The sequence below is a fragment of the Ectopseudomonas composti genome, from assembly GCF_900115475.1.
Classification (GTDB): domain Bacteria; phylum Pseudomonadota; class Gammaproteobacteria; order Pseudomonadales; family Pseudomonadaceae; genus Aquipseudomonas; species Aquipseudomonas composti.
Map to the genome: position 1 here is coordinate 54,305 of NZ_FOWP01000006.1, position 115,343 is coordinate 169,647.

The window sequence follows — 115,343 nt, forward strand, 5'->3', positions numbered from 1 at the left end:
TAGCTGTTGCGCTCGCCGGTCGGGCCGGCCAGCGTGTGGACGCTGAAGCTCTGCGACAGGCCGCGGTACTGCTCGAACAATGCGGCGATGGTCGGCTCCTGCTTGCCAGCCCATTCGGCGAAGGCGGCGCGGACCTTGTCCAACTCGGTCGGTGCAGGCAGCGCCTGCACCTCGGCCTGTTGCAGGTAATGGGCGACGGCCTCCTGCGGGCGGGTCGCCAGCAGACGATACAGGTACAGCGGACCACCGGCTTTCGGGCCGGTGCCGGACAGACCCTCGCCACCGAATGGCTGCACGCCGACCACGGCACCGACGATGTTGCGGTTGACGTACAGGTTGCCGACCTTGGCTGTGCCGACCACCTGGGCGATGGTTTCGTCGATGCGCGTGTGCACGCCGAGCGTCAGGCCGTAGCCGCTGTCGTTGATCTGCTGCAGCAGCTTGCCCAGATCTGCGCGCTGGTAGCGCACCACGTGCAGCACCGGGCCGAAGATCTCGCGCTTCATCTCGTCGAAGCTGTCCAGCTCGATCAACGTCGGCACGACGAAGGTGCCGCGCTTGATCTCGTCAGCGTTGACGCGCGCCAGCTGGGTGACCTTGCGGCCTTTTTCGCGCAGCTTGGCGATATGGCTGTCGATGCCGGTCTTGGCCTCGGCGTCGATCACCGGGCCGATGTCGGTATTGAGGCGTTCCGGGTTGCCCAGGCTGTATTCGGCCATGGCGCCCTTGAGCATGGTCAGCACACGGTCGGCCACGTCGTCCTGCACGCACAGTACGCGCAGGGCCGAGCAGCGCTGGCCGGCGCTGTCGAAGGCAGAGGCGACCACGTCCATCACCACCTGCTCGGTCAGTGCCGAGGAGTCGACGATCATGGCGTTGAGGCCGCCGGTTTCGGCGATCAGCGGAATGGTGCGGCCCTGTGCATCGAGACGACCGGCGATGTTGCGCTGGAGGATGCCGGCCACTTCGGTGGAACCGGTGAACATCACGCCACGCACGCGCTCGTCACCGACCAGGCGCGCACCGACGGTTTCACCACGGCCCGGCAACAGTTGCACGGCGCCAGCCGGTACGCCGGCTTGGCGCAGCAGGCGTACGGCTTGCGCAGCGATCAGCGGCGTCTGCTCGGCCGGTTTGGCCAGCACGGTGTTGCCGGCGGCCAGCGCAGCGCAGACCTGGCCGGTGAAGATCGCCAGGGGAAAGTTCCACGGGCTGATGCACACCACCGGGCCCAGCGGGCGGTGGCTGTCATTGCTGAAGCTGCGCGCCTGGATCGCGTAATAACGGAGGAAGTCCACCGCCTCACGCACTTCGGCGATGGCGTTGGCGAAGGTCTTGCCGGACTCGCGCACCAGCAGGCCCATCAATTGCTGCAGCTCGGCTTCCATCAGGTCGGCAGCGCGCTCCAGCACGGCGGCACGCTCGGCCGGCAGCGTGGACTGCCAGATCTGCCCGCTGGCCAGGGCGCAGAGGATGGCGCTGTCGACGTCCTTGACGCTGGCTTCGCGCACGTGGCCGACCAGATCACGGTGGTCGGCCGGGTTGCGCACCGGCTCCGGCTCGCCCGGATTGGCGCCATCGCAACCGAGCATCGGCTCGGCCAGGTAGCTGTGGTTGGCGGTCGACAGCAGCGCCGAGGACAGTGAGCCGAGGCGGTGTTCGTTGGCCAGGTCGAGGCCGGCGGAGTTGACCCTGTCCTTGCCGTACAGGTCACGCGGCATGGGGATGCGCGGATGCGGCAGACCGATGCTGCCTTCCTGCGCGGCCATCTGCTCGACCTGCTGCACCGGGTCGAGTACCAGGTCCTTGAGCGAGATGCTGTGGTCGGCGATGCGGTTGACGAAGCTGGTGTTGGCGCCGTTTTCCAGCAGGCGGCGCACCAGATAGGCCAGCAAGGTTTCGTGGCTGCCCACCGGTGCGTAGATGCGGCACGGGCGGTTCAGCTTGCCGTCGGCGATCTTGCCCACCACTTGCTCGTACAGCGGCTCGCCCATGCCGTGCAGGCACTGGAACTCGTACTGGCCCGGGTAGTAGTTCTGCCCGGCCAGGTGGTAGATGGCCGACAGCGAATGGGCGTTGTGGGTGGCGAACTGCGGGTAGATGGCTTCCGGCGCGGCCAGCAGTTTGCGCGCACAGGCGATGTAGGACACATCGGTGTACGGCTTGCGGGTGTACACCGGGTAGCCTTCCAGGCCGTTGACCTGGGCCAGCTTGATCTCGCTGTCCCAGTAGGCGCCTTTCACCAGGCGGATCATCAGGCGATGACGGCTGCGCTTGGCCAGGTCGATGACGTAGTCGATCACGTACGGGCAGCGCTTCTGGTAGGCCTGGATGACGAAGCCGATGCCGTTCCAGCCAGCCAGGGACGGGTCGAAGCACAGGCGCTCGAGCAGGTCCAGCGACAGCTCCAGGCGGTCGGCTTCCTCGGCGTCGATGTTGAGGCCGATGTCGTACTGCTTGGCCAGTTGGGTCAGGCTCAGCAGGGTCGGGTACAGCTCGTCCATCACGCGCTCGTACTGGGCACGGCTGTAGCGCGGGTGCAGGGCGGAGAGCTTGATCGAGATGCCTGGGCCTTCGTAGATGCCGCGACCGTGCGAGGCCTTGCCGATGGCGTGGATGGCCTGCTCGTAGGAGGCCAGGTAGCGCTTGGCGTCTTCTTCGGTCAGCGCGGCTTCACCGAGCATGTCGTAGGAATAGCGGAAGCCCTTGGCTTCCAGGGTGGCGGCGTTGGCCAGGGCTTCGGCGATGGTTTCACCGGTGACGAACTGCTCGCCCATCAGGCGCATGGCCATGTCCACGCCCTTGCGGATCACCGGCTCGCCGCTCTTGCCGATCAGGCGGTTGAGCGCCGAGGTCATGCCGGCTTCGGTGTGGGTCGACACCAGCTTGCCGGTAATCAGCAGGCCCCAGCTGGCGGCGTTGACGAACATCGACGGGCTCTGGCCGAGGTGCTGGCTCCAGTTGCCGTTGGCAATCTTGTCGCGGATCAGCGCGTCGCGGGTGGCCTTGTCGGGGATGCGCAGCAGGGCTTCGGCCAGGCACATCAGCGCCACGCCTTCCTGCGAGGACAGCGAGAACTCCTGCAGCAGGCCCTGCACCAGGCCCTGACGGCCGCTGGCGTTCTTCTGGTTACGCAGCTTCTCGGCAATACCCAGGGCCAGCTTCTGCGAAGCCTCGGCCTGCTCCGGGTTCAGGCGCGCCTGCTCCAGCAGCATCGGCACCACTTCGGTTTCCGGGCGGCGGTAGGCGCTGGTGATGGCGGCGCGCAGCACCGACTGCGGCAGGATGCTCTCGGCGAAGTCGAGGAATACCTGCAGACCTTGCTCGGTCAGCGATTCCAGGGCTTCTTCACCGGCGGCTGCGGCCAGGCCGGCATGCTCGGCGGGCGTCAGGCCACTCTCGACTTGCTCCAGATAATTGAAGATCGCCTGCTTGATCATCCAGTGCGGCGTGCGGTCGATCTGCGCGGCGGCCTTTTTCAGGCGTTCGCGGGTGGCATCGTCGAGTTTTACGCCAAGCGTGGTGGTAGCCATGGAGAGTCCTACTTGTCAGGTTATGCAGGGTAAAAACTGCCAGAAGCAGTTTTTGACGTCGCTTGCGACGGCCCGAAGCGGTGCCGCCATGAATGGCGGGCAGCAGAAAAAGCTGCGCGAGATTAAACCTGCTTTGGTGCTTGGTGCAACTAGGTGCAACCAATAAATTCGGTGTCCCGACGGACGTTCGTTTTGCCTTTGATACTGTCGCTGCAGCGCCTGTTTCAGTGCTGTGCAGAGCATTTGATGCATTCGGCAACCTGGGCGCGGGAGCGCTGAGAGGGTTCGCCTGATCCAGCAGACCGATGCGCTGCGTCATCATGGTGCAACCTTGGTGCTACCCATGCGTGAGAGCTGAGCGGCGGCCTGGCCAGCGCGTCGAACACTATCGCGACTGGGTAACACCTGTTCAGCATAGACCGCGAGATTGCGGTGGTGTGGCTCCCGACGGTCGGCGGCGAACAGCGCTAGCCCTGCTCACGGATGATGGCAATCAATGCCTGTAACGGCGCCGGAACGTGGCGGTAGCTGGAGTAGTAGAGGCACAGGCCTGGGCATGGCGGCGTCCAGTCCTCCAGGAGCAGTACCAGTTCGCCTGTCTCCAGTGCCTGGCGAGCGAAGGACTGGGGGGCGTAGGCGATGCCCAGGCCAGCGCAGGCAGCCTCGATCAGCAGGTCGTTATCGTCCAGGCTCAGTGCGCCAGGTACGTCGAGCGTCAGCTGTTGTGTGCCCCGTTCGAACTCCCAGCGATAACGCTTGCCGCTGGGCATGCGTTGGCGGATGCAGCGATGGGAGCGCAGTTCATCAGGCGTGCCAGGGCGTCCGAAGGTGGCGACGTACGCGGGCGAGGCCACGGCGACGAAGCGCACGTTGCCGCCGAAGGGCACCGCCACCATGTCCCGGGGGACCGACTCGGCCAGTCGCACGCCAGCGTCGAAGCCCTCGGCGACGATATCCACCAGCCTGCCCTCGCTGACCAGATCGAGCTCCACATGGGGATGGCGTTGCAGGAAGGTCGGCACCACATGCTCGAGTAACCAGCGCGCGCCGCCCTTGCTGGCGTTGATGCGTAGGGTGCCGGCGAGCTCGTCGGGGCCATGGCTGACGGCATCGAGTGCGTCGTCCAGATCCCGCAGCAGGGGCGTCAGCCGCTGCAGCAGTTGTTCTCCAGCCTCCGTCAGGGCCACGCTGCGGGTGGTGCGGTGCAGCAGGCGAACCCCCAGGCGTTGTTCGAGCCCTTTGACGGCGTGGCTGAGAGAGGAGCGTGACACCCCAAGGGCGTCGGCGGCCTTCTGGAAGCTGCGCTGCTGAGCGACCTGAATGAAGGCCTTGAGATCGGCGAGGCTGGCTTTGCTCATTGGTGAGTTTTCTTCACGAGGTCGTTCGTATTGGTGCGTCTTATCATAGTTCGACCCGCGCCATACCATCGGTTCATCGTTAAAGGAGATGACCGATGAAGAGCGAATCGAACCCCCGGGCCCGCTTCTGGCTCGACCTGATGCAGTGGCGCCAGCACTTGTCGCGGCCGTTGCTGGTGGCCGGCTTGCTGGCGCTGAGCTTGAGCGCCACGGCCCGCGATAGCGAACCCAAGGCGCGCACCGCCAACCAGGTGGCTGGCACCTGGCGTATGGTTTCCGCGACGTTGGAAACGGATGGTGGGGTCGAGCATCCCTACGGTGAAAACCCGCAGGGCATGTTGGTGTTCACGCCTGACATGCACTTCGTCGAAGTGCTGACCGACGGCGATACCCAACCTTTCGCATCCGACGCGCGCGGCGGTGGCCGCGACGAAGAGAATCGCAGCGCCATGGCGTCGAGTATTGGTTTCTTTGGCACCTACAGCGTCGACGAGCAGGGGCAGTTCGCCGGTAACCGGGTCGAGGGCGCCACCTTTCCCAACTGGGTCGGTGGTGTCCGAACGACGAAGGAGTTGCAGCTGAGGGTCGAAGGTGAGCGGATGCACGAGACCTTCACTCGCCCGGACGGTGGGCGTTTCAGAGCCGAATTCGTGCGCGCCAGGTAGCGCCGGAATGTGGTTGCGCTGCCATGCCCCGAACGATGAGCGCTGGCCGGTCAGGAGCAGGGTGCAGGCGAGCAGGCTGGCTCGACGGCGTGGTGCTTGTCGCAGTCAGTAGCGGCAGTCTTCGCCCATACGTAGGTAGATCAACGTGTGCTGTTCACCCTTGGAGTCCAGGTAGACCATGCGGGCTTCGCCCGTTTCGCAGCCTTGCGGCAGGGTCTGACTGATGACCTTGGCGATGTCCAGGTGCATGCCGTAGTGGTATTGCTCGGGCGTTTCGGCGTGTGCCAGGGTGCTCGCACAGCCGAGCGCCAACAGGTAGGCGATACGTTTCATGATGGACTCGATGCTGGAAAAAGGGCCGGGTCAGCGGCCCGAGGGACGTCGGTCAGGAGCAGCCCGGCGTCAGGTAAGCCAGGGTTCAACCGTGCTGATCGGTGTTCTGTGGGCTCACGGTTTGTGCCTGCTGGGTCGAGGTGTTGTGTGGATGTTGCTGATGAGCCTGTTGATGGGCGATGAATGCGGCTGACTCCTCGGCGAAGCAGGCTTGGCTGGCGAGCAGGGCGGAAAGGGATAGCGCAGCGGCAGTGATAAGGTTTTTCATGGGGCGATCCTCGTGGGGATTCTTCGTGGGTTCGAAGTCATCCTAGTGAGGCATCGAGGTCGGAAAAAGCGCACTCCGGGTGAATGACCATTACCTTTAGCGCAACAATTTCTCTGGGCTTGCCCAATGCTGCGCGTCGTCCAGCACTGCTTCGTCGCCGAGCAACAACGGCGGCAGTTCGGCCTTGAGAAACTCTACCCAGGTGCGCGTCTTGGCATCGAGGAAGCGTCGCGACGGATACATCGCATAGATGTTCAGCGCGCGCAGCCGATACTGCGGCAGGATGCGCAGCAGGCGTCCCTCGCGCAGCGGCTGGCTGGCGACGAACGAGGGCAGCAGGCAGAAACCCATGCCGGCCTGGGCCGCCTTGACCAGCGCTTCGGCGACGTTGACCTGGAAACATTCGGCCGGCAGCGCCTCCAGCTGGTCGTCACCGAAATCCCATTGGCCACGGTACAGCGGGTCGGTCAGGCGCAGATGGCGATGTCGCTGCAGGTCAGCCGGGTGCTCGGGAATGCCGTATTGAGCCAGGTAGCTGGGCGCGGCGCAGATAACGCTGTGGATCGCGCCAAGGCGCTGCGCAACCAATTGCGAGTCAGGCAGGTCGTGGGCGAAGGCGATGGTCACGTCGTGGCCGTCTTCGAGCAGGTCGGGGGTGCGCTGAGCCAGGGTCAGTTCCACCACGACCTGAGGGTATTGCTCGGCATAGCGGGCGATCAGCGGGGTGATGTGCTGCAAACCGAGGCCTGTCATGGTGTGTACGCGCAGGCGGCCGCTGGGTGTGCGATGCGCGCCACGCGCCTCGGCGTCAGCTTCGTCGATCTGGCCGAGAATCTGCCGGCAGCGCTCCAGGTAGCGTTCGCCGGTTTCGGTCAGTGCCAGGCGCCGGGTGGTGCGCTGCAGCAGGCGTGCCTCGAGGTGTTGCTCGAGATCGGCGATCAGGCGCGACACCTGCGCGGTGGACAGGGCCAGTGCCTGGGCCGCGGCAGTGAAGCTGCCGCGCTCGACCACCTGAACGAACACGCGCATGCCGTGCAAGGTATCCATTGTTGCTCCTTGCGTAATTAGCCCGGCGCATTATGCGCGATTACAGCGCGCCGAGAATCAACTGCGCCGCCACCGCAAACATCATCGCCGCCACGCCGAGGTCGATCAGGCGCCAGGTCAGTGGCCTGGCCAGCCAAGGCGCAAGCCAGGCTGCGCCGAGCGCCAGGGTGCTGAACCAGAGAAAAGAGGCGCTGGCGGCACCCGCTGCATAGGCGCCAGGCTCGGGTTGCTGGGCGCCGAGCGAGCCGATCAGCAGTACGGTATCCAGATAGACGTGCGGGTTGAGCAGGGTGACCGCCAGGGCCGCGAGCATCACCGCGCGCAACGAACGTGGTTCGCTACCGGCCGCCTGCAACGATTGCGGACGTGCGGCGCGCAGCAGTGCCTGGCTGCCGTACCAGATCAGGAAAGCAGCACCGCCCCAGCGAGCAATGGCCAGCAAGGTCGGGCTCTGCGCCAGCAGCGTGGCCAGGCCGAACACGCCGGCGGCCACCAGCAGGGCGTCGCAGAGGATGCACAGCGCTGCCACCGGCAGGTGGTGTTCACGGCGCAGGCTTTGCGCCAGAACGAAGGCGTTCTGCGCGCCGATGGCCATGATCAGACCGATGGCCACCAGCAGGCCGTTGCTGTAGCTCTGCCACATCACACCGGCTCCGGCATAGAGGCCGCCGACAAGGCGCGCAGGGTGGACAGCGCCTGCTCGGCACGCTCGCTGGGCACGAAGATATGGTCGTGATGAAAGCCGGCGACCACGTTGCAGCTGATTCCTGCCTGCGCCAGGGCGGCAGAGAAAGATGCTGTGAGGCCTACGGCGGCCAGCGACGAATGCACCTCAAGGGTGATCCAGGCAGCGACGTAGTCATAGCGCAAGCCATGAGCGTCGGCTACTTCACGCGTCAGTACCAGGCTCAGGCCTTCGGCTTCGCGCAGGCTGGCGACTGCCTGCAGGGCGCTGCAGTCATGATCGGCGGCAACGCAACAGAACACGTACTGACCTGGGTTGAGCTGCGGCGTCATGCTTTGCAGCAGGCGTGCGAGGTTGGTTTCGCCAGACATGGCGGGCTCCTGATTGGACTGAATGTTGGCGAGTCTGCGGCTTCTGCATGTATAAGAGAAACCAATATTACTGATCGCTCATTAGGAAAATCGATTGTTCGATTACAAACTTCTTGCCGCGCTGGCAGCGGTGGTGGAGCAGGCTGGTTTCGAGCGGGCGGCGCAGGTGCTGGGGCTGTCGCAGTCGGCGGTGTCGCAGCGCATCAAGTTGCTCGAAGCACGGGTCGGCCAGCCGGTGCTGGTGCGTGCCACGCCACCGGCGCCCACCGAAATCGGCCGGCGTCTGCTCAACCATGTGCAGCAGGTACGCCTGCTCGAACGCGACCTGCAGGGCCAGGTACCGGGGCTGGACGAGCAGACCTTGCCCGAGCGCCTGCGCATCGCCATCAACGCCGATAGCCTGGCGACCTGGTGGGCGGCGGCGACGGCCGATTTTTGCGCCAACCAGCAGGTGTTGATGGAACTGGTGGTGGAGGACCAGGAAGTAGGCCTCAAGCGCATGCGTGCGGGCGAAGTGGCCGGTTGCGTGTGTGCTGCCGAGCGCCCGGTGGCAGGCGCGCGCAGCCTGGTGCTGGGCGCGATGCGCTATCGCGCGCTGGCCAGCCCGGCCTTCATCGCCCGGCATTTTGCGGCTGGCGTCACTCCCGAGGCGCTGGCACGTGCGCCGGCCATCGTCTACGGCCCGGATGACCAACTGCAGCATCGCTACCTGGCGGGCCTCGGTGTCACGGGGGCCTTCGCCTATCACCTGTGCCCCTCGTCCGAAGGCTTCGTGCGCCTGACCGAAGGCGGCCTGGGCTGGGGCCTGGTGCCGCAATTGCAGGTACGAGAAGCGTTGGCCAGCGGCAGGCTGGTGGACCTGGTGCCCGAGCGCTTCATCGACGTGCCGTTGTACTGGCATCACTGGCGCAATGGCGGCGAGTTGCTCAGCGAACTGACTGCACAGCTGCGTCGTCACTCGGCATCGGTGTTGGTGCCGTTGCACCAATGAGCGGCCCGTAGGGTCGTAGTTCTGGCCGCCGCCGACAGCGCGCCACGACGATGGCGCTGCTAAAGTGCGGCAATTACAAGAATCAAGGGTAGGGGATGGCGATGAAGATTCTGGTCACCGGCGCGAGTGGCTTCATCGGTGGACGCTTCGCTCGTTTCGCACTCGAGCAGGGGCTGGCCGTGCGGGTCAACGGCCGCCGCGCCGAAGGCGTGCAGCACCTGATCAAGCGCGGCGCCGAATTCGTCCAGGGCGATCTGGGTGATCCCGAGCTGGCCCAAGCGCTGTGCCAGGATGTCGAGGCCGTGGTGCACTGCGCCGGCGCGGTTGGCGTGTGGGGCGACTACGCGCACTTCCACCAGGCCAACGTCACGGTCACCGAGAATATCGTCGACGCCTGCCTCAAGCAGAAGGTCCGCCGCCTGGTGCATCTGTCCTCACCGTCGATCTATTTCGATGGCAAATCGCATGTCGATATTCGCGAGGAGCAAGTGCCCAAACGCTTCTCCGATCATTACGGCAAGACCAAGTACCTGGCCGAGCAGCAGGTGTTCGCCGCGCAGGAGTTCGGTCTTGAAGTAATCGCTCTGCGTCCGCGCTTCGTCACCGGGGCGGGCGATACCAGCATCTTCCCGCGCTTGATCGGCATGCAGCGCAAGGGCCGCCTGGCGATCATCGGCAATGGCCTGAACAAGGTCGACTTCACCAACGTGCACAATCTCAACGATGCCTTGCTCAGCTCGCTACAGGTGGGCGGGGCGGCGCTTGGCCAGGTGTACAACATCAGCAATGGCGCGCCGGTGCCGCTATGGGACGTGGTCAATTACGTAATGCGTCGCCTGGAGTTGCCGCCGGTGACGCGGCATGTGCCTTTGCCGCTGGCCTATGCTGCGGCGACGCTCAACGAGAGTGTGTGTCGGGTGCTGCCAGGGCGGCCGGAGCCGAGCCTGTTTCGCCTCGGCGTGGCGGTGATGGCCAGGGATTTCTCCCTGAACATCGACCGCGCCCGCGAGTTGCTCGGCTACGAGCCCAGAGCCAGCCTGTGGGATGCGTTGGATGAATTCTGCACCTGGTGGCAGGCGCAGATGGGGCCTCAGGCGTAGATACGCTGACCGCGATAGACGCGTACCGAGCCGGTTGGCGTGCCGACCGGTAGCTCGACTGCCGCCAGTGGCGTGACCGTCGCACGCTGCGGTTGATCGGACAATTCCGCCAGGCGCTGGCCAAGGCGGCGGGTTTCTTCATCGTCAGACTTCAGGCTGCCATCGAGCATGGCGCTGATCGCGTCGACCTGGCTCAGGCGAATGTCCACTGCCTGTTCTTCACGCAGGCGACGGCGCAGCGCTTTCATGCAATCCAGTACTTCTTTGTTCAGTTCCATTGCCACTTCCCCCGGTTGGTTGAAGGGTCACGGGATCAGGCGGTCCTCGCCATCCGTAACCACGCCAGCCTTGATCCTGCGACTGGGAAACCTTTTCGTGCTTTGCAGAACTTTCAGGCCGCCTGCTGGCTCGTTAGCGACGCTCTATCGGCGCGTTCACGACAGGAGAAAAGCAAAGTGCGTACCAGTTCATGTTTTGCGGAACTGCTGGGCTGCAGATGAGTCGATGGCCCTGTCGCGCCCTTCGTCGGTGCGTCGCGCACCTGCTTGGCGCGACGCTGATGCTGTAGTGGCGAATCGGTATACTGCGCGGCATTTCCGTTTCTTCGTTCCAAACCATAGGTCCGACCATGCGTAACGACGCCAACGACGAGCTCGACAACCTGCCCAGCCTGACCCCGGAGCGCCGTGAGGAATTTGCCGAGCCGCGCGAAGAACCCGCTCCGCGCAGCAGCAGTCGTGCCACCAGCAGCAAGGCGCCTGTGGCCAAAAGTGCCAGTACCGGGCCGCTGTGGGCGCTGGTTGGCGCATTGAGTTTCGCCCTGGCTGGCCTGGGTTGGTGGAGCCTGCAGCAGATCGGCCTGATGGAGCAGCGCCTGGTGGCGACCCAGGAAAGCTTTGCGCGCATCAGCGAGGAGGCTGCCGGACGAATTCAGGATATTTCCGGCAAGGTGGTGGCGACCGAATCCAACGTCACCAGTGGCAGTGAAGCGCTCAAGCTGCAGGTCAAGCAGTTGGAAACGCGCCTGGCCGAGTTGAGCAAGCAGCAACAGCAGAGCGCCACGGCACAGGCAGCGCTGGACAAGCGCGTCGAGCAGTTGGGTACTGAGCTGAAGAGCGGCATCGGTGCCAGTGCCGATTTCGACAAGCGCCTGCAGACGCTCTCCACCGAGCAGGCGGCGCTGAAATCCGCGCAGGGCGACGCCAAGGCCACCCAGGCCGAACTGGCCAAGCTAGATACCCGCATCAAGGCTCTCGGCGGCGATATCGAGACGCTGAAAAAACAGGGTAATCCCGCGCAATCGATTCGCAGCCTGGAGCAGGATCTGCTGGTGCTGCGCAGCGAACTGGACAATCGCCCGGCCGCCAGTGCCGGCCCGAATACCGCCGAGTTCGATGCCTTCCGCGCGCAGATGACGCGCAACATCAACACCCTGCAAAGCCAGGTGGTGAACCTGCAGCAGCAGATCAATTCGCGTTGAGCCTCTGCTGTAGGAGCGAGCTTTGCTCGCGAAGCTTTTCTTGAGGCAGCAATTCGCGAACAGAGCTCGCTCCTACCTTGAGTACAGGTACCTATGAAAACGCCGCGCTTCTGTAAGGGAGCGCGGCGTTTTGCTGTTCAGTTGTAGGGTGCGTTACAGGCGCGGATAGTCGATATAGCCGACCGGGCCGGAGCCGTAGAAGGTCTGCGGTTGCGGTTCGTTCAGCGGTGCGTCCTGCGCCAGGCGCTCGGGCAGGTCCGGGTTGGCGATGAAGGGGATGCCGAAGGCCACAGCATCGGCATTGCCTGCTGCCAGCCAGGCATTGGCCTGATCCTTGGTGAAGCGCTCGTTGGCGATGAACACGCCACCGAATTCTTTCTTCAGTTGCGGGGTCAGGCTGTCGTCACCGGCTTTCTCGCGAGCGCAGATGAAGGCGATGCCACGTTTGCCCAGTTCACGGGCGACGTAGCCGAAGGTTTCGCCGCGGTTGGCGTCACCCATGTCGTGCGAATCGGCACGGGGTGCCAGGTGCACGCCGACGCGGCCGGCGCCCCACACGGAAATCGCCGCATCGGTCACTTCCAGCAGCAGACGCGCGCGGTTTTCGACGCTGCCACCGTAGCGGTCACTGCGCTGATTGGTGCTGCTCTGCAGGAACTGGTCGAGCAGGTAACCATTGGCACCGTGGATTTCCACGCCATCGAAACCGGCGGCCATGGCGTTCTCGGCGCCTTGACGATAGGCCTCGACGATATCGGCGATCTCTTCGGTCTCCAGTGCACGCGGGGTGACGAAGTCCTTCATCGGGCGCACCAGGCTGACATGGCCGGCCGGCTGGATCGCGCTGGGGGCGACCGGCAGTTCGCCGTTCAGGTAGATCGGGTCGGAGATGCGGCCGACGTGCCACAGTTGCAGGACGATCTTGCCGCCGTTGGCGTGCACTGCCTGGGTGACGTTGCTCCAGCCGCGAATCTGCTCATCCGACCAGATGCCGGGAGTGTCCGGGTAGCCGACGCCCATCGGCGTGACGGCGGTGGCTTCGCTGATGATCAGGCCAGCCGAGGCGCGTTGTACGTAGTACTCGGCCATCAGCGCATTGGGTACGCGGCCTTCATCAGCGCGGCAGCGGGTCAGCGGTGCCATGATGATGCGGTTGTTCAGTTGCAGGTCGCCGATCTGGATGGGGTCGAACAATGTGGGCATGGGGTTTTCTCCGGAGGAAAGGTCAAATCAGAGTTGCTGGCCGAGGCGCTCGACGAAGGCCTGGATCAGCTCGTCGTTGCGCTTGAAGAAGTGCCACTGGCCGACCTTGCGGCTGGTCACCAGACCGGCGCGCTGCAGGGTGGTCAGATGGGCAGAAACGGTGGATTGCGACAGCCCGGTACGCTGGAAGATCTTGCCGGCGCATACGCCGATCTCCAGCGGATGATCCTGTTCGGCGAAGTGGCGCTCGGGCTCCTTCAACCAGTCGAGGATGTCGCGGCGCGCCGGGTGGGCGAGGGCCTTGATGATGGCGTCGAGGTCGATTTCCATGGCGGTGTCGGTCTGTTTCGTCATGTGGCGAACCTTATATCGTCTATAGACGATATACAGATCGATTGTTCCAATAGTCTCCATCAACGGCTTCGATTGTCCCGTCGTCGGCGTTAAGCTCGTGGAATGAACTACCTCGCCCATCTGCACCTTGGCGGTGACGCACCACCGCAGTTGCTCGGCAGCCTCTATGGCGATTTCGTCAAAGGCCCGCTGGTCGGGCGCTGGCCTGTCCAAATCGAGGCGGCCATTCGCTTGCATCGGCGCATCGATGCCTTTACCGACAGCCACCCGTTGCAGGCTCGGGCTCGTGCGCGCTTCCCGGTCGAGCGGCGGAGAACGGCCGGCATGCTGCTGGATCTGTTCTTCGATCATTGCCTGGCCCGCGACTGGCCGGTGTACGCGACGCAGCCGCTGGATCACTTCACGGGTCGGGTGTATCGCGTGCTGGCGGCCGAGCCGGAATTGCCCGGGCGCCTGGCACTGATGGCGCCGCGTATGGCCGCGCAGGACTGGCTCGGCAGCTACCGCGAGTTCGCGGTGCTGGAACAGGTGATCGCTGGCATGCAGCGGCGCCTATCCAAGCCGCAACTGCTCGACGGCAGCCTGGCCGAGCTGGAGCGTTTATACGAGCCGCTCAGCGAGGACTTTCGTGCTTTCTATCCCGAGTTGATGGCTTTCGCCGAGGCTGAGCTGAACGTATCGGGGTAGAGGCGGTGCGCATGGTGCCCCTACATGTGAACCGAGGCCGGACCGTAGGGTGCGCTGTGCGCACCGGGGATTTCGCCACTGCGACGATCATCACTAAAATCTCTCCCGCAACGGCTCAAACCGCCTGGGTATGCAGACCAAAGCGCCGCACCACCCATTTCTCCAATTCCGCCACGCTGAACAGCGCCAGGCCCGCCAGCAAGACCCGCAACCATTCGTCCAGGCTCAGGCCGACCGAGCCGAACACCCCCTGCAACGGCGGGGCATAGGTGAACAGCAGCTGCAGCACCAGGCAGATGGTGATGGTCACCAGCACCGCGCGATTACCCAGCAGGGCGTTGCGGCTGAGTACCGAGCCGAAGATGCTGCGACTGTTGAGCAGGTAGAAGATTTCGCACATCACCACGGCATTCACTGCGATGGTGCGGGCGCTGTCCAGGCTGTTGCCACGTTGCAGTTCCCAGAGGAACAGGCCGATGCCGGCACCGGCGATCAGCACCGATACCATCACCACGCGCCAGACGAAGAAGCCCGACAGCAAGGGCTCGTTCGGCGCGCGTGGGGCGCGATCCATCAATCCGCGTTCGCTGGGCTCGAAGGCCAGCGCCAGGCCCAGGGTGCTGGAGGTGACCATGTTGATCCACAGCACCTGCGCCGGCGTCAGCGGCAGTACCACCTGGAACAGGATGGCGAAGATCACGATCAACGCCTGGCCGCCGTTGGTCGGCAGGGAAAACAGAATGAATTTCTTCAGGTTGTCGTAGATTGCCCGGCCTTCGCGCACGGCGCCGGCGATGGTGGCGAAGTTGTCGTCGGCCAGCACCACCTCGGCGGCTTCCTTGGCCGCTTCAGTGCCCTTCAGGCCCATGGCCACGCCAACGTCTGCGCGCTTCAGCGCTGGAGCATCGTTGACGCCGTCACCGGTCATGGCCACCACCTGTCCGCTGTCCTGCATGGCCTGCACCAGACGCAGCTTGTGTTCCGGGCTGGCACGAGCGAATACCTCGATGCCGGGTAGCACTTCGCGCAAGCGGCGGTCGTCGAGCAGTTCCAGTTCGGCGCCGGTCATCGCCGGCAGGCCGACGCCGATGCCCAGTTGCGCACCGATGGCGCGCGCGGTCTCGGCGTGATCGCCGGTGATCATCTTCACCCGGATGCCGGCACGCTGGCATTCGGCGACGGCGGCGATGGCCTCTTCACGCGGCGGGTCGATGATGCCGACCAGCGCGAGCAGAGTCAGCCCGCCTTCGACGTCGTCGAAGCTCAGATTGCGCTGCTCGGCCGGTGCCGGTTTACACGCCAGGGCCAGCAGGCGCAGGCCACGGGCAGCCAGGTCGGTGGCCTGGCGCCGCCAGTAGTCGGCGTCCAGGGGCGCATTGCCGCCATCGGCGCCGCGCTGGCTGGCGCACATCTCCAGCACGCGCTCGGGGGCACCCTTGAGGTAGACCAGGCCATGGCCAGCGTGGTCGTGGTGCAGGGTGGCCATGAAACGGTGTTCGGACTCGAACGGAATCGCATCGCTGCGTGGCAGTCGCGTGTGCAGCGTCTGGATATCGAGGCCGCTTTTCAGTGCCAGGGTCAGCAGCGCGCCCTCGGTCGGGTCGCCATGCAGCAGCCAGTGGCCGGCGCTGTCCTGTTGCAGGCGGGCGTCGTTGCACAGTTGCGCAGCTCGGGCGATTTCCAGCAGTTCAGTGTCGGGTTCGAGCACCTTGCCGTCATGGTGAAAGGCGCCTTCCGGGGCGTAGCCGACGCCCGAGACATCGAGGATGCGGCTGGCACTGACCACGCGCTGTACGGTCATCTCGTTGCGGGTCAGGGTGCCGGTCTTGTCCGAGCAGATCACCGTCACCGAACCGAGGGTCTCCACGGCCGGCAAGCGCCGGACGATGGCGTTGTGCCCGGCCATGCGCTGCACGCCGAGGGCGAGGATCACCGTCATGATCGCCGGCAGCCCTTCGGGGATGGCCGAGGCGGTCAGTGCCACTACCATCATGAACATCTCGCCGGGGGGCTGGCCATGCCAGAGGATGCCGAGGATGAAGGTGGCCAACGCCAGGATCAAGATGATCACTGCCAGCCAGCGGCTGAACTGTTCGATCTGTCGCAGCAGCGGCGTGGACAGCGCCTGCACCTGCTGCAGCATGGCGCCGATACGGCCGAGTTCAGTGTTGGCACCGGTCGCCACCACCACGCCGCTGGCCTGGCCGCTGCTGACCAGGGTGCCGGAATAGGCCATGCAGCGCCGGTCGCCAAGCGCGGCGTCGGCGTTGCAGTGGGCCATGGATTTTTCCACCGGCACCGATTCACCGGTCAGCGCGGCTTCTTCCACCAGCAGGTTCTTCACGCTGATCAGGCGCAGGTCGGCTGGCACCTTGTCGCCGGACGCCAGCAGCACCACGTCGCCGGGCACCAGGCGTTCGGCATCGATTTCATGGCGTTCGCCGTCGCGCAGGACCATGGCATGGGGCGAGAGCATGCTGCGGATGGCGTCCAGCGCGTTCTCCGCCTTGCCTTCCTGGATGAAGCCGATGATCACGTTGATCAGCACCGCGGCGAGGATCACCGAGGTGTCGACCCAATGGCCGAGCAGGGCAGTGATCAGGGCTGCTACCAGCATCAGGTAAAGCAAGACGTTGTGAAATTGATAGAGCAGCCGCAGTAGCGGCCCCCTGCGTTGCGGCGGCGGTAGGCGGTTGGCGCCGTGGCGTTGCAGGCGCCGCTCGGCTTCTACCTGGCTGAGGCCATTGGCACTGCTGTGCTGTTCATCGAGCACTTGTTGTGCAGTCAAACCGTGCCAGGCGTGGTCACTATGTTGAGAGGGGGGATTGCCCATGGGGCGCGTCTCCTTCGGTGGGCCGGCTGCGTTTGCCGGCCGCCATCGGGCGGCGCAACCAGCCGTCCCCACTACCCTAGACCGCTTTACCGCGTCAGGCCTGACCTGCATCAAGGAGTACGGAGTCGGGAGGCGCTTGAATGTAACGCGGTGTTAAACCCATGGAGGAAACGAGATGATCAAGATTCTGGTAGCGACCGATTTGTCCGAGCGTTCGGCGCATGCGGTACAGCGCGCCGTGCAACTGATCCGGCGCCAGGGGGGCGGCGAATGGAGCTTGCTGCATGTCATAGATGACGATGCGCCGGCTGCGCACGTGCAACGCCAGGTGCAACAGGCCGAAACCCTGTTGCAGGCGCAGGCCGAACGCCTCGGCGAACAGGCTGGCAGTGTGCCGCGGGTGATCGTGGGCACTGGCGAGGCCGCCGCAGTGATCGTTGAAGGTGCTGAGGGCATGGGCGCCGATCTGCTGGTGGTAGGCGCGCATCGCAAGTCGGCACTGCGCGACTTCTTCGTCGGCACCACGCTTGAGCGTGTTGTGCGCAGCAGTCATCTGCCGGTACTGCGGGTCAATGGTCCGGTAACACACGAGTACCGTCATGCGCTGCTGGCGATGGACCTCTCGCGCACCTCGCAGCAGGCCCTCAAACGGCTGCGTGAGCTGGGCCTTGCAAGCCTGGACGACCTGCATGTGGCCAGCGCGGTCGAGCCGGTCGTGGCGGGCGCGATGATGGAGGCAGGTATCAGCGCCGAAGTGCTGGAGAATCAGCGCGAGCTGCAGCGTCAGCAACTGGTGGAGCGCCTGGATGCGGTCGGCGCGAACCTGAGTCAGGAGCGCCTGCTGGTACAGATCGGCTCGCCAGAGGGGGTGATCGGCGAGGCCTTGCGTCAGTCCGGTGCTGACCTGCTGGTGCTCGGCACCCATGCCCGCGAAGGTGCGTCGCGCTTCTTCCTCGGTAGCGTCGCCAGTCGTTTGCTGGCCTCGCTCGACAGCGACGCGTTGATCGTACCGCCTGCTGACTGAGTGCGCTCAGGCCGCTTCGGCCTGCTCCTGCTCTGCTGCGTTGAGCAGCAGGGCGCGGGCGATGATGGCCTGGCTGTGCCGGGCCAGCTCGTTGCGGCTGCGTGATTCGCTGGGAATCGGCGCGAGCACACGTATCTCCACTTCACAGGCAGGGCTCGAGAGCAGGCGCAGCAGGTGCGAGAGCATGTCGTCGTCGCCGATAAAGGGTGCCAAGGGGCAGGGCTGGCCGTCGCGCAGATAACGGATGGCCACCGGTTGCAGCGCCACACCGCTGTCGATGGCGCTGCTCAGCAGGCGGCCGTGGAAAGTGCGCAGCGCGAGGCCGTCGGTGGTGGTGCCTTCGGGAAATATCAGCAGGTGATGGCCTTGTTGCAGGTGGCGGGTGAGCTGCTGGCCGACCTGGCTGCTGTCGCCCGCACCGCGGCGGATGAACTGCGTGCCGCCCTTGTGCGCCAGCCAGCCGGCCAGCGGCCAATCGCGCACCTCCGCCTTGGACAGAAAGGACAGCGGCTGCAATGCGCCCAACAGCGGAATATCGGTCCATGACACATGGTTGCTGACCCACAGCATCGGCTGCGTCGGCAGCTCGCCCTCGACCCGCACGCGAAATGGCAGGGCCCCGCCCAGGCGTGCCAGGAACCAGCGCGTCAGGCGCTGGCGCAGCGGCATCAGGTCGTGCCGAACTACCCGCTCGAACAGGCTGACGATGCCGGCCAGCAGGGTGCCGAAGGCGACTACCAGAGTCAGGTGGGCGAGGCGCAGGGACAGACGCAGTTTGGCCATTGAGGCCTCCGCTTGAGAACGAGTGCCGGCATTATCCACGGGCAGCGCCGTTTGGCCATTATCGTGATTCATGCCGGCCTGTAGGAGCGAGCCCTGCTCGCGAACAAGAGGGTTCAGCATTCGCGAGCAGAGCTCGCTCCTACTTATCGGGTTTCAGACGGCAGCCTTGAAGTGCCGGGCGTAGCGTGGGCACAGCTCGTCGCGCTTGAGCAGGATGAACACATCGGCCACTTGGAAGTCGCGGTCCCAGCAGGGTTCGCCGCAGATTTTCGCGCCCAGGCGCATGTAGGCCTTGAGCAGCGGTGGCATCTCGGCGATGACGTTGCCCGGCAGGTCCAGTTGCGGCAGCGGGTGCTTGGGTTCGGCGCGCAAGTGCTCGGTGCACAGGTAGCGTTCGCGCAGGCGCTGCATGACTGCATGCGCCTGGATGCCGCCGTCCTGCATGGAGATGCTGGCGCAGCCCATCAGGTAGCGGTAGCCACCTTCGTTGAGAACCTCGGCCAGTTCGCCCCAGAGCACGGCGATGGTGGCGCCATTGCGGTAGGCGACATCGACGCAGGTGCGGCCGATTTCCAGCACCGGACCTTCCAGCTTGGCCAGGCCATGCAGGGCGAATTCCTCTTCGCTGTAATAGCGGCCGAGACCGGCAGCTGCCTGGTAGTCGAGCAGGCGGGTGGTAGCCACCAGCTCGCCGCTTTCCAGGTCACGCACGCCGATATGGCGGCAGTGGATGTCGTAGTCGTCCATGTCCAGACCCAGTTCGGCACCGTTGAGCTTGGCGTCGAATTCCGCGCTGAATACGCGGTAGCGCAAGGCTTGCGCTTCACGCAGGGCGGCGGGGCCTTGCAGGCGTTCAGCCTGCAGTCGGCGAGCGGTTTGAGTCATGCCAGATCCTCCGTGTGCCGGCTGGATGCTTGCAGCCGGTCGATCTTGTTGGGCAAGCTCAGGCTAGGTAGCTGCGGTGTCACCACCGTTAAGCTTTTTTGATGCTTATGTGACAGCAGCCTAGGTGGACACTTTTAAAAACGTAGGTGAGGCAGCCAGTGCAAGGCAAAAGCAGGCGAAAAAGCGGAGTTTACGAGCTGTGAATGAGCATTTTGATCGGACTCGCGCACGAGCCTGTTTTTAACGCAGCAATGGCAACGCAGGTAGTTTTTAGAGGTGTCCGATTGCTGCTGCGAGGAGGTCTGTTATGCCTTGGTCGAGCCTGTTTCAGCCCATCGAGCGCCTGACTGCCGAGGCGGGGTTGGAGGACTGGTACGCTCGCCTGCTGGCGCGTCTGGGCGGCACACCACAGCCCTTCGAGCTGGCGCTGGTGGGCGGTTTGCAGGCGGCCACGCCTGGGCTGGCGTTTCTCGCCGGTTACCAGGCTGCGCTGCGTGTGCTGTGGCCGGCGGCGCCCTGGACGGCCGGCGCGCTGTGTGTGACGGAGAACCGCAGCACCCGCCCGGCGGACATGAGCACGCGCATCGACGGGTTGTGCATCAGTGGTCGCAAGGACTTCGTTACCGCCGCCGAATGCGCCGAATGCGCCGACTGGTTGCTGGTGGCGGCGCGCGAGGAGGGCGCAGGGCAGGCACCGCGTCTGGCCCTGGGCGTGGTCTGCCAGGGTGCGCCGGGTGTGCGTATCGAACCGCTGCCGGCGTTACCGCTGATGCCGGATATCGGCCATGCCCGCCTGCATCTGGACCAGGCGCAGGGTGAACGCCTGGCCGGCGATGGCTGGGATGATTACGTCAAACCCTTCCGCACCCTGGAAGACGTGCATGTGCTCACTGCAGTAACTGCGTGGTTGTTCGGTGTCGGCCGCGAATGCGACTGGCCCGAATCCCTGCTGCTGCGCCTGCAGGGGCTGCTGGCCGGTTGTGCCGAGGTGACGCGGCAAACGCCCAATGCGCCGACCACGCATCTGCTGCTGGCCGGACTGTTCGCCCAGCAGCAGACGCTGGCTGACGAACTGGACACCGCCTTCGCCGCGGGGCCGGTGCACTGGGCCGCGCTGTGGCAGCGCGACAAGGGTTTGCTGCGCATTGCCGAGGCGGCACGCAGCAAGCGCCTGGAGAAAGCGCGGCAGATTGTCGCCGGCTGTTGATCCATATCAGTACCCTCTCGGTGGTGTGCGCATAAGGTTGCCTCGCGATTCATCTACGAGGTTTCCATGCGCCGCGAGCCCATCGTGCTGTTTGATAACGGCCGCCACCAATGCCTGATGTTCGATGACCTGGTCAGCGGCGAAGGCGTGCAATCCAACCAGTTCCTGATCACCGACAACGAGCAGTACCTGCTGCTCGATCCGGGCGGCGATCTGACCTACACGCCGCTGTCGCTGGAGCTGTCCAAGCACATTCCGGTGCAGGACCTGACCTACATCTTCGCCTCGCACCAAGACCCGGACATCATCGCCTCGCTGGACAAATGGCTGCTGCACACCCGCGCGCGGGTGATCTGCTCCAAGCTGTGGGCGCGCTTCCTGCCGCACCTGACGGCCAACTACCTGGTGCTGAGCCGCGGCATCAATACCTTCGATCGCATCATCGCGCTGCCGGATCGTGGCCAGAGCATCCCGTTGGGCAAATGCACGCTCAAGGCCGTGCCGGCGCACTTTCTGCACTCGGTGGGCAACTTCCAGGTCTATGACCCGGTGAGCAAGATCCTCTTCTCCGGTGACATGGGCGCTTCGCTGGTGGATGACGCGACCCCGGTGCGCGACTTCGTCAACCATGTGCCGAACATGGAAGGGTTCCACCGGCGTTACATGGCCGGTAACAAGGCCTGTCGCCTGTGGGCGGCGATGGTGCGGCAGATGGATGTAGCGATGATTGTGCCGCAGCATGGTCGGCCCTTCGTCGGCCCGGAAATGATCAGCGCTTTTCTCTACTGGATCGAGAACCTTGAATGCGGTCTCGACCTGATGGGGCCGGAGGATTACCAACTGCCCAAATGAAGGTGGGATCAGACCGTGTGAAAACGTAGCGAGCGAAGGTCAGGCAAGGCAAAAATAGGCGAAGAAGCGCAGTTTACGAGTTGTAAATGAGCATTCTGAGCCTGTTTTTAACGCAGCATGGCCGAGCGTAGTAGTTTTCACAGCCGTCTGAGATGGCGGCTTCGTCGCTTCAAGCAGTCATCATCGCCGTGCTAGGGTGCGCCACGATTTCTGATCGAGGCCTCTCATGCCCACTTCCTTTCTACGCCGACTGAGCCTGGTATTCGGCCTCAGCCTGCTCGCCAGCACCGCCCAGGCGGAGAACTGGCCGCAAGCCGACTGGCAGAGCCAACCCGCGCCACCGTCTGCGGCCATCGCCGAACTGGAAGCCTATGCTTTTGCCCCACGCGACGATGCCGAGCGCAAGGGCATTCGCAGCGATGCGCTGCTGGTGATCCGCGACGGGCAGATCGTCTACGAGCGTTACGCCGAACCGACCACCGCGCAGACCCCGCACCTCTCCTGGTCGATGGCCAAGAGCCTGCTCGCCACCACCCTTGGCGTGGCCTATGGCGAGGGGCGCTTCAAGCTCGATGCGCCGGTGGCGCAGTACTACCCGCCGATGGCCGATCATCCGCAGATCAAGATCGGTCACCTGCTCAACTGGGCCTCGGGCCTGGCCTGGCAAGAGGACTACGAGTACGCGCCGCTGAAATCCTCGGTGGTGGCCATGCTCTACACTCGTGGTCGCGACGACATGGCCGCATTCACTGCCGCGCATGCAGCCGACGCCGCGCCGGGCACGCGCTTTCGTTATTCCAGTGGCGACAGCAACCTGCTGGCGGCTGCCCTGCGCGGCATGGTCGGCCAGCAGGCCTATGCCGACTATCCCTGGACCGCTCTGTTCGAACCGCTGGGCATCACCAGCGCGACCTGGGAACGCGATGCCAGCGGCACCTTCATCGCCTCGTCCTACGCTTACATGACCGCGCGTGACCTGGCTCGTGTCGGCCTGCTGATGCAGCGCGGCGGCCGTTGGGGCGAGCGTCAGCTGCTACCAGTGGCCTGGATCAATTTCGTTGCCACGCCCTTTGCCGGTTACCAGGCGCAGCTGGCCAAGCCGGGCGATGCGGTACCCGGTGGGCACTGGTGGCTCAACGCCGAACTGCCGGGCAGCGCGCGGCCCTGGCCGGATGCGCCGGCCGACACAATTGCCGCACTCGGGCACTGGGGGCAGGGGCTGTATGTGATGCCGCAGGAGAACCTGGTGGTGGTGCGTTACGCCGATGACCGCGACGGCAGCTTCCAGCACAACGAACTGCTCAAACGCGTGCGTGCGGCCTTCGCCGCGGAGGTGCAGCCATGATCCGTCGCCACCCGATTCTCAGCGTGCTGGCGCTGCTGCTGATTTTGCTGCTGGCCTGGGCCTGGCCGAACCGCGTTTACCTGCAAGCGTTTCCGGACATCATCGGCGCCTACACGGCCAAGGAATACTGCTCCTGCCGTTACGTCAGCGGTAACCCGGCGGCCTACTGTGAAGGCTATGTCGCGCAGTACGTGCCGATTAGCAGCCTGCGGGATGACGAAAGCGCCAAGCGTGTGACCGCCAGCGGCCTAGGCCGCACTCACAGCGCAGCCTGGCTGGGTGAGCGACAGGGCTGTCAGTTGCTGCCGAACGAGTAGAACTGGGCCAGCGTTGGGCTTTGCAAGGCCTGCGCTGGCGACTATCGTTGCCGCCTGGTCATGCCGTTTTCGAGTTCTCATGCGCCGTTCGCTTTTCGCCCTGCTGCTTGCCGCCGCCTTGCCCGTTCACGCCGACTGGTACCTGGACAACGAGTCCTCACGGCTGTCGTTTATCTCCACCCACTCCGGCAGCCAGTCAGAGGTGCATCGCTTCCTTACCCTGCACGGGCAGATCGCCGCTGATGGTCGCGCGCGCCTGCGTGTCGATCTCGACTCGCTGAGCACCGGTATCCCGCTACGTGACGAGCGCCTGCGCAGCCTGCTGTTCGATACCTCGCGCCTGCCTGAAGCGCGCATCAGTGCTCAGGTCAACCTGGCGCAACTCACCGACCTGGCGCCCGGTGCACAACTGGAGCTGCGCCTGCCCCTGCAATTGACCCTCAACGAGCGCAGCCGCGAGCTGGACAGCGAACTGCTGGTGACTCGCCTGGATGATCGCCGCTTTCAGGTGGTGACCTTGGCGCCGCTGGTGTTGCACGCCGAAGACTTCGCCCTGGCCAGCGGCGTCGAGGCGCTGCGCAAGGTCGCCGATCTGCCGGCCATCAGCCTGTCGGTACCGGTGGGCGCCGTACTGATCTTCACGGCGCGTTGAACGTGCACAAGCGCGGTCGCATCTTTCCCTGGCGCGGTGGCAATCGCTTCGAATTGCTGCTGGATGGGCCAGTGTTTTTCCCGCGTATGCTGGCGGCCATCGACGGCGCCAAGCAGCAGGTGGAGATCGAGCTTTATCTGATCGAGGACGGCCGCTGCAGCGAACGCCTGGTCGACACGCTGTGCCGGGCCGCCGAGCGCGGTGTGTCGGTGCGCGGGTTGTTCGATGCCTATGGCGCCGCCGGCCTCGGTGTCGCCTTGCGTGAGCGCCTGCTGGCCTCGGGCGTGCAGCTGCGCTGGTACAACCCGGTGCGCTGGCGGCGCGGTATCCGCAATTTTCACCGTGATCACCGCAAACTGCTGCTGGTGGACCAGCGCCTGGCCTACGTTGGCGGCACCGGCTCCACCGACGCGTTCTGGCTGCCAGATGAGCCTCGCAGCCCCTGGCACGAAGTCATGGTAGAAATCGAAGGGCCGCTGGTGGGCGACTGGCAGCAGCTGTTCGAGCAGCTCTGGCAGGCGCGCTTTTCCTGGCGCCCGAGCCATCAGCCGGTGGCGCTGAGCCTGCCGGAATGCCCGCCTGCAGGTATTGGCCTGGGGCGTGTGGCCTATGCCGACGCGGCTCAGCATCGCGACATCCTGCTGTCGCTGCTGCGTGCCTTGCGCGGTGCCAAACAGCGGATCTGGCTGGCCACGCCGTACTTCCTGCCTACCTGGAAAATCCGCCGTGCCTTGCGCCGCGCAGCCGCCCGTGGCGTAGAAGTGCGCCTGCTGCTGGCCGGGCGCAACACCGACCATCCACCCGTGCGTTTTGCCGGGCAGCGCTACTACCCCAAATTGCTCAAGGCTGGTGTGCGCATCTTCGAATACCAGCCGCGCTTTCTGCACCTGAAGATGGTGCTGGTGGACGACTGGGTCAGCGTCGGCTCGTGCAACTTCGACCACTGGAACCTGCGCTTCAACCTCGATGCCAACGTCGAGGCCCTCGACCCGGATTTCACTCAGGCAGTGACGGCCAGCTTCATCGAGGACTTCGGCGTCAGCCGCGAAATCACCCTCGACGACTGGCACCAACGCCCCTGGTGGCGTCGTGCGCAGCAGCGGCTATGGGGCTGGCTGGATCGCGTGGCGGTGAATCTGTTGGATCGTTGGCGCTAGGCGACGTCAGCGAGTGCTCAGGTTGCGTCCGAACAGACTGAAGAACAGCAGGTGCAATGTCACTGGTAGCAACAACCACTGAAAGTGGTATGCGTCGCCAAGCCACAACCGGTACAACGCAAATGGATGTGCCAGCACCAGCAACCACCAGGTGGAAGCAGCCAGATGGCTGAGCCAGCTATTACCGTGTTCGTTGCGGAAGTTCAGCAGGCCGAACGAGCCGGGCAGCAGGGCGAAGATCGTACCCATGCAAACTCCCAGTGTGGCGCAGATTTTCAGCAGTATCTCCATGATCGTTGTCGCTCCTGTGATTCTCGGCTGCACAGCATGCCTGGGCCATCGCGCTTAGAAAAGTTCCCCACCGCCTTGATATCCCGTCATTCAGCAAGCTGAGGTCGGCCCGCCCGCGCCCGTCTCAGGGCGTCATTCATCCTTTCGGGCGACAGATGAAATCCCTCCTTGGTGCGCTTATCCGGTAGTGGGTCGCTGCGTAGGGTTCCCTGCAGCTGTACCCCTACATCAGGAGACCCGCATGACAACAACAACAGGGCCCGGACTATTCCAGCCGCACACCTTGGCTTTGGCCGTCGCCGTCGGTTTCGCCGCTCCGGCGCATGCCGTCAATTTCAACATCGGTGAGATCGAAGGGCAGTTCGACAGCTCGCTGTCGGTTGGTGCCAGCTGGTCGATGCGCAGTCCGGATCGCGATCTGATCGGACCCAACAACGGTGGCCAGGGCCAGGCGCAGACCGGTGACGATGGCCGCTTGAACTTCAAGAAGGGCGAGACTTTCTCGAAGATCTTCAAGGGCATCCATGATCTCGAACTGCGCTATCGCGACACCGGCGTCTTCGTTCGCGGCAAGTACTGGTACGACTTCGAGCTGAAGGATGAGAACCGTCTGTTCAAGGACATCGATGACAGCAACCGCAAGGAGGGCGCCAAGTCCTCGGGGGCGGAAATCCTCGATGCCTTCGTCTACCACAACTACGCCATCGGTGATCTGCCCGGCACTGTGCGGGTCGGTAAACAGGTGGTGAGCTGGGGCGAGAGCACCTTCATCGGCAACAGCATCAACTCGATCAACCCCATCGACGTGGCCGCCTTCCGCCGCCCAGGGGCGGAAATCAAGGAAGGGTTGATTCCGGTGAACATGCTCTACCTGTCGCAGAGCCTTACCGACCGCTTGAGCATGGAGGCCTTCTACCAGCTGGAGTGGGACCAGACCATCATCGACAATTGCGGCACCTTCTTCTCCACCGCCGATGTGGCCGCCGATGGCTGCGACAACGGCTATCACATCGGTTCGCCGGCCATCGCGCCTTTGCAGCCGGTCGCTGCCGCGTTCGGCCAGGGTTTCCAGGTCGACAGCGAGGGGGTGATCCTGCCGCGTGCCGGTGATCGTGATGCGCGCGACAGCGGTCAGTGGGGCCTGGCGCTGCGCTGGTTGGGGGATGAAACCGAGTACGGCCTGTACTTCATGAACTACCACAGCCGCACGCCCATCGTCAGTACGCAGAACGCCGGGCAGGCGACCCTGAATGCGCTACCGGGGATCATCGGCACCGCCAATGGCATCGCCCCAGGCAGCGGCGCTGGCCTGGCGCAGAGCGTGATGCTCGGCAACGGTCGCTACTACCTGGAATACCCCGAGGACATCCGCCTATACGGCCTGAGCTTCTCCACCACACTGCCCACCGGCACGGCCTGGGCGGGCGAGATCAGCTACCGGCCGAACCTGCCGCTGCAGATCAACACCACCGACATTACCCTGAGCCTGCTCAACCCCATCGCCCCCGGCACCTCGCCAGTCGCAGCCGGGCCTGGCCAAGACAACGTCGGCTACCGGCGCAAGGAAGTCACCCAGGTGCAGACCACCTTCACCCATTTCTTCGATCAGGTGATGGGCGCCGGGCGCTTCACCCTGGTCGGCGAAATCGGCATGGCCCATGTCGGCGGGCTGGAGAGCCGTGAAGATCTGCGCTACGGCCGTGATTCGCTGTTCGGTGCCTACGGCTTCCGTGGTGATACCCATGGCTTCGTCACCAGCACCTCCTGGGGTTACCGCGTTCGCGGCATCTGGGAGTACAGCAACGTGTTCGCCGGGGTGAACCTCAAACCGAACATTTCCTGGTCGCACGACGTCGACGGCTACGGCCCCAACGGCCTGTTCAACGAGGGCGCCAAGGCCGTGAGCTTCGGCATCGACGCCGACTACCGCAATACCTACACCGCCAGCCTGTCGTACACCGACTTCTTCGGCGGCGAGTACAACACCGCGGTCGACCGCGACTTCTTGGCGCTCAGCTTCGGCGTGAGCTTCTAGGCCAACAGGATCAGTTGAGGAATGCAGATGAATACAACCCTGAAGATGCTCGGCGCGCTGTCCCTGAGCCTGCTGGCCAGCGGTGTGCTGGCCGCTGTCAGCGAGCAGGAAGCGGCCAAGCTCGGTGCCAGTTTGACCCCGCTGGGCGGCGAGATGGCCGGCAACGCGGCTGGCACTATCCCTGCCTGGACGGGCGGTCTTGCCAGCGACGCCGGACAGGTGGATGCACGCGGTTTTCTCAGTGACCCGTTCGCCAGCGAGCAGCCGCTGTTCACCATTACTGCGCAGAATCTGGAGCAGCACCGCGACCAGCTGTCGGCTGGGCAACTGGCGATGTTCGCCCGCTACCCGGAAAGCTATCGCATGCCGGTGTTCCCGACGCATCGCAGCACAGCGGTGCCGGATGCGATCAACGCTGCGGCCAAAACCAGCGCGGTGAAAACCGGCTTGCGTGATGGCGGCAACGGCCTGACCGGCTTCACCGACAGTCGCTACTATGCCTTCCCGATTCCGCAAAACGGCCTGGAGGTGGTGTGGAACCACATCACCCGTTACCGCGGTGGCAATCTCAAGCGCAGCATCGTGCAGGCCTCGCCGCAGACCAGCGGCGCCTACACCTTGGTGAACTTCGAGGACGAAGTGGCTTTCCCGGAGAACATCCCCGATATCGATCCGGGCAAGGCGGAAAATGCGCTGCTGTTCTTCAAGCAGCGGGTCACTGCGCCGGCGCGTCTGGCCGGCAACGTGCTGCTGGTGCACGACTCGCTCGACCAGGTGACCGAGCCGCGTATGGCCTGGCTGTATAACGCCGGTCAGCGTCGTGTGCGCCGTGCGCCGCAGGTGGCCTATGACGGCCCGGGCACCGCATCGGACGGCCTGCGTACCTCGGACAACTTCGACATGTTCAACGGCGCCCCGGATCGCTACGACTGGAAGCTGGTGGGCAAGCGCGAGCTGTACATTCCCTACAACAACTACCGCCTGGCGCTGCCGAGCGTGAAGTACGCCGACATCCTCAAGGCCGGACACATCAACCAGGACCTGACCCGTTATGAGCTGCACCGTGTGTGGGAAGTGGAGGCGACGCTGAAGTCCGGTGAGCGCAATATCTACGCCAAGCGCCGCTTCTATGTCGACGAAGACTCCTGGCAGATCGCCCTGTCCGAGCACTATGACGGCCGTGGTCAGCTATGGCGCGTCGGCGAGGCGATGCTGCTGCAGCACTACGCACAGAAAATCCCGGTCTACGCCCTGGAAGCGCTGTACGACATCATCGCCGGTCGCTATGTCGCGGTCGGCATGGCCAACGAAGAGAAGATGTCGATCCAGTACGGCACTCAGGCATCGGCCAAGGATTTCACCCCGGCAGCCCTGCGTAACGCCGGCGTGCGCTGACCTGGCAGCAGCCCGAAGCAAGCCGGTGTCGCCTTGTGCGCCGCCGGCTTTTTTCTGCGCGCCCCTCCCGCGTGAATCTCGCGCCATAAGCGCCAAGGGGTGGTCGTGAGAGGTGAGCGGGGTACCATCGCCGGGTGGTTCAACAATGACAAGCAGAGAGAACCGCTGCCATGCCGACCCTTGCCATCGCCCGCCCAAGCCCGGTGCAGGCGCAACCTGTCGATTTGCCACGGCTGCCGCCGGGCGTCATAACTCGTCCATCGCAGTTGCAACGTTTGCTCGCCAGCGAGGCGCGCCTACGCTTGCTGTGCGCGCCCGCCGGTACCGGCAAGACTGTGCTGCTTGGCCAGTGCGCGCGGCACGCGCCCACGTCCATCGAGCGGCTATGGCTCGATCTCGGTGGTCGCAGCCTGACACCGGCGCAGTTGTACGAACGGCTGGCAGCGGCCATGCGGATGTCGAGCGACGATGCCAGCGAAGCGGCCTTGCTCGACGCGCTGCATGAGCGCTCGGGGCGCCTGTGGATTTTCATCGATGACTATCCGCGGCAAGCCGACGAGCAGCTCGATGCTTGTCTCGACAGGTTGTTCGCCGCGGCGCCTCAGCAGATCACCTGGTGGATCGCCAGCCGCCGCACGCCGGCCTGGAATCTGCCGCGTTTGTTGCTGCAGGGCGACCTGCTGGAACTTCATGGCGAAGAGTTGGCGCTGGATGAAACATCGCTGGCCGAGCTGTTGGCTGTGCTGCAGGTGAATCTGGCCGACGATTGCCGAGAGACTTTGCTTGCGCGCAGCGAGGGCTGGTTGGCGGCGATTCGCCTGCTGTTGCTCGATGCCGACGAGGATGCGCTGCGCCAGCGTCTGCAGGATGGCTGCCCGGTGCTGCGTGACTATGTGCAGCGCGAGGTTCTGGCCGATCTGGACGAGGAGCTGCGCAGCGACCTGCATGCGTTGGCCTTGCTGCCACGGTTCTCCCTGTCGCTCTGCGAGCATCTGCTGGACGGACGCGGTAGTCAGTTGCTGGCCGAACTGCAACGGCGTCAGCTGTTCGTGCGCAGCCTGGATAGCAGCGGTACCTGGTTTCGCCTGTGGCGGCCGCTGGCCGAGGTACTGCGCCGTATGCCGGGTGCTCCGATGCCGGCGCCGGTGCATGTGCGCGCCTGCCAGTGGTTTGCCCAGCACGGTGATATTCGCGAGGCCGTCGAACATGCCTTGCAGGCCGGCCAGGTCGAGGTCGCGGTCAATTACCTGCAGCGCTTCGACCAGGAGCAGTTGTTGCAGGGACACTCTGTGGCGCAACTGCTGCAATGGCGTGAGGAGCTGCCCGATTGGCTGTTCGCCAGTTCGCCGCGGCTTATCGTGTTGCAGGCCTGGGCGCTGATCATCTGCGCCCGTTTCGATGAAGCTCGCGCCTGCATTCAAGGGCTGGCGCATTTCATGCCGCAACCGGATGAGCGCCGTCAGAGCAAGCTGATTGCCCATTGGCAGGCACTGATGGGCGTTCTGGCGCGGCAGTGTGGTCGCCGCGATGCGCGGCTGCACTGCCAGGAAGCTCTACAAGTGCTGGACGAGGGCAGTTGGTCGCAGCGCGTGCTCTGCTATCAGGCGCTGGCTCAGCAGCATATGGCCGAACATGCCCTGGACCAGGCCAAGCAGGCGCTGGATCAGGGGCTGCGTCTGGCGCGACTGCACGGTAGCCTGATCTTCGAGGCGCTGCTCAATACCGATCACTGCTTGCTGCTGCAGATGCGTGGCGAGGCAGGGCGCTCTGCCGAGCTTGCCGAGCAGTCGCTGGCGTTGCTGCGTGAGCGCTTCAATCACAGTCCGGTGGTCGCTCGTCTGCTGCTGGTGCGGGCCAGTCTGCTGGCGCGCCAGGGCCTTAATGAGGCGGCGCAGCAGGCGTATCGCCTGGGGCTGCAGGAAGCCGAGCATTGCGAGGATGCCTACATCATTTCCGGCTATCTCGGCATGCTGGAGCTGGCGGAAAGTCGTGGCGATCTCGACGAGGCGCACCAGTGGTTGCAAAAGGCCGAGCGGGTTATGCAGTGGTCGCACGTTCCAGAGGTGCGCTACCGCTGTGTGCTGCAGCTGCAGGCCGGCCGACTGCTGTTGCATCAGGGGCAGACCGGGCGTGCGCGTGAGCTGTTTGCCCAGACCCTGCAGCAGTTGCAGCAACGCCAGCAGTTGGCGCCTTCCGAATTCTACGATCTGCTGCCGTGCCTGCGTCGTTACCTGGCGATCAGCGATCTGTTACTCGGCCATCACGCCGCTGCCGAACATGCACTGCGCCTGCTGCTGGATGAATGCCAGTTCGCTGGACATCTCAGTCTGGCCTGCGAGTGTCGAGTCAGCCTGGCCGAAGCGATGTTCGTGCAGGGGCGGCAAGAAACCGCTGATGGTCTGTTGCAGCAGGCGCTTGGCGAGGCGCGACAGCTGCGTCTGCTGCGGCCACTGCAGGAGCTGCTACAACGCCAGGAACAGTGGCTGGAGCGCCTGTTGCCGGGGGAGGTTGGGCAAAGTCTGCATCAGCGTCTATTCGAGCCGGCGCCGCGTTTAGATGAGCCGGCCAGCGCCGGCACCGCACTACTCAGTTCGCGCGAACTGGCGGTGCTGCAGTTGATTGCGCAAGGTTATTCCAATCAGGAAATCGCTGATCGCCTGTTCATCTCGCTGCACACGGTCAAGACCCATGCACGGCGGATCAACGTCAAGCTCGGTGTGCAGAGGCGCACTCAAGCGGTGGCGATGGCCAAGGCGCAGGGGCTGATGGGGGATTGAGCGGGCGTGGCCGCTTGGGGGATGCCCGCTCTTTCAGGAGGCGAGCTCTGTGGGCCGCCGCTGGTGGGCTGAAGCGGATCGCCGCCCGGCCCACCCTACAGATTGAAGCTCACCCCAGGGTGGGTTGGCTGCATGAGAGTGGTGCAGGTCAGCCCGTAGGGTGGGCTTTAGCCCACCTGAGTTGGTCAGCGTGGATCGAAGTGGATCCCCGCCCAGCCCACCCTGCAAGGCCTCACTGCCTGGTCAGCCGAGGAAGTAAAACGCGCCGCAGATCACCACGCCCGAATACAGCAGCATGATCAGGCAGTAGCCCATGATGTCGCGTGCGCCGAGGCCGACGATGCCCAGCAGCGGCAGTGCCCAGAACGGCTGGATCATGTTGGTCCAGGCGTCGCCCCAGGCAATCGCCATGGCGGTAACGGTAGGCGATACGCCCAGTGCCTGAGCCGCTGGCAGCATGATCGGCCCTTGCACGGCCCACTGGCCACCACCGGACGGTACGAACACGTTGACCACACCAGCGCTGAGGAAGGCCAGCAGCGGGAAGGTGTCGGCCGACGACCAGGAAATGAACGCTTCGGTGATCTGCCGACCAAGGGAGATGCCGTCGGCGTTGGCGCCCATCATCATGCCCATGATCCCGGCGTAGAAGGGGAACAGCAGGACGATGCCACCGATGCCGCGCACGCTCTCGTCCACCGCGCGCATGTAACGCTCCGGGGTGCCGTGCATCAGCAGGCCGCTGAACAGGAAGATGGCGATGACCACGTCCAGGCCCAGCACGAAACCCTTGGTGGCGAAGTGGTTGAACAGGTAGATACCGGCCATGGCCACCAGTGCCAGACCGAGGATGCGGCTGTCGTCCAGGCGCTGGGCCGGGGTTTCACGGGACGGCAGTTCCGCTTGCGACTCTACCAGTTTGGCTGGGTCGGCGACCTTGGCGCCCTGGCGTGGGTGCATGGCGCGGTTGAGCAGCGGTAGGCCGATCACCAGCAATGCGACGATGGTCAGGTTGAGGGTGCTGAACAGGGTTTCGGTGATGCTTACCGGGTCGGTCAGTACGCCTGCAGTGATGCGCGCCAGATCCGGGCCGCCGGTGGCCAGGGAAAGCGGCACCGAGCCAGCCAAGCCGCCGTGCCAAACCAGGAAGCCCGAGTAGGCCGACGCCACCAGCAGCGGGTAGTCGACGCCATCGACCTTGCGTGCCAGAGCGCGGGCGAATACCGCGCCGATCACCAGGCCAAAACCCCAGTTGACCCAGCAACCGACCAGCGCCACCAGAGTGACCATGATGATCGCCTGACCGGGGGTGCGTGCCATACCGGCCAGGCGGTCGAGTTGGCGGTTGATGATCGGTGCGCTGGCCAGTGCATGGCCGGTGACGAAAATCAGCGACATCTGCATGGCGAAACCGAGCAGGGTCCAGAAACCGCCGCTCCAGTGCTGCACCATGGCCGGTAGCGACTGTCCGGTAGAGAAGATACCGGCGAGCAGCACACCGAGGGTGAGCAAGGCGGAGAAGACGAAGGGTGAGGGCAGGTACTTCTGTACCAGGCTCACGCTCATGCGGGTGAGGGTGTTGAACATGGATGACGCCTCTTTCTTATGGTTGTCTAAGGGCTTTAACCAGGCATTTAAGGTTGGCTTTGCCTGGGCGTTGCAGTGGATATGACAAAGCTCGGCACGAGGCCGAGCGGTTGGTTACCTTGATCCGTAGGGCGGGTGTAACCCGCCCTACGTTTTTCCTGCCTTACGCGCGCTCGATGGCCAGGGCTACACCCTGGCCGCCACCGATGCACAGGGTGGCCAGGCCCTTCTTCGCGTCGCGGCGGATCATCTCGTGCAACAGGCTGACCAGCACGCGGCAACCTGAGGCGCCGATGGGGTGGCCGAGGGCGATGGCGCCGCCGTTGACGTTGACCTTGTCGGCGTCCCAACCCAGCTCCTGGCCGACCGACAGCGCCTGCGCAGCGAAGGCTTCATTGGCCTCGATCAGGTCCAGGTCATCCAGGCTCCAGCCGGCCTTGTCCAGGCAGCGGCGGGTGGCCGACACCGGGCCGATGCCCATGATCGCCGGGTCGACGCCGGCATTGGCGTAACCGGCAATCTTCGCCAGCACCGGCAGACCCAGCGCTTGGGCCTTGCTCGCGCTCATAAGCAGCACGGCGGCAGCGCCGTCGTTGAGGCTGGAAGCATTGCCGGCGGTGACGCTGCCGTCCTTCTTGAATGCGGGTTTGAGCTTGGCCAGGGACTCGGCCGTAGTGCCGGCGCGCGGCTGCTCGTCACGGGCGAAGGCGACGGGGTCGCCCTTGCGCTGCGGGATCAACACCGGGGTGATCTCGGCGTCGAAGCGACCGGCCTCGATGGCCGCCACGGCCTTCTGCTGCGAGGCGGCGGCGAAGGCGTCCTGGGCTTCACGGCTGATGCCGTACTTGTCCACCAGATTCTCGGCGGTGATGCCCATGTGGTAGTCGTTGAAGGCATCCCACAGACCGTCGACGATCATGCTGTCGATCATCTGCGCGTGGCCCATGCGCAGGCCGGTGCGGGCTTTGGGCAGTACGTAGGGTGACAGGCTCATGTTCTCCATGCCGCCGGCGATGATCACCTCGGCGTCGCCGCAGCGAATGGCCTGGGCGGCCAGGTGCAGGGCTTTGAGGCCCGAGCCGCAGACCTTGTTCAGGGTCATGGCCGGTACGGCATGCGGGAGGTCGGCACGAATCGCGGCCTGGCGTGCGGGGTTCTGGCCACTGCCTGCAGTGAGCACTTGGCCGAGGATCACTTCATCGACCTGGGCAGCGTCGAGGCCGGTCTGCTCCAGCAGGCGTTTGATGACGATGGCGCCGAGTTCCGGCGCGGGAATATCGGCCAGGCTACCCTGGAAGCTGCCGATGGCGGTGCGGGTAGCGGCAACGATGACGACGTCTTGCATGGGGAATCCTCTGGTTGCGGTAGGACGGAGAGCTTCGCGGATGAATCCGCTCCTACAGGGAGTGCAGCAGATAACACCAAATAAAAACACCCCGCAAAACGCCAGGCGTGGTGGCGTTCTGCAGGGCGGTAGACAACCTAGAACTGCATTTCCGGCACGTGCTCGGGGACGATCAACTTGCCGGCGGTCTTGGCGACGATTTCCTCGACGCTCACGCCCGGCGCGCGTTCGCGCAGGACGAAGGCGTTGTTCTCGATCTCCAGATAAGCCAGGTCGGTCAGCACCTTGCGGATGCAGCCGCTGCCGGTCAGCGGCAGGCTGCAGTGCTTCAGCAGCTTGGATTCGCCATCTTTCGAGGCGTGGGTCATGGTGACGATGATGTTGTCGGCGCCGGCCACCAGGTCCATCGCGCCGCCCATGCCCTTGACCAGCTTGCCGGGGATCATCCACGAGGCGATGTTGCCGCGTACGTCCACCTCGAAGGCGCCGAGTACGGTCAGGTCGACGTGGCCGCCACGGATCATGGCGAAGGATTGCGACGAGTCGAAGATCGCCGCGCCCTTGATCGCGGTAACAGTCTGCTTGCCGGCGTTGATCATGTCGGCGTCCACTTCGTCTTCAGTGGGGAAGGCGCCCATGCCGAGCAGGCCGTTCTCCGACTGCAACATCACCTGCATGCCCTCGGGCACGTAGTTGGCCACCAGGGTCGGGATGCCGATGCCGAGGTTGACGTAGAAGCCGTCCTGCAGCTCGCGGGCGACGCGCTGGGCCATTTGTTCTCGGGTAAGAGCCATGGTTTTCTCCTCAGGCGCGCAGGGTGCGTTTTTCGATGCGTTTCTCGAAGCTGCCGCAGATCAGCCGGTCGACATAGATGCCGGGGGTGTGAATCTGCGTCGGGTCGAGTTCACCGGGCTCGACGATCTCCTCGACCTCGACCACGGTGATGCGCCCAGCGGTGGCGACCACCGGGTTGAAGTTCTGCGCGGTGTGGCGGTAGACCACGTTGCCGAAATGGTCGGCCTTCCAGCCTTTGACGATGGCGAAGTCGCCGGTGATGGCCGGCTCGAGGATGTAGTGGCGGCCGTTGATCTCGCGCGCTTCCTTGCCCTCGGCGACCGGAGTGCCGTAGCCGGTAGCGGTGAAGAACGCGGGGATACCGGCGCCGCCGGCGCGCAGCTTCTCGGCCAGGGTGCCTTGCGGAGTAAGTTCGACTTCCAGCTCGCCGCTGAGCAACTGCTGCTCGAACAGAGCGTTCTCGCCGACATAGGAGGCGACCATCTTGCGGATCTGCCGGTCTTCCAGCAGCACGCCGAGGCCGAAACCGTCGACGCCGCAGTTGTTGGACACCACGGTGAGGTCGCGTACGCCACGGCGACGGATCTCGGCGATCAGGTTCTCGGGGATGCCGCACAGGCCGAAACCACCGGCCAGCACGGTCATGCCGTCCTGTAGGCCGTCCAGGGCTTCTGCGTAGCTGCCGACGCGTTTGTCGAGTCCGCTCATTCGAGGCTGCCTCTTGTTGTTGTGGGGCAGGTGCACTGCCAGGCTGTGGCCAAGCTTCAGTGCTGCGAGCTTATTTGTTAAGTTTGTTTTTCCTCTTGATTGATCAGGTAAATAAATCAATGACCGTCAAGCAGCTACGCGCCTTCCTCGCCGTGGCGCAAAGCCTGAGCTTCGCCCAGGCCTGCGAGCGCCTGCATCTGTCGCAGCCAGCACTGAGCCTGGCGATCAAGAACCTGGAGCAATCGCTGGGTGGTCAGCTATTGGTACGCACCACCCGCAGCGTGGCGCTGACGCCCGAGGGCGAGACGCTGTTGCCGATTGCCGTGCGCCTGCTGGCCGACTGGGACAACGCCGAGGACCTGCTGCGCCAGCACTTCACCCTGCAGATGGGCAAGGTGGCGGTGGCAGCCATGCCGTCGTTCGCCGGTAACCGCCTGCCAGCAGCGTTGCGCGCCTTTCGCGACGCCTACCCACGAGTCAACGTGGCGGTGCACGACGTGATCAACGAGCAGGTGCTGGACATGGTGCGCGACGGCCGCGTCGAATTGGGCATCGCCTTCGAGCCGGCGACCCTCGACGGGCTGCAGTTCACGCCGCTTTATGGCGACTGCTTCGTCGCCGTGGTGCCGGCTGCCAGTGAGCTGGCCGAGCAGTCAGCGCTGACCTGGGCACAACTGCTGGAGCAACCCTTCATCACCCTGCAGCGGCCCTCGGCAGTGCGCCTGTTGCTGGAAGACAGCGTGATCGCCCGCCATGGCAAGCTGCCGGTGGCGTTCGAGAGCCATCAGTTGGTCACGGTGGGGCGCATGGTTGCCGAAGGCCTCGGCGTCAGCGCCGTGCCGCAACTGTGCCGACAGCAAATGGAAGAACTGGGCGCGCGTTGCCTAGCGCTGAGCGAGCCGCAGGTGTCGCGCCGCGTCGGCCTGCTGCACCAGGCCGGGCATCAGCTGTCCAGCGCGGCGCAGGCGTTGAGCGAGACGCTATTGCGGCAGGTCGAGAAGGGCTAGCCGCTCAGCCGTTCGAGCAGACGTTCGCCGAACACCTCGGCGCGTCCTGCGAACAGACGTTGCAGCGCGTTGCCGTCCGCCAGGTAGTCGTACAGCGCCTGGCGTTCGGTGAAGTCTCCGGCCAGGCGTGCGGCGGCAGTGATGTAGTCATCGATGCTGTCTGTGATCAGCCAGTCCGGCAGGCCAGCGCGGCGCAGCATTCCCTCGTCGATATGTTCGAACACCTCCGCACCGGTCTTGCACACGCCGGGCAGGCCGACGGTCAAGGCGTCGATGATGCCGTTGGTATTGCCGAACGGAAACGGGCTGAGGAACAGGTCGCAACGGCTGAAGGCGCCTAGATAGTCCTGGTAGGGCTGGTGTGGGTAAATGCGCGCATTGGGCAGGTAGCGCCGGATCAGGCGCTGTAGCTGCGGGTAGAGCAGGCCTTGTGCCTGGCCAATGAGAAAATGAAAGCGCACCCGCTTGCCGTAGTGGCGCTGGGTAAGTTGGGCGATCTGCTGGCAGGCCTGCAGAAAGCGCGGGTTGAGCTTCATGGTGGTGGCAGCGATGGCGATGGCCACCTCGTCAGTATCGGTGCGCTCGGGCAGCGATAGCTCGATGGGGATGGCCGAGGGGCGGTAGGGCTGGCCGTCGCTGGGCAGCAGAAGCAGTTGCTCATCGAAACAGGCCGGATCACCGACGAAATCCTCCTCCACGCTGATGCAGTCGATATGCCGTGAGCCGGTGGTCGCCGGATGGCCCAGGGCAGCTACCTGCAAGGGCGCAAGGCGCAGGTTGGCGACGAACAGGGTGAGCGGGAACATGCCTACGCTGGGCATGTACAGCACCTGCGGTTGCAGCTCGGCGGCCAGTTCACGCACCTGGCGTACGCAGGCCAGCAGATCGTTCGGTGCACTCAGCTCGGTGAACGCGTCGAACACCGCGCGTCCCAGATCGTCGACGTTGCTGGCATAGCCCACGGCATGCAGGTCGAAGTGCTGCCGAGCGGCCTCGAGCGTTCGGGAGTGGGTGCGGTAGATCGAATGGCCGCCGGAGAACCACTCCAGCACCACCAGCATTTTTGGCTTGCCGGCGGCAGGGCGAGGCGTGGTTATCGGCAGCGAGTCGATGCCGTTGTTCGCCAGTTTGCGTTCCACCAAACGGCAGATGGAACGCTTTATGCGGTGCCGCTGCGGCAGGTCGGCGTAACTGCAGTGCATGTACACGTCATGGATGATCGCCACCGGCAGCTGATCCAGGCTGTCTAGGCTGTCCAGTCGCTCTGGCAGCCAGGCCAATAGCGCCTCACGCTTGGAGTGCGCCGCTGGCGTGCCGAGAAAGCGTGGCGATAGCAGCGCCATGCACAGCGCTACGGTCAGGTTGCGGTTCTGTTGCCAGAGCAGTTCCACGTCCAGCGGCAACTGCGATTCAGACGAATAGAGCACGCAGAACTTCACCAGCTCTGTCGGCGCCACCTCGAACCGGCCGTCTTCACCGCCATACAGGTTGAGCGCACGCAGGATATGGTCGGCGTTGACGAAGGCACTGGCGGCGAACAGCGAGGACAGCCAGCGCTGGAAGTTGATCAATTGATCGAAGCCGGTGGGACTGATCTGGAAACCAGGGTCGGAGAACAGCGTGGTGATGGCGCTGGTGATGCGCGTCAGCACATGGGCTTCGAGATCCGTCGCTGAAATCGCCGGTGATACCGAGAGCACGAACTGGCCGGACAACTTGCCGTAATGTCGGTCGATGATCAGCAGCAGGCGGATCAGTTCGCGTGCGGCTGCCTCGTGCTGGCGCGAGTAGCAGAGCTGCTCGAAGTGTTCGAGGGAAAACTTCTCGTCGGTCATGGCCTGGCCTTGTTACGCATGGGGCGGGCGCGACTTGGGTGGCGTCGCGCCGCGCCTGTTCAGTTTTCGCTCGGTGCCGATACCTGCAACTGCGACAGATCGAGGTCGATCAGGTCGATACGCGGTGCCAGCGGTGTCTGCCGGTAGTCAGGATACAGAACCTGGCTCCAGGCGCTGCCGGCGATCTGCTGTTGCAGATGGCTACGCGTCGCCTCGCCATCGCTGCCGAGGATGCTGGCATTGATCAGTCCGCCGAGGCGATAGACCACCGCGCCACTGCCACTGGCACCGATGCTGGTGTTGTCGCTGTCGTGGGCGATGTAGGTGCCGCCAGGCGCTTGGGCGTCGATCAGCAGGATGCCGTCCTGAACGCCGAGGCGGTTGTTGCCGCTGACGAAGTTCAGTGCCGTACCGCCGCGACTGAAGGCTTCCAGGGTCAGGTTGCCGCCTGCGCCAGTCAGCAGGCTGTTGCTGCCGCTGCTGGTGCCGTTGAAGGTGATGCCGCTGGCGCCGTTCTCTCCACGCCCACTGACTTTGATGTCGCCACTGGCCGAATTCAGCGAGATGCTGTTCGAGCCGCTGCGTATGAACACCCCGCTGGCATCGCTGCCGCCGTCACTGCGACCGTTGAGATTGATGTCGCCGCTGTTGCTGGCGATGGTCACCGAGCTGCCGTTGCTGGAAGGGTAGAAATGAATGCCGTTACCCGTCCGCGAATAGCCGTCGAGGCTGATCGAGCCGCTGCCGGTGGCACGCAATTCGGTCTGCCCGGTGAGCACGCTGAGGCCGTTGGCATTGTTGGCCTGGCCAGTGATGCTGAGTCTGCCGTTTTCCACGCTGAGCAGGTTGTTGCCGTTGCTGTAGAAGTCCACGCCGTCGCCCGAGCCGGTCGAGCGGCCGACCAGGGTGACGTTGCCATTGCCGGTGGTCTGGATGATGTTGGTCACGCTGAGCAGGGCGATGCCGTGATCCAGTTCGCTGGTATCGGGTGAATGGAAGTGGCCGTCGAGCAGGATGTTGCCACCCTGCGAGGCGATGCGGTTGGTCGAGGCCTGGCCGCTACCGCCGAGGGCGATGGCGTCGGAGGTACCTACGCTGTCACCACGCAGGGTGATGTCGCCGGTCTGGGTGGTGATGCTGACGCCCTGCGAGGCGCCGCTAGAGTTGAGGAAGATGCCGTAGCCACCGAAGCTGCTGGTGCTGTTGCCGTTGATCTGGATATCGCCCGTGGTGGTCGATAGTTCGATGGCGGCGCCGCTGCCCGAGGGCGCGAGGTCCACGCCACGACCGGAGATGCTGTTGCCTTGCAGCGTCAGGTTGCCGCTGCCAGTGCCGACACGGATCGCTGAGTTGTTGCCGCTGGCATCCAGGAACAATGCACGGAACGAGCCGCTGCCGGTGTTGATCACGCTGTTGTCGGCAGCCAGGCGCACGTTGCCGGCAGTGCTGGCGATGTTGATGCTGCTGCCACTGCCAGAGGTGATCAGGCCCAGCGAGGGCGTGGTGCCGCCGGAGCTGTTGCCTTCGACGGTGATGTCGCCGTCGCTGAGCAGGTTGATCGAGGCGCCGGCACCGGTGACGTTGAGCACTGTGCCGTAGCTGCCGCCGCTGTCGCCAGCGAGCACGATCCCGCCCGAGTCACTGGCTGTCAGGTTGATCGCGCCATCGCCTGCGGCCGCCAGGTACAGCGCACGGCCGCTCTGGCTGTTGGCCTTGACCGTCAGGGTGCCGCTGCCGACGCCGAGGTTCTGCGTCGAGCTGCTGGCGGTGGAGCAGATCAGCACGCCGAAACCGGAGGCCGCGTTGCCACTGAGGGTGACGTTGCCTGAGCCACTGGCGGCGATGGTGTTGCTGGTGCTGAAGATACGTGTGCCGTTGCCGGTACCGAGGTTGTCGGCACTGATGTCGATGGCGCCGGCCCCTTCGGTCAGCAGGCTGCTGCCGCCATGCAGGATGAAGGTATCACCGGTGCCGCTGGTGCTGGCCTGCACGGCGGTGATGTTGATGTCGCCGCCGCCTGCATCGATGGTACTGGCGGAGATATTCATAGCGGTGGCGCTGGAGCCGGCGGCGAGGGTGGCCGAGGTGGCGCCGCGGATGGTGACGTCGCCGCCGTTGGTGTCGATCAGGCTGGAACGGATGAATACACCGGTGCCGCTGCTGACGTTGGTGCTGGCGAAGGAGCCGCTCGGGTCGACCGCGCCGCTGATGGTCAGATCACCCCCGTTGGTGCGGATGGTGGCGTTGTTCAGCGCCACCGAACCGTTGCCGCTGTTGTTGAAGTTGGACAGCAACGACACGTTCAGCGTCGCGCCGTCGGCGTGGGTGATGCTGGTGCCGGTCATGTTGACGTTGCGGTGAGCGATCAGCGTCAGGCTGGCGTTGCCCTGGGCCTGGACGTTGTCCAGCACGTTGATGTCGCCGGAGGTGCCTGGGCCGGACGAGGTCTGCACGATGATGTTGGCGCCCTCGCTCAGCGACGCATTGAGCGTGGCGGAGCTGAGGGTCGAGCTACCGCCGGCGTTCGGCGTGAACGGGCTTTCGCTGGAGGTGCCGGAGCTGGCGGCGCTGGTGATGTTGATGTTGTACGGGTCGAGCAGCCAGGTGCCGCCCTTGCCGGAAGCGGCACTCAGGTTGACGCGACCGGTGGCATCCAGGGCATGGGCTGAGGTCTCCACGAACCCGCCATTACCGCCTTCGCCACCGCCGATCACGCTGATATTGCCGTGGAACTGAGTGCTGTCGGTGGCCCAGAGAATGACCTTGCCGCCATCGCCACTATTGAGCGCGCCGGCCTCGATACGCGCGTCCTTGCCCATGTGGGTGGCGCTGGCGTGCTGCAACGGGCCAGTGCCCTGGTAGTCGCCACCGAGCAGCACGGTACCGCCGCCGGCATCGCCGGAGGCGTCGATCCGCGCGTCGTCGAACAGACCGATGTATTCGCCGGTCATGGTCACTTCACCGCCGCGTTCACCGGCATTGCGGCCGGAGACGTCGAGTACGCCGCTGCTGGCCACCACGCCGCTGTCGCCGCCGTCGAGAACGATACGGCCATTGCGCTGTTGCAGGCTGCTGGCCTCGATTACGCCTTCGTTGTTGACCACCTTGCTGAGCATGGCATCGCTGGCGCGGGCGCTCATGATCACGGTGCCGCCGTTGGCTTGCAGCAGGCCCTGGTTGACCACGCTGGCATCGATGACGGCCTCGTCGACCTGCACGTTGATCAGGCCGTCGCCGTGGTAATCGAGGGTGATTTTCTCGCCGCCGCCAAGCACCACCGAACCCATCTTGGCGACCACGGTACCTTCGTTGCGTACCTGGGCGCCGAGCAGGGCGACGCTGCCGCCGTCAGCCGCACGGATGGTGCCCTGGTTGATCACCGCACCGCCTGCGCCCTTGCCGTCGAACTGCAGGCGGCCGGCCATGAAGTCGTTGTCGGCGATGTCCAGGGCACTGGCCACCAGGCCGCCGACGTTGACCGCGGCGCTGCTGCCGAACAGCACACCAGTAGGGTTGATCAGATAGACCTGACCATTGGCATTGATCTGGCCCATGATCTGCGAGGCGTCGCTGGACAGCACGCGATTGAGTGCCACCGACGAGGCGCCCGGCTGGTGAAAATTAACCGTGGCATCACGGCCGACATTGAAGGTGTCCCAGGTGGCGATCAGTTTCTGGCTGTTCTGATTCACATCCAGCACATTGCCGGACTGGCTGATGCTGCCGCTGCCAGCAGTGATCTGGCCGTTGCTGGGCAGGGCGTTGTTGTCCAGCGCCATGGCGTTCAGCGGCATCAGGCCGTGCATCACGCACAGCACGGCGTAGCTCAGCGGCTTGAGAGAAGGCAGTTGCGGACGACGGCCGCGACGGGCGTTTTTAGTGTTCACGGTCATCTCCTCAGAACGAATAGTTGAAGCCGGTGCCGATGGCATTGATGGTGGTGCCGACGCCTGGCGAGTAACCGCTGGCAGCGTAGGCGCCGGCCACGGCGAAGTTGTAGTTCGACAGCGAGGCGTTCTTCAGCAGCACGTAGTGGGCGAACACTTCGGTGTTACGGGTGAAACGATAGCCAACGCCCAGAGCGTACTGGCGTGCGCCCATGCCGCTGGTGTCGCATTCGATACCGCTGGCGGAGATCATCGAACATTCGCCTGGCAGGGCGCGGGCATAGCTGGCACGCAGGCGCCAGGCGCCGATGCGGTGGCTGATGCCGAGCATGTAGGCACGGCGACGGTACTCGGACAGATCGCTGAAGTTGACGCTGTTGTTGATCACGTCGTCTTCCGAGTAGTAGAGCTCGTCGGCCACCAGCGACAGCTGGGTATTACCGAAGCGGTAGCCCAGGCCGAAGCGGAAACTGTAGTCGTTCGACGAGGTGCCTTCGGTGACGTGAGTGTTGCTGCCCACGCCGCGGGCGTTGCGGCCCAGGTTGGTGATGCCGAAGTAGTTGACGTGGCGCTCGGCGGCGGCGACCGCAGTGAAGCCGCCATTCTTGTAGGTCACGCTGCCACCGTAGATGTAGCCCCGGTCGACGTCCTCGGCGGCCTTCATACCATTGTTGGAGTAGGCCAGCTTGACCTGCAGGCCGTGCCACTCTGGTGACCACCAGGCAACCACGCCGGACTGGCGACGGTTGAAGGCCGCGTCGGAGTTGACGCTCTCGTCGGCCTGGGTGAGTGGGCCGGACACATAGCTGGCCAGGCTGCTGTTGAAGCCGGGCGAGCCGATGATGTTGTAGTAGGCCGCACTGGTCTTGCCGTTGAATGGATCGAGGCTGGTGGTACTTTCCTTAAGCGGCATGTCCCAAACACCGTAAAGCAGGGTGCCGAAGCGGTCGTCGTCGAGTGCTACACCGGAGTTGCGCAGGCGCGTGTTGGGTGAGATCGAGAGTGGTGCGCTGTCGTCGCCGCTCAGGGTGTAGTTCACCGAGATACCGTATTCCAGTTGCCACAGAAAACGTGTGTCGTCGTTGATCGGGATGCCGGCATGAGCACCGATGTAGGAGACGTTGTCGCGAGCACGCCAGTAGCTGGACATGTTGCGGCCATTGGCCGTGGCCAGCTTGCTCTGGTCAGCCGGGGAGGCGCGGGTGGAATCGCGGCGGTCGATGTATTCCGGCACCAGGCCGAGCGATCCGTAGAGCACCAGTTCGGTGGTCTTGCTACGGAAGTCCTCGCGGCTGCCGACGTCTTTGGCCAGGCCGGCGAAGGCCTGCGGTGTGCCGGTGACCGACAGCCAGAAACGCTTGTTGTCACGTTCGTCGCTGATCGGGTCGTCGCCCGGTGAGAAGGCCAGGCTGGCGTTCATCACCAGGTCGCGGTGATAGACGTTCAGACCTACGCCGTAGCCGTAGCGGGTCAGGTGATTTTCGCTGTCGTCCCAAGGGTTCTTGTTCACCCGCACCCGGCCGCCGTCAGCGAACAGGGTGGCTTCGGCGATGGCGCCGTAATAGCGGCCAAGGTATTTGCGCAGCTCCAGGCGACCGAGCAGGCCTTCATCGCCTGCGGCTTCGCCGACCGGATAGGCACGCACACCGTTGGGGCCGCCGAGGCTGAACTTCTCCGAGGCATCGAGGTTCTTGTCCGCCCACTGGCCGCTGAGGGAAGCGAACAGCGAGTAGCCACCGCCGAGCTCCTGCAAGCGGCTGAACGCCAGGTTGGCCTTGCGATAGCGGCCGGCGGCATTGGCAGTCAGTTGGTCGAGGGCTTCATCGAGCGGGGTGTCCTTGTTCAATTTGCCGATGCCATAGGCCAGGCTCCAGCGGTTGCTGCCGGCCCAGTCGTCACGCCAGTCGCCATAGAGAGTGGCACTGCGGAACACGGCGGATTTCTTCACCGCGAAGGCACCGGCTTCGTCCTCGAAATGGCGATGCTCTTCGGCCAGGTTGAGCGAGATATTGGCATCGCGGCTGCGTAGCAGCGAGCTGTCGAGAAACACCGAGGAAACGATGGCGGTACCGCTGGCCTCGGCAGTTTTCAGGCTCTTGCCGATGGCGTATTCCATCTCCGCGTAGTTGGCGCCCAGGGTGACGCCACTGGCGCCTAGCGGCTGGCGATAGCCAAGGCCACGAATTTCCAACCCTTCGAAGCTGTTCTGGCCATTGAAGAACAGGCTTTCGCCGAAGCCGAAGGCATCGTTGAGGCTGACGTTGCTGGTGACCCGGTTGGCGCCAGTGTAGTAGTTACCGTGGTTGTCGAAGCTGACACGGCCCGTCCAGGCGGTCATCTCGCTGAGTTTGAGCACGATGTCGGATGCGCCCGGTTCGCGCGACGGTTGCAGCACGGCGCGCACCGAAACCCCGGCGATATCGGACAGGCGCAGCAGCACGCGCTCCAGGTCGGCCTCGCGGATCACGCTGCCGCTGGGAATTGCGTCGACGAAGCGTTGCTGCATGCCAGGGCGCAGGCGCACGTTGCTGTCTGCCTCGGCGCGCACGCTGCCGACGCGGCCTTCCTGCACGCCGATGGTGACCACGCCATCGGCGATCTCCTGGGCGGGCAAATAGGCGCGGGCCACCAGATAGCCGCGGCTGCGGTACAGATCGGTGACACGGGCGGCGGCCTCACGCAGGCCGGCGAGGTTCAGTTCACGACCTGTGTAGGGGGCTAGCTCCTGCTGCAGGCGCGACTCGCTGATCTCACGATTGCCGCTGAGTTTGAAGGCATTCACGTGAAAGGCGGCGGAGGCCTGTTCGGCTGGGTTGGCGGCGGCCTGGCTGCGGTCATCCTGGGCTTCGATACGCACATTGCCACGCGGCGCCTCCTGGGCGCGTTCAGCCGGGCGCAGGATGTCGCGGTTGTTGTCGAACAGCGTGCCGGCGGAGGGCAGGGGCTCGGCCTGAGCCTGGGCAGCGAGGATCGCCGCGGCCAGCAGGGTCAGATTGCGCGGGTGCAGCACCCGGCGTACCTGGGCGGAGGTGAAGGTCGAAGTCATGGCAAGCTCGTTGTTGTTTTTGTGAGTCGGGCAGACGAGGTATCAGCGTTTCGGGAACAGCGTGTCGGCGACGATTGTCGTGGCCAGCAAACGGGCTGCGTTGTGGCCGATACCGGCGACCGTGATCTGTGGGTGATGGATCGGCACGCCCCACTTGCTGGAAAGGAAGGCCTCGTAGCGCAGGTAATTGAGCTGGCGCTCGACCCGATGTGCGCCCTGCATGTTGGCCCCGCAGGTGCGATCCAGCACGCGGTGCCACGGGTCGTTGTCGCGCTCACCGACCATGAAGGTCACGTCGCGGGCGGCATAACGGCGAAACAGTTGCTCGGCGCCGAGGTTCTGCCGGGTCAGGTAGAAGGGTGCGCGATCCAGGCCGTAGCGATAGCGACTGAAGCTCGGGCACATGACCGTACGCACCGGTTTGAACGAACCCTCCTGCAGGCGGCTGTCTTCGATGTAGACATAGGAAGACGGCGCGGAAATGACGTAGCGAACCTTGATCCCGGTAGTGGCGAGGCGCTCGTCGCCGTCGCCGAGAATGCTGTAGCGCTGCATCAGCTGGCCACCGGCGGAGTGGCCGATCAACACAATCTCCTGCAGGGCGGGAAAATGCTTGCGGTCGGCCAGATACAGCAGCAGGTCATCCAGTACCGCGAAGGCGTCGATGCCGCGGCGACCTTTGCTCGAGGCGGTGCCGTGCATCCATTTGTCACGAGCCCACAGCGGCATGTCGATACCGGCGCGGCTGTCCTCGGCGGTGAGAAAATTCAGCGACAGCAACAGGGTGTCGTTGGCGTCGAATCCGGCTTTCTTCAGCAGGCTCTGACCGTATTGGTAGTAGTCGTCGGCGTTACGACGCACACCGTGAACCAGCACCACAGCGCGGGAGGCCGGGCTGGCGCCATTCAGGTCGGTATTGGCGAAGGCAAGGAAGTTGTAGGGTTCGTTCTGGCCCAGGCGCAGCAACTGCTGGCTGGCACTGGCGAAGCCGCAATACAAGGCGGTGGTCAGCAGGGCGACGGCCAGGACGGCCTGTCTGCGGAGGTTCGGGCCTCGCTTGAGCAGAGCACCCAGGGGCCAGAGAACGTCGTACGGCATATTCCACCTCGGCAGAGAACGCGGCACACCTGGCAAGGCACTGGCATGTCGCTAAGTCGTACCTGCTGGTTGGCAAGCGCAGGTCGACCTGGTTGATTGGAGTTATGGCGACGATGCTAACAGTGGTTTTGGGCTAGATAAAATATCTTGAAAATAGCCATTCAATACTTTTTGAGTATTGAATGGCATGCGCTGGGCGTAGCGCGGCCAGGGTGCGCGATGCGCGCCAATCGCTATGGGCAATCTCGGTTCTTGCGGTTATCTCGGTGCGCGCGGCGCACCCTACGGGGGCGGCGGCCGGTGAGATCTTTTTGGTACTTTTAAGGTATTGACTGGATATTTTTAATATATTTCATATCTTTCATGCATGCCGCTAGCATCAGTGGGCTGCTGCTTTCAAGGCAGCCGAGCCCTCATTGATACAGAGCGGAACTGAAAACCATGAGAACAAGAAAGACTCTGCTTCACCTCGCCGTCGTCTATGCGCTGTTTGCCTCATCTGGCGTGCTGGCGGCCAACACTGCCGAACTGCCTTGCCGCACCACTGCCGAATGCGCCGAGCAGGCGCGCAAGATCGGCGCGACGGTGGACAAGTCGGCGCTCAAGGGCGGCGCCTACGAAAGCCAGTTCTCCTGGTTGAACCGCATCAACAAGGCCTCGATCGTGATGCTGATCGAGGAAGGCATCGTCTCTGCACCGCAGGGGCGACGCATCGCCGGTGGTGTACAGCATGTGATCGATCAGGCCGCTCAACCCGACGGCAAGAGCCCCAGCGATGTGTTGCAGGTCGAGCAGATCATGATCGACAAGATCGGCCCCGAAGCGTCGTTGATCCACTCCGGGCGCAGCCGCCAGGACATGTATGCCACCTATCGCCTGGCCGTGCTGCGTGCCCAGGTGCTGGATTACAGCGATGCCCTCAACGCCTCGCGTGCGCGCCTGCTGAAGATTGCTGGCGACAACGTCGATACCCTGATTCCGGCCTACACCAATGGCGTGCAGGCGATGCCGATCAGCTATGCGCACTACCTGCTGGCATTCGAAGCGGCTTTCGAGCGCGATGCGCAGCGTATTCATGAACTCTATGCGCGGCTGAACCTCAGCCCGATGGGCACCGCAGTGCTGGCCAACTCAGGCTGGCCGCTGAACCGTGAGCGCCTGGCCACGCTGCTGGGCTTCGACGGGGTTCGCGAGAATTCGCTGGATTCGAGCCAGGTATCGACCTTCGACATTCCGCTGGAAGCGGCGGGCATCGCCTCTTCCTCGGCCATCCGCGTCGGTGCGTTGATCGGCGATATCCACACCCAGTACCACCAGACTCGTCCCTGGCTGCTGCTCGAGGAAGGCTCGACCTACACCAGCAGCGCCATGCCGCAGAAGCGCAACCCTGGCCTGCTGATGCGTACTCGTGAGTCAGCGTCGGATGTGGTTGGTCTGGCGGGCGCCACCACTATTCGCGCGCACAACGTCACCACCGGCATGACCGACTACAAGGCCGCGTTCGAGGACCTCGGCCTGTTCAAGTCGGCCACCGATATGTTCGAACGCCTGGGCATGGTGCTCGATGCACTGGTGATCAATCCCGAGCGCGCCATGGAAGAGCTCGATGCTGATTGGACCACCTCGATGGAGTTGGCCGATACGCTCGAACGCGAGCACAAGGTGCCCTTCCGCATCGGCCACAGCTTCGCTTCGCTGATCGTCGGTCAGGCGCGTGATCAAGGCCTGCTGCCGAAGGAATTCCCTTACGCCGACGCGCAGAAGCTCTATACCAAGGCTGCGCAGAAGTACAACTGGAAGGATCAGCGCTTGCCGCTGAGCGAAAGTGCCTTCCGCGCTACCCTGTCGCCGCGCACCATGGTCGAAACGCGCAAGGGCACCGGTGGGCCGCAACCTGCCGAGGTCAAGCGCATGCTGGCCGAATCCGGCAAGCGCCTGCAGGCTGACGAACGCTGGATGAGCGAGCGTCGCCAGCAACTGATCAAGGCGGACGAGGCGCTGGACAAGGCCTTCGCCAAGCTCTTGCCGGCTTCCCGCTGATTTCGGGCGGCGAGGCCTTTCTGGCTTCGCTGCTCATTTTCTTCAGGAGCGTGAAAGATGGAACACGCGCGCCGCTATGCCTTGCTGCTCTGTTTGGTCGTCATGGCCAGCATGGTATTCAGCGATGCCGTGGCACGCCGTTCCGACTCCAGCGTTCCGGTTGAAGCAGGGGCGCAGCTCGTGCGGCTCGACGCGGCCGCAGGCAGCTTCGCCCTTGTACTGGCGGCCAACGCCGATCTGTACAACCTGCCGCGAGATATTCGGCGTGTTGTCGTGCGTGTCGAGGGCGACTCGAACTCCAGCGAGGCGCTACTCGATGAGTACGACGACACGTTGATCCTCGTGCCACAGTTCAGCGTCGCCGATGGCCGCAGACTACCTGCGGACCTGCCCGCTTGGCACAGTGAGCAGGCTTGGGTAGAGGGTGAGGTGTCGAGTGAAGGACATGTCGGAATATCGGCATTCACGGTGCTCGATGCATTGGTGAGCTACCTGGGGCGCAGCAGCCATTTTCCGCAATTGCAGGAGGTGGTTTTCGTCGGTCGTGGCACGACGACCGACTTGGTCGATCGGCATCGTTTGCGCCCACAGGTAGTCACTTCTTTTCGCATTCGCTATGTGAAGGCGCGATTGGCTCGGCACTGACGTTAGAACCTGTTCAAACTCTGCTGCGCGTCGGCCATGCTGCGTTGAAATCAATCTCAGAATGCTCATTTACAGCTCGTAGATTGCGCTTCTTCACTCGATTTCGCCTTGCCTAGCTCTAGCTCGCGAGTCTTTGAACAGGCTCTTAGCCCAGCACCTCTCGCAACTTCTGCTTGTCCACCTTGCCGTGCCACTGGGCGATGACCACGCAGGCGACGCAGTTGCCCAGCACGTTGGTCAGTGAACGACATTTCATCAGACGTTCCACGCCGATCAGGATGCCGATGCTCTCCAGCGGCAGGATATTCAGCACGCTCAGCGTTGCGGTGAGCGTGACGAAGGCCGAGCCAGCGACGCTGGTCGAACCCAGTGAGGTCAGCAGGCTGACCAGCAGAATGGTGCCCAGTTGCAGGGCGTCCAGTTCGACGTGAGCCAGTTGGGCGAGAAACACGATGGCCACGGCCAGGTAGAGATTCGAGCCGTTGAGGTTGAAGCTGTAGCCTGCGGTGAGGGTCAGGCGCACGGTCTGGCTGTCGCAACCGGCGGCCTCCAGTTTGTCGATCAGGCGCGGCAGGGCGGCGACCGATGAGCCGGTGGCGGCCACCAGCAGCAGCTCTTCCTTGACGTAACCGATCAGGCGCCACAATCGACAGCCTGCCAGACGCAGGGCGATGGCTGGCACCAGCAGCAGGTAAGCCAGGCAGGCGGCATAGGCTGCCACGACGAACTTGGCCAGCGGCACCGCAGCTTCCAGGCCGTATTTGCCTATGATGAAGGCGATGGCGCCGAAGGCTGCCAGCGGCGCGAAGCTGACGATGACCTGCATGGCGCGAAATACCCATTTCACCGCGAGGTCGAGGCGCAGCGTCATGCGCTGTCCGAACTTGCCACTACGGCCGAGCAGCAGGCCGCAGAGAACGGCAGCGAACAGCACCTTGAGGATGATGCTCTGTTCCAGCGAGTCGAGCAGCAGGCTTGGAAGTTGAGAGAAGAATGGGCCGCTCGTCGTCTCGACCGTCGCCCAGTCGCTACCCATGTGGTGCAGGCCGCCGCCAGGATGCAGGAGCAGGGCGACCAGCAAGCCGGTCAGCAGCGATAACAGTGACATCAATTGCCAGTAACCGACGGCCTTGAGGCCAAGTCGCGCGGTGGCGCGGTAGTCGCTGAGGGCGGCGACGCTGGAGCAGACCAGGACGAACATCACCACCGGCGCACACAAGCCGATGGCGGAGATGAACAGGTCGCTGAGCGGCTTCATCTCTACTGCCAGGTCGGGCCACCAGACACCCAGCAGAGCGCCGAGAACCAGCGCCAGCAGAAGCAGGACAATGCCTGTTCGAGAATGTCTGAAGATCATCGGAGCCTGTTTTATTCTTGTGCGTCGTCGCGGCGTCGAGGCCGCGCGTGAGCGTTCATCCTACCCCATCGATGGGCGGATTCGGTATCGTGTGACAGCCTTAGAGCCTGTTCAAAGTCTGCTGCGCGTCGGCCCTGCCGCGTTAAAACCAGGCTCGGACTGCTCATTTACAGCTCGTAAACTCCGCGTCCTCGCCTTTTTTTGCCTTGCATGGCTCTAGCTCGCGAGACTTTGAACAGGCTCTTACCAATCTCCCCAAGGGGCTGCATGGAACTTCGTCATCTGCGCTACTTCGTCATGGTTGCCGAAGAGAAGCATTTCACCCGCGCTGCGGCCCGCCTGAACATGCAGCAGCCACCGCTGAGCCAGCAGATCAGGGCGCTGGAGCAGGAGCTCGGTTTCGACCTGTTCATCCGCCATGCCAAGGGCGTCGACCTGACCGTCGGTGGCGAGGTGTTCCTGCGCGAGGCGCGCGACATTCTCCAGCGGGTCTCGCAGGGCGCGCTCAAGGCGGCGCGTACAGCCAAAGGCGTCGAGGGGCGTCTGAGCGTCGGGTTCACCAGCTCGGCGGCCTCGCATCCACTGATTCCTCGGATCATCCGGCGCTATCGGGATTTGTATCCGGGGGTGGATATCGGCCTCAATGAAGGCAATGCTCAGGAGCTGACCGACGATGTCAGTGGCGGCGACGTGGATGTTGGCATTCTGCGGGCCCCCGTGGGCAACCCCAAGGGCATCGCCTATCACCGCCTGCTCAACGAAGAGTTGGTGCTCACGCTGCCGGTCGGGCATCGGCTGCTGGCGAGCAAAGGGGCAATTTCGCTGAAGGATCTGGCCGACGAACCGTTGATTCTGGTACGCCGACCTGGGGCGCCGGGGATGTACGCCAATTTCCTGCAGGCCTGCCGCAATGCCGGCTTTGAGCCGCATGTGGCGTTCGAGGTGGAGCGCATGCTGACCAACGTCAGCCTGGTGGCCGCTGGCGCCGGGGTGTCCGTGGTGCCAGCATCGATGCGTGGCTTCCACGAGCACAGCGTGGCTTATCGCTCGATTCGCGACGCCAAGCCGCGGCTGGTCGCGCCGATCACCCTGGTTTGCCGCGAGTTGCACCAGTCACCGCAGGTGGCCAATTTCATTGCTCTGGCGCGGGAGCTGGGCGCCGAGTACCGCAAGGAGCCGCACTGAGAACCTGTTCACGATCTCACGAGCTAGAGCCAGGCAAGGAAAGCAGGCGAGAAAGCGCAGTTTACGAGCTGTAAATGAGCATTTTGAGCTTGGTTTCAACGTAGCATGGCCGACGCGCAGCAGATCGTGAACAGGTTCTGAGAGGTCAGCGTGTGCTGAGGCTTTGCCAGTCTTGCTGGGTATCGACGTCCTGCAGAATGCCAGGGTCGTCGAGCTCGACGATGCGCATGGCTTCAGGGTTCTGCTGCAGCACCGGCTTGGCGCCGGCATCACCGCTCAGCGCTGCGAGCTGCGGCCAGAAATCACGGCCGAACAGTACTGGATGGCCGCGTTTGCCCTGGTAGCTGGGCAGCACGATATTGTCTGCGCTGGCGTAGGCGAGCAGGGTTTCTAACGTATCACGACGAATATGCGGCATATCGGCGAGAAAGATCGCCACCGCGTCAGCGCGCGATTCGGCCAGCAGCCGTTCGGCCCCTGCGGCCAGGCTGTGGCCCATGCCTTGCTCCGTCGCTGGATGCTGGACGAGCCTGATGCTCGCGGGTAATCCCAACGCCGTGACTGTCTCGTCCGGACGCAGCACCAGCCAGACCTCTTCGAGCATCGAACAGGGCAGTGCCAGGCTGGCCGCCAGCAGCGAGCGCCCGTCGTCGAGCTCGAGACGACGCTTGTCGGCACCGAAGCGGCGGCTGTAACCGGCGGCGAGCATCAGCGCGGCGATGGGGTAGGGGAGCAAATTTGGTTGCATGTCACGCCTGCTAAGGATGTGAATGCCGCCGATTGTAGGGGTTAATGCGGCCTGCGGTGAGGTCATCGGTGAACCAGCAGGACGATACGTAGCGCCTCGTCCTGCTGGTTGGTGGTTTACTGTGCCTGCTGGCGGTTGGCGTCGAGCATCTGTACCAGTTTCTCGCCCAGGGCATGGTCGGAGAACGGGTTCTGCCCGGTGATCAGTTCACGATCCACTACCACGTTGGGTGCCCAGGCTTCGGCGTAGCTCAGCTTGCCGCCGGCACTTTCCATTGCGGTGGCCGGGTAGAACAGAATTCGTTCACCTTGCAGCGATTGCTCGAAAACCTGCTCTTCCGGTGTTGAAAAGATGGTCATGCGGTAGCCCTGGTAGATCCAGTCGTTGGCTGCCGGTTTTTCCCCACTGGCCAACGCCGCCTGGTACGACGCCGGGTCACGCTGTGCCGAGAGCAAGGCGATCGGGCCGTGGCAGATGGCGGCGGTCGGCTTGCCAGCCTGGTGAAAGTGACGCAGCAGGTCACCGACCTCGGGGTTATTGGCTAGGTCGATCAGCGGCGCATGGCCACCGGGAATCAGCAGGCCGGCGTAGCGGTCCAGATCGCTCGCCAGTACTTCCTTGAGCGACAGCGTGTCGTCGATACCTGGCAGATTTTCCACCAGGGTGCGGATGCGCTGCATTTCCTGCTCGTCGCCGCCGAAGTATTGCGCGGTCACCGAGGTCTCATCGACACGCGGCGCGTTGCCCTTGGGTGTCACCAGTACCAGCTCATAGCCCGCTTTGAGCAGGCGGTCGGCCGGCACACCGAATTCATTCAGATAAAACCCGGTGGTGTACTGCTTGCCATCCTTGAGGGACAGTTGCGTTTCGCTCGACAACAGCACCAGGACTTCGCCTTTGCCGGCGGCCAGGGCGTTGCCGGCAAGCAGGGTGCTGGCAACGGCGACGGCTAGGGTGGTCTTCTTGCTCATGATCATTCTCCTGATTGGGAAAGGGGCGCCACGTCCAGCGCATTGGCCACGCGCACTTGCGTGGGTGCGCTCAGCCAACCGGCTGTCGCGGCGCGGTAGTGCTGGTAATGGCTGCTCTGGCGATGGGCGTCGATGGCGGCTGCGTCGACGTAAAGTTCGAACAGGTCGAAGGCCAGGCCGTCATCGCGCTGGAACAGGTCGTAACGCAGGTTGCCGGCCTCGGCTCGTGAGTGCTGCACCATCAGGCGCAGCGCCTGCTCGACTGCTTCACGGTGCTCGGGGTGAGGCGTGATGGTGGCGAAGATACCGATCGTCATGCTGTTCTCCAGTGGGCAACAGGTTTTCAGGTGCCATCCTAGGCATGTCGATATGATTCGAAAATTCGAAAGCGTTTATTTCAGGAATTCAAAAAATGAATATCGCCAAGAAGGACCTGAATCTGCTGCTGGTCTTCCATGTGCTCTATCAGGAGCGCAATGCCTCGTTGGCGGCTGAGCGCATGGCGCTCAGTCAGCCGGCGTTGAGCCACAAGCTGAACAAGTTGCGCCATCAATTCGGTGATCCGCTGTTCGTGCGTGCACCGCGAGGATTGACGCCGACGCCCCGGGCTCATGAGTTGGCGCCGCAGGTCCAGCGCCTGGTGGGCGAGTTGGAGGGATTCTACGAGCGCTGTGATGGTCAGGACTTTCTGAGTCGTGTCGAACGCCTGCATCTCTACAGCACGGACTACATCGAGCAAACCCTGCTGCCCAGGCTACTGCCGGTTCTACGTCAGCATGCGCCGAACCTGGTGCTGGTCACCCACAACACCCGCGGCCAACTGCCCCGCGATGAACTGGAAAAGGGCACCTGCGATTTGGCCATCGCGGGCTTCTACAAAGACCTACCGGGGACTTTCCATCAGCAGCGTCTGCTCAGCGAGGACTTCGTCGTGCTCGCCGCGCATGACAATCCGCGCCTCGCAGATGGCCTGGACTTGCAGAGCTTTGTCACCTGCGAGCATCTGATCACCACGTTGACGGGGGATCTCGAGGGTCTGGTGGACAGGGCGTTGCAGCAACGAGGGCTGCAGCGGCGGATCGCTGCCGGGCTGTCCAGCTTCGTCGCGCCGCCACGCCTGCTACGAGGCAGTGATCTGTTGCTCACCTGCCTGCGCTCTCTGGCTGAGGAGGCGGTCGCCCGTGACCCTGAGCTGCGCATGCATCCGCTGCCGCTGGAGTTGCCGAGCGTCGAGGTGATGCAGATCTGGCATGAGCGCACCCACGCTGATCCGCTGCGCAGCTGGTTCCGCCGTCAGGTGCAGGAGGTCGCACAAGCGGCGGGCTAGGGCGGAGCCCCGCGATTCGGCGCGGGCCGTGCGTTAGCTGGCCAACCCCGCCGCCCTGGCGCGCGCGGCGTGCAGTTTCTTGTAGCTGTCGATCAGGCGCAGGTGCTTGTCCAGGCCTTCCAGTTTCATGCTGGTGGGCGTCAGGCCATGGAAGCGCACGCTGCCGTCCACCGAGCCGATTGCGGCATCGATGCGCTCGCTGCCGAACATGCGGCGGAAGTTGTGCTCGTAGTTGGCCAGCTCCAGCTCATCGTCCAGTTGCACTTCCAGCACGGCATTGACCGCCTGGTAGAACAGACCGCGCTCGACGGTGTTGTCGTTGTACTGCAGGAAGGCTTCGACCAGCTCCTTGGCGTCGTCGTATTTGTTCAGCGCCAGGTTGATCAACAGTTTCAGCTCGAGAATGGTCAGTTGGCCCCACACCGTGTTGTCGTCGAACTCGACGCCGATCAGCGTGGCGATATCGGCGTAGTCGTCGACCTCGCTGTTATTGAGGTTGCGCAGCAGCGACTTCAGCTCGCGGTCGCTGAGGGCGTGCAGGTTGAGGATGTCCTTGCGGAACAGCAGCGCCTTGTTGGTGTTGTCCCAGATCAGGTCCTCGACCGGATAGATCTCCGAATAACCCGGCACCAGGATGCGACAGGCGTTGGCGCCGAGGTCGTCATAGGTGGCCACGTATACCTCCTTGCCCATGTCCTCGAGGATGCCGAACAGGGTCGCGGCTTCCTGTTCATTCGAGTCGCTACCTTCGCCGGAGAAATCCCATTCGACGAATTCGAAGTCCGGCGTGGCGCCGAAGAAGCGCCACGACACCACACCGCTGGAGTCGATAAAGTGTTCGACGAAGTTGTTCGGCTCGGTCAGCGCCAGGCTGTCGAAGGTCGGCTGCGGCAGGTCATTCAGGCCCTCGAAGCTGCGGCCTTGCAGCAGTTCGGTGAGGCTGCGCTCCAGCGCCACTTCCAGGCTCGGGTGGGCGCCGAAGGAGGCGAACACGCCGCCGGTGCGCGGGTTCATCAGGGTCACGCACATCACCGGGAATTCACCGCCGAGCGATGCGTCTTTCACCAGCACTGGGAAGCCTTGTTCCTCCAGACCCTGGATGCCGGCAACGATGCCCGGGTACTTGGCCAGCACGTCCTGCGGCACGTCCGGCAGGCACAGCTCGTTCTCCAGAATCTCGCGCTTGACCGCCCGCTCGAAGATCTCCGACAGGCACTGCACCTGGGCCTCGGCCAGGGTATTGCCGGCACTCATGCCGTTGGACAGGTACAGGTTCTCGATCAGGTTGGACGGGAAATACACCGTCTCGCCATCGCTCTGGCGCACGAACGGCAGCGAGCAGATGCCGCGCACAGTGTTGCCGGAGTTGGTATCAAACAGGTGTGAGCCACGCAGCTCGCCATCCGGGTTGTAGATGGCCAGGCAATGCGCGTCGAGAATCTCCTCGGGCAGCGCGTCCTTTGGCCCCGGCTTGAACCAGCGCTCGTTGGGGTAGTGGACGAACTCGGCGGCGGCGATGTCCTCGCCCCAGAACTGGTCGTTGTAGAAGAAGTTGCAGTTCAGCCGCTCGATGAACTCGCCCAGGGCCGAGGCCAGAGCGCTCTCCTTGGTGGCGCCCTTGCCGTTGGTGAAGCACAGGTTCGACTGCGCGTCGCGAATGTGCAGCGACCAGACGTTGGGCACGATGTTGCGCCAGGAGGCAATCTCGATCTTCATCCCCAGATCCGCGAGGATGCCCGACATGTTGGCGATGGTCTGCTCCAGCGGCAGATCCTTGCCCGGAATGTAGGTGGTGGTTTTGGATACCGGCATCAGCAGCGCCTGGGCATCGGCGTCGAGGTTTTCCACTTCCTCGATGATGAACTCGGGGCCCTGCTGCACCACCTTCTTCACGGTGCAGCGGTCGATGGAGCGCAGGATGCCCAGACGATCTTTCTCGGAGATATCCGCCGGCAGCTCGACCTGGATCTTGAAGATCTGCGCGTAGCGGTTTTCCGGGTCGACGATATTGTTCTGCGACAGGCGAATGTTCTCGGTGGGAATGTCGCGCGTCTGGCAGTACAGCTTGACGAAGTAGGCTGCGCACAGCGCTGAGGAGGCCAGGAAATAGTCGAACGGCCCCGGCGCCGAGCCGTCGCCCTTGTAGCGGATCGGCTGATCGGCGATCACCGTGAAGTCATCGAACTTGGCTTCGAGGCGAAGGTTGTCGAGAAAGTTGACCTTGATTTCCATGGAGCGGCACCGGCAAGCGAAACAAAATGGCCGCTATTATCCGGGTTTTCGGCGGCCTGTCTTGCTTGGCTGCTGGCGATGAAGGCGCGCCGGACCGGCGGCGGGTGTGCCGCCGGTCCGGGCAATGGCTCAGTTGTCGAGTTCGGCAGGGTTGCTGGTACCGATGGAGGTGTAGCTCGGCCATTGCCGCAGCAGGGTTTCAACGAACTGTTCGGCTGCTGGCGACAGTGAAGAGCCGCGGCGGCGCACCAGGCCCAGGGTTCGGCTGATCACCGGATCGACCAGCGGGCGGCTGACCAGAATCGGATGATCCTCGGCAGGCATTGCCAGGCTGGGCAGGGCGGCGATACCCAGGCCGGCCTCGACCATGCCCAGCGATGTCGAAAGATGCTGCACTTCGTAGAACCAGCTCGGGCGCCAGTCGAGATGGGCCAGGCCGTGATCGAGCAGCACGCGGTTACCACTGAGGCGCCCGACGCCGATCAGGCGATAGTCGCTCAGCTCGCGCCACGCCACCTCCGAGCGTTTGGCCAAGGGATGATCGCGCCGACAGGCGAGCACGAAGGGCTCGTTGACCAGTGGGGTGAAGTCGATCTCTGCACTCTGCCCGCTCTGCATGTTGATGCCGAAATCCGCCTCGCCACGGATCACCGCTTCCAGCCCCTCATGGGCACTGAGATCAAGAATGCGGATGCGGATCTTCGGGTACTGCAGGTTGAAGGTGCGGATCACCGTCGGCAGGAAGTAGAAGGCTGCCGTCGGGATGCAGGCGAGGGTGACCTGGCCGGACTGGCGCTCGGCCAGTTCGCGGATACCGAGAATCGAACGCTCGAAGTCATCCAGCAGGCGCTGCGCTTTGGGCAGGAAATCCCGGCCTACGGCAGTCAGGCTGACGCGCCGCGTGGTGCGGTCCAGCAGCTGGGTGCCGAGGCTTTCCTCCAGCTTCTGCATGCGCCGGGTCAGTGCCGGCTGGGACAGGTGGATGGCGTTGGCGGCCTCGTGAAAGTTGCCGAACTCGGCGATTTTCACGAAAGCACGGATGTCTTGCAGTTCGTAATTCATGCGCTTGGGTTATCAGTCGTGCGTATTTTTGTTTGAAAGTTAGCAATGAACCCTAGTCTTTCCGTTCAGGACTGGCAAGCGAGGAAATACGAGTGTGCATTAATGCGTATAGTGGAATAAATATCGAAATATATGCATTTTACAGAATAAATACTCGCTCCTCATAATCGACGCAAAGCAACAATCATCAGTTTTATTGCGTTGGAGGCATCATGCGGACGGTACCTTGTGTACTCATGCGAGGCGGTACTTCGAAAGGGCCGGTCTTTCTGGCCAATCATCTGCCCACTGACCCGCAGCAGCGCGACGAGGTATTGCTGAGCCTGATGGGCTCGGGCCACGAGCTGGAAATCGACGGCATCGGCGGCGGCAGCCCACAGACCAGCAAGGTCGCGATCGTCAGTCGTTCGCCGCACCCGGAGGCCGATGTCGACTATCTGTTCGTGCAGGTCATGGTTACCCAGCGCCGCGTCGACACGGCGCCCAATTGCGGCAACATGCTCTGCGCCATCGGTCCTTTCGCCATCGAACACGGCCTGGTCAATGCCGGTTCGCCGATGACCCGGGTGCGCATCCGCAACCTCAACACCAACACCTTCGTCGATTCCGACGTGATGACCCCGGGCGGTCGCGTGCGCTATGACGGCGACACCGCCATCGACGGTGTGCCCGGTACTGCCGCGCCGATCAAACTGACCTTCCTCAATGCCGCTGGCGCCAAGACCGGTCGCCTGCTGCCTACCGGCCGCGCCCGTGACGAGTTCGACGGCGTCGAGGTGACCTGCATCGACATGGCCATGCCGATGGTGCTGATGCATGCCGAGGCACTGGGCAAGACCGGCTACGAGTCGCCTGCCGAACTGGATGCCGACAGCGCCTTTCTCCAACGCCTGGAACGCATTCGCTTGCAAGCCGGCCTGGCCATGGGGCTCGGCGACGTATCGCAGATGGTCATCCCCAAACCGGTACTGCTGGCGCCTGCACGTCATGGAGGCACGCTGAGCGTGCGTTATTTCATGCCGCACAACTGCCACCGCTCAGTCGCTGCCACTGGTGCTATTGGTCTGGCCACGGCTTGTGCGCTGCCCGGCTGCGTCGCCCAGGACATCGCGCCCATCGAAGGCGAGGCGCTGGTGCGTTTGGAGCACCCGGGCGGGCAGATCGAGGTTTCCCTGCAGCCTGCCGCTGATGGCAACCCCGAGAAGTTGCGCGCATCGCTGGTGCGCACGGCCCGTCGTCTGTTCTCGGGCGAGGTGTACATCCCCAGCCTGCGCCGCACCGGCACCTGATTTCGTTTCACTACAACCACACCCGTAGGGCCAACCACAATGACAAGAAAAAAATCCCTTAGCTGCTCCGTCGTTGGTATGACGGTCATGGCACTGCCTGCAATCGGTGCCAACGCAGCCGGCTTCATCGAGGACAGCAAAGCCAGCCTGGAGCTGCGCAACTTCTACCTCAATCGTGACTTTCGCGAGAACGCCGGGCAGAACAAGCGCGAAGAGTGGGCGCAGGGCTTCATCCTCAATCTGGAGTCCGGCTACACCCAGGGCACCGTGGGTTTCGGCGTCGATGCCATCGGCATGCTGGGCATCAAGCTCGATTCCTCACCGGATCGCAGTGGCACCGACCTGCTGCCGCGCAATAGCCGCAACCGCGCCGAGGACGACTACAGCAAGCTGGGCGTGACCGGCAAGGTGCGGTTCGCCGAGAGCCAGCTGCGCGTGGGCACGCTGCTGCCGAAGATGCCTTACCTGCAGTACAGCAACGCACGTCTGCTGCCGCAGGTGTTCGAGGGCTGGCAGGTGCAGAGCAAGGATCTTGAGCGCGCCACCTTCACCCTGGGTGAGATCGACCGCGTGGTGCAGCGCAATGTCTCCGGCTCCGACAAGCTGACGCTGAACAACAAGAACGGTCGTTTCGGCGGCAGCCCCGAGAGCGACGAGCTGCGTTTCGCTGGCGTCGACTACGCCATCAACCCGCAGTTGCTCGCCAGCTATCACTACGCCGAACTGAGCGACGTCTACCGCCAGCATTTCCTCGGCCTGCAGCACACCTTGGCGCTGGGGCCTGGCAAGCTGAAAAGCGATCTACGCTACTTCAGCAACAGCGAGGCTGGCCGAGAGCTGGTAGGTGACATCGATAACCGCGTCATCAACGGTATGTTCACCTACAGCGTCGCGGGCCACTCCCTGGGCCTGGCTTACCAGAAGATGCTCGGTGACGATGGCTTCACCTATGTCAACGGGGCCACGCCGTACCTGACCAACTTCCTGCAGATCAACGATTTCGCCGGTCCTGACCAGCGCTCCTGGCAGCTGCGTTACGACTTCGACTTCGCCACGGTCGGTGTGCCCGGTTTGACCTTCATGACCCGCTATGTACGCGGCGACCAGGTCGACCTGGCGGTCGGCGAAGGGCGCGAGTGGGAACGCAATACCGATATCGCTTACGCCTTTGGCGATGGCCCGCTGAAGAATCTCAAGGTGACCTGGAGAAACGCCACCTACCGGTCGAGCTTCGTTCGTGATCTGGACGAGAATCGCCTGATCCTGAGTTATATCGTGCCGCTCTGGTAATGCATCGGCTGTACATACAAGACCAATAAGAGGAACCCATCATGATCACCTGCTCTCTCCGCCGTATTCTGCCGCTGTCCCTCGCTGTATTGCTCGCCAGCGGTTCGGTACTGGCGGGCGAACCCTCCCGTCCAGAGTGCATCGCGCCGAGCAAACCGGGCGGCGGTTTCGACCTGACCTGCAAGCTGGCCCAGGCCGGTTTCAAGGACGAAGGCCTGCTCAAGGCGCCGATGCGCGTTACCTACATGCCCGGCGGCATTGGCGCCGTGGCCTACAACTCCATCGCCGCCAACCGCCGTGCAGAGTCCGGCACCCTGGTGGCCTTCTCTGGCGCCTCGCTGCTGAACCTGGCGTTGGGCAAATACGGTCGCTTCGACGAGACCGCAGTGAAGTGGCTGGCTACCGTTGGCAACGATTACGGCACCCTGGCAGTACGTGACGACTCGCCTTACAAGAATCTCGACGATGTGGTGCAGGCGCTGAAGAAAGACCCGAAAAGCATCGTGGTTGGAGGTGGTGGCAGTGTCGGCGGTCAGGGCTGGATGAAGATCGCTCTGCTGGCCCGCGCTGCGGGTGTCGATCCGCGCGATCTGCGTTATGCCGCTTTCGAGGGCGGCGCCGAGCACTACATGGCGCTGATGGGTGGCCATGTGGATCTGGTCACTGGCAGTGCCAGCGAGATCCGTGCGCAAGAGGGCAACAAGATCCGCACCCTGGCGATCTTCAGCGAAGAGCGTCTGGACGGTGATCTGGCGTCAATCCCCACCGCTCGCGAGCAGGGTTACGAGATCCAGTGGCCGCTGATTCGCGGTTACTTCCTCGGCCCGGATGTGAAAGAGGAAGACGTCGCCTGGTGGAAGGAACGCTTCGCCAAGCTTTCCGCTTCCAGTGACTTCCAGTCCTACCTCGCCGACCGCGATGTACTGCCCTACTACGTGACCGGACCGGAGCTGGATGCGCTGGTCAAAAGCCAGGTTGCTGAGTACCGCAAGCTGGGTCGTGAGTTCGGCCTGGTCGAGTAACAAGGTTCCCATGCGCCGTCCCTGACGGCGCAGCGTTCTGGAGCGCATCCACATGCATGACCGTATCTTTGCGGGGGTGACCCTGCTGCTTTGCTGCATCCTGGGATTTTTCGCCTGGGGCTACAGCGCCCCGTTTGCCTACGAGCCGGTCGGGCCCAAGGCCTTCCCGTTGCTGCTGTTGCTGCTGATCGCCTTTGGCTGCCTGCAACTGCTGCTCAAGCCGGCCGGCGACGTGCAGGGCGAAGAGCCGCCCTTGAACCGCGAAGTGATGATCAAGGCGCTGGTCTTTCTCGGCCTGATGATCGGCTACGCCGTGCTGTTCGAATCGCTCGGTTTCATTCCCGCCAGCGTGCTGTTCGGCATCGGTATGGCGCGTCTGTATGGCGGTAACTGGCTGAACTGCCTGATCAGCGGTGTGGTGTTGGCCATCGGGCTCTACCTGCTGTTCGACAGAGCACTCGCCGTACCGCTGCCGCTTGGCATCCTTTCGACCCTGGAGAGCTGAACCCATGGATACTCTCGGTTATCTCGGCCATGGCTTCGGCGTGGCGCTGAGCCCCTACAACCTCTTGACCGCCTTGTGCGGCACCCTGATCGGCACGGTCGTCGGCCTGCTGCCTGGCCTGGGCCCGATCAATGGCGTGGCCTTGTTGATTCCGGTCGCCTTCGCCCTCGGGCTACCGCCGGAAACCGCGCTGATCCTGCTTGCTGCGGTGTACCTGGGCTGTGAATACGGCGGCCGTATTTCCTCGATTCTGCTGAACATCCCCGGCGAAGCCTCTGCGGTGATGACCACCCTCGACGGCTACCCGCTCGCCCGCCAGGGCCAAGCCGGTGTCGCACTGTCCCTGTCGGCCTGGAGCTCGTTCATCGGCGGCCTGATCGCCACCGCTGGCGTCGTGTTGTTCGCGCCGCTGCTGGCCAAGTGGGCGGTCGCGTTCGGCCCTGCCGAATATTTCGTGCTGATGGTGTTCGCCATCACCTGCCTGGCTGGCATGGCCGGCAACAAACCCTTGAAAACGGCCGTTGCGGCACTGATCGGCCTGCTGCTTTCTTGCGTGGGCATCGATGCCAACAGCGGTGTCTATCGCTTCACCTTCGGCAGCCTGGGGCTGGCCGATGGCATTCAGTTCGTGGTGCTGGTGCTGGGGCTGTTCTCGGTCAGCGAGCTGCTGGTGTTGCTCGAGCGTACCCATCATGGGCAGAAGGCGATCAAGGCCAGCGGGCGCATGCTGTTCAGCGTGAAGGAGGGCAGCTTCGTGCTCGCCACCAACCTGCGTAGCGGCGTGGTCGGCTTCGTCCTCGGTGTGCTGCCGGGTGCCGGGGCGACGCTGGCCAGCGCGGTCTCCTACATGAGCGAAAAGCGTCTGGCGGTGAAGGACAACAAGTTCGGCAATGGTGATCTGCGTGGCCTGGCCGCACCGGAAACCGCCAACAGCGCGGCTGCCTGCGGCTCCATGGTGCCGATGCTGACCCTCGGCGTGCCAGGCTCGGGCACCACTGCGGTGATGCTCGGCGCGCTGACGCTGTACAACATCACGCCGGGGCCGCTGCTGTTCCAGAACCAGCCGGACATCGTCTGGGGCCTGATCGCGTCGCTGTTCGTCGCCAACATCATGCTCATCATCATGAACGTGCCGATGATCAAGATCTTCACCAAGGTCCTGGCCGTGCCTTACTGGGCGCTGGTGCCGGCGGTGGCGATCATCACCGCCATCGGTGTGTACGCGGTGCATGCGACCACCTTCGACCTGTACCTGATGATCGCCATCGGCATCTTCGGCTACGTTCTGCGCAAGCTGGACTTTCCGCTGTCGGCGATTCTTCTCGGCTTCATCCTCGGTGGCATGATGGAGCAGAACCTGCGTCGCGCACTGTCCCTGTCCAGCGGCGATATCGGTATCCTGTTCGCCAGCCCGATCACCTGGGTGGTCTGGGGCCTGGTGGCAGTGATGATCGTGCTGCCGTTCTGGCGCGCCTGGCGTGTGCGCCGTCAGCAGGGCCGCGTCGCCAGCGCGGTCTGATTCGGAGGGTTGGCATGCGTATCGTGATACAGGATGACTATCAGCGGGTGGTTCAACAGCTCGATTGCTTCAGCTTGTTGGAAGGCTTCGATGTTCACGTGTATCACGATGCTGTCAGCGATCCAGACGTGCTGGCCGAACGCTTCGCCGATGCCGACGCGCTGGTGCTGACCCGCGAGCGCACACGCATCGATGCCGCGCTACTGGCACGTTTGCCCGAGCTGAAACTTATCAGCCAGACCGGGCGAGCCGGCCCGCATCTCGACCTGGAGGCCTGCCGCGAGCGCGGTGTGACCGTCGCCGAGGGCACCGGCTCGCCTATCGCGGCAGCCGAGCTGACCTGGGCATTGATCCTCAATGCCCGACGGCAGTTGCGCGAGGCCATGAACGGTCTGTATGCCGGGCACTGGCAGGTCAACCTCGGCCAGCGTCTATATGGTCAGACCCTGTGCATCTGGGGTTACGGCAAGATTGGCCAGCGTCTGGCGCGCTATGCACGCGCGTTCGACATGCGTGTGCTGGTGTGGGGCAGCGAGGCCTCGCGCCAGGCTGCCATCGCTGATGGCTACGAGGCCGCATCGACGCGCGAAGCTTTCTTCGAACAGTCCGATATTCTCACTCTCCACCTGCGTCTGGTGCCCGCCACGCGACATTGCGTAAGCGCCGCTGACCTGGCGCGGATGAAGCCTGACGCCCTGCTGGTCAACACCAGTCGCGCCGAACTGATCGCCCCCGGGGCATTGCTCGCTGCGCTGGACCATGGCCGTCCTGGCCAGGCCGCGCTGGACGTGTTCGAGCAGGAGCCGATCCTGCAGGCCGATCACCCGTTGCTGACCCACCCGAAAATCCTCTGCACGCCGCACTTGGGCTACGTTGAAAAGCACAGTTACGAAGCCTACTTCGGCGAGGCATTCGCCAATGTCAGGGCGTTTGCATCGGGCACCACTGCTAAGGGCCTCTAGCGCCTCGCCTGAATCTGAGCATATGCGGCTGACGCAGCCTGCCGTCAGTTTTCTCGTTGCTCTTGGTAGGAGCGTCCGTACGGTAAATTTTCGGTAGTCATGCCGCTTCTGACTGTGCCGTTTGCGGTGGGCAATGGTTCCTGCCCGCTCCTGCGCGTTCGTTCTGTTGCATCTGGTTATGTGCCAACCGGCTTCAGTTGGTCGCGACCTGGCGGATCATGGTTTATAACCCTATGACTGATTCAGCTGCGTTACACATCAAACCCCGAGCCCGCCAGGCAAGCCAGTGAACGACTTATAACGAAAAAGGATTTGCGCCATGAAGTACAGCGCTGCAGTGTTCCCGCTTCGCCACTCCCTGATTCTCTCCGCCGCGATTGCCGCCTGCGTCTGGGGCGTAGACAGTGCCCGGCTGGCGAGTGCGCAAGTGACCTTCACGGGTGACGTGAACCCGCCACCGCCGCCCGGCACTGACTGGGTCGTCGGTGGCGATCTTGTCGTGGGTGATGGTGCCGCCGGAACCTTGCTTATCGATGCTGGTGGCACCGTCAGCGGTACCGTAGATGCCTATATCGGCAATTTCGACAGCGGCACGGTGACCGTCCAGGGAGCGGACGGTGCAGGCAATGCGTCCACCTGGACGATAGACGGTGAGACCTATATCGGCGTCGAGACGGGTAGCACTGGCCGGATGGACATCCTCGATGGTGGCGTGGTGAGTAGCGAGGGCGGTGTTTCGGTCGGTCGAGAGGTTGGCAGCACCGGCAACGTCACCGTCTCGGGGGCTGGCTCCTTGTGGGATACCAGGTCTGCCGCGAATCCCAGTCCCAGCTTTCAGATCGGTGTCGGCGGCATTGGCACGCTGGATATCAATGCTGGCGGCGAGGTGCGCAGCCAGCAGGGATTGATCGGTGTCATTGCCGATAGTAATGGCCGTGTCACCGTAAACGGTCCTGGATCGAGCTGGGTTCCGGTCGACAATATCTATATCGGTTTCGAGGGCACCGGCCTTCTGCAGGTCGAGGACGGTGCCGCGGTCAGCACCGCACAGGTCGGTGGTGGGGCCGCGACCCTATACATCGGCTATCGGGATGGCAGTGACGGCACCGTGAGCGTGTCGAGCACCACAGGCGATGTTTCGACGCTGAGCGCGAGCGATGATCTGCGCGTGGGTGTCGAGGGCAGCGGCACGATTTCCATCGATGCTGGCGGCCTGGTGCAGATTGCAGACAACGTGCATATCGCCGACACCGCCACCAGCGACGGAACGCTTCATCTCAATGGCAGCGCCGCCGGGCGCGGGGTGCTCGAAACTGGGGCGGTGATTGCCGAGCTTGGCGCTGTCGATCTCGATCTCAATGGCGGCATTCTGCGCGCCAACCGCAACGAGAATAATTTCCTGAGAAATTTCACGGCGGGGCTGGCCGTGGGTGCGGAGGGCGCCTGGTTCGACAGCAACGGCTACAACATCGGCATTGGCACTGCCTTCTCCGGTACCTCGACCTTCAACAAACTGGGCGCGGGCACACTGACCCTGACGGGCAACAGCTCGACCTTCATCGGCGACGCTCTGGTACAGGCCGGAACCCTGCAGGTCGACGGCACTCTTGGCGGCACCATGGATGTGTTGGCCGGGGCGCGTCTTACCGGTATCGGTCAGGTCGGTGTCACCACCAACCGCGGGGTGATCGCACCGGGGCAGCCGGGCAGCCTGGGTACCCTGACGATTGCCGGAGATTACACGCCGGCGGGCGGGAGCATCGAAATCAGAACCCAACTGGGTGACGACAGCTCACCGACCGACCGCCTGGTAATCACCGGCGCCACTTCCGGCAGCACGCCTGTCACCGTGATCAACGTCGGCGGTACCGGTGCGCAAACCACCGAAGGGATCAGGATCATCGAGGTCGGTGGGGCGTCCAACGGCATCTTCACCCTGGCGAGCAGCACGACCTACGAAGGTGACCCGGCGGTGGTGGCCGGCGCCTACGCCTATCGGCTGTATCAGGGCGGCGTATCCACGCCCCTGGATGGCGACTGGTACCTGCGCTCGGTCATCCAGAACACCTCCGCGCCGCCTGGCACGCCGCTTTACCAGCCGGGCGTGCCCAGCTACGAGGCCTATCCGCAGATCCTGCTTGGGCTCAATGGTGTGCCGACGCTGTATCAGCGCGTGGGCAATCGTCCGTGGGAGGAGGGCAGTGCAGTGTCATCGGTCGAGGAGGCCAGTGGTCGTTTCACCACCCCGAGTGGCCTCTGGATACGGGTGGAAGGCGGGCATAATCGCGTCGACCCGCAACGTTCGACCTCCGGCAGCGAGTACCGCTACGACATGACCAGGACGCAGGTTGGGCTCGATGCGCTGCTGCTGCAGAACGACGGCGGCAAACTGGTTGGCGGCCTTTCCCTGCATTACGTCAACGGCAGTGCCGACACCAAGTGGCGCTATGGCGCGGGTGACTATGGCTCTGGCGATATATCCACCGATGGCTATGGCCTCGGCGCCACGCTCACCTGGTACGGCAACGACGGCTTCTATGTCGATGGCACGGCGCAGGCGACCTGGTACGACAGTGACCTGTCGGCGCGGCCGGTGCGTGGCCTGGTCAGCGATAACGATGCGTTCGGCTACGCCTTCTCGCTGGAGAGCGGCAAGCGCTTCACCCTGGATCGAGGCTGGGTGATCACCCCACAGGCTCAGGTGACCTACTCGAAGGTGCGCTTCGACAGCTTCAGCGATGTATTTGACGCCTCGGTTCGTCCTGGTCGTGACGACAGCCTGCAAGGGCGCGTGGGCATCAGCCTGGAGCGTCAGCTCGATGGTACGCGTCTCTACACCGTCGCCAACCTGTACAACGAGTTCCTCGACGGTACCTCGGTGCGTGTCGACGATCAGGTGTTTCGCAGCCGCGATGACCGTGTGCGGGCAGGCGTCGGCTTCGGTGGTTCGCATGACTGGGACGGCGGCAAGTACTCGCTCTACGGTGAAGGCAACTTCACCCGCAGCCTGGCCAATAGCGACTCCTACGGTTACGGCGCCACGGTCGGTTTTCGCGTCAGGTGGTGAGCGCGAGCGGCGATTTCTACTCGGGCTTTTGTAGCGGCCAGCTCAACACGAAGCGGCTGCCTCCGTTCGCTGACGCCTGACAGTACGCCTGCCCGCCATGCGCCTCGGCAATGGCCTTGACCACCGCCAGGCCCAGGCCGCTACCGCCGCTCTTGCGTGAGCGCGACGGGTCGCCACGGCGAAAGGCCTCGAAGATGTCGGTTGCCAGGGCGCTGTCGATACCGGGGCCGTCGTCTTCCACGCTGAGCTGGCAGTCGTCACCTACTCGCTCCAGGCGCACCTTGAGGTTGCCTGGGTCGGCATGGCGCAGGGCGTTTTCCAGCAGCGCCATCAGTGCCTGGCGGATACGCACGGCATCGCACTCCACCAGCAGCTCGGCGTCCAGTTCCTCGCGCAGGTCGAAGCCCTTTTCCGCCAGGGGCGTGGCGAAGGTCTGCAGTACGCTGCCCAGTTCATCGGCGAGCCGTACGCTGACCCGCTGCACTTCCAGGTGGCCGCTTTCGTTGAGGCTCAGTACGCGCAGATCCTCGATCAGACGGCTGAGGCTTTCCACATGGTGCAACAGCCCCTCGAACAGTTCGTTGCTGGGACTGAACACGCCCTCGGCCAGGCCTTGCAGGCGGCCACGCAGGATGGTCAGCGGGGTGCGCAGTTCGTGGGCGATGGCGGCGTTCCAGAACTCGCGTTCGCGGGTCACGCTCTGCAGACGCTCGGCCATGGCGTTGAAGTCGCGCACCAGTTGCGCGGTTTCGCCCGTGGCCTGGTCGTCCAGTGGGGCGCGGGCGTCGAGCTTGCCCTCTGCCACTTCACGCAGGCTGTGCGCCACCGCGTTCAAAGGGGAGATCAGCCGTCTCGACAGGCGTACAGCAACCAGCACCGCCATGCTCAGTGCGGCGATGATGGTGCAGGTGATCCACACCAGTTCCAGCCTTGAGGGCACCATGGTATCGGAGATGCTGCCCGGCAGGTAGGTCACGGCGAAGGCGTAGAACAGGTAGGTGCCGAACACCGAGAGGCAGATGATGCCCAGCGCCATCACCGCCAGGGACTGGATGATCTGTCGGCGCAGCCCCGGTGTCGGCTTCATGGCTCGACACCGAAGCGATAACCCACTCCCCAGACGCTGGCGGGTACGCCCTGAATGCCGAGGGCTTCGAGTTTCTTGCGCAGCTTGCTGACGTGGCTGTCAACGGTGCGCTCCAGGGTGTCGCCTTCCGGCAGACAGCTCTCCAGTAGTTCGGCGCGGCTGAACGCCCGTTTCGGCGCGCGCATCAGGCAGGCCAGCAGCTTGAATTCGGTTAGGGTCAGCTCCAGCGCGTGGGCCTGTCCATCATGAAAAACACTGGCCTCATGGTTGTCCAGATCGATCTGGAACGCGCCGACGCGCAGCATCTGCGAGGCGGCGGGGACGCTTGCCCGCGTGCGCCGCAGTACCGCCTGCACCCGCGCCACCACCTCGGCCGGGTTGAAGGGTTTGACCACGTAGTCGTCGGCGCCCAGGCGAAGCCCCATCAGCTTGTCGATGTCCTGATCGAGCGCCGTGAGCATGATCACCGGGGTGTCGCCACGGGAGCGAATCTCGCTGAGCACCTTCCAGCCATCGAGCACGGGCATCTGCACGTCAAGCAGCAGATCCGGCTTGAGTGCCTGATGCAGGTCCAGGGCCTGCTGGCCATCGCTGGCGTGCTGGGTGCGCAGGCCGCTGCGTTGCAGGTAGGCGATGAGGATGTCGGCGATCTCGGCTTCGTCCTCGGCGATCAGCACCAGTGCCGGAGCGGAGGAGGCGGGGCTGGTGCGTGCGTGGGGCTCGGACATGGGCAGGCTCGCAGACGGTGGCGCTGAATGTTATCGCGGCCTCCATGCTTTCTCCACAAAGCCTCGAATCATTCGCAACAGTGCTGCTCCAGACTGCAGCCTCGATCAGCTCCCGGTCGCCATCAGGTCAGCGGAGCGCAGTGGGCAACGAGGAGTGGGTTATGGGCAGCAAACAGCGGCATCTGGGCATCGTGCTCGCAGGGCTTGCCGTATTGGCGCTGGCAGGGTGCGATGTGGCGCCAGAGCAAAGCGAAGAGGCCGCGCCAATGCAGGTGTCGGTGCTGACGCTTGAGGCACATGAACTGGCGGTCAGCGAGGATCTGCCGGCGCGTGTCGCTGCCGTGCGCAGTGCCGAGATTCGTGCGCAGATCGGCGGCATCGTGCAACGCCGCCTGTTCGAGCAGGGCGCCGAGATCCAGGCCGGTGCCGTGCTGTTCCAGATCAACCCGGCACCGTTCAAAACCGAGGTCGACAGCGCTGCCGCTGCCATGCAGCGTGCCGAGGCGACCCTGGCGCGGGCAAGTGTGCAGGCCGAGCGTCTGAAACCGCTGGTGCAGGCCGAGGCGGTCAGCCGCCAGGTGTATGACGATGCCGTGGCGCAGCGCGAGCAGGCTGCCGCCGATGTGGCCCAGGCCCGTGCGACGCTGGCGCGGCGCAAGCTGGATCTGCAATTCGCCAGCGTCGAGGCGCCGATTGCCGGGCGCATCGATCAGGCGCTGGTCAGCGAAGGGGCGCTGGTGTCGCCCACCGATGCCACGCCCATGGCGCGCATCCAGCAGATCGACCAGGTGTACGTCGATGTGCGTCAGTCCGCTTCGATCCTGGACACCTTGCGTCAGCAGGCCGGCTCGGCGACACCGGAACTGAGCGTGGACATCCTCGGCAGCGACGGCAAGCCGCTGGGCATGCGCGGGCGCATCCTGTTCTCCGGCATCGAGGTGGATGCCGGTACCGGCAACGTGCTGCTGCGCGTACTGGTGGATAACCCGCAACGCCGCTTGCTGCCCGGCCTCTACGTGCAGGCACGGATTCCCCGCGCGCATTACCCCGCCGCCCTCAGCGTGCCGCAGCAGGCTGTGACCCGTACGGCAGGCCAGGCCAGCGTGTGGGTGGTCGATGCCCAGGGCCAAGTAGGCCAGGTGCCTGTCGAACTCGGTGAGCTGGTCGAGCGCCGTTACCGCGTGGTGTCCGGGCTCAGTGCCGGGCAGCAGGTGGTGGTCGAGGGCATCGAACGTCTGAGTCCCGACGCCCAGGTTGCCACGCGCCCCTGGCAGCCCGCCGCCAACGGCGAACGCCTCAGCGCCGTCGCGCGCTGAGTTCGGAGAGATCGTCATGCCGCAGTTTTTCATCAACCGCCTGGTGTTCGCCTGGGTCATCGCCCTGTTCATCGTGCTGGTTGGCGTCATCGCCATCCCGCAGTTGCCCATTGCCCGCTATCCGTCAGTGGCGCCGCCCTCGGTAACCCTTTACGCCACCTATCCGGGGGCCACGCCGCAGACCCTCAACGACTCGGTGGTGAGCCTGATCGAACGGGAGCTGTCGGGGGTCAAGAACCTGCTGTACTTCGAATCCTCGGTGGATACCTCGGGTACCGCGCAGATCACCGCTACCTTCAAGCCGGGCACCGACGCAGAGCTGGCCCAGGTGGACGTGCAGAACCGCATCAAGGCGGTCGAGCCGCGCCTGCCCCAGGCCGTGCGGCAGAACGGTGTGCAGGTGGAGTCCGCCGCCTCGGGCTTTCTGATGATGGTCGGCATGACCTCACCCAACGGCCAGTACGACGAAGTGGCGCTGAACGATTACCTGGCGCGCAACATCGTCCAGGAACTGCGCCGCATAGACGGCGTGGGCCGTGTGCAGCTGTTTGGCGCCGAGCAGGCCATGCGCGTTTGGGTCGACCCGAACAAGCTCACCGCTTACGGCCTGACGATGAACGAGCTGGCCCAGGCCATCGAGCAGCAGAACACGCAGATCGCACCCGGTCGGGTCGGTGACGAGCCCGCCGTGCCAGGCCAGCGCCTGACCGTGCCGCTGACCGTGCAGGGGCAACTGAGCACGCCGGAGCAGTTCGCTGCCGTGGTGCTGCGCGCCGGTGCCGATGGCGCCAAGGTGGTGCTCGGCGACGTGGCACGGGTCGAGCTGGGCGCGCAGTCCTATGGTTTTTCCAACCGCGAGAACGGCGTGGCGGCGACCAGTGCCGCCATCCAGTTGTCACCGGGCGCCAATGCCGTACGCACCGCCTCGGCCGTGCGTGAGCGCCTGGCCGAGCTTGCGCCGAGCATGCCGGCCGGCATGGCCTACTCGGTGCCGTTCGACACCGCGCCCTTCGTCAAGGTGTCCATCGAGAAGGTGATCTACACCCTGCTCGAGGCCATGGTGCTGGTGTTCCTGGTGATGTTCCTGTTTTTGCAGAACCTGCGCTACACGCTGATCCCGGCCATCGTCGCGCCCATCGCGCTGCTCGGCACCTTCGCGGTGATGCTGCTGGCGGGGTTTTCGATCAACTCGCTGACCATGTTCGGCATGGTGCTGGCCATCGGCATCATCGTCGATGACGCCATCGTGGTGGTGGAAAACGTCGAACGGCTGATGGTCACCCAGGGGCTTTCGCCGAAAGAAGCGACTCTGCAGGCGATGCGGGAAATCACCGGCGCGGTGATCGGCATCACTCTGGTGCTGACTGCCGTGTTCATCCCCATGGCCTTCGGCAGCGGTTCGGTGGGGGTGATCTACCAGCAGTTCACCCTGTCGATGGCGGTGTCGATCCTGTTCTCGGCCTTCCTCGCGCTGACCCTGACGCCGGCGCTGTGCGCCACGCTGCTGCGCCCGGTGAGCGCGGATTATCATGAAAAACGCGGCTTCTTCGGCGCCTTCAACCGTGGTTTCGAGCGCCTTACGGCGAGCTATGGGGCTCGGGTGGCGCGCCTGGTCGGGCGCAGTGGACGGATGATGGCAGCGTTCGCCGTGCTCTGCGTGGTGCTGGTCGTCGCGGCCGCGCAGTTGCCATCGTCCTTCTTGCCCGAGGAGGATCAGGGCTACTTCATGACCTCCATCCAGTTACCCACGGGCGCCACCAGCGAACGCACCCTGGACGTGGTCCAGGCCTACGAGGCGCATGTTGCCTCGCGTCCGGGCCTGGATGCGAACATGGTGGTGCTGGGCTTCAGCTTCGCCGGCTCCGGCCCTAACGCGGCCATGGCCTTTACCATGCTCAAGGACTGGGATCAGCGAGAGGGCGCCACGGCTGCCGAGGAAGCCGCGCTGGCGCAGCAGGCCATGGCCGATAACGTCGAAGGCACGGTGATGAGCCTCATGCCGCCGGCCATCGACGAGTTGGGTACGTCCTCCGGTTTCACCCTGTTCCTGCAGGATCGCGCCAATCGTGGCGAGGCCGCGCTGCTGGCGGCGCAGGCTCGATTGCTGGAGCTGGCGGCGCAGAGCGAGGTGGTCAGCGACGTCTACCCCGATGGCCTGCCGCCCGGCGAGAGCATCCGCCTGGAGATCGACCGGCAGAAGGCCGAGGCCATGGGCCTGTCCTTCGCGGCGGTGAGCAGCACGCTGTCGGCGGCCATGGGTTCGCTGTACGTCAACGACTTCCCCAATGCCGGGCGCATGCAGCAGGTCATCCTGCAGGCCGATGCTCCAGCGCGTATGCAACTGGACGACGTGCTCGGCCTGCGCGTGCGCAACGCCAGCGGCGGCATGGTGGCGCTGCGCGAAGTGGTGACGCCGGTATGGAGCGAGTCGCCGCAGCAGATGATGCGTTTCCAGGGCTTTCCCGCCGTGCGTATCGCCGGAGGTGCCGCTGCCGGTGTGTCCAGCGGTGCGGCGATGGCCGAGATGGAGCGCCTGGTGGCGCAGTTGCCGCAGGGCTTCGCCGTGGCCTGGACCGGGCAGTCGCTGCAGGAGCGTCAGTCGGCGGCGCAGGCGCCGCTGCTGATGCTGCTCTCGGCGCTGGTGGTGTTCCTGGTGTTGGCGGCGCTCTACGAGAGCTGGTCGATCCCGCTGTCGGTGATGCTGGTGGTGCCGCTGGGCCTGCTCGGTGCGGTGGCTGCGGTGATGCTGCGCGGCATGCCCAACGACGTGTTCTTCAAGGTGGGGATGATCACCATCATCGGCCTGTCGGCGAAGAACGCCATTCTCATCGTCGAGTTCGCCCGCCAGTTGCATGCCGAGGGGCGCACGCTGATCGACGCCGCCGTGACCGCTGCGCGCCTGCGCCTGCGGCCGATCCTGATGACCTCGTTGGCCTTCACCCTTGGCGTGGTGCCATTGATGCTCGCCTCCGGCGCCAGTGCCGAAACCCAGCACGCCATCGGCACCGGGGTGTTCGGCGGCATGCTCAGCGGCACTCTGCTGGCGGTGTTCTTCGTGCCGGCCTTCTTCGTGTTCGTGATGGGGCTGCAGGAACGCTTCCAGGGTTGGCGCGCACAGCGCACCGCCAGTGTGCCGCAGCTCGGTGAGGAGAAATGATCGTGCGTTCGTTCTTGATAATCGTCCTGGTCGGTTGCCTGTCGGCCTGTTCGCTGACGCCCAAACTGGAGCACCCGACGCCGCCGGTGCCGGCCAGCTTCCCCGATGTGGGCCATGCCGTCATGGCACAAGACGGCGGCGTGCCCGCCAGCGCAATGGGCTGGCGCACGATGTTCGCTGATCCCCAGTTGCAGCGGCTGATCGAACTGGCCCTGGTGCACAACCGCGACCTGCGCCTGGCCGCGCTGAATGTGGAAGCGGCGCGGTCGATGTTCAATATCCAGGAGTCCACGCGGCTGCCGTCGGTGTCGCTCGACGCCAGCCACACGCGCGAACGTGCTCTGGCACAGGGCAATAGCGGCGAGTCGCGCCGCGAGGTGAATCGTCAGGTCGCCGTGAACGTCGGCACCAGCGCTTTCGAGCTGGATCTGTTCGGCCGTGTACGCTCGCTGTCCGATGCCGCCTTGGCCCGTTACCTGGCCAGCGAGCAGGGCCGCGATGCGGCGCAGATCACCCTGGTCGGCGCGGTGGCCGAGGCCTACTTCGCCCAACGCCTGGCCGACGAGCAACTGCAACTGGCCGAACGCACGCGAGGCGATTGGCAGCAGTCGCTGGAACTGGCGCGCCTGCTCAAACAGTCCGAGCAGAACAGCAGCCTGGATGTGGCCCAGGCGGAAGGGCAGGTGGCCCTGGCCGAAGCCGACCTGGAGGCGCGCCGTCGCGCCCTGGCGCAGGCGGACAACGCCCTGCAATTGCTTGTGGGTAGCGAGCTGCCGGGCGACCTGCCCGCCAGCTTGCCGTTGGAGCGTCAGTCGGTGATCGCGCAATTACCGGCCGGGTTGCCGGCCGACCTGCTGCTGAACCGGCCGGATCTGCGCCAGGCCGAGCAGATGCTGGTCGCTGCCAATGCCGATATCGGCGCGGCGCGGGCGGCGTTCTTCCCGCAGATCTCCCTGACCGCGTCGTTCGGTTACGCCAGCACCTCGCTCGGTGGCTTGTTCGACCCGAGCCGTCAGGTCTGGCGCTTCACGCCGCAGATCTCGCAACCGCTGTTTCAGGCCGGGCGTCTGCGTGCTGAACTGCGCCTGGCCAAGGTGCGCAAATCCGAGGCGGTGGCCCAGTACGAGCGCGCCATTCAGACGGCCTTCCGCGAGGTGGCCGATGCGCTGGCCGGTACGGCCACCTTCGACCGCCAGATCGAGGCGCAACTGCGCGCGGTGACGGCTGCCGAACGGCGCTTGGAACTATCCGACCTGCGCTACCGCGCGGGTGTCGACGGTCGCCTGGAACTGCTCGATGCCCAACGCCAGTTGCAGGCCTCGCGGCTGGCGCTGCTGGAGCTGCGTCGCGCGGAAATCGCCAACCGGGTGGCGTTGTTCAAGTCACTGGGTGGCGGCCTGGGCGAGCGCGACATCACCAAGATTGCCGCTGTCACGGCGGCTCAGTAGAGTCCATTCGATTTTGCCCACGAGTCCGTTCATGTTCGCTGTCATTCCCCGTCGCTGGCTGATCCTGCTGGCCGTCATGCTGGCCTTCCTGCCGGTGGTCATCGACATGACCATTCTGCACATCGCCGTGCCCTCGCTGACCCTGGCGCTCGGCGCATCGGCCACCGAGGTGTTGTGGGTCATCGACATCTACCCACTGCTGATGGCGGGGCTGCTGGTGCCCATGGGCACCCTGGCCGACCGCATCGGCAACCGCCGCGTGCTGCTCACCGGCCTGGTGGTGTTCGGCATCGCTTCGTTGCTGGCGGCCTTCGCGCCGAATCCGGCGCTGCTCATCGCTGCACGGGTGCTACTGGCCCTCGGCGGTTCGATGATCATGCCGTGCGTGCTGGGCATCATCCGTCGCACCTTCGAGGACGAAGACGAGCGTGCCATGGCACTCGGGCTGTGGGGCATGGTCGGCGCGGCCGGCGCCGCACTGGGGCCGCTGATTGGTGGGGCGTTGCTGGAGCACTTCTGGTGGGGCTCGGCCTTCCTGATCAATGTGCCGATCATGCTGGTGGTCGCGCCGCTGGTGTTCCTGCTGCTGCCGCGCACGGAAGCGACCACGCCCGGCACCTGGGCACTGGGCCAGGCGCTGTTGCTGATCGCCGGCATGCTGGCGCTGGTGTATGGCATCAAGGCCGCGGTCGGCGCCACGCAGCCGCTGGGCGTGGCGCTGCTGATGGCGCTGCTGGGGTTCGCGCTGCTGAGCTTCTTCGTGCGCCTGCAACTGCGTTCGGCGACGCCCATGCTCGACCTGTCGCTGTTCTCGCGCCCGGCGATCCTGGCCGGGATCATCATGGCGGTGGTGGCCATCGGCGCCCTGGCCGGGGTCGAACTGACGCTGGCGCAGGAGTTGCAGTACGTGCTGGGCAAGACGCCGCTGCAGGCCGGCATCTTCATGATCCCGATCATGGCGGCGGCGGCCGTCGGTGGCCCGGTGGCCGGCTACCTGTCCAACCTCTGCGGCCTGCGCCTGGTGGCCAGTACATCGCTGGGGCTGTCCGCCGTGGCCCTGGCCTTCCTGGCCCTGGCCGATTTTCACCAGCCCGGTTTCGGCGTGCCGGCGATGCTGGCGCTACTGGGCCTGACCCTGAGCATCGGCCTGACGGCTTCGTCCATCGCCATCATGGGTTCGGTGGAGGCCAGCAAGGGCGGGGCAGCCGGCTCGCTGGAAGCCACCGCTTACGAACTCGGCACGGGCCTGGGCATCACCTTCTTCGGCGTATTCATGAGCAGTGTGTTCCGTCACAGCATCGTGCTCGACGCCGAATTGGCAGCACCATTGGCCGAACGTGCCGCGCGTTCCATTGGCGACAGCTACTTGGTCGCCAAGGGGCTGGCCGAACCGCAGGCCAGCGCCCTGATCGACGCGGCCAAGGCAGCGTTCTCGGCCACTCACTCGACCTTGCTGCTGACCTCGGCGGCGCTGGTCGGCGTGCTCGCGGTGGTGGTGTTCTTCATGCTCAGCGGGTACCGCAAGGCCGAGCCTGTTCATGAGTCCGGGTAGGACGTGTGCAACCCGCCTGCTTGGTGGTGGCGGGTTGCACCCGCCCTACGTTTAGAAATGCTCTGCGGCCAGGCCGTAAAGCGACTGGCTGCCAGCACGAATACTCGCCTCCAGGCTCAGGGTGCGCGGCAGCAGGCGGGCGAAGAAGAACTCTGCAGTGGCCAGCTTGCCGCCGTAGAAGGCTTCGTCTTCATCCTGCTTGCCCTGCGCCACGGCGGCCATGCGTGCCCACATGTAGGCGTAGGCGACATAGCCGAACAGGTGCAGGTACTCCACCGACGCGGCGCCCACCGAGTTGGGATCGCCCTTGGCCTGCTCCAGCAGCCAGCCGCTGACCGCTTCCAGGCGCTCCAGCGCTTCCACCAGGCGTTCGCCGAACGGCGATTCATGGGCATGGGCGAAGTCGCGCACTTCGCTGGCGAACAGGCGCAGCGCGGCGCCGCCATTGGCCACCACCTTGCGCCCCAGCAGGTCGAGTGCCTGGATGCCGTTGGTGCCTTCGTAGATCTGTGCGATGCGCACGTCGCGCACCAACTGCTCCTGGCCCCATTCGCGGATATAGCCGTGGCCGCCGAACACCTGCTGGCCGTGCACGCAGCTTTCCAGACCGGTGTCGGTGAAAAAGGCCTTGGCCACCGGGGTGAGCAGGGCGACCAGCGCCTCGGCGTTCTGCCGTTCACTGGCGTCCTCGGTGTACTTGGCCAGATCCAGTTGCTGGCCGACGTAGCAGGCAAAGGCACGACCGCCTTCGTTCAGCGCCTTCATGGTCAGCAGCATGCGGCGCACATCGGCGTGGACGATGATCGGGTCGGCGAGCTTGTCGTGATTGACCGGGCCAGTGGCGGCGCGACTCTGGATACGCTCGCGGGCATAGGCTACTGCCGACTGGTAGGACGCCTCGGCGCAGCCGATGCCCTGAATGCCGATGGACAGGCGCTCGTAGTTCATCATGGTGAACATCGCCGCGAGGCCCTTGTTGACCTCGCCGATCAGGTAACCGGTGGCGCCGTCGAAGTTCATCACGCAAGTGGCCGAAGCCTTGATGCCCATCTTGTGTTCGATGGAACCGCAGCTCACGGCGTTGCGTGCGCCGAGGCTGCCATCGGCACTCACCATCACCTTGGGTACCAGAAACAGCGAGATGCCCTTCGGCCCGGCCGGCGCGTCTGGCAGCTTGGCCAGCACCAGATGGATGATGTTCTCGGTCAGGTCCTGCTCACCGCCGGTGATGAAGATCTTGCTGCCGGTGACCTTGTAGCTGCCGTCTGCCTGCGGCTCGGCGCGGGTTCTGATAATGCCCAGGTCGGTGCCGGCGTGGGCCTCGGTCAGGCACATAGAGCCGGCCCAGCGGCCTTCGTACATTGGCGGCAGGTAGGTGGTTTTAAGGTCTTCGCTGGCGTGGGCGTCGATGGCCAGGCAGGCGCCGGAGCTCAGCGCCGAATACAGGGCGAAGCTGGAACCAGCGGCGTAGAGCATCTCCTCGAAGGCCACGGCGAGCATCTTGGGCATGCCCATGCCGCCGTAATTCGGGTTGCCGGACAGGCCGACCCAGCCGCCTTCGGTGTAGGTGGCGTAGGCCTCGCGGAAACCAGCCGGGGTGCGCACGTCGCCATCGACCCACTGCGCGCCTTCCTCGTCGCCGCTGCGGTTGAGCGGGGCGATCAGGCTGCCGGTGACCTTGGCGGCTTCTTCGAGGATGGCGTCGGCGGTGTCGGCGTCGACGGTTTCCGCCAGGGCCGGCAGGCGTGCCCACAGGCTGGGGGCCTGGAACACGTCATGAAGGACGAAGCGCATGTCGCGCAGCGGGGCGTTGAATTCAGGCATGACGGACTACTCGTAAGGGTTTTCGCACGAAGCGCTAGGGAAAGGAAAAGGCTCTAACCGGTTGCCTTGGCAGCGCCGGCACCGCGCACGGCGATGGCCTCGATTTCGAACATCAGCTCAGGCAGTGCCAGCGCCTTGACTTCAACGATGCTGTCCGCGGGATAGGGCGGACGGAAGTAGCGACGGCGCAGTTCCACGACCTCGGGGAAATGCCCCATGTCGGTGAGAAACAGCGTGACCTTGACCACGTCATCCAGGCTTGCGCCGCCGGCCTGCAGCACCTGCTGCAGATTGTCGAAGGCGCATTCGGCCTGCTGCACGAAATCGCCGGCTCCGACCACACCACCTTGCGCATCCAGCGCGGCCTGGCCAGACACGAACAGCCAGTCACCCAGCGCAATCGCCTGGGACAGGGCGAAGGGTTCGAACGGATCCGCTTCGGTTCGCACGCGTTGCATCGTCAGAGCCGCTGGCATGAGGCACTCCTGATCAACCGGGTTCAAGGCAGTAGGTTGTTCGTTCATGGGTGGCTGATGCGCAGCACCACCTTGCCGAAGTGCTGGCCCGACTGCAGGTGCGCCAGGGCAGCGGGCAGGTCGAGCCAGTCGTGCACACTGTCGATCAGCGGGCGCAGGTCGTTGGCCTCGATGGCGCGGTTCATCGATTCGAGCGACTGTCGCGGGCCGACGGCGATACCGCGCACACGGGCATTGCGCTGCAGGATCAGCAACGGGTTGATTTCACCCTGCTGGCCGCCGAGGTAGCCGATCACGTTGATCTGGCCGCTGGCATGCAGCGATAGCAGCGACTGAGCGAAGCTGCGTGGGCCGCCCACTTCCAGCACATGGTCGACGCCGTGCCCCTGGGTGATGGCCATGACCTGTTCGTGCCAGTCGGGCGTGCTGCGGTAGTTGACCAGCCCAGTGGCGCCGAGCGCGTGCAGGCGCTGCAGCTTGTCATCCTGGCTGGAACTGACGATCACTCGGGCGCCGTGCAACAGGGCGAATTGCAGGGCGAACAGCGACACGCCGCCGCTGCCTTGCAGTAGCACCCAGTCGCCGGCCTTGACCTGGCCTTCGACCACCAACGCCTGCCAGGCCGTCAATGCGGCGCAGGGCAGGGTGGCGGCTTCTTCCCAGGACAGGTGCGCGGGGCAGGGCACCACGCCACGTTCATCGAGCAGCGCGTATTCGCTGAGCATGCCGTCGAGCGGGCCGCCCAGGGGCAGCGCGTTGCCGGTATCGCCCAGGCGTCCGCCTTCCCAGCCCTGCCAGAAGCAGCCGATCACCCGCTCTCCCGGTGTGAACCGGGTGACCGCCGTGCCGACTTCGACCACCTCGCCAGCGCCATCCGAGAGCAGGGTGAAAGCGTGCTGCGGTTGTCCCTGGTAGGTGCCGTTGGCCATTTCCAGGTCACGGTAGTTGAGGGCCGCAGCCTGCACCTTGATCAGCACCTGCTGCGGGCCTGGCGTCGGGCGGGGACGTTCGATCAGGCGCAGGGCCGCGAGTCCGAAAGGCGGCGTTGCCTGCCAGGCTTTCATAGGGGGTTCTCTCCACTGTGCAAACGTTTGAGGCGGCGCCATAAGGTGGTCTGGCTGATGCCCAGGTATTCGGCGGCCATGCTCTTGTTGCCGGCGAACAGTTGCAGCGCCTTGACGATTTCTTCCTGCTCGACGTGATGCAGGTGCCCGCCGTTCTCACCCTCGCCGAGCGGTGCGTAGAGTTCGGGCACCACTCGCGGCAGCGCCTCGAGCAGGGCTTCGCAACTGCCGTACATGCGCTGCGAGACGATCAGGCGTTCCACCACGTTTTCCAGCTGGCGCACATTGCCGGGCCAGTGATAGCGGCGAAACACCGGGGCCACGCCTTTGATCAGCGCGTCCGGTTCCACCTCAAGGGCGTAGCGCAGGCCTTCGCGGCGCATCAGGTAAGCGGTCAGCACCGGAATGTCTTCGACCCGCTCGCGCAGCGGCGGGATGTGCACGGCGAAGGTGCTGATGCGGTAGTAGAGGTCTTCGCGGAAGCGCCCGGCGCGAACTTCGTCCATCAGGTCGACGTTGCAGGCGGCGACGAACTTGATGTTCAGCGAGATCGGTCGCCGCGAGCCGACCGGGCTCACTTCGCGTTCCTGCAATACGCGCAGCAATTTGGCCTGCTGCGGCAGCGGCAACGAGTTGATCTCGTCCATGAAGAAGGTGCCGTTGTTGGCGCTTTCCAGCAGGCCGGACTTACCGCCACTCTTGGCACTGGTGAAGGCGCCCTCGGCGTAACCGAACAGCTCCGATTCGAACAACTCGGCAGGGATCGCCGCGCAGTTGATCGCCACGAACGGGCCCTTGGCATTGGCGCTGGATACATGCACCTGGCGTGCTGCCAGCTCCTTGCCGGTACCGGTTTCACCACGGATCAATACGGTACCTGGCGTCGCACCGTAGACGTTCAATTGGTTCTGTACTTCTGCCATGCGGCTAGACTGGAATACCAGTCGACGACCATCGTCCTGTGTTATGGCCAGTGGGCTGAGCTGGAAACTGTAGAGGAAACCGACTGTTTCACCTTTGAGCTCGAACGGCTGTTTGTTCAAGCTGCATAACCGGTCGCCCAGCAGCAGGCCTTCTGCTCGCAGGCTCTGAGCATCGAGCATTTTGCTGTCGAGTACGCCATCCAGGCGTCGGCGTCGGCCGATGTTTGGGATCAATGTGCTGGCGGCATTGTTCCAGGCCACCACTGCGCCCATGCGGTTGGTGAGCACCTGGGGCTGCTGGTTTTGTTCCAGCAGAAACTGACCGATGGCGGCGTGTTGCTGCTCACGCTTGTGCTGCCCGGCTTGGCGTATCGCTTTGCGCAGCAGGTTGCGGCACGATTCGCGCGAGTACAGCAATACCGATTGCATCCCCGCGTATTCGGCAATATCGCAGGCATAGCTGGAGCCGATGACCACCCCGAAGCCCTCGTTGCGCACGCTGTGGAAGATTTCCTTGGCGTGCTCGGCGGTGCTGTAGGTGTGGTGGGTGAGTTCGACTCCGTCAAACAGGCTGAGCAGCTCGACGTTGGTTTCCTGCCGCTCGTAGGTCAGCAGCAGGATCTTCGATGAGATGCGCCGAGCGGTGAGCACGGCCTGGATCAGGTCGGCCTGCTCCACCTTCAAGGCCAGCACAGGGATGGGCAGGGTGTCCTGCAGGTAGAAGGCGTTGGCCCCCGCGCTGATGAAAATGTCCACCTGCTGCTGCTCGATCAGGTCACGTGCTGCCTTCACCGCATCGTTGAAGATGTTGTCGATGATGGTGATGCTGGCCAGAGCCTCGAACTCAGGAATCAGGCTATGCACCACCTGGCTCAGCTTGGAGTTGCCGATCAGGCAGACTCGTACCCGGTCGAGTTCCGCGTTGGCGAATTCCACGGTGTATTGACCCTCTTATTGTTATGAAGCATGGGCACTGGGAGCCGGCCTCCGGCCGGCGACGCTCAATTGCGGAAAAGCCAGGGTTCGCTGAGCCGGCGGTGTGCTTCGTAGGCGCTGATCTGCGCCCCGTGGCAGAGGCTTTCGCCGACCTCGTCGAGACCCTTGAGCAGGCGCTGGCGGCGCCCCTCGTCGAGCTCGAAACACCATACCCCGCCACCAACCGAAAGCAAGCGACGTTCCACATCCACCGCGGCCTGCAGGCCGGGCTGGGCCTCGGTCAGGGCGAATAGCTCGTCGATGGCCGCTTGCTCCAGCAGCAGAGGCAGGACGCCGTTGTTGAAGCAATTGTTGCGGAAGATATCGCCGAAGCTGGGGGCGATGACCACCCGGACCCCAAAATCGCGCAGCGCCCACACCGCGTGCTCGCGGCTGGAGCCACAACCGAAGTTGGCTTGCGTCAGCACCACGCTGCCCTGGCGATAGGGCGCCTGGTTGAGGATGCAGGCAGGGTTCTCGCGGCGCCTGTCCAGTGGTGTATCGATCTCGCCGGGGTCGAGGTAGCGTTCGTCGTCGAACAGGAAGGCGCCGAAGCCCGAGGCTTCCAGGCTCTTGAGGTACTGCTTGGGCAGCAGCATGTCGGTGTCGATGTTGGCCCGGTTGAGCGGGATGATGATGCCCTGGTGGGTGATCAGCGGCTGCATGCTCACAGACTCCTGAAATCGATCAATTCACCGGCCACGGCGGCAGCGGCGGCCATGGTCGGCGACAGCAGGTGGGTGCGACCGCCCTTGCCCTGACGGCCTTCGAAGTTGCGGTTGGAGGTCGCCGCGCAGCGTTCGCCAGGGTTCAGGCGATCCGCGTTCATGCCCAGGCACATGGAGCAGCCCGGTGCGCGCCACTCGAAACCGGCAGCCTTGAAGATACGGTCCAGGCCTTCGCGCTCGGCCTGCAGGCTGACCAGGCCGGAGCCTGGCACCACCAGCGCCTGGCGGATGCGCTCGTGCACGCGGCGGCCACGGAGCACGTCGGCGGCGGCGCGCAGGTCTTCGATGCGCGCGTTGGTGCAGGAGCCGATGAAGATACGGTCCAGTGGCACGCCGGCCAGCGCCTGGCCTGGCTGCAGATCCATGTAGGCCAGTGCGCGTTCCCAGTCCAGGCGTTGCAGGGCGTCGCGCGCCATGTCCAGGGTCGGGACGTGGTCGCTGATCGACAGGACCATTTCCGGCGAGGTGCCCCAGGTTACCTGCGGGCGAATATCGGCGGCCTGGATCGTCAGTTCCTGGTCGAAACGTGCATCGGTGTCCGAATGCAGCGTCTCACGCCAGTAGGCGGTGGCCGCGTCCCAGTGCTCCGGCGACGGTGCCAGCGGGCGGCCGCGCACGTAGCGTTCGGTGGTCTGGTCATAGGCCACCAGGCCAACGCGTGCGCCGGCCTCGATGCTCATGTTGCACAGGGTCATGCGCGCTTCCATCGACAGCGCTTCGACGGCCGGGCCGCAGAACTCGATGGCGTGTCCGCTGCCGCCGGCGCTGCTGATGCGGCCGATGATGTACAGCGCCAGGTCCTTGGCGGTGACACCTGGGGCCAAGTCGCCTTCGACGCGGATGCGGTAGTTCTTCAGCTTGCGGCTGCGCAGCGTCTGGGTGGCCAGCACGTGCTCGACCTCGCTGCTGCCGATGCCATGGGCCAGTGCGGCGAAGGCACCGTGGGTGGCGGTGTGCGAGTCGCCGCAGACCAGGGTCATGCCCGGCAGGGTCAGCCCTTGCTCAGGACCGACCACATGGACGATGCCCTGGCGCATGTCGTCGAGGGCGAACAGTGGGATGCCGAACTCGCGGGCGTTGCTTTCCAGTACGGCGATCTGCTGCCGGGCGATGCGGTCACTGATGCCGCCCAGGCCTTGCTCGCGACCCAGGGTCGGCACATTGTGGTCGGGCGTGGCCAGGCTGGTGTCCACGCGCCAGGGCTTGCGCCCTGCCAGGCGCAGGTTGGCAAAGGCCTGTGGTGACGTCACCTCGTGCAGCAGGTGGCGATCGATGTAGAGCAGGGTCGAGCCATCGGGCAGATCCTCCACGCGATGACGATCCCAGAGCTTGTCGTAGAGCGTTTGTGCTCCCACGGTGTGTACCTCGGCAGTAGAAAAGGGCGATTCTTATATGGTTGTTGTGAGGTCAGCGTCGGGCAGGTGTCCAGGGCACCCAGCGGTACAGCTCGTTGCCAGTGGGGTCGGCGTCCCGGTAGCCGCAGTAGCTGTCCAGGCGCCCTCCGGCCTTCGGCTGGATGATGCAGTACGGCTTCTGGCAGGCGTTCTCGTCCTGGCCGGCGTCCAGCAGGGCCTGGCGCGCCTGCGCCAGGGACTGATCGAGTGAGGCGACGCGCTGGCCATCGAGCTTCGCCACGTTGGCCTGGAAGTGGCTGACCCAGGCATCGGAAAAGGCGGCACAGCGGCCACCCTCCGAGCTGCTGGCCGTCGATGGAGCGTGACTGGGCGCCGTCGCCGAACAACCGGCGACGGCCGCCAGCGCCAGTGCGCTAGCCCAGCAGCGCAAGGCAATCCTCCAGGTCGCGCACGTCCGCGTACTTGATCTGCAGGTCGCGCAGGTTGGCCTGGTGCGCCAGTGCATCGCGATCACCCACCGCCTGTTCCGGTAGCAGCACGCGGAACTCGTGCTGCAGCGCGTCCAGCGCGGTTGCCCGCACGCAGCCGCTGGTGGTCAGGCCGGTGACCATCACACCATCGACGCCGGCCTCGTGCAGGCGTTGCGCCAGGTCGGTGCCGAAGAAGGCACTGGCCCAGAACTTCACCAGCACCGGCTCGCCGTCCTGCGGTGTCAGGCGCGGGTCGATCCGTACCAGCTCCGAGCCGGCCGCCAGCACGTTCAGCGCCGGAATCTTTTCGCGGAACACCCTTGCCTGGCTGGGTTGGTCATAGGCCACGGTGGTGAAAATCACCGGCCAGCCACGTCGGCGAAAGGCCTCCAGCAGCTTGCGGTTGGCTTCGATGACCGCCGGGCATTCGCTGGCCAGCGGGCTTTTCGTCGGGTCGGTGAAACCGACCGAGAGATCCACCAGCACCAGCGCATAGCGCTGGGCCGGGGAGAGGGAGCGGGAATCCAGAGCCATGGCGATTCCTCAGTTCCAGGACGGTGTGGTCGGTGCCGGCAGGCCGGTTTCGGCCAGGCAGCGTGCCTTGAGTTCGTCCAGCGTGCCGCCGCGATCGAACAGTTCGATCTCGCCCCGCTCGGCCGCCATGACCTCGCGCAGGGCGCGAGTCGCACTCTCGTCCACGGCATCATTGGCGACCACCACGCCGTAGCGGCGGGCGCCGTCGGCACTGACCAGGCCCTTGCGCACATCAGTGAGCACCTTGGCCGGATCACGCTGCAGCGGGTCGCCCCAGCCACCACCGCCCCAGGTGTCGAACAGCACCAGGTCGCCGGCCTTGACCTGGATGTTGTCGCACTTGGCCGGCAGCATCTGCCGGGTGCCATCGGCACGGATCAGTTCCTTGCGGCTGCGCTCACCCGGTGCACCACCGTTGACGCCCCAGGGGTAGGTCAGCCAGCGGTCGTCGTGGATCGACACTTCGCCGTCGACCAGCAAGCGGTAGGCCACGCGCAGGCCATTGCCGCCACGGTGCAGGCCGGCACCGCCGGAGTCGGCGAGGGTTTCGTAGGTTTCGATGCGCAGCGGGAAGTACGCCTCGACGAACTCGTTGGGCACGTTGGTAAAACCCGGCCACAGCGAGTGGCCGTCCGGGCCGTCGCCCACCGGCCGCCCCGGAATGCCGCCGAAACCGATCTGGAACAGCTGGAACCATTCGCCCTGTTGGTCGTAGCCCGAGTACATGAAGTGCGGCGAGTCGGAGAAGCCGGCGGCGTTCATCGCTTGCGGTGTGCCCTGGCCGAGCAGCCCGCCCATCATGTCGAAGATGCGCCCCAGCAGGTGGGTGCGGCAGGACAGGGCGGCGGGGAAGTTCGGCTTGAGGATCGAACCTCGTGGGATGCGCACCTCGACCAGGTCGTAGAAACCGTCGTTGAGCAGGATCGCCGGGTCGAACAGGCTGATGGTCAGTGCGCCGAAGAAGATCTTGAACATCTCTTCGTTGAGGTAGAAGTTGACCGAGGACGGTGCCTGCGGGTCGGTGCCCTCGAAGTCGAAGATCGCCTTGTCGCCCTCGCGCCACAGTGCGCAGCGCAGGGTATAGGGGCCGAGGCCTGCGCCGTCGTCACAGATGTAGTCTTCGAACACCTGGCGGTGCTCGGGCACCACACGGCCGATGACTTCTTTCATGGCCCGGTGGGTGCGTTCGAGCATTTCCTGCTGGGCGCTGTAGAACACGTCGTCACCGAAGCGCTCGGCCAGTTCGACGCAGCGTTTGCCGGCGGTGCGGCAGGCGGCGACGATGGCGTTGAGGTCGGAGCGGTTCCAGCGTGGCATGCGCACGTTGTGCAGGATCACGTCGAGCATGTCGGCGTTCATCTCGCCACGGCGGTACAGCTTCACCGGCGGGATACGGATGCCTTCTTCCCAGATCGAACTGGCGTTGGTCGGCAGGCTACCCGGCACCTTGCCGCCGACGTCGGACATATGGCCGAACATGGCGGCGTAGTTGATCACCCGGCCGTTCTTGAAGATCGGCATCAGCACCAGCCAGTCCGGCAGGTGGCTGACCGCACCGTTGCACAGGTACGGGTCGTTGGTGAGGAACACGTCGCCTTCTTCGATTTCGCCTTCGTAGCTGCGCAGGAAGCCGCTGATGAAGGAGCCGAACTGGCCGACGATCATCTTGCCGTCGCAGGTGGCGATCATCGGGAAGGCATCACCCTGTTCGCGGATGCCCGGGCTCATGGCGGTACGAAAGAGCACCGCGTCCATTTCGTTACGGGCGTTGCCCAGGGCGTTCTCGACGATGTCGATGGTGATGCCGTCGACGTCGACACGCTGGAACGGATTGCTGTTTTCTTGTTTGATGCGCGCAACCATGACGCTTACTCCTGATGGCCCAGCGGGCGGATCAACAGATTGCCGACGCGGTCCACGGCCGCTTCGTAACCCGGAAGAACGAGGGTGGTGGAGTCCATCTCCATGACGATGGCCGGCCCCGGCACGATCAGGCCCGGACTCAGCTTGCCGCGCGCATAGAGCGCCGCGTCGTAGTCCTGGCCGGCATAGTGCACCGGGGTGTGGCCGACCTGCGCCTCGGCCAGGCTGCTGGTGGCGCTCTCGAAGGCACGCTCGGTGATCTCCGGGCGTGGCGCGCGGGCGATGGCACGCAGGTTGACCAGCTCATGGGCTTCGTTGAGGGCGAAGGTGAACAGCTGCTCGTGTTCGGCATCGAAGGCGGCGGTGATGGCCTGCATGCCGGTACGGGTCAACTCGTCCGGGTCGATGTCCAGGGTCAGCAGCAACGCCTGGCCCTGGTAGCGTACGTCGGCCTGCCAGGTCAGTTGTTGCACCTCGGCGGGAATGTCCTGCGCGGCCAACGAGCTGCGCACGCTGTCGCCGAGTTGCTGGAGAATCTGCACCACTTCCTCGACGCTCATGTCGCTGACGCGGCGCACCAGCGAGCGCGAGGCCTCGTCCTTGACGCGGGTGGTGGCGTCGCCGTAGGCGCAGAGCACACCCGGGCCTGGCGGGATGATTACCGGCCAGGCATTCATCAGGATGCCCAGGGCGTTGGCATGCAGCGGGCCGGCGCCGCCGAAGCCGCACAGGGCGAAGTCGCGCGGGTCGTAGCCCTGCTCGACGCTGATCAGACGCAGCGCACCGAACATGTGCTCGTTGGCGATGCGCACGATGCCTTCGGCCGCCTCGAACAGCGACACGCCCATGGCATCGGCGGTGGCCTGCACGGCGGCTGTGGCCAGATCCTTGCGCACCTGGAAGTCGCCACCGAGCTTCTGCTCGGCCGGCAGGTAGCCCAGCACCACGTTGGCGTCGGTCACGGTGGCGACGGTGCCGCCCTTGTTATAGGCCGCAGGGCCAGGCACCGCACCGGCGCTTTCCGGGCCGACGCGCAGCGCGCGGGTCAGCTCCGGCACCGAGGCCATGGAGCCGCCACCGGCGCCGATGGTACGCACGTCGACCGACGGTGCACGCACGGCTACGTCACCGACGCGGGTTTCGCGGCGAATGCGCGCCTGGTTGTTGTCGATCAGCGCCACGTCGGTAGAGGTGCCGCCGACGTCGAAGGTCAGCACCTTGCTGAAGCCGCCACGGGAGCAGAACCAGATCGCCCCTGCCACGCCGCCGGCTGGGCCTGAGAGCAGCAGGTTGACCGGCGTGCTGGCGGCGGACTGGCTGGTGGCCAGGCCGCCGTCGGAGCGCAGGATGGACAGTTGCACGTCTGGGCGCAGGCGGCTGCACAGCTCGCCTTGCAGGTGTTCCAGGTAGTTAGCCACTTCCGGGCGCACGTAGCTGTTGACCACGGTGGTTTCGGTGCGCTCGTACTCCTGCATTTCCGGCACCACTTCCGAAGACAGCGATACCGGCACGCCAGGCATCACCTCGCGGGCGATGTCGTAGATGGCCTGTTCGTGTGCGCCGCTGGCGTAGGCGTTGACCAGGCTAATGGTCAGCGCCTCGATGCCGGCCTGCTTGAGGCGCAGCAGCTCGGAGCGAATCGCCTCACGATCAAGCTCGCGCACCACGGCACCATGCGTGTCGATGCGCTCGTCGGCTTCGACGGTCAGTTCCAGCGGGGCGAGCAGTTCGCCCTTGTTGAAGGTCACCCAGCCGCCGAGGCCGCCAGGTACGAAGGAGCGGGCGATATGCAGCACCTGCTTGTAGCCCTTGGTGGTCACCAGGCCGACCTTGGCGCCGCGGCGGGTCAGGATGGCGTTGGTCGCGACCGTGGTGCCGTGCATCACCGAGCGAATGGCGGACGGCTCGACGCCCGAGGTCTGGCAGATCTTCTCGATGCCATTGAGCACCGCGATGGAGGGATTGTGCGGCGTGGAAGGCACCTTGGCGGTGTAGCTGTCACCCGTGACATCGTTGATCAGGAGCAGGTCAGTAAAGGTTCCGCCTACATCAACACCCAAACGAAAACTCATGTTGCCTCCAAGCACTTTCTTGGCTTTGTTGTGCATCTTGGACCGAGGGGTATCGACCCCCCTCGGCTATTTCGGCTTAACGCGCGGCTTTTTCGAGTTCGCGCAGATTGACATCGTCAGCGGTGACACCCGGTGTGTTCAGGCGCGGGCCACCCAGTACGAACACCGTGCCATGGCGGCGCTGGTAGTCGATGGTGAAGCCCGCGGCGGACACGATCCCCACATCGCCATCCTCGGTCTTGATGGTCTTGAGGTGGTAATTCATCCATTTCCAGAACTGCCCTTTGCGGTCGTAGGCCTCGGCCTGGTAGAAGCGTGGGAACTGGGTATCCATGTACATCACTTTCTTGCTGTACGGGTGCTCCGGCGGGGTGGTGGCTTCCAGCACCCAGACTTCACGCGGTTCCCATTCGGCCTTGGGGTTCCAGAACGGCTTGTTATCCAGGTCGATGACCGGGAACTCGGCGTTGCCGCTGGCCTTCTGGTTCCAGGTTTCACCCTGGGAGTTGGCTACGGCGAGGATCCAGCGCTTGCCGAGCAGTTTGTAATCCGGGTACCAACTCGGGTGGGCGTTGAAAATCTCGATGTCGTCGCTGAGCTGGTCGGTGCCGCCAATGGGGTCCATCCAGGTGCCGCCGGATAGGCGACGGGTGCGCCGTACCGACTTCACGTAGGCCCAGGAGTCTTCCAGCTTGGGCGAGTCGTAACGCACGGTGAACAGGCCCAGGCCGCGGATGTCGTTGGGGTAGGTCGCGTACAGCAGGGTCTTGGTGAGGATGCTGCCGTCACCCTCGACGGTCTGCTCGGTGCCCAGGCGGCCCTTCATGTAGTAGCGCTTGAAAGCCCACTCCTGGCGGCGCTCGAGGCCGACCTTGTCGTTGAGGAACAGGTAGCCGAACTTGGGGTAGTCCTGCAGGTTCTTGATCGGTTGGGCGTAGTGGTGATTCCAGATCAGCTTGGCGGCAGCGTCCGGGTCGTCCTGACTGACGTTGGGGAACGGCACGCCGGCCACCCAGCCTTCGACCTGACGGGTGTCGCGGTTGTACACGGCCTTGCCTTCGTTGGCCTTGGTCGCGGCCACGTAGTCCTTGCCCAGGGTGATCGGCTCGGAAGCCTTGAGGGTGATGGCCAGGCCTTCGTCCTTGATCAGGATCTGCATGCGTTCGGTGAGCAGGTCGCCGATGCTGTGGCCCTCGAAGGTGTCGCCCAGGTGCTGGGCGAGGTTGCCCGCTTCGATCCGCGTACCCGGTGTCAGCTCGGCGGCCTGTGCGGCCAGCGCGACCGAGAAGGTCAGCGCCAGGGAAGCGGCGAGGTGATGCTTGAGGAATGTCATTGTTGTTATCTCCTGGATCAGAACTGGTAGGTCACGCGGACGGCCAGTTGGTCGTTGCCATCGAAGTAGCCGAACAGGTTGGTGTTGTTGAAGCCTTGCAGGGCGCGCTTCTGCCGCTCGTCGTTGAAGAACAGGTCGGCCTCGACACGTACTCGCCAGTTGTTGCCATAGGCGAACTCGACGCTGGGCACGATGAAGCTGCCGCCATAGGTCAGGTCGGTGCCCACGGCCAGGGTCGGATTGATGCGGTCGTTGTCGTAGTTGGTCGCCAGGATGGCGGTGGCGATGGTCGAGTATTCCTTGGCCCGGCCACTGAAGCCGGCGGTGTTGACCACTTCGTCATCACGGTCGTAGTTGGTGATCCAGGTGTTGAACAGTTGCACCGAGAAGAACGACGGACGACTGGTGCCCAGGTAGCTCTGCAGGCCGAGCTGCTTGTCCATGCGCACCATGGTCTTGACCACGTCTTTCTCGATGATCCCGCAGAAGCCCGGGAAGAACGAGCAGCCGCCTGCTTCGCCGGCCTGTACGCCGATGTTGTACGGCGCGTTGGGGATGTAGGAGACCTCAGCGGAGAACACCGCATCGACCGATTCCAGGTAACGGTTGGCGGTCACCCCGAACACGTCGATGAAGGGGAAAATCAGCTCGCCGACGGTGGAGTTCGGGTCGGAGTTGTAGTCGCCCTTGTACGGACCAACGTAGGTACGGCCACTGGCGGCGTTGCCGACGCCTAGTGGGTTGTTCGGGTTGGAGTTGATCACCGGGTTCTGCGACGGGCCGTGGAACCAGCCCAGGGAGTACTCCCACTCGCCGGTCATGCCCTTCCAGCGCACGCCGTAGGACGGATCGTCCATGTCGGCGGCCTTGTGATCGTAGTTGTACGGCACGTCGGCGCCGAAGGTGGCGGACTCGAAGGTGATGCCTTTGTTCGGGTTGTTCGCCCAGCGCCCACCTTCCAGGTCATAGCTGTTGCCGCGGTCGCTGGCACGGTTCATCCGGCCTGGGATGTAGAGCAGTTGCAGGGTGCCGTCGACGCTGTCGAAGCGCTCCATCAGGTTGACCATCCACAACGGCTTGCGCACGTCCTCGTTCTCTGGCTCAAGGAACGAGCGGATGCGCATGTCGTAACCGTGGATCACGTCCAGCGACTGGAAGAAGTCGGTCTCGCCCCAGACCACCTGCTGCTTGCCGAGCTTGAGGGTGGTGGTCGGGGTGACCCCGGTTTGCCACCACAGCTCGCGGATTTCCTCGCTGTTGTAAACGTCGTCCATCAGGTTGACCGAGGACTTGCTGCGGTTGCTGAACAGGTCGGATGCGGCGTTGCCGTCCATGCTCTTCTGCAGGTCTTTCAGGTAATCGGTTTCCACCTCGCGGGCCACGCGCCCGGAGATGTTGAACTGCGAGTTGCCGAAGTCCTTGAACAGGTTGAGCTTGAGCGTGGTACGCGCCATCGACAGGTCGTAGCGGTAATTGCCCTTGCGCTTCGCCCCGACCAGCCCGTTGGGATCATCGGTGTCCATCACATAGGGATTCTCCAGGTTCCAGGACATGTGCTGGCGTGCATAGCCACTGACCTCCCAGTCGGAGAAGAACCCTTCATCAGCCTGTGCCCCAGCCTGCACTCCCATACCAGCCAGCAGAACCGCGCAAGCGATCGGAGTTTTGCCAGACCACACTTTCGTATTGTTGTTGTGTGCGCTCATTTTCAGTTCCTGATGTGTTCAGGTTGGTGGATACGCCCGCAGATCGGGGCATCTTTCGTCTGGCCGTGCTCAAAGATGAATTTCGGTTTGAACACCAGCGCAAGCGAAGGCATGACGAAGAGCGAGGTCAGTGCCGAAACCATCAGCCACAGGCCGATCAGCATGCCCATCTCCGCCTGGAAACGAAGGGAGGAGAACGACCAGAACAGCACCCCGGCAGCCAGGGTGAAGGCCGTCAGCAGCACCCCGCGGCCCGCCGAGCCGAGGGACTGCAGCACCGCGTCGAGCGGGTCGGCATCCGGGTGTTTCTCCAGGAATTCCTTCATCGAATCGACGATGTAGAAGGCGTAATCCACGCCCAGACCGATGCCCAGGGCCACCACCGGCAGGGTGCTGATGCTCATGCCGATGCCCTGCCAGGCCATGAAGGCGAAGGTCACCACATTGGAGATCAGCACCGGGATGATGAAGAAGATGCCGCTGACCGAAGAGCGATAGACCACCAGGCAGCACAGCACCACCACCAGGAAGGCCAGCGCGGTGGCCTCGATCTGGTCGCCGAGAAGGATCTCATTGACCGCCGCGATGATCCCCAGCACGCCACCGACCAGCTTCACCTCGGCGCCTTCCAGCGGGTTGTCGCGGATGAACTCGTTGGCGTAGTGGGTCGCCTTGCGCAGGGTGTCGCCCTTGTGATCGCGGAAGAACAGGGTCACGGCGGCATTGCGGAACTGCACGTCGGCGAACTGGGTCAGGTCGTCCGGGTCGGCACCTTGCATGTAGAAGCTGATCAGCTCGCCGTTTTCCATGCGGCTCAGGCCCAGCTCGCCGTAGCGCGGGTTGCCTTCGTAGAGGTTGCGACGGATGTCGATGACGATGTCGGCCAGCGACACCGAACCGCCGATCTCCGGCTGGCGCTCCATGTAGCGCGAGAAGCGCAGCATCCAGTCGAGCACCTCGGGCGTTTTCATCGCGTCCAGTTCTTTACCTTCGAGCACCACGAACATCTGCTCGGAACCGGGGTAAAGGCGGTTGATCAGGGCGCTGTCGCGGTTGAAGGCGGAGTCCTGCCAGAGGATCGGCGAGCCGTCGCTGGCGTCGCCGACGTTGATCCGCGTGGCCTCGAACATGAAGCCGCAGAGCAGTACCAGGGTCACCGGGGCGACCCAGTAGCGCGCGCGGCTGCGCACCATCCACTTCGCACCATTGAGGACGAACTGCATGAAACCGTCGAGGTTGACCGGGTGCACGTAGCCTTCCGGGCGCTTGACGTAGGACAGCAGCGCGGGCGTCAGCAGCACCGCCGAGAAGGCGATGGTCATCACCCAGATGGCACCGATGATTGCCACTTTGTGCATCAGCGGAATCGGCGTGAGGATGACGCAGAGAATCGCCCCGGCATCGGCATACAGCCCCAGCATGCTCGGGCGGAACAGCTCGCGCATGGTCTGCTCGGCGGCCTTGCGCGGCTCGATGGACTCGCCCACCGCCAGGTCGTCGAAGCGGGTGATCAGTTGCACCGAGTGGGAGAAGGCGCGCGCCGTGATGATGAAGGCCACCACGATCACCAGCGGGTCGAAGTTGTAGCCGAGCAGGCTGCCGACACCCAGTGCCCAGATGGCCGAGACGGTACCGGCGATCAGTGGCAGCAGGGTGCCGCGCCAGGTGCGGCTGAACACGAACAGCAGGATCAGCATGGCGGCCAGCGAGAGCAGGGCGATGCCCACGGTCTCGCCGAGGTAGTGCGCGACCCAGCCATAGAGGATCGGCTCGCCGACCAGGTGCAGGCTGACCTGATCCTTGACCGGCGAGGCGTCGAGGATGGCCTCGATCTGCGGGAAGATCTTCGCGTAGTCCACCAGATGGTCGTAGAAGTCGACCTGGATCAGCGCCGAACTCAGGTCACGGTCGACGTACAGGCCATAGACCAGCGGGTTGTTCAGCACCGCCTGGCGCAGTTCACGCATCTGCTGCGCGTCCTTGGGCAGATCCGGCCACATCAGCGGACGGGTCTCGATGCCTTCGCTGGAGGCGTTGACGCGCTTGAGCTTCTTCGAGGCCAGCGAGGTGATCTGCATCGGATTGACGCCCTCGACCTGCTGCAGGTCGTAGGTGATCCGGCGCACTTCACCGAGCACGTCCTCGCGGAAGATGTCGCCTTCCTTGGCCTTGACCAGGATGGTCACGCGGTTGCTGGCGGCGAAGCTGTCCTGGTACTTCTGGTGCACCTTCACGTAGGGATGGTCGTGGGGAACCATGTCGCTGAAGCGGGTGCGGATGTCCAGGTTGACCAGGCTGGCGGCGAAACCCAGGGTGATCAGCCCGACCACCACGCACACCAGCAGGCGATGGCGGATCGACCACAGCGACAGGCGCGCGGCGAAATTCATGGCGGCATTCATTGTTGGTGCTCCCGAGGCCAGAGCTGCAGGTCGTCCCGGCGCAGCAAGCCGAGTTGATGGCCGATCAGCACGACACCGTTGGCGGTATCGAGCAGGCGGCTGTGATAGCTCTTGTCCAGGCCGTCCGGCGTCCAGGCCTGCCATTCGTTGGCCGGGGTGCGCGAGCGGAACAGCGCGCCACGGTCGCCGGTGGTCAGCCACTCGCCGTCATGCACGGTGACGTCGAACAGGTGCTCAGGGGTGAAGGCGTTCACCGCCTGCCAGCTGTCGCCGCCGTCGCGGCTGATAAAGACCTGGCCCTGGTTACCCACGGCAACACCGGTGCGACCGTCGAAGACCAGCGCGCGCATGCTCTCGCTGCCCAGTTCCTGGGTGGACCAGGTCAGGCCGCCATCGCGGCTGCGCAGCAGGCGGCCGAATTCGGCGGTGATCCACAGGTCGCCATCGACGCCAGCGCGGATGCTGTTGAAGGTGACGTCGTCACCGTTGCCCATCGGCTCCCAGTGCGTGGCATCGGCGTCGCCGCGAAACAGCGCGCCCATTTCGCCGACTGCCCAGAAATGGCCGTTGATGAAACTGACGCTGAGCAGCTTGCCGGCCAGATCGGAGACCACCAGCTCCTGGCTTTGCCAAGGTTCTTGCCCCTGGCGCGTCCACAGATGCCCCTGGTTGCCCACCACTACCTGGCGGCCCTGGTCGGACACGGCTATGGATTGCAGATTGCTGCGCGCCGGCAGCTCTTCCCGTGCCCAGGTGGCACCGGCATCGAGGCTCGACAGCAGGGCGCCGTTTTGCCCGACGATCCACAGGTGCTCGCCGAGTGCGGCGCCATCGAAAAAGGCGTCGCGACGTTCCAGCAGCGGCTGATCCAGCGGCACCGGGTTGACCGAGGGTTTGATGAACACCGCGGCATAGGCCAGGCTGCCGATCACCATCCAGGGCGCCAGCCGCGCGAGCCAGCCAAGCAGGCACTTAAACATGGCTGCCTCCTTGTAGCTTGCCGGCCTGGCGGTCGAGCCAGCGGAACGAATGGCCGCCCAGCGGCGTACCGGTCAGCGCTTGTACACGCCGCACGGCATCGACCAGCGCCAGTGGTTCGATACCACTGCGCAGGCCCATGGCATCGAGCATCAGCACCAGGTCTTCGGTGGCCAGGTTGCCAGTGGCGCCGGGCGAGAAGGGGCAGCCGCCGAGGCCGCCGATGGAGCTGTCGAACTCACGCACGCCGCACTCCAGTGCGGCCAGTACGTTAGCCAGGGCCATGCCACGGGTGTCGTGGAAGTGGCACGACAGTTGGCCGGCTGCGCTGGGCGTGGCCAGCCGTTCCAGCACCTCACGCACGGCACGCGGATTGGCCGCACCGATGGTGTCGGCGATGATCACCTTGTCCGCGCCTGCTTCGAACATGCGCTGGGTCAGGTATTCCACAACCGAGGGCGGTGTCAGGCCTTCGAACGGGCATTCGAAGGCCACGGCGACGTAGGCACGGGCCTGGATGCCATCCTCACGGGCGCGCTGCATCAGCTCGGCACAGACCGCGGTGGTCTGCTCCAGGCTCATGTTGATGTTGCGCTGGTTCATGGTTTCCGTGGCCGACAGCACCACAGCGACCGAACGCACGCCGGCTTCGCGGGCCAGCTCGTAGCCGCGCAGGTTGGGTACCAGCGCCGAGTAGGCAACCGCATCGACCATCGGCAGGCGGCCGAAAAGCTCGCCAGTGCCGGCCATCTGCGGTACCGCCTTGGGCGATACGAAACTGCCGACTTCGATGCTGCGAATGCCGCTATCGAGCAGCGCGTTGATCATCAACAGGCGCTCGTCGATGCTCAGTGTCTTGCCCTGGCTCTGCAGCCCGTCGCGTGGGCCGACTTCATTGACGGTGACGAAATCGCTCATGCCTCACCCCACGGTCCGCTGGTTCTTCAGGGCCGCGATACGCTGCGGGTCGTAACCCAGCACGCGTTCGAGCACGGCGTCGGTGTGTTCGCCCAGCAGTGGGGGGGCGCTGTAGCTGTCTTCGTCGTCGGCCGACAGCTTGATCGGGTTGCCCGGTGCTTCCACCGTGCCGCCTTGCGGATGGGGGATTTCCACCACCATCTTGCGATGGCGCACCTGCGGGTCGGCCAGCGCGTCGCTGAAGCGGTTGACCGGCGCGCAGGGAACGCGCACCGAGGACAGCTGCTCGACCCAGTGGGCAGTGTCGCGGGTGGCGAACAGCTCGTTGAGGATGCCGTCGATCAGTTGCTTGTCGGCCAGGCGCGCTGGTTGGGTCTTATACTTGGGATCTTTGAGCGCCTCGACGTCGAGCAGGCCGACAAGGTTGTCCCAGAAGCTGTCGAAGATCACTGCGACGATGATGAAACCATCGGCTGTGCGGTAGGTGTTGTAAGGCACGTGGACGAAGTGGCTGTTGCCCAGCGGTTCGGGGTTCTCGCCGCTGAGGAAGTACATGGTGGCCATGTAGTTGAGCATGCTGATCTGGCAGTCGAGCATGCTGATGTCGACGTGCTGCCCATGGCCCTTGCTATGGCGTGCCTGCAGCGCGGCCAGCACGCCCATCACGGCGAACATGCCACCGCCCAGGTCCCCGATGGGGATACCGGCCCGGGTCGGGTGGTCGGCGTTGTCACCGGTGATCGACATGCCGCCACCGATACCCTGCACCACCTGGTCGAACGCCGGCCGCTGGTAGTTGGGGCCGTCCTGGCCGAAGCCGGACACCGAACAGGTGATGATCAGGGGGTTGATCTGCTTGAGGTGCTCGTAGTCGATCTTGAGCTTCTGCGGCACGCCGGCGCTGAAGTTGTCCAGTACCACGTCGGCTTCACGCACCAGGTCGTGGAACACGGCCAGGCCTTGCTCACTCTTCAGATCAATGCACACGCTTTGCTTGTTGCGGTTGAGCGTGAGGAAGTAGGCGCCCATGCCTTTGAACGAATGCCGAGGGTCCTTGGCCAACAGGGCTCGTGTGCCTTCGCCAGCCAGCGGCTCGACCTTGATTGTTTCCGCCCCGAGATCGGCAAGGATCATTCCGGCATAAGGGCCGGACAGCATGTGGGTCAGATCGAGGATGCGAATCCCCTCTAGCGGTTTGCTCATGATCGTTCTCTTGTACTTGTTGGAATTGCCCGCACAAGAGAGATAGCAAGTGCCTTGCCAAGTCTTTTAATTGCTTTTATTTCATTGTTTTTTAAGGGTTTTTTTTAATTTATCGAACGAATAATCGAAGCGCTCGAAGCAATTGCATTGCAAGCTGAAATGGCGATTTCATTCTGCATGGGTGGTGGTGCAGGTCTCGGCGAAGAGGGGCCGGCACGGTGGCTTGAGGGGCCGTTCGGCAGGCGCCAGCGGTTTTTGCGCAGGCAAAAAAAACCGGCACACGAGGTGCCGGAAAACTTCACGCTCAGGAGCAGTCTCAGGTGAATCGATGTGCTTCGATGGGGCCGTCGAATCCTTCCAGGGCACCCGGTTCGATGTAGCGTTTCCAGTTATCGAAGATCTCCCGCCCGGCGAGAAAACCTTCGAAGATCGCGTGGTCGGTCTTGCGCGGCACCACCGCATCGCCGACGCGGTGCACGTTCGGCAACTCGGCCTTGAGGGCGTGGTACAGGCCGTCTAGCGGCAGATGGCGCACCGTCAGGACGATGCTGTCGAAGCCTTCCAGGGTCTGTTCCTCGCCGCTATAGAGGTTGAACAGATCCACCGATGTCCCCCGTGCCCGGCTGACCCAGGCATTGAGCGTGTAGGTCAGGCCGCGGCTGAACAGGTTGGCATAGACCACCGGCTGATCCAGGGTGGTCGCCAGACGATGGAACAGCGCGTTCCAGCGCGTGACCACGTGCACCTCGTGGCCGTTCTCCACCAGCAGTTCGGTGATGCCGGCGGAGTAGCGGTTGCCTTCCTCATCCAACACCAGCACGCGTTTGCCGACCCGCTGCGGCTGTGCCAGCACGTCCAGTGCGGTGAACACGTTGTCGGCATCCAGCCCCGGCACGCGGTCGACCAGCGGGTTGATATCGGAATAACCGCTGCGGTCCGGCAGCGAGCCGGTGGCGACGATCACGCCATCCGGTTGCAGCGCCCGGATCGAATCGACACTGGCTTCGCAGTTCAGCTTCACCTGCACGCCTGCCTTGGCCATCTGCACCTTGAGATCCTCGGTGATCCAGGCGAAGGAATCGCGACGTGGCAGGCGCACGATGTGGTTGACCTGGCCACCCAGTTCGCCGGCTTTCTCCAGCAGGGTGACGCGGTGCCCACGTTTGGCCAGGCCCTCGGCCGCCTTCATTCCGGCCGGCCCACCGCCGACCACCACCCAGTGCTTGGCATCCGGCGCCAGTTGCAGCGTCTGCGGGCCGAAGACTGCCTCACGGCCGGTGGCCGGGTTGACCTGGCAGGTCATCGAGGTGCCGTGGAACAGGCGCGAGACGCAGCCCTGGTTGCAGCGCAGGCAATGGTAGATCTCGTCCTCACGGCCTTCGGCGGTCTTGCGCGCGAACTCCGGGTCGGCGATCTGAGCGCGGGTCATGGCCACCATATCGGCGTCGCCGCGTGCCAGGATCGCCTCGGCTTCGCCGGCACTGCCGATGCCGGAGACGCAGAACACCGGGACTTTCACCGCGCGCTTGAGGCGCGCCACCGGGTCGACCATCCAGCCGTTGGGCACGTCGTAGGGTGGCATGATGTAGGTGGCCGACTGGTACACCCCGGCAGTGGCCATGATGTAGTCGATATGGCCGGTGGCCTCGACCGTCTGCGCCACCTTGATCCAATCGTCGATCTGCATGCCGCCCGGCACCATTTCGTCCATCGACAGGCGGATGCCGATCACCAGATCCGGACCGACCTTTTCCCGCACCGCCGCGATCACTTCGAGCGGCAGGCGCATGCGGTTCTCGTAGCTACCGCCGTATTCGTCCTCGCGCTTGTTGAACAGCGGCGAGATGAATTGGTGCAGCAGGTAGCTGTGCGCCAGGTGAATCTCAACACCGTCGAAGCCGGCCAGGCGCGCGTACTCGGCCGAGCGCACCCAGCCTTCGACGACCTCGTCCATGTCTGAACGCTCCATGGCCTTGGCCATCTCGCCGAACACCGGTGACTTGATGTTGGATGACGACCAGAGCACGCGATAGTCATCCATGGCGTGGGTTTCGCCCATCACGCCGAAGTGGTTGAGCTGGGCGAAAATGTGCGCGCCGAAGCCATGCACCGCCTCGGTCAGCGCCGTGTCGCGCTCGATCATTTCTTCGCGGTAGCCATAGGGATAGCCACGGCAGAAAGTGTTGGAGGTCGGGTGGATCAGGCGGTTGCCGGTGACCATCAGGCCGATGCCGCCCTTGGCGCGCGCGGCGTGGTAGTAGATGTCACGGTTGTTGGTCAGCCCTTCTGGCGAGTTGAAGGCCATGGCATGGGCCGACTGCATGATGCGGTTGCGCAGGGTAATGCCGCGCAGGCGCAGCGGTTGGAACAGATGCGGATAACGTTCGACGGTCATGTTGTCCTCCTTCGCGGCCGGTAAGGCCGGCCGGAAATGGCGTCATGTCGCGCACGGCCGAGGGGCTGTGCGCGGCTTTCCGTAGGGTGCGCTGTGCGCACCGCCAGCCGATCAAACGATCAGCCCACCGGGGCGCCCATGGCCGTGCGCCAGTCGGCGCCGAAGCCTTCCAGCTCGCCCTGTTCGATGAACCGGTTCGGGTCGTCGAGCAACTCGCGGCCGGCCAACATGCCTTCGTAGAGAGTGTCCTGCAGTGGTCTGGGCAGACGTGCATCGCCGATGCAATGCAGGTTCTGCACCCGTCCCTGCAGGGCGCGATACAGGGCATCGTGTGGGCTGTGCCCGGCGGCGATGATGAAGGTGTCGGCTTCCAGGCTCTCGCCGTTCTCGTCGGTGAACAGGTTGAGCAGTTGCGCGCGCTTGCCGTCGATGCTGCGCACCCAGCTATTGAGGGTGTATTGCAGGCCCTTGCGGAATACGTGCTGGTAGTTCACCGGCAGATCCAGGGTCAGGGTGAGGTTGGGCGCCAGGGCGATGAAGCGGCTGACCAGATGCACCTGGTGTCCACGGTCGAGCAGGCATTCGGCAGTGCCCAGGGCGTAGCGGCCGCCGTCCTCGTCGAACAGCACCACGCGCTTGCCGACCCGCGCCGGATCTTCGAGAGCCTCGACCACGCTGAGCACATTGTCCTGCTCGGTACCGGGCACGCGATCCACAGCGGGGCGCGTCGAGGTGAACGCGGTTTTCAGCGGCGTCGACCCGGTAGCCAGAAGCACGCCGTCTGCACCGAACGCAACCACATCGTCGGCGCTCATCGCGCAGTTCAGGCGAATCTCTACCCCGGCCTTGCGCAGTTGCCGCTCCAGGTCACGCGGGATGAAGGCGAATTTTTGTCGGCGAGGCAGGCGTGCTGCCAGGTTTAGCAGGCCGCCGAGGCGGTCGTCCTTCTCTACCAGAGTGACCTGGTGGCCACGCTGGCGCAGGGTGAGTGCCGCCTTCATGCCCGCCGGACCGCCGCCTACCACCAGCCAGTTGCCGGGCGTTTCGGCGGGCTTGAGGGTGTGCAGGCCGAAACGCTGCTCGCGTCCGGCGGCCGGGTTGACCACGCAGGAAATCGCGTTGCCGGCCATCAGCCTGGCGATGCACGCCTGGTTGCAGCGGATGCAGTGGTTGATTTCGTCCTCACGGCCTTCGCGCAGTTTGTTGCAGAACTCGGGGTCGGCGATCTGCGTGCGGGTCATCGCCACCATGTCGGTGGCGCCGCTGGCCACCAGGGCCTCGGCTTTTTCCGGGTCGACGATATGGCCGACGATGAATACCGGGATCTCGCTGACCTCGCGCAAGGATGCGCGCAGGCGGGCTCCGTCATCCACCAGCCAGTTCTCCGGGTAGTCGCCCGGCGGTATCTGGTCGGCGTGGGCGGCATAGGTGCCGGCAGTGGCGCTGACGTAGTCGATCAGGCCAGTCTCGACCATCTTGCGGGTCATCTGGATCGCCGTGTCAGCGTGCATGCCGTCGACGGTGCATTCATCCAGCGATACGCGAATGCCCACCACGAAATCCGGGCCAACCGCGTCACGTACGCGCTGCATGGTTTCGATGGGGAAACGCACGATGTTGTCGAGGCTGCCGCCGTACTCGTCGGTGCGCTTGTTGTAGACGAAGGAAAGAAACTGCTGGTGCAGGTAGCCGTGTGAATAGTGCAGCTCGACGCCGTCGAAGCCCGCCGCCTTGGCATTCAGCGCGGTCAGGGCGAAGTGTTCCGAGACTTCGTCCATTTCCGCCTTGGTCATCTCCTTGGCCCACTCGTTATAGGCTGGCGATTTCATGGTCGACGGGCCCCACTGCACGCGGTAGTCGTCCAGCGCGCCGCTGCGTCCCTGCGGGCCGAAGTGGATCAGTTGGGCGATGATGCGTGCGCCGAAGGCATGCACGGCGTTCACCATCTCGGCGTCGCGCTCGATCATTTCCTGACGGTTGCCGCGTGCCAGCGAACGGTTGGGGCCGGTGGAAGCAGGGTGGGTATGGCGCGCGCCGGTGACGATCAGGCCGATGCCACCCTTGGCACGTTCGGCCTGGTAGTGGATGTCACGGTCGTTGGTCAGCCCCTCGGCCGAGGCGAAGCCCTTGGCATGGGCGGTTTGCATCAGGCGGTTGCGTACGGTGATGTTGCCGATTTTCAGCGGCGAGAAAATCGAGGGATAGCGAAGCTCCCCCGGCGTCTTGGGCTGGGTCATTTTCCTCATCCTTTGTTCTTGTTCTGGTGAGTGGCCCGTCGTCGTGGGACGGGCCGCAACCGCTGTCCGCACTACCGTCAGAGTGGTAGGCGGGCAGGGTATCCGGAGGGCAACACGGTCATGCCTCCGGGCGCTGGCTGGCGCGGATCAGCGCAGCACGTTTTCGCCACTCATGAAGACGAACACGCGGCGGAACTTGCCGTCTTCGACGTACCAGAAGTTGCAGTTGCGCAGGCGGGTTTCGTTGCCTTGCGCGTCCTTGAGGTAGACGTTGAAGCGCGAGCAGATGGTCTGGGTGTCGACGTCGACTGCCAGTTCGAAATCGCCGTGCCAGATTTCTTCGAAGTTGGCGAACAGGTTGTCGAACATCTTGCGCACACCGCTGTGGCCGTCGTGCGTGAGGTTGTCGGTCTGAATGGTGAAGGCCACATCCTCATGGAAGCAGTCCAGCACGCCAGCCATGTTCTTGTTGTCCACGTTGGCGAAGTACTTCTGTGTAGCCAGGTCGATCAGTTGCTCACGGGAAAGATGACTCATTGCTTGTTCTCCTTGTTGATGTCATTGACCAGCGAAGCCGTGATAGGCGGCGTCGTTGAGAATCTGCGGGGCGGGGTAGGCCTTGCGGCTCTGCGAGAGCCCGAGGCTCAGCAGCATTTCGCACAGCTTGTAGGAAACCAGGCCGGGGTTGATCACCGGAATCGGCAGGCGCTCGGCTAGGTAGGCATGGGACTGGTGCATGGTGGTGGAACCGAGCACGATCACGTCGGCACCGTCTTCCTCCATCGCCCGGCGCGCTTCGGCTTCGAGCTTGGCGAACACCACCTCTTCCTTGCCTTCGAGCAGTTCCTTGAGATCCGGGCGGGTCTTGATCGAGCGCAGCGAGGCCACGCGCGGCCACAGGTGATATTCGGTAAGGGTCTTCTCGTACAGCGGGAACCATTCATCCCACATGGTGATGATGCTGAACTTCTTGCCCAGCATGCAGGCGGTGTGGAAGGCCGCCATGCCCGGTGCGATCACCGGGATGTCCAGCCGCGAGCGCAGGGCGGCGAGGCCGGAGTCGCTGACGGTGTCGATGCACACCGCGCTGTAGCCTTCCTCCTGGGCGCGCAGGCCGGCCTGTACCACGGAAAAGTCCATGAGCAACACGTCGTACGCACTATCGCCGAGCGAGGCACCCTTGGCGACCGGGACGAATTCCGGATGGAAACCGGGAAGGATCATACCGGCCGGCAACTGCGAGGCGCGGTTGTCGGCGCTTTCCTGATCCATGGGAATGGGGATGATTACCTTGATGCGGTGGGTCATGCAGATCTCCCGGAGGATGTAGCCGTCATGAACACGGCTTTTGTTGTTTTCCTCTCTTGAGCAAGACCGGTGCCAGAGTCGCGATGTGCCTCAGACCTTTGATTAATAGGGTTTTTTTATCCACCACAGACAGGCGAGATTTTGTAGGTCATTCAAGTTGAAAAGAATCAGATCAACTTGAAATCCAGTTCCTTGCGTAATCACGGGGCGAGGGCGGGGGGCTGTTGGGTGTGAAGGATGGCGCCTTGAAGGCGTCGAACCGACCGCCTGTTTGCGTCAATGCGACCACCCGGATGCCGAACCTGCTGTGCTCTATAGTCACTAGTGCTCGATGGTCAGCGGCTGAGAAGCTGAACCAACCGGGCTGCGTAATGGCGTGATCACCTTCAGCGGAACCAAGAGCGGCAAGGTTCGCTCGGTGCCGATCACTGCAGAGCTGGAAGCCAAGATCGTCAGACACTGGAAGCAACACGGCCAGCCAAACTCGGCCATCACCTCGTTCCGCCGCGCCCTGGCCAGGACGACCATCCGCCTACCGAAAGGACAGGCCGCCCACGCCCTGCGCCACACCTTCGCCAGCCATTTCATCCAGAACGGCGGGAACATCCTCACCCTGCAGAAAATCCTGGGTCACTCCAGCCTGGCCATGACCATGCGCTACGCGCACCTGGCGCCGGATCATCTGCAGGATGCGGTGAGGTTTGGACCATCGGCTAGCTTGCGTTAAGTGCAGTGCCTGCCTAGGCTGTGGTGGCTAAATACCATTATCGAAGGAGTGAGCTGTGGCAGGGAATAATGTTTTCAAGATTGGCGACATTGTGAGGCTTAAATCTGGCGGCCCGGATATGACTATTCAAGTCATTCCTAAGCCAGGGTATTCCAGTCAATATAAATGCCAATGGTTTGCAGGGAAGAAGCTTGAGGATGGCATTTTTCCTCCCGATTCATTGGAGCTTGTGAAGCAGGGATGACAGGATGGACGCCATTGATGCGGCTAAGTGGATGCTTAGTGAGCTTGACCGATCTGGTTGTCTCTACCAAGACGACGTTGTGGATTACCTAGTGAAGGCCAAGGCTGACCCTCTTCTGCGTGAAAACGCTGACGGTAACCTCGCGGTTGGTCGCCAAGTGCTGTCTGCGTTCCTTTCGCTCACCGAAACGACAGTTGTGTGGGTCAAGCCTGAGAGGTACTGGCGCTGGCGAGTTCTGGAGGATGAGCCAGGAAGAGAGGCTAGAGGTTAGGGCTTCGACCCTTTTTCGACACCCAAAGAAAAACCCCTGACTTTCTCTAGGAAAATCAGGGGTTTATTTGGTGGGCCGGGGGGATTTGAACCCGTGTCGGGGCTTCTGCATTACTCTGCTCTTGTCCGCTGTCCCAAGTAAATCAGCCTTTTGCGAGCTGTGCTCTATCGCATTGGCTGGCTATGCCTTGCTGTGTCTGTGACACTTTTGGGGCAGTGCGACCGAAAGGATATCTTCAGGGAAACCGATCCCGTCATACGGTGCGGCCTGGCTTCAAACCCTCCGATTCTCTCTCGCATTGCTCCGCAAAGCCCGGCTTTTCTAGCCTTAGCGACTAACCTTGGTCGCATTGCCCCGCTATTCCTCGCAGTGATTTCGACACTTTTTCGAAACGGCAACTAGACAGCCCCGAGGCTGATAGGTAGCGTTTGGCTATCACGGGGTGTTGGTAAGGATTTGTCTCAATTATTCGTTATGTTGCTGGAGATCGCCATGGATTGCATTCGTGAAAGAAAATTACCTGCATTCGAACTTACTTATATTGATATCTATTGTCACAGTCTTTGAAGTGATATGGAGTATCTAAATGTGTTTTTAAGAAAACGAATAATTCTATTTTGGGATGTTCGGCAGTCATAGGATCGCAAGAGAAATACAGGAGTTGAAGGCTGGTTATGAGATTGAAGAATTATAAAAAGTGGCATGCTGATCCGGATATGGCGCTAGTCTTATATTTTGCTCAAAGACTTGATGAGCTGTTTTTTGATTACACGCTTGATACTTATAAGCCGCCGGCTCTAAATTGTATTTTTCTTTGTCGAGAGGCTCTTGAGTTAATTAAAGATATTGAGGATGAAATTATTGATCCTGCACATCTCGATCATGTCCTAGATGAGTTGAAGTGGTCTTTGTCATCAGACTTGGTCGCGAAAGAGATTTTAAATTCTGACTGTGAGAAATTCATTCTTCGTGGCGAGAGTATAAAGCTAAATGAGACGCGTATTCGGCTTGAGGTTTTAGAACGGACGCTAAATCCTTTGCTTTATATAGAGATTTGCCAGGATTTAATAGTGGAAGAGCTTGTTGGTGGATCCAAGAAAAAAATTGATCACTTGGCGGTAAAGCTAGCATCAACCCTGGTGAATATGGGTGTTGGTAAGCAGCATATTTATGAGCAGGTTCAGAATTTTTTCTTTTTTGGTGAGGATGTTATCTGTGTAGATGACTTGGAGACTTTTTTTGAGAAGATATCTCCGACGGAACATCATTTTGAAATTTACTTTGTTGTTTCTAATCTGATACGGCAAGTTGAGGAGTCAATCGAAACTTTCGATTTAGAGATAATATCGTCTCCGCCAAAGTCTGCTTTATCTGTCGCTGAAGAGAATGGATTGACTCCAAACCAAGATGAGGTATGGCTTGAAGTTAAAAATGTAGGCGCATTTGATAGGCATACTGCGAGGAAGAGAGCAGAAGCTAAGCTTGATATGGTTCGAGATTTGTTTTTGTTGTTCTCTCACAAGAATAGAATTACATGGAGAGCCGAAACAGTTATCACCCAATGTTGTGATGACACGCCAATATTAATCAGGACTCCTAAAAATACAATGGAGAAGTGCTTCGATCTAAAAGCCAGTGATGCGTCATTGCGCTTGAATTCGATGATCAAGACGCTTTCCCTTTCTGGTAATTCATTCGTTAGATTTCATAGGGCAGTTGATCTCCATGCGATCGGTGCGACTAATGAGCTTCCTGAAAATCAACTGTTAAATGTATGGATAGCATTGGAGACCTTGGTTCCCTCTCATATTTATGGGGGAGGGAAAGTTGTAAAGATAAAGAATGGGATTATGCCTATCCTTCTTGTCAATTATTTGCCCAGAATTATTCAGCGGCTCACCGCGGATTTGGTTCGCTGGAATAGACAAAAGATAAGTAGGATTATAAGGGAGGCGTCGATTGATTCTAAGAAAAGGCTGTACGAAAAGGTTTTAGAGCTTTTGGTGCTTCCAGATCATAAAGCTCATCTTGATGCGCTGTATGCTGAACTAGGTGATTTCCATCTTTTGAGACTTAGGGTGTTTGAAGTTTCTGAGATTTTTAGAAAGCCGAAGAAGATAATAGATAGGCTAAATGAGCATGAGGTAAAAGTAAATTGGCAAATAAGGAGAATATATAGGACAAGGAACCTTATTGTGCACTCTGGTAGAACCATTCCTTACGTGGATACTTTGATAGAAAATGCTCATGATTATTTGGATCAAGCAATTGATGCAGTCCTTGCTTATTCTTGTGGGATTTTGAGTGCTAGGTCTATTGATCAGGCGTTCGATATGGCTAGGATGGATTATGAGGTTTATATGAGTAATTTGAAGAGCATCTCGTCGTTTGATGAAGATAATATTTTCTTTGTTCTGAATGGAAGGAGTGCTTGACTTTGTAGTTTATATTGGTGTCGGGTGTATATGCTTGCTATTGTGGGTCGGTAATTGGTTATGTCTTGAGTTTTTATTTTCAAAGTAAAGGTGAGGTGTCTGTGGCTTACTATGATTTCCTTTTTACTTATTCGGTTTCTCCTATTGGTGGTGATGAGAAAGCAGTAATGCTTTCTGATAAAGTCAGAAAGAAAATTGCTGATATAGATGAATATAAATGGAGTAAGCTAGATGCGGTAGAGACTACCTTTGCTGGGGAGTTGTATTTGACTGCCACAAGCACCGATGGAAGAAGAGATGAAGCTGAACGAACTGTGAAGGATGTGCTAAGGGCTGTAGTTGATGAGTGTGAGGCCTTTAGTGATGTATGGGTTAAGGTTGCTCTTATGCTTGATAAACATGGGGTTTATATAGAGTTCAAAATTTGACTTTTAGGCCTGTTGGTTGAGGCTTTTTTGTCATTCTTACATTGGGGTGTGCGATGATTTATTTGAAAATGTCTTGTCTTGAATGAGCGTGTACTGTCTCTCTTTTACTTAGCCATAGTGTTACGAGTACCCAGTAATCACTAGCTCTCTTGCTGTCTAAGTCTAGTCCGGCTTCAATGTCTTTGATTGTCAGTTTTTCCCCAGGGCGTACGTTCTTATTGACGGGGTGGAAGCTATTAACCGATTTGAAGTCCCACACACCGTCTTTGTTGATATAGGCGTAGGCGACTTCAACACTCTCTATGTATCTGGTTTTTGAGTGTTTGGGATTGTTTACGATCTGCAGCTCGTCGAGCCTTGTATAGATAAGGCTCTTTCCCGCTAGCGCTCGACCTTTCCCTGTTACTTTGAAAGCCCATTCGTCATGGGCTTGTCCGACATAGAAGGCTACTTCTTCGGCTGCCTTGGCCTGCGTAAACGCGATTAGGCACAGGATGGTGCATATCAGTTTCTTCATGGTTTACCGAGCTCCTTTCGGGCGTACCAGCGCCTAGCTGCTTCCTGGGTGATCGCTATCCCGCGTTGGGTTGGCTCAAGTTTCGGTTGGCTTCGTCATAGGCCGGACTGGTCTGGCCGATCTCCGGCGCAGTCTTCCCGCTAGCCAGCCATAGGGCGTACTGGGGGTAAATCTTCACCAGTACGTCGATCTCGTCCGCACTAACGCGTACAGCGCCCTTGCTGACGTTTCTCCAGCGCTCGTAATCCCCGCCCTGTTCGCTTGCTTTTTTCGGGCCTACCAGCTTGATCAATACGCGTGCTCTATCGGCTGCGCTTTCCATATAGAAAATATTTCCTGAGTAGTAATTGCTCCATCGTGGGGGATGGGTAACAATCACTCCATGGGTAGCTATTACCCATTTCGTTGGTTGCTTATCAATGCCGAACATAGTGGAACAAAGCTTATGGATACGGAAGGTCTCGACCCGCAAAAGCTGCACGGCGCCCCGCCCTTGATGCCGTGGCAGAAGTTCGCCGAGTGGATCGGCATGGGCGACGAACCCATCGTGGTACGCACCTGGGTGGAACGTAACTACCTGCCTTCGCAGAAGGTCGGCAAACGCACCATGGTCAACGTGGCGTTGCTGACCCGCCAGCTACTGGAACAGGAGTGGACGCTGTGAGCCGAACAGACCCGCAATTCAAGCTGCGCGTACCGCCAGAGCTGCGCGCCAAGATCGAACAGTCCGCCTTCGCATCGCGCCGTTCGATGAACTCGGAAGTCGTCATTCGCCTGGAAGCGAGCTACGCCCAGGACAAGCCAGCAAAGGAGCCCACGCCATGACACACGTAATAGGCCGCGATCTGTGCGCCATCGATACCTTCGCCACCGCCTGCGGCGTTGAGGAACAAGAGGTGCGCGGCTGGGTACAGAACGGCACCCTGCCAAGCGTGAAGCTGGGCGATCAACGCTTCATCAACGTCAGTCGCCTGCAGGCCGATCTGCTGAGCGGAAAGGATGTCTTTGACGCAGGGGACTATGACCATGACTAGCACTGGCCTGACCTTGGATGCTGCAAGCGCTTTTGGTTACATCGGCCAGACCGTCTTGGTTGAACTGTTCTGGGATGATGAGCCGCAAACCGTTTGGCATTGCCTGCACATCGTCGGCGTCATGCTGCCCGTTGAAGGGGTGTATCCGCATGGGTGCTTCATGACCCTGGACCTGAACGGCAGTGACGACTTTCCGAATGAGGTGTTCTTTACGAACATCCGCACTATCAGGGCGATGCGGCACCGCGACCGGCGTGGTTCCGGCAACGTACTGGGCCGCATGACCCTGACCCATTCCCCCGATGCTGCCGGGTCAGGGGCCGCGCTCCCGGCTCGTCGGAACAGCTCCACCGTTCCGGCGAACGGAAGCACGGGCGCAGCGCACCCTTGACCCCACGCCATGAAAACGAGCCTGACCACGGGAGAGTGGGGCAGCTTCACCGCCCCGCGCTCCCGAGCCCTCGGCGGCAAGAGTGGGATGACAAGGGCAAAGCCCTTGGTGTTGATCTTCAAGCTTCTCCCGCTGCACTTCGCTGACTGCCTGCTCCTCGTGTTCCTGGCGCTTCTTGGCACCTTCCTCAGTTACGCGAGCCTCCCGCCATATGGCCGCCCACAAGTGCCGCCATTCATCCAGGAACAACCTTGCCAGGCCGATCAGCACGCCCGCGCTGAATACCCGGAACCCTGGATTGAAAGAGAACCCTGCGTCACCGCTGGAGCTGGTTTGCATGTCGAGGACTGAGATGCACACACCGGCTCTGGCGGCGAGGCGGCGCGCGCAGGAGCGAGAGAGGGGAGGCACGAGGAGCGAGCGACAGCGCGCGCCGCCTTCGCGCTGACGTCCCTGTAACACGTCAGAAAGTAAGACGAAAACTTCCGCAGTAATCAGCAATAGGTGACTGAGTGAAAAAGCCAAAAGACTTCCTTCGCATGGACATGCTGGCACGTGAAGACGTGAACGGCCGGCTGTTTGTAGACCCGGGCAACGCCCGCATTGTCGACCTGTCGAAAGTCCGCCTGCTGCACTGCGGCGTCGATACCGTCCGCCAGCTCTACCGTGGCCTGCTCCGGCCGGAGCTGCTGTGCTTGTTCGATAAGCCGGGCACCATCGTCGACTTCGCTGGAGAGCGCTGGCATGCAGGCCGTGTGAGCAAGGATTCGGGCTACCAGTACAAGCTGCAGAACGCCGACCTGGGCTTCGTGCTGCTGCTCAAGAACTACAACGCCAAGGTCGAAAACATCGGCCCACACCTCAAGGTCGAAGTGTCGCCCCATGCCATCGACAGCCTGTCGCCCGAGCGCCTACAAGCCCGCATGGATTTCTATGCCGAACAGATCCTCACGCACATTGAACGTAACCAGTGCGCGGTGCATCTCGCCCTGGATGTTCAAGGCTGGCAACCGCCTGCTGATCTCGTCGCCCGCATGCACTGCCGCGCCCGATCCGCCCGCGATATCTCCGGCATCAAGGAAATTACCTGGGAGACCAAGAGCAGCGTTTACGGCCGTGGCGAGACCTACATGTTCGGCTCTGCCGGTGGCGTCCAGCTGGCGATCTACAACAAGACCGAACAGGCCAAGGCCACCGACAAGCTCGACTACTGGGAAGGCGTCTGGCGGCGTCGTGACAGCTTCGACGAAGGCGACCCGGACAACTACAACCAAGACCAGACCGTCTGGCGTATCGAACTGCGTTACCACCATTCGGTGATTCAGCAGTTCGCCTCGGGCTCCGTCGACCTGCACACCGGCAACGCCATCGATACGAACAGCTACGCCGCCTTCACTCCACACTTGGATGGCCTCTGGCGCTACGGCATGCAGCAGTTCAAGTTACTGGCTCGCCCTGGCTACTACGAACCGATCTGGACGCTGCTGCGTGAAGACGCCCGCGTCGATCTGCCGGTCGACTCACTGCTTGATGACACCGAGTACAAGCGCAACTACAAGACGTCTCGGGGCTTCTCCGGCAAGAACGTGGAACTGTTCCTGGGAAACTTCGTAAGCCTGCTGGCACGGGAGCGAGTGGGCGCTAGAAAGGGCTTTTACCGGCTCAAGGATTGGGAATGCTGGCCGGTGATTCGTGACCACTACGCCGCCAAGGGGATGGACGAGGATGGGCTGTACAAGCACCTGAAGAACATCCTGGAGGAACGGCACGTCAGGTGGGGCAGGGCAGTATGACCGTCAAAAAGCAGCCCGACGGCCGATGGCTTGCAGACGTCCAGCCCATCCGTGGCCAGCGCTTTCGCAAGCTGTTCAAGACCAAGGCAGAGGCCCAGCGCTACGAGCAATACATCACCGCCAACAAGGCCGCTGACCCAGCCTGGAACCCCAAGGCTCAGGATCGCCGCCGACTCTCGGAGCTGGTTGGTCTGTGGTTCGATCTGCACGGCCATATGCTCAAGGATGGTGAGCGCAGAAAGGCCAAGCTCGATGCCCTGTGCGTTCGCCTACGCGACCCCATCGCCATGAAGCTTGACCCGGCCACTTACGCCCATGATCGCCGCTTGCGGGCAGAAGCAGGCATCACACCCAAGACGCTGAACAACGAACTCGGATACATCCGGGCAGTGTTCAACGAGCTGCGAGGCCTTGGCCAGATCGATTACGCCAATCCCCTGGAGCTGATGAAGCCTTACAAGATCGAAGAACGGGAACTGTCCTGGCTGACCCAGGAACAGATAGCCGATCTGCTGACCGCCATTCGCGAAGGCTGCGACAACCCACACGTCGAACCAATTGTGCTGCTCTGTCTGGCCACTGGTGCTCGATGGTCAGAGGCGGAAGGTTTGGCACCATCGAGGCTCCGCAATGGCGCTGTGACCTACAGCAAGACCAAATCCAGCAAGGTGCGAACCGTGCCGATCCAGCCCGAGCTGGAAGCGTTCATTCGTGATCACTGGAAGCGTCACGGCCAATTCACCGGGGCTATCACGTCGTTCCGTCGAGCCTTGAGCCGATCCGGCATCGTGCTGCCGAAAGGGCAGGCCAGCCACGCACTCCGCCACACCTTCGCCAGCCACTTCATGCAGAAGGGCGGGAACATCCTCACGCTACAGAAAATCCTGGGCCACTCCAGCTTGGCCATGACCATGCGCTATGCGCACTTGGCACCGGAGCATCTGGCGGAAGCCTTGAGGTTGAACCCACTTGCAGGCTGCTTCGGGTCTAATTGAGCTTCGCCAGCAAGGAATCAGATTTCTGGCCGTTGCTCCACCGTTCTTCGTAGAATCGCTGAGATAATCAAGAACAGGAGCTACAGCGATGTCTACACCGATCATCAAATTCATGGATTTGGCTTTGGGTGATCGCTTTCGTATTGAAGGCGATGAGAAGCATCTTTTGCTAACCAAGATTGATAACCAGCGTGCCCGCACCCATTGCATGCTTGGTATCCAGAATGAGTTATACGGCCAGGAAAGTGACCCGATCGTTCATGTCGAGGCTGATTGGGCGGTGAAATTTGTACCCGTTGCAGTTGATCTCTCGTGACACTTTCGGGACAGTCAGAACCCTAAAAAACACAAAACCCCTGAAATTCACTAGGAAAATCAGGGGTTTATGCTTTCTTGAATTGGTGGAGCCGGGGGGATTTGAACCCCCGTCCGCCAGTTCTCCACTGTCGGTACTACATGCTTAGCCGTGTCTATTGAGTTAACCCTCAGCCGCCCGACGGGCAGGGTGCATTGGGCGAGTTGTGTAAGTTTTAGCCACTTCGTCCACAACGTACTACGCGGCGATCCTGTTCTGCATGACAATCACTTCAGGTTTACAGGCATCCCCTAGTGATCGCTGGAGCCGAAGCTACCAGAAGGACTAGTCGCGCCGCTTACGCAGCGAGAGCGTAGCCCTCGTAGTTTTCGTCATTGGCAACTATAGAAAGTTGCAACAGTTTATTTACGACTTCTGTTACCAAGTCGGCATGCACCTCGAGCTTCGCTACCGGCGTCGAATCCTAATCGGCCCCAAAACTTTTCGGTTACAGATAAGACGTGGAGTGTACGGCAAAGGTTCCTCAGCGTCGACTGCGGATTCCGCCTGAGGAGGCTATGATGGCGCCTCGCATCAGCCCGCGCCCTCTGCAAAGGAGCCGTAATGCCGAGTTCTAGCCGCTACCCTCTCCGTCAGTGGATCTGGCGTGCGTTTGTGCAAAGCGCGCTGATCCCGCTGATTCTGGTGGAGTCGGTACTGATTGCGGTGTACCTGCTGAGCAACCAGGCGATTCGCGATGCACAGATCGGCCACCTGCAGGAGGCGGCGGTCAAGGACTTGGCAAGCGCGGCGTTGCGTGAGGGGCAGATTATCGACGGTCGCCTGCGTTCGATCGAGTCGCTGGTGCAGGTGTACCGCGATGCCGCCCACAAGGCCCTGTTCGATACCCGCTTCCAGGCCGACGACCTCGAGCGTCAGCGTCACGCCGTGACCGACAACGGCGTCTTCTACACCCGCAGCGACGACGGGCGCGCAGCCTCCTTCTATGCCAACAGCACGCCTCTGGCGCAGCAGGATCACGCCAAGGTGATGCGCCTGTCGCAGCTCGATCCGCTGATGCGTTCGATCCGCCAGGCCAACCCGCTGGTAGCGGCCCTGTATTTCAATACCTGGGATAGCTACAACCGCATTTACCCCTGGTTCGACACGCCCGCGCAGTATCCCCATGACATGGTGATACCCGATTACAACTTCTATTACCTGGCTGACGCCAAGCACAACCCGCAACGCAAGGTGATGTGGACCGACGTGTATCTCGACCCTGCCGGCTTGGGCTGGATGATGTCGGCCATCGCCCCGGTGTATCGCGAGGATTTTCTCGAGGGCGTGGTCGGTCTCGACGTGACCGTCGGCCAGATACTGGGTGAGATCGCCGAGCTCAACGTGCCCTGGCAGGGCTACGCGATGTTGGTCAGCCATGACCACAACATCATGGCGCTGCCGAAAGCCGGGGAGCTGGACTTCGGCCTGCGTGAGCTGACCCAGTATTCCTACGATGAAGCCGTGCGCCGCGAGGTGCTCAAGCCTGAAGACTTCAACCTGGCCAAGCGCGAGGGCATGGCCTCGCTGCTGCAGGCGATGAACGAAGGCGATGGTAACGTGCAGGAGGTGTTGCTCGGCGGTCGCAAGCAACTGGTGGCCTGGAGCGAGATTCCGCAGACCGGCTGGCGCTTGTTGCTGGTGGTGGACGAGGAGCAGATCTTCCATGACACCAACCAACTGGCCGAGCGCTACCTGCAGATCGGTTATCTGCTGATCGCCGGCCTGGCCGGGTTCTACCTGCTGTTCTTCGCCCTGATGTGGCTGCGCTCGCGCAACCTGAGCAACCAACTGGCGCGCCCTATCAACGGCATCGTCGACATGGCCGCCAGCCTCGGTCAGGGCCAGTACCTGCCAGCCGCACCGGACAGTCATATTGCCGAGGTCAGCCGCCTGGCCGATGCCGTGCAGCAGGCCGGCAAGCAGCTGAAAGCCAGCGAGCAT

97 protein-coding genes and 1 other RNA gene (2 of these 98 running past the window's edge) are annotated in these 115,343 nt (G+C 63.2%); 45 read left to right on the forward strand and 53 right to left on the reverse strand.

The window, feature by feature from the left end; genetic code table 11:
* Both putA and BM059_RS12775 read right to left on the reverse strand, forming a co-directional pair.
* A protein-coding gene (gene putA, locus BM059_RS12770) for a trifunctional transcriptional regulator/proline dehydrogenase/L-glutamate gamma-semialdehyde dehydrogenase (protein ID WP_074939080.1) crosses the window boundary here: on the reverse strand, positions 1 to 3,533 show its 5' portion. The gene continues 403 nt to the left of window position 1, outside the view; the window shows 3,533 of its 3,936 coding nt (coding positions 1-3,533); it begins with the start codon at positions 3,531 to 3,533; the stop codon falls past the left edge of the window.
* Between the two features lie 467 nt (positions 3,534 to 4,000).
* On the reverse strand, positions 4,001 to 4,891 hold the full coding sequence (locus tag BM059_RS12775; protein ID WP_074939082.1) for a LysR family transcriptional regulator: 891 nt from the start codon (positions 4,889 to 4,891) through the stop codon (positions 4,001 to 4,003).
* Positions 4,892 to 4,986: 95 nt separating this feature from the next.
* Here BM059_RS12775 and BM059_RS12780 point away from each other — a divergent pair, with 95 nt between their 5' ends.
* On the forward strand, positions 4,987 to 5,556 hold the full coding sequence (locus BM059_RS12780) for a lipocalin-like domain-containing protein (RefSeq protein WP_083413272.1): 570 nt from the start codon (positions 4,987 to 4,989) through the stop codon (positions 5,554 to 5,556).
* 105 nt (positions 5,557 to 5,661) lie between these two features.
* On the opposite strand, the gene BM059_RS12785 is transcribed toward BM059_RS12780, so the two are convergent.
* The 5 genes from BM059_RS12785 to BM059_RS12805 all read right to left on the reverse strand — a co-directional run bounded on the left by BM059_RS12785 (position 5,662) and on the right by BM059_RS12805 (position 8,260).
* Positions 5,662 to 5,889, reverse strand: a complete 228-nt coding sequence (locus tag BM059_RS12785; RefSeq protein ID WP_036999145.1) for a DUF2790 domain-containing protein — start codon at positions 5,887 to 5,889, stop codon at positions 5,662 to 5,664.
* An 85-nt stretch (positions 5,890 to 5,974) separates the two neighbouring features.
* Positions 5,975 to 6,157 (reverse strand): hypothetical protein, encoded by a 183-nt coding sequence (locus BM059_RS12790; RefSeq protein ID WP_074939083.1) that lies wholly within the window; start codon positions 6,155 to 6,157, stop codon positions 5,975 to 5,977.
* Between the two features lie 96 nt (positions 6,158 to 6,253).
* On the reverse strand, positions 6,254 to 7,204 hold the full coding sequence (locus BM059_RS12795; RefSeq protein WP_074939085.1) for a LysR family transcriptional regulator: 951 nt from the start codon (positions 7,202 to 7,204) through the stop codon (positions 6,254 to 6,256).
* Between the two features lie 40 nt (positions 7,205 to 7,244).
* Complete coding sequence (locus tag BM059_RS12800) at positions 7,245 to 7,847, reverse strand: LysE/ArgO family amino acid transporter (RefSeq protein WP_074939087.1); 603 nt, start codon at positions 7,845 to 7,847, stop codon at positions 7,245 to 7,247.
* Positions 7,847 to 8,260, reverse strand: a complete 414-nt coding sequence (locus tag BM059_RS12805; protein WP_074939088.1) for an ACT domain-containing protein — start codon at positions 8,258 to 8,260, stop codon at positions 7,847 to 7,849. The genes BM059_RS12800 and BM059_RS12805 overlap by 1 nt, the downstream gene beginning before the upstream one ends.
* A gap of 94 nt (positions 8,261 to 8,354) precedes the next feature.
* Between BM059_RS12805 and BM059_RS12810 the strand changes: the two genes are divergently transcribed.
* Positions 8,355 to 9,251: a LysR family transcriptional regulator ArgP gene (locus tag BM059_RS12810; RefSeq protein ID WP_074939090.1), complete on the forward strand. Its 897-nt coding sequence runs from the start codon at positions 8,355 to 8,357 to the stop codon at positions 9,249 to 9,251.
* 101 nt (positions 9,252 to 9,352) lie between these two features.
* Positions 9,353 to 10,351 (forward strand): NAD-dependent epimerase/dehydratase family protein, encoded by a 999-nt coding sequence (locus BM059_RS12815; RefSeq protein ID WP_074939361.1) that lies wholly within the window; start codon positions 9,353 to 9,355, stop codon positions 10,349 to 10,351.
* Here the strand turns inward: BM059_RS12815 and BM059_RS12820 are convergent.
* Complete coding sequence (locus tag BM059_RS12820; protein ID WP_036999134.1) at positions 10,342 to 10,629, reverse strand: hypothetical protein; 288 nt, start codon at positions 10,627 to 10,629, stop codon at positions 10,342 to 10,344. The two genes, BM059_RS12815 and BM059_RS12820, sit on opposite strands and share 10 nt — an antisense overlap.
* 350 nt (positions 10,630 to 10,979) lie before the next feature.
* Between BM059_RS12820 and BM059_RS12825 the strand changes: the two genes are divergently transcribed.
* On the forward strand, positions 10,980 to 11,831 hold the full coding sequence (locus tag BM059_RS12825) for an ATPase (protein ID WP_074939091.1): 852 nt from the start codon (positions 10,980 to 10,982) through the stop codon (positions 11,829 to 11,831).
* A gap of 153 nt (positions 11,832 to 11,984) precedes the next feature.
* On the opposite strand, the gene BM059_RS12830 is transcribed toward BM059_RS12825, so the two are convergent.
* Both BM059_RS12830 and BM059_RS12835 read right to left on the reverse strand, forming a co-directional pair.
* Positions 11,985 to 13,034, reverse strand: coding sequence for an alkene reductase (locus BM059_RS12830; RefSeq protein ID WP_074939093.1), 1,050 nt, complete (start codon positions 13,032 to 13,034; stop codon positions 11,985 to 11,987).
* Between the two features lie 27 nt (positions 13,035 to 13,061).
* Complete coding sequence (locus BM059_RS12835; RefSeq protein ID WP_036999232.1) at positions 13,062 to 13,364, reverse strand: ArsR/SmtB family transcription factor; 303 nt, start codon at positions 13,362 to 13,364, stop codon at positions 13,062 to 13,064.
* Between the two features lie 126 nt (positions 13,365 to 13,490).
* Here BM059_RS12835 and BM059_RS12840 point away from each other — a divergent pair, with 126 nt between their 5' ends.
* Complete coding sequence (locus tag BM059_RS12840) at positions 13,491 to 14,075, forward strand: acyl carrier protein phosphodiesterase (protein ID WP_074939094.1); 585 nt, start codon at positions 13,491 to 13,493, stop codon at positions 14,073 to 14,075.
* A 115-nt stretch (positions 14,076 to 14,190) separates the two neighbouring features.
* Here the strand turns inward: BM059_RS12840 and BM059_RS12845 are convergent, their stop codons facing one another.
* Entirely contained in the window at positions 14,191 to 16,908 is a 2,718-nt protein-coding gene (locus BM059_RS12845; protein WP_074939096.1) for a cation-transporting P-type ATPase, read from the reverse strand.
* 175 nt (positions 16,909 to 17,083) lie between these two features.
* Between BM059_RS12845 and BM059_RS12850 the strand changes: the two genes are divergently transcribed.
* The gene (locus tag BM059_RS12850) at positions 17,084 to 17,932 is read left to right on the forward strand and encodes a universal stress protein (protein WP_074939097.1); all 849 of its coding nucleotides are present in this window, start codon (positions 17,084 to 17,086) and stop codon (positions 17,930 to 17,932) included.
* Positions 17,933 to 17,938: 6 nt separating this feature from the next.
* Here BM059_RS12850 and BM059_RS12855 read toward each other — a convergent pair whose 3' ends face one another.
* Both BM059_RS12855 and olsB read right to left on the reverse strand, forming a co-directional pair.
* Positions 17,939 to 18,715 carry a lysophospholipid acyltransferase family protein gene (locus tag BM059_RS12855; RefSeq protein WP_074939099.1) on the reverse strand — a complete coding sequence of 259 codons (777 nt, stop codon included), beginning with the start codon at positions 18,713 to 18,715 and terminating at the stop codon, positions 17,939 to 17,941.
* A gap of 153 nt (positions 18,716 to 18,868) precedes the next feature.
* Positions 18,869 to 19,600, reverse strand: coding sequence for an L-ornithine N(alpha)-acyltransferase (gene olsB / locus BM059_RS12860; protein ID WP_036999121.1), 732 nt, complete (start codon positions 19,598 to 19,600; stop codon positions 18,869 to 18,871).
* A 307-nt stretch (positions 19,601 to 19,907) separates the two neighbouring features.
* Here olsB and BM059_RS12865 point away from each other — a divergent pair, with 307 nt between their 5' ends.
* The 6 genes from BM059_RS12865 to BM059_RS12890 all read left to right on the forward strand — a co-directional run bounded on the left by BM059_RS12865 (position 19,908) and on the right by BM059_RS12890 (position 25,130).
* Positions 19,908 to 20,807, forward strand: coding sequence for an acyl-CoA dehydrogenase middle domain-containing protein (locus tag BM059_RS12865; RefSeq protein ID WP_074939100.1), 900 nt, complete (start codon positions 19,908 to 19,910; stop codon positions 20,805 to 20,807).
* A 66-nt stretch (positions 20,808 to 20,873) separates the two neighbouring features.
* On the forward strand, positions 20,874 to 21,659 hold the full coding sequence (locus tag BM059_RS12870) for an oxygen-binding di-iron domain-containing protein (RefSeq protein WP_074939102.1): 786 nt from the start codon (positions 20,874 to 20,876) through the stop codon (positions 21,657 to 21,659).
* Positions 21,660 to 21,885: 226 nt separating this feature from the next.
* Entirely contained in the window at positions 21,886 to 23,004 is a 1,119-nt protein-coding gene (locus BM059_RS12875) for a serine hydrolase domain-containing protein (protein ID WP_074939103.1), read from the forward strand.
* A complete protein-coding gene (locus tag BM059_RS12880; protein ID WP_037005907.1) occupies positions 23,001 to 23,321 on the forward strand; it encodes a hypothetical protein in 321 nt (106 codons plus the stop codon). The genes BM059_RS12875 and BM059_RS12880 overlap by 4 nt, the downstream gene beginning before the upstream one ends.
* Positions 23,322 to 23,400: 79 nt before the next feature.
* The gene (locus BM059_RS12885; RefSeq protein ID WP_074939104.1) at positions 23,401 to 23,973 is read left to right on the forward strand and encodes a YceI family protein; all 573 of its coding nucleotides are present in this window, start codon (positions 23,401 to 23,403) and stop codon (positions 23,971 to 23,973) included.
* A gap of 2 nt (positions 23,974 to 23,975) precedes the next feature.
* On the forward strand, positions 23,976 to 25,130 hold the full coding sequence (locus tag BM059_RS12890) for a phospholipase D-like domain-containing protein (protein WP_037005905.1): 1,155 nt from the start codon (positions 23,976 to 23,978) through the stop codon (positions 25,128 to 25,130).
* A 6-nt stretch (positions 25,131 to 25,136) separates the two neighbouring features.
* Here the strand turns inward: BM059_RS12890 and BM059_RS12895 are convergent, their stop codons facing one another.
* Complete coding sequence (locus BM059_RS12895; RefSeq protein WP_139220737.1) at positions 25,137 to 25,379, reverse strand: hypothetical protein; 243 nt, start codon at positions 25,377 to 25,379, stop codon at positions 25,137 to 25,139.
* Positions 25,380 to 25,662: 283 nt separating this feature from the next.
* On the opposite strand from BM059_RS12895, the gene BM059_RS12900 reads away from it, so the two are divergent.
* The 3 genes from BM059_RS12900 (at position 25,663) to BM059_RS12910 (ending at position 31,628) form a co-directional block, all read left to right on the forward strand.
* Positions 25,663 to 27,456 carry a DUF1302 domain-containing protein gene (locus BM059_RS12900; protein WP_074939105.1) on the forward strand — a complete coding sequence of 598 codons (1,794 nt, stop codon included), beginning with the start codon at positions 25,663 to 25,665 and terminating at the stop codon, positions 27,454 to 27,456.
* A gap of 27 nt (positions 27,457 to 27,483) precedes the next feature.
* Complete coding sequence (locus tag BM059_RS12905; protein WP_074939363.1) at positions 27,484 to 28,851, forward strand: DUF1329 domain-containing protein; 1,368 nt, start codon at positions 27,484 to 27,486, stop codon at positions 28,849 to 28,851.
* Positions 28,852 to 29,021: 170 nt separating this feature from the next.
* Complete coding sequence (locus BM059_RS12910) at positions 29,022 to 31,628, forward strand: LuxR C-terminal-related transcriptional regulator (RefSeq protein WP_074939107.1); 2,607 nt, start codon at positions 29,022 to 29,024, stop codon at positions 31,626 to 31,628.
* 243 nt (positions 31,629 to 31,871) lie between these two features.
* Here BM059_RS12910 and BM059_RS12915 read toward each other — a convergent pair whose 3' ends face one another.
* The 4 genes from BM059_RS12915 to BM059_RS12930 form a co-directional block, all read right to left on the reverse strand.
* Positions 31,872 to 33,215, reverse strand: coding sequence for a short-chain fatty acid transporter (locus tag BM059_RS12915; protein WP_037001738.1), 1,344 nt, complete (start codon positions 33,213 to 33,215; stop codon positions 31,872 to 31,874).
* Between the two features lie 163 nt (positions 33,216 to 33,378).
* On the reverse strand, positions 33,379 to 34,560 hold the full coding sequence (locus tag BM059_RS12920) for an acetyl-CoA C-acetyltransferase (RefSeq protein WP_074939108.1): 1,182 nt from the start codon (positions 34,558 to 34,560) through the stop codon (positions 33,379 to 33,381).
* Positions 34,561 to 34,697: 137 nt separating this feature from the next.
* Positions 34,698 to 35,354: a CoA transferase subunit B gene (locus BM059_RS12925; RefSeq protein WP_074939110.1), complete on the reverse strand. Its 657-nt coding sequence runs from the start codon at positions 35,352 to 35,354 to the stop codon at positions 34,698 to 34,700.
* 10 nt (positions 35,355 to 35,364) lie between these two features.
* The gene (locus tag BM059_RS12930) at positions 35,365 to 36,063 is read right to left on the reverse strand and encodes a CoA transferase subunit A (protein ID WP_074939111.1); all 699 of its coding nucleotides are present in this window, start codon (positions 36,061 to 36,063) and stop codon (positions 35,365 to 35,367) included.
* 119 nt (positions 36,064 to 36,182) lie between these two features.
* Here BM059_RS12930 and BM059_RS12935 point away from each other — a divergent pair, with 119 nt between their 5' ends.
* Positions 36,183 to 37,070, forward strand: coding sequence for a LysR family transcriptional regulator (locus BM059_RS12935; RefSeq protein ID WP_074939112.1), 888 nt, complete (start codon positions 36,183 to 36,185; stop codon positions 37,068 to 37,070).
* Here the strand turns inward: BM059_RS12935 and BM059_RS12940 are convergent.
* From BM059_RS12940 to BM059_RS12955, 4 genes are read right to left on the reverse strand one after another with little or no spacing between them, the layout of a single operon-like run.
* The gene (locus BM059_RS12940) at positions 37,067 to 38,905 is read right to left on the reverse strand and encodes a peptide transporter (protein WP_074939114.1); all 1,839 of its coding nucleotides are present in this window, start codon (positions 38,903 to 38,905) and stop codon (positions 37,067 to 37,069) included. The genes BM059_RS12935 and BM059_RS12940 overlap by 4 nt on opposite strands.
* Positions 38,906 to 38,964: 59 nt before the next feature.
* Positions 38,965 to 42,792: a beta strand repeat-containing protein gene (locus BM059_RS12945; RefSeq protein WP_394328006.1), complete on the reverse strand. Its 3,828-nt coding sequence runs from the start codon at positions 42,790 to 42,792 to the stop codon at positions 38,965 to 38,967.
* Between the two features lie 10 nt (positions 42,793 to 42,802).
* Entirely contained in the window at positions 42,803 to 45,838 is a 3,036-nt protein-coding gene (locus BM059_RS12950; RefSeq protein ID WP_074939117.1) for a ShlB/FhaC/HecB family hemolysin secretion/activation protein, read from the reverse strand.
* 42 nt (positions 45,839 to 45,880) lie between these two features.
* Positions 45,881 to 46,936 (reverse strand): alpha/beta fold hydrolase, encoded by a 1,056-nt coding sequence (locus tag BM059_RS12955; protein ID WP_074939118.1) that lies wholly within the window; start codon positions 46,934 to 46,936, stop codon positions 45,881 to 45,883.
* A 441-nt stretch (positions 46,937 to 47,377) separates the two neighbouring features.
* Between BM059_RS12955 and BM059_RS12960 the strand changes: the two genes are divergently transcribed.
* Both BM059_RS12960 and BM059_RS12965 read left to right on the forward strand, forming a co-directional pair.
* Positions 47,378 to 48,976, forward strand: a complete 1,599-nt coding sequence (locus tag BM059_RS12960; RefSeq protein WP_074939119.1) for an argininosuccinate lyase — start codon at positions 47,378 to 47,380, stop codon at positions 48,974 to 48,976.
* A gap of 57 nt (positions 48,977 to 49,033) precedes the next feature.
* A complete protein-coding gene (locus BM059_RS12965; protein WP_074939121.1) occupies positions 49,034 to 49,621 on the forward strand; it encodes a hypothetical protein in 588 nt (195 codons plus the stop codon).
* A 145-nt stretch (positions 49,622 to 49,766) separates the two neighbouring features.
* On the opposite strand, the gene BM059_RS12970 is transcribed toward BM059_RS12965, so the two are convergent.
* Positions 49,767 to 50,978, reverse strand: coding sequence for a cation:dicarboxylate symporter family transporter (locus tag BM059_RS12970; protein ID WP_074939122.1), 1,212 nt, complete (start codon positions 50,976 to 50,978; stop codon positions 49,767 to 49,769).
* Between the two features lie 267 nt (positions 50,979 to 51,245).
* On the opposite strand from BM059_RS12970, the gene BM059_RS12975 reads away from it, so the two are divergent.
* Positions 51,246 to 52,163 carry a LysR family transcriptional regulator gene (locus BM059_RS12975; protein WP_037001726.1) on the forward strand — a complete coding sequence of 306 codons (918 nt, stop codon included), beginning with the start codon at positions 51,246 to 51,248 and terminating at the stop codon, positions 52,161 to 52,163.
* A 145-nt stretch (positions 52,164 to 52,308) separates the two neighbouring features.
* Here BM059_RS12975 and BM059_RS12980 read toward each other — a convergent pair whose 3' ends face one another.
* The 3 genes from BM059_RS12980 to BM059_RS12990 all read right to left on the reverse strand — a co-directional run bounded on the left by BM059_RS12980 (position 52,309) and on the right by BM059_RS12990 (position 54,199).
* Complete coding sequence (locus BM059_RS12980; RefSeq protein WP_074939124.1) at positions 52,309 to 52,911, reverse strand: nucleotidyltransferase family protein; 603 nt, start codon at positions 52,909 to 52,911, stop codon at positions 52,309 to 52,311.
* 116 nt (positions 52,912 to 53,027) lie between these two features.
* Positions 53,028 to 53,882: a type 1 glutamine amidotransferase domain-containing protein gene (locus BM059_RS12985; RefSeq protein WP_074939125.1), complete on the reverse strand. Its 855-nt coding sequence runs from the start codon at positions 53,880 to 53,882 to the stop codon at positions 53,028 to 53,030.
* A gap of 2 nt (positions 53,883 to 53,884) precedes the next feature.
* Positions 53,885 to 54,199 carry a putative quinol monooxygenase gene (locus BM059_RS12990; protein ID WP_074939127.1) on the reverse strand — a complete coding sequence of 105 codons (315 nt, stop codon included), beginning with the start codon at positions 54,197 to 54,199 and terminating at the stop codon, positions 53,885 to 53,887.
* Between the two features lie 95 nt (positions 54,200 to 54,294).
* Between BM059_RS12990 and BM059_RS12995 the strand changes: the two genes are divergently transcribed.
* Entirely contained in the window at positions 54,295 to 55,209 is a 915-nt protein-coding gene (locus BM059_RS12995; protein WP_074939128.1) for a LysR family transcriptional regulator, read from the forward strand.
* Between the two features lie 33 nt (positions 55,210 to 55,242).
* Here BM059_RS12995 and BM059_RS13000 read toward each other — a convergent pair whose 3' ends face one another.
* Together BM059_RS13000 and BM059_RS13005 are read right to left on the reverse strand one after the other, a co-directional pair.
* On the reverse strand, positions 55,243 to 57,441 hold the full coding sequence (locus tag BM059_RS13000; protein ID WP_074939129.1) for an OsmC domain/YcaO domain-containing protein: 2,199 nt from the start codon (positions 57,439 to 57,441) through the stop codon (positions 55,243 to 55,245).
* Between the two features lie 129 nt (positions 57,442 to 57,570).
* Positions 57,571 to 58,503 (reverse strand): LysR family transcriptional regulator, encoded by a 933-nt coding sequence (locus BM059_RS13005; RefSeq protein ID WP_037001713.1) that lies wholly within the window; start codon positions 58,501 to 58,503, stop codon positions 57,571 to 57,573.
* A gap of 212 nt (positions 58,504 to 58,715) precedes the next feature.
* Between BM059_RS13005 and BM059_RS13010 the strand changes: the two genes are divergently transcribed.
* The 7 genes from BM059_RS13010 (at position 58,716) to BM059_RS13040 (ending at position 68,157) form a co-directional block, all read left to right on the forward strand.
* Entirely contained in the window at positions 58,716 to 59,792 is a 1,077-nt protein-coding gene (locus BM059_RS13010) for a 4-oxalomesaconate tautomerase (RefSeq protein ID WP_074939131.1), read from the forward strand.
* Positions 59,793 to 59,831: 39 nt separating this feature from the next.
* Entirely contained in the window at positions 59,832 to 61,082 is a 1,251-nt protein-coding gene (locus tag BM059_RS13015; protein ID WP_074939132.1) for an OprD family porin, read from the forward strand.
* Positions 61,083 to 61,123: 41 nt separating this feature from the next.
* A complete protein-coding gene (locus tag BM059_RS13020; protein ID WP_074939134.1) occupies positions 61,124 to 62,104 on the forward strand; it encodes a Bug family tripartite tricarboxylate transporter substrate binding protein in 981 nt (326 codons plus the stop codon).
* Between the two features lie 52 nt (positions 62,105 to 62,156).
* Positions 62,157 to 62,609 (forward strand): tripartite tricarboxylate transporter TctB family protein, encoded by a 453-nt coding sequence (locus BM059_RS13025; RefSeq protein WP_074939136.1) that lies wholly within the window; start codon positions 62,157 to 62,159, stop codon positions 62,607 to 62,609.
* Positions 62,610 to 62,613: 4 nt separating this feature from the next.
* On the forward strand, positions 62,614 to 64,128 hold the full coding sequence (locus BM059_RS13030) for a tripartite tricarboxylate transporter permease (protein ID WP_074939137.1): 1,515 nt from the start codon (positions 62,614 to 62,616) through the stop codon (positions 64,126 to 64,128).
* A gap of 14 nt (positions 64,129 to 64,142) precedes the next feature.
* On the forward strand, positions 64,143 to 65,090 hold the full coding sequence (locus BM059_RS13035; protein ID WP_074939139.1) for a D-2-hydroxyacid dehydrogenase family protein: 948 nt from the start codon (positions 64,143 to 64,145) through the stop codon (positions 65,088 to 65,090).
* 319 nt (positions 65,091 to 65,409) lie between these two features.
* Positions 65,410 to 68,157, forward strand: coding sequence for an autotransporter family protein (locus tag BM059_RS13040; protein ID WP_074939140.1), 2,748 nt, complete (start codon positions 65,410 to 65,412; stop codon positions 68,155 to 68,157).
* 16 nt (positions 68,158 to 68,173) lie between these two features.
* Here the strand turns inward: BM059_RS13040 and BM059_RS13045 are convergent, their stop codons facing one another.
* Together BM059_RS13045 and BM059_RS13050 are read right to left on the reverse strand one after the other, a co-directional pair.
* The gene (locus BM059_RS13045; RefSeq protein ID WP_074939142.1) at positions 68,174 to 69,244 is read right to left on the reverse strand and encodes an ATP-binding protein; all 1,071 of its coding nucleotides are present in this window, start codon (positions 69,242 to 69,244) and stop codon (positions 68,174 to 68,176) included.
* Complete coding sequence (locus BM059_RS13050; protein ID WP_074939143.1) at positions 69,241 to 69,972, reverse strand: response regulator; 732 nt, start codon at positions 69,970 to 69,972, stop codon at positions 69,241 to 69,243. The genes BM059_RS13045 and BM059_RS13050 overlap by 4 nt, the downstream gene beginning before the upstream one ends.
* 161 nt (positions 69,973 to 70,133) lie before the next feature.
* Between BM059_RS13050 and BM059_RS13055 the strand changes: the two genes are divergently transcribed.
* The 4 genes from BM059_RS13055 to BM059_RS13070 are packed head-to-tail and all read left to right on the forward strand — an operon-like array spanning position 70,134 to position 77,445.
* Positions 70,134 to 71,288, forward strand: a complete 1,155-nt coding sequence (locus BM059_RS13055; RefSeq protein WP_074939145.1) for an efflux RND transporter periplasmic adaptor subunit — start codon at positions 70,134 to 70,136, stop codon at positions 71,286 to 71,288.
* A gap of 16 nt (positions 71,289 to 71,304) precedes the next feature.
* The gene (locus BM059_RS13060; protein ID WP_074939146.1) at positions 71,305 to 74,445 is read left to right on the forward strand and encodes a multidrug efflux RND transporter permease subunit; all 3,141 of its coding nucleotides are present in this window, start codon (positions 71,305 to 71,307) and stop codon (positions 74,443 to 74,445) included.
* A complete protein-coding gene (locus BM059_RS13065) occupies positions 74,442 to 75,893 on the forward strand; it encodes an efflux transporter outer membrane subunit (protein ID WP_074939148.1) in 1,452 nt (483 codons plus the stop codon). The genes BM059_RS13060 and BM059_RS13065 overlap by 4 nt, the downstream gene beginning before the upstream one ends.
* 31 nt (positions 75,894 to 75,924) lie before the next feature.
* Positions 75,925 to 77,445: an MFS transporter gene (locus BM059_RS13070; protein ID WP_074939149.1), complete on the forward strand. Its 1,521-nt coding sequence runs from the start codon at positions 75,925 to 75,927 to the stop codon at positions 77,443 to 77,445.
* Positions 77,446 to 77,496: 51 nt separating this feature from the next.
* On the opposite strand, the gene BM059_RS13075 is transcribed toward BM059_RS13070, so the two are convergent.
* The 20 genes from BM059_RS13075 to BM059_RS13170 all read right to left on the reverse strand — a co-directional run bounded on the left by BM059_RS13075 (position 77,497) and on the right by BM059_RS13170 (position 104,209).
* Positions 77,497 to 79,269 carry an acyl-CoA dehydrogenase C-terminal domain-containing protein gene (locus BM059_RS13075; RefSeq protein ID WP_074939151.1) on the reverse strand — a complete coding sequence of 591 codons (1,773 nt, stop codon included), beginning with the start codon at positions 79,267 to 79,269 and terminating at the stop codon, positions 77,497 to 77,499.
* 53 nt (positions 79,270 to 79,322) lie between these two features.
* The gene (locus BM059_RS13080) at positions 79,323 to 79,745 is read right to left on the reverse strand and encodes a RidA family protein (protein ID WP_218880025.1); all 423 of its coding nucleotides are present in this window, start codon (positions 79,743 to 79,745) and stop codon (positions 79,323 to 79,325) included.
* 44 nt (positions 79,746 to 79,789) lie between these two features.
* Positions 79,790 to 80,809: a zinc-dependent alcohol dehydrogenase family protein gene (locus BM059_RS13085; RefSeq protein ID WP_074939153.1), complete on the reverse strand. Its 1,020-nt coding sequence runs from the start codon at positions 80,807 to 80,809 to the stop codon at positions 79,790 to 79,792.
* A complete protein-coding gene (locus BM059_RS13090) occupies positions 80,806 to 82,668 on the reverse strand; it encodes a sigma 54-interacting transcriptional regulator (protein WP_074939154.1) in 1,863 nt (620 codons plus the stop codon). The genes BM059_RS13085 and BM059_RS13090 overlap by 4 nt, the downstream gene beginning before the upstream one ends.
* Positions 82,669 to 82,733: 65 nt before the next feature.
* Positions 82,734 to 83,372 carry a 3-isopropylmalate dehydratase small subunit gene (leuD, locus tag BM059_RS13095; protein WP_074939155.1) on the reverse strand — a complete coding sequence of 213 codons (639 nt, stop codon included), beginning with the start codon at positions 83,370 to 83,372 and terminating at the stop codon, positions 82,734 to 82,736.
* A gap of 2 nt (positions 83,373 to 83,374) precedes the next feature.
* Entirely contained in the window at positions 83,375 to 84,790 is a 1,416-nt protein-coding gene (gene leuC, locus BM059_RS13100; protein WP_074939157.1) for a 3-isopropylmalate dehydratase large subunit, read from the reverse strand.
* Positions 84,791 to 84,842: 52 nt separating this feature from the next.
* A complete protein-coding gene (locus tag BM059_RS13105; protein ID WP_074939158.1) occupies positions 84,843 to 85,220 on the reverse strand; it encodes a hypothetical protein in 378 nt (125 codons plus the stop codon).
* On the reverse strand, positions 85,204 to 85,794 hold the full coding sequence (locus tag BM059_RS13110) for an isochorismatase family protein (protein ID WP_074939160.1): 591 nt from the start codon (positions 85,792 to 85,794) through the stop codon (positions 85,204 to 85,206). Before BM059_RS13110 ends, BM059_RS13105 begins: the two co-directional genes overlap by 17 nt.
* A gap of 9 nt (positions 85,795 to 85,803) precedes the next feature.
* On the reverse strand, positions 85,804 to 87,657 hold the full coding sequence (locus BM059_RS13115; RefSeq protein ID WP_074939162.1) for a hydantoinase B/oxoprolinase family protein: 1,854 nt from the start codon (positions 87,655 to 87,657) through the stop codon (positions 85,804 to 85,806).
* A 5-nt stretch (positions 87,658 to 87,662) separates the two neighbouring features.
* On the reverse strand, positions 87,663 to 89,729 hold the full coding sequence (locus tag BM059_RS13120) for a hydantoinase/oxoprolinase family protein (protein ID WP_074939164.1): 2,067 nt from the start codon (positions 89,727 to 89,729) through the stop codon (positions 87,663 to 87,665).
* 76 nt (positions 89,730 to 89,805) lie between these two features.
* Entirely contained in the window at positions 89,806 to 91,062 is a 1,257-nt protein-coding gene (locus BM059_RS13125; protein WP_074939166.1) for a DUF1329 domain-containing protein, read from the reverse strand.
* 17 nt (positions 91,063 to 91,079) lie between these two features.
* Positions 91,080 to 92,768: a DUF1302 family protein gene (locus BM059_RS13130; protein ID WP_074939167.1), complete on the reverse strand. Its 1,689-nt coding sequence runs from the start codon at positions 92,766 to 92,768 to the stop codon at positions 91,080 to 91,082.
* A gap of 2 nt (positions 92,769 to 92,770) precedes the next feature.
* Positions 92,771 to 95,170, reverse strand: coding sequence for an efflux RND transporter permease subunit (locus BM059_RS13135; protein ID WP_083413273.1), 2,400 nt, complete (start codon positions 95,168 to 95,170; stop codon positions 92,771 to 92,773).
* On the reverse strand, positions 95,167 to 96,150 hold the full coding sequence (locus BM059_RS13140) for a WD40/YVTN/BNR-like repeat-containing protein (protein WP_074939169.1): 984 nt from the start codon (positions 96,148 to 96,150) through the stop codon (positions 95,167 to 95,169). Before BM059_RS13140 ends, BM059_RS13135 begins: the two co-directional genes overlap by 4 nt.
* Positions 96,143 to 97,066, reverse strand: coding sequence for a hydroxymethylglutaryl-CoA lyase (locus tag BM059_RS13145; protein ID WP_074939171.1), 924 nt, complete (start codon positions 97,064 to 97,066; stop codon positions 96,143 to 96,145). Before BM059_RS13145 ends, BM059_RS13140 begins: the two co-directional genes overlap by 8 nt.
* A 3-nt stretch (positions 97,067 to 97,069) precedes the next feature.
* Complete coding sequence (locus BM059_RS13150; protein WP_074939172.1) at positions 97,070 to 98,269, reverse strand: CaiB/BaiF CoA transferase family protein; 1,200 nt, start codon at positions 98,267 to 98,269, stop codon at positions 97,070 to 97,072.
* A gap of 316 nt (positions 98,270 to 98,585) precedes the next feature.
* On the reverse strand, positions 98,586 to 100,664 hold the full coding sequence (locus BM059_RS13155; protein ID WP_074939174.1) for an oxidoreductase: 2,079 nt from the start codon (positions 100,662 to 100,664) through the stop codon (positions 98,586 to 98,588).
* Between the two features lie 119 nt (positions 100,665 to 100,783).
* Complete coding sequence (locus BM059_RS13160; protein ID WP_074939176.1) at positions 100,784 to 102,901, reverse strand: oxidoreductase; 2,118 nt, start codon at positions 102,899 to 102,901, stop codon at positions 100,784 to 100,786.
* Between the two features lie 147 nt (positions 102,902 to 103,048).
* Entirely contained in the window at positions 103,049 to 103,438 is a 390-nt protein-coding gene (locus BM059_RS13165; protein WP_074939177.1) for a nuclear transport factor 2 family protein, read from the reverse strand.
* Positions 103,439 to 103,459: 21 nt separating this feature from the next.
* Positions 103,460 to 104,209: an aspartate/glutamate racemase family protein gene (locus tag BM059_RS13170; RefSeq protein WP_074939179.1), complete on the reverse strand. Its 750-nt coding sequence runs from the start codon at positions 104,207 to 104,209 to the stop codon at positions 103,460 to 103,462.
* A 376-nt stretch (positions 104,210 to 104,585) separates the two neighbouring features.
* Between BM059_RS13170 and BM059_RS13175 the strand changes: the two genes are divergently transcribed.
* The 5 genes from BM059_RS13175 to BM059_RS13195 all read left to right on the forward strand — a co-directional run bounded on the left by BM059_RS13175 (position 104,586) and on the right by BM059_RS13195 (position 108,314).
* Entirely contained in the window at positions 104,586 to 104,936 is a 351-nt protein-coding gene (locus BM059_RS13175) for a tyrosine-type recombinase/integrase (protein WP_244154409.1), read from the forward strand.
* 55 nt (positions 104,937 to 104,991) lie between these two features.
* Entirely contained in the window at positions 104,992 to 105,180 is a 189-nt protein-coding gene (locus BM059_RS13180; RefSeq protein WP_074939181.1) for a YodC family protein, read from the forward strand.
* 4 nt (positions 105,181 to 105,184) lie between these two features.
* Complete coding sequence (locus BM059_RS25820; protein WP_074939183.1) at positions 105,185 to 105,451, forward strand: DUF6953 family protein; 267 nt, start codon at positions 105,185 to 105,187, stop codon at positions 105,449 to 105,451.
* Between the two features lie 674 nt (positions 105,452 to 106,125).
* Positions 106,126 to 107,886: a hypothetical protein gene (locus BM059_RS13190; protein ID WP_074939185.1), complete on the forward strand. Its 1,761-nt coding sequence runs from the start codon at positions 106,126 to 106,128 to the stop codon at positions 107,884 to 107,886.
* A gap of 101 nt (positions 107,887 to 107,987) precedes the next feature.
* Positions 107,988 to 108,314, forward strand: a complete 327-nt coding sequence (locus BM059_RS13195) for a hypothetical protein (RefSeq protein ID WP_074939187.1) — start codon at positions 107,988 to 107,990, stop codon at positions 108,312 to 108,314.
* 58 nt (positions 108,315 to 108,372) lie between these two features.
* Here BM059_RS13195 and BM059_RS13200 read toward each other — a convergent pair whose 3' ends face one another.
* Together BM059_RS13200 and BM059_RS13205 are read right to left on the reverse strand one after the other, a co-directional pair.
* A complete protein-coding gene (locus BM059_RS13200; RefSeq protein WP_074939188.1) occupies positions 108,373 to 108,831 on the reverse strand; it encodes a hypothetical protein in 459 nt (152 codons plus the stop codon).
* Between the two features lie 55 nt (positions 108,832 to 108,886).
* Entirely contained in the window at positions 108,887 to 109,153 is a 267-nt protein-coding gene (locus tag BM059_RS13205) for a hypothetical protein (RefSeq protein ID WP_061242838.1), read from the reverse strand.
* Positions 109,154 to 109,276: 123 nt separating this feature from the next.
* Here BM059_RS13205 and BM059_RS13210 point away from each other — a divergent pair, with 123 nt between their 5' ends.
* From BM059_RS13210 to BM059_RS13245, 8 genes are all read left to right on the forward strand, one after another.
* Positions 109,277 to 109,495 carry a hypothetical protein gene (locus BM059_RS13210; protein ID WP_059390727.1) on the forward strand — a complete coding sequence of 73 codons (219 nt, stop codon included), beginning with the start codon at positions 109,277 to 109,279 and terminating at the stop codon, positions 109,493 to 109,495.
* Complete coding sequence (locus BM059_RS13215) at positions 109,492 to 109,656, forward strand: Arc family DNA-binding protein (protein ID WP_013714357.1); 165 nt, start codon at positions 109,492 to 109,494, stop codon at positions 109,654 to 109,656. The genes BM059_RS13210 and BM059_RS13215 overlap by 4 nt, the downstream gene beginning before the upstream one ends.
* Positions 109,653 to 109,865, forward strand: a complete 213-nt coding sequence (locus tag BM059_RS13220) for a MerR family transcriptional regulator (protein ID WP_061242840.1) — start codon at positions 109,653 to 109,655, stop codon at positions 109,863 to 109,865. The genes BM059_RS13215 and BM059_RS13220 overlap by 4 nt, the downstream gene beginning before the upstream one ends.
* Positions 109,858 to 110,256, forward strand: a complete 399-nt coding sequence (locus tag BM059_RS13225) for a hypothetical protein (RefSeq protein ID WP_074939368.1) — start codon at positions 109,858 to 109,860, stop codon at positions 110,254 to 110,256. Before BM059_RS13220 ends, BM059_RS13225 begins: the two co-directional genes overlap by 8 nt.
* 9 nt (positions 110,257 to 110,265) lie before the next feature.
* The gene (locus BM059_RS25385; RefSeq protein WP_167364573.1) at positions 110,266 to 110,607 is read left to right on the forward strand and encodes a hypothetical protein; all 342 of its coding nucleotides are present in this window, start codon (positions 110,266 to 110,268) and stop codon (positions 110,605 to 110,607) included.
* Between the two features lie 194 nt (positions 110,608 to 110,801).
* Positions 110,802 to 112,049, forward strand: coding sequence for a hypothetical protein (locus tag BM059_RS13235; protein ID WP_074939370.1), 1,248 nt, complete (start codon positions 110,802 to 110,804; stop codon positions 112,047 to 112,049).
* On the forward strand, positions 112,046 to 113,044 hold the full coding sequence (locus BM059_RS13240) for a phage integrase (RefSeq protein ID WP_074939190.1): 999 nt from the start codon (positions 112,046 to 112,048) through the stop codon (positions 113,042 to 113,044). Before BM059_RS13235 ends, BM059_RS13240 begins: the two co-directional genes overlap by 4 nt.
* A gap of 88 nt (positions 113,045 to 113,132) precedes the next feature.
* On the forward strand, positions 113,133 to 113,360 hold the full coding sequence (locus tag BM059_RS13245; protein ID WP_074939192.1) for a hypothetical protein: 228 nt from the start codon (positions 113,133 to 113,135) through the stop codon (positions 113,358 to 113,360).
* Positions 113,361 to 113,443: 83 nt separating this feature from the next.
* On the opposite strand, the gene ssrA is transcribed toward BM059_RS13245, so the two are convergent.
* Positions 113,444 to 113,835: a transfer-messenger RNA gene (gene ssrA / locus BM059_RS13250) on the reverse strand.
* Between the two features lie 128 nt (positions 113,836 to 113,963).
* Here ssrA and BM059_RS13255 point away from each other — a divergent pair.
* On the forward strand, positions 113,964 to 115,343 hold the start of the coding sequence (locus BM059_RS13255) for a hybrid sensor histidine kinase/response regulator (protein WP_074939193.1). 1,536 nt of this gene lie beyond the right edge of the window; 1,380 of the gene's 2,916 nt are visible here — the first part of the coding sequence; the start codon lies at positions 113,964 to 113,966; its stop codon lies off the right edge, out of view.

Coding starts and splice junctions, on each gene's coding strand:
- BM059_RS12775 (WP_074939082.1), bottom strand. CDS start 4,891: ATGAGCAAAGCCAGCCTCGCCGATCTCAAGGCCTTCATTCAGGTCGCT.
- BM059_RS12780 (WP_083413272.1), top strand. CDS start 4,987: ATGAAGAGCGAATCGAACCCCCGGGCCCGCTTCTGGCTCGACCTGATG.
- BM059_RS12785 (WP_036999145.1), bottom strand. CDS start 5,889: ATGAAACGTATCGCCTACCTGTTGGCGCTCGGCTGTGCGAGCACCCTG.
- BM059_RS12790 (WP_074939083.1), bottom strand. CDS start 6,157: ATGAAAAACCTTATCACTGCCGCTGCGCTATCCCTTTCCGCCCTGCTC.
- BM059_RS12795 (WP_074939085.1), bottom strand. CDS start 7,204: ATGGATACCTTGCACGGCATGCGCGTGTTCGTTCAGGTGGTCGAGCGC.
- BM059_RS12800 (WP_074939087.1), bottom strand. CDS start 7,847: ATGTGGCAGAGCTACAGCAACGGCCTGCTGGTGGCCATCGGTCTGATC.
- BM059_RS12805 (WP_074939088.1), bottom strand. CDS start 8,260: ATGTCTGGCGAAACCAACCTCGCACGCCTGCTGCAAAGCATGACGCCG.
- BM059_RS12815 (WP_074939361.1), top strand. CDS start 9,353: ATGAAGATTCTGGTCACCGGCGCGAGTGGCTTCATCGGTGGACGCTTC.
- BM059_RS12820 (WP_036999134.1), bottom strand. CDS start 10,629: ATGGAACTGAACAAAGAAGTACTGGATTGCATGAAAGCGCTGCGCCGT.
- BM059_RS12825 (WP_074939091.1), top strand. CDS start 10,980: ATGCGTAACGACGCCAACGACGAGCTCGACAACCTGCCCAGCCTGACC.
- BM059_RS12830 (WP_074939093.1), bottom strand. CDS start 13,034: ATGCCCACATTGTTCGACCCCATCCAGATCGGCGACCTGCAACTGAAC.
- BM059_RS12835 (WP_036999232.1), bottom strand. CDS start 13,364: ATGGAAATCGACCTCGACGCCATCATCAAGGCCCTCGCCCACCCGGCG.
- BM059_RS12840 (WP_074939094.1), top strand. CDS start 13,491: ATGAACTACCTCGCCCATCTGCACCTTGGCGGTGACGCACCACCGCAG.
- BM059_RS12845 (WP_074939096.1), bottom strand. CDS start 16,908: ATGGGCAATCCCCCCTCTCAACATAGTGACCACGCCTGGCACGGTTTG.
- BM059_RS12850 (WP_074939097.1), top strand. CDS start 17,084: ATGATCAAGATTCTGGTAGCGACCGATTTGTCCGAGCGTTCGGCGCAT.
- BM059_RS12855 (WP_074939099.1), bottom strand. CDS start 18,715: ATGGCCAAACTGCGTCTGTCCCTGCGCCTCGCCCACCTGACTCTGGTA.
- olsB (WP_036999121.1), bottom strand. CDS start 19,600: ATGACTCAAACCGCTCGCCGACTGCAGGCTGAACGCCTGCAAGGCCCC.
- BM059_RS12865 (WP_074939100.1), top strand. CDS start 19,908: ATGCCTTGGTCGAGCCTGTTTCAGCCCATCGAGCGCCTGACTGCCGAG.
- BM059_RS12870 (WP_074939102.1), top strand. CDS start 20,874: ATGCGCCGCGAGCCCATCGTGCTGTTTGATAACGGCCGCCACCAATGC.
- BM059_RS12875 (WP_074939103.1), top strand. CDS start 21,886: ATGCCCACTTCCTTTCTACGCCGACTGAGCCTGGTATTCGGCCTCAGC.
- BM059_RS12880 (WP_037005907.1), top strand. CDS start 23,001: ATGATCCGTCGCCACCCGATTCTCAGCGTGCTGGCGCTGCTGCTGATT.
- BM059_RS12885 (WP_074939104.1), top strand. CDS start 23,401: ATGCGCCGTTCGCTTTTCGCCCTGCTGCTTGCCGCCGCCTTGCCCGTT.
- BM059_RS12895 (WP_139220737.1), bottom strand. CDS start 25,379: ATGGGTACGATCTTCGCCCTGCTGCCCGGCTCGTTCGGCCTGCTGAAC.
- BM059_RS12900 (WP_074939105.1), top strand. CDS start 25,663: ATGACAACAACAACAGGGCCCGGACTATTCCAGCCGCACACCTTGGCT.
- BM059_RS12905 (WP_074939363.1), top strand. CDS start 27,484: ATGAATACAACCCTGAAGATGCTCGGCGCGCTGTCCCTGAGCCTGCTG.
- BM059_RS12910 (WP_074939107.1), top strand. CDS start 29,022: ATGCCGACCCTTGCCATCGCCCGCCCAAGCCCGGTGCAGGCGCAACCT.
- BM059_RS12915 (WP_037001738.1), bottom strand. CDS start 33,215: ATGTTCAACACCCTCACCCGCATGAGCGTGAGCCTGGTACAGAAGTAC.
- BM059_RS12920 (WP_074939108.1), bottom strand. CDS start 34,560: ATGCAAGACGTCGTCATCGTTGCCGCTACCCGCACCGCCATCGGCAGC.
- BM059_RS12925 (WP_074939110.1), bottom strand. CDS start 35,354: ATGGCTCTTACCCGAGAACAAATGGCCCAGCGCGTCGCCCGCGAGCTG.
- BM059_RS12930 (WP_074939111.1), bottom strand. CDS start 36,063: ATGAGCGGACTCGACAAACGCGTCGGCAGCTACGCAGAAGCCCTGGAC.
- BM059_RS12935 (WP_074939112.1), top strand. CDS start 36,183: ATGACCGTCAAGCAGCTACGCGCCTTCCTCGCCGTGGCGCAAAGCCTG.
- BM059_RS12940 (WP_074939114.1), bottom strand. CDS start 38,905: ATGACCGACGAGAAGTTTTCCCTCGAACACTTCGAGCAGCTCTGCTAC.
- BM059_RS12950 (WP_074939117.1), bottom strand. CDS start 45,838: ATGACTTCGACCTTCACCTCCGCCCAGGTACGCCGGGTGCTGCACCCG.
- BM059_RS12955 (WP_074939118.1), bottom strand. CDS start 46,936: ATGCCGTACGACGTTCTCTGGCCCCTGGGTGCTCTGCTCAAGCGAGGC.
- BM059_RS12960 (WP_074939119.1), top strand. CDS start 47,378: ATGAGAACAAGAAAGACTCTGCTTCACCTCGCCGTCGTCTATGCGCTG.
- BM059_RS12965 (WP_074939121.1), top strand. CDS start 49,034: ATGGAACACGCGCGCCGCTATGCCTTGCTGCTCTGTTTGGTCGTCATG.
- BM059_RS12970 (WP_074939122.1), bottom strand. CDS start 50,978: ATGATCTTCAGACATTCTCGAACAGGCATTGTCCTGCTTCTGCTGGCG.
- BM059_RS12975 (WP_037001726.1), top strand. CDS start 51,246: ATGGAACTTCGTCATCTGCGCTACTTCGTCATGGTTGCCGAAGAGAAG.
- BM059_RS12980 (WP_074939124.1), bottom strand. CDS start 52,911: ATGCAACCAAATTTGCTCCCCTACCCCATCGCCGCGCTGATGCTCGCC.
- BM059_RS12985 (WP_074939125.1), bottom strand. CDS start 53,882: ATGAGCAAGAAGACCACCCTAGCCGTCGCCGTTGCCAGCACCCTGCTT.
- BM059_RS12990 (WP_074939127.1), bottom strand. CDS start 54,199: ATGACGATCGGTATCTTCGCCACCATCACGCCTCACCCCGAGCACCGT.
- BM059_RS12995 (WP_074939128.1), top strand. CDS start 54,295: ATGAATATCGCCAAGAAGGACCTGAATCTGCTGCTGGTCTTCCATGTG.
- BM059_RS13000 (WP_074939129.1), bottom strand. CDS start 57,441: ATGGAAATCAAGGTCAACTTTCTCGACAACCTTCGCCTCGAAGCCAAG.
- BM059_RS13005 (WP_037001713.1), bottom strand. CDS start 58,503: ATGAATTACGAACTGCAAGACATCCGTGCTTTCGTGAAAATCGCCGAG.
- BM059_RS13010 (WP_074939131.1), top strand. CDS start 58,716: ATGCGGACGGTACCTTGTGTACTCATGCGAGGCGGTACTTCGAAAGGG.
- BM059_RS13015 (WP_074939132.1), top strand. CDS start 59,832: ATGACAAGAAAAAAATCCCTTAGCTGCTCCGTCGTTGGTATGACGGTC.
- BM059_RS13020 (WP_074939134.1), top strand. CDS start 61,124: ATGATCACCTGCTCTCTCCGCCGTATTCTGCCGCTGTCCCTCGCTGTA.
- BM059_RS13025 (WP_074939136.1), top strand. CDS start 62,157: ATGCATGACCGTATCTTTGCGGGGGTGACCCTGCTGCTTTGCTGCATC.
- BM059_RS13030 (WP_074939137.1), top strand. CDS start 62,614: ATGGATACTCTCGGTTATCTCGGCCATGGCTTCGGCGTGGCGCTGAGC.
- BM059_RS13035 (WP_074939139.1), top strand. CDS start 64,143: ATGCGTATCGTGATACAGGATGACTATCAGCGGGTGGTTCAACAGCTC.
- BM059_RS13040 (WP_074939140.1), top strand. CDS start 65,410: ATGAAGTACAGCGCTGCAGTGTTCCCGCTTCGCCACTCCCTGATTCTC.
- BM059_RS13045 (WP_074939142.1), bottom strand. CDS start 69,244: ATGAAGCCGACACCGGGGCTGCGCCGACAGATCATCCAGTCCCTGGCG.
- BM059_RS13050 (WP_074939143.1), bottom strand. CDS start 69,972: ATGTCCGAGCCCCACGCACGCACCAGCCCCGCCTCCTCCGCTCCGGCA.
- BM059_RS13055 (WP_074939145.1), top strand. CDS start 70,134: ATGGGCAGCAAACAGCGGCATCTGGGCATCGTGCTCGCAGGGCTTGCC.
- BM059_RS13060 (WP_074939146.1), top strand. CDS start 71,305: ATGCCGCAGTTTTTCATCAACCGCCTGGTGTTCGCCTGGGTCATCGCC.
- BM059_RS13065 (WP_074939148.1), top strand. CDS start 74,442: ATGATCGTGCGTTCGTTCTTGATAATCGTCCTGGTCGGTTGCCTGTCG.
- BM059_RS13070 (WP_074939149.1), top strand. CDS start 75,925: ATGTTCGCTGTCATTCCCCGTCGCTGGCTGATCCTGCTGGCCGTCATG.
- BM059_RS13075 (WP_074939151.1), bottom strand. CDS start 79,269: ATGCCTGAATTCAACGCCCCGCTGCGCGACATGCGCTTCGTCCTTCAT.
- BM059_RS13080 (WP_218880025.1), bottom strand. CDS start 79,745: ATGCCAGCGGCTCTGACGATGCAACGCGTGCGAACCGAAGCGGATCCG.
- BM059_RS13085 (WP_074939153.1), bottom strand. CDS start 80,809: ATGAAAGCCTGGCAGGCAACGCCGCCTTTCGGACTCGCGGCCCTGCGC.
- leuD (WP_074939155.1), bottom strand. CDS start 83,372: ATGCAGCCGCTGATCACCCACCAGGGCATCATCATCCCGCTCAACCGG.
- BM059_RS13110 (WP_074939160.1), bottom strand. CDS start 85,794: ATGGCTCTGGATTCCCGCTCCCTCTCCCCGGCCCAGCGCTATGCGCTG.
- BM059_RS13115 (WP_074939162.1), bottom strand. CDS start 87,657: ATGGTTGCGCGCATCAAACAAGAAAACAGCAATCCGTTCCAGCGTGTC.
- BM059_RS13120 (WP_074939164.1), bottom strand. CDS start 89,729: ATGAGTTTTCGTTTGGGTGTTGATGTAGGCGGAACCTTTACTGACCTG.
- BM059_RS13125 (WP_074939166.1), bottom strand. CDS start 91,062: ATGACATTCCTCAAGCATCACCTCGCCGCTTCCCTGGCGCTGACCTTC.
- BM059_RS13130 (WP_074939167.1), bottom strand. CDS start 92,768: ATGAGCGCACACAACAACAATACGAAAGTGTGGTCTGGCAAAACTCCG.
- BM059_RS13135 (WP_083413273.1), bottom strand. CDS start 95,170: ATGAATGCCGCCATGAATTTCGCCGCGCGCCTGTCGCTGTGGTCGATC.
- BM059_RS13140 (WP_074939169.1), bottom strand. CDS start 96,150: ATGTTTAAGTGCCTGCTTGGCTGGCTCGCGCGGCTGGCGCCCTGGATG.
- BM059_RS13145 (WP_074939171.1), bottom strand. CDS start 97,066: ATGAGCGATTTCGTCACCGTCAATGAAGTCGGCCCACGCGACGGGCTG.
- BM059_RS13150 (WP_074939172.1), bottom strand. CDS start 98,269: ATGAGCAAACCGCTAGAGGGGATTCGCATCCTCGATCTGACCCACATG.
- BM059_RS13155 (WP_074939174.1), bottom strand. CDS start 100,664: ATGACCGTCGAACGTTATCCGCATCTGTTCCAACCGCTGCGCCTGCGC.
- BM059_RS13160 (WP_074939176.1), bottom strand. CDS start 102,901: ATGACCCAGCCCAAGACGCCGGGGGAGCTTCGCTATCCCTCGATTTTC.
- BM059_RS13165 (WP_074939177.1), bottom strand. CDS start 103,438: ATGAGTCATCTTTCCCGTGAGCAACTGATCGACCTGGCTACACAGAAG.
- BM059_RS13170 (WP_074939179.1), bottom strand. CDS start 104,209: ATGACCCACCGCATCAAGGTAATCATCCCCATTCCCATGGATCAGGAA.
- BM059_RS25820 (WP_074939183.1), top strand. CDS start 105,185: ATGGACGCCATTGATGCGGCTAAGTGGATGCTTAGTGAGCTTGACCGA.
- BM059_RS13190 (WP_074939185.1), top strand. CDS start 106,126: ATGAGATTGAAGAATTATAAAAAGTGGCATGCTGATCCGGATATGGCG.
- BM059_RS13200 (WP_074939188.1), bottom strand. CDS start 108,831: ATGAAGAAACTGATATGCACCATCCTGTGCCTAATCGCGTTTACGCAG.
- BM059_RS13205 (WP_061242838.1), bottom strand. CDS start 109,153: ATGGAAAGCGCAGCCGATAGAGCACGCGTATTGATCAAGCTGGTAGGC.
- BM059_RS13210 (WP_059390727.1), top strand. CDS start 109,277: ATGGATACGGAAGGTCTCGACCCGCAAAAGCTGCACGGCGCCCCGCCC.
- BM059_RS13220 (WP_061242840.1), top strand. CDS start 109,653: ATGACACACGTAATAGGCCGCGATCTGTGCGCCATCGATACCTTCGCC.
- BM059_RS13225 (WP_074939368.1), top strand. CDS start 109,858: ATGACTAGCACTGGCCTGACCTTGGATGCTGCAAGCGCTTTTGGTTAC.
- BM059_RS25385 (WP_167364573.1), top strand. CDS start 110,266: ATGAAAACGAGCCTGACCACGGGAGAGTGGGGCAGCTTCACCGCCCCG.
- BM059_RS13235 (WP_074939370.1), top strand. CDS start 110,802: ATGCTGGCACGTGAAGACGTGAACGGCCGGCTGTTTGTAGACCCGGGC.
- BM059_RS13240 (WP_074939190.1), top strand. CDS start 112,046: ATGACCGTCAAAAAGCAGCCCGACGGCCGATGGCTTGCAGACGTCCAG.
- BM059_RS13245 (WP_074939192.1), top strand. CDS start 113,133: ATGTCTACACCGATCATCAAATTCATGGATTTGGCTTTGGGTGATCGC.